At 68.3% G+C, this 115,343-nt stretch carries 88 protein-coding genes and 3 pseudogenes (1 of these 91 cut by a window edge); 47 read left to right on the forward strand and 44 right to left on the reverse strand.

Features of this window, described 5'->3' with window-relative positions; all coding sequences use genetic code 11:
* Positions 1-140 precede the first annotated feature (140 nt).
* The 5 genes from ACGFZW_RS14515 to ACGFZW_RS14535 all read right to left on the reverse strand — a co-directional run bounded on the left by ACGFZW_RS14515 (position 141) and on the right by ACGFZW_RS14535 (position 4,079).
* Positions 141-1,385 (reverse strand): MDR family MFS transporter, encoded by a 1,245-nt coding sequence (locus tag ACGFZW_RS14515; RefSeq protein WP_393893429.1) that lies wholly within the window; start codon positions 1,383-1,385, stop codon positions 141-143.
* On the reverse strand, positions 1,382-1,513 hold the full coding sequence (locus tag ACGFZW_RS14520) for a hypothetical protein (protein WP_393893430.1): 132 nt from the start codon (positions 1,511-1,513) through the stop codon (positions 1,382-1,384). The genes ACGFZW_RS14515 and ACGFZW_RS14520 overlap by 4 nt, the downstream gene beginning before the upstream one ends.
* A 113-nt stretch (positions 1,514-1,626) precedes the next feature.
* Positions 1,627-2,898, reverse strand: a complete 1,272-nt coding sequence (locus ACGFZW_RS14525) for an ATP-grasp domain-containing protein (protein ID WP_393893431.1) — start codon at positions 2,896-2,898, stop codon at positions 1,627-1,629.
* 2 nt (positions 2,899-2,900) lie between these two features.
* Positions 2,901-3,794: a [LysW]-aminoadipate kinase gene (locus ACGFZW_RS14530; RefSeq protein WP_393893432.1), complete on the reverse strand. Its 894-nt coding sequence runs from the start codon at positions 3,792-3,794 to the stop codon at positions 2,901-2,903.
* A 111-nt stretch (positions 3,795-3,905) separates the two neighbouring features.
* Positions 3,906-4,079 carry a lysine biosynthesis protein LysW gene (locus ACGFZW_RS14535; RefSeq protein WP_328451071.1) on the reverse strand — a complete coding sequence of 58 codons (174 nt, stop codon included), beginning with the start codon at positions 4,077-4,079 and terminating at the stop codon, positions 3,906-3,908.
* Positions 4,080-5,061: 982 nt separating this feature from the next.
* Here ACGFZW_RS14535 and ACGFZW_RS14540 point away from each other — a divergent pair.
* Positions 5,062-5,271, forward strand: coding sequence for a hypothetical protein (locus tag ACGFZW_RS14540; RefSeq protein ID WP_393893433.1), 210 nt, complete (start codon positions 5,062-5,064; stop codon positions 5,269-5,271).
* 719 nt (positions 5,272-5,990) lie between these two features.
* Here the strand turns inward: ACGFZW_RS14540 and ACGFZW_RS14545 are convergent.
* The 3 genes from ACGFZW_RS14545 to ACGFZW_RS14555 form a co-directional block, all read right to left on the reverse strand.
* Positions 5,991-6,641 (reverse strand): 2OG-Fe dioxygenase family protein, encoded by a 651-nt coding sequence (locus ACGFZW_RS14545; protein WP_393893434.1) that lies wholly within the window; start codon positions 6,639-6,641, stop codon positions 5,991-5,993.
* Between the two features lie 559 nt (positions 6,642-7,200).
* Positions 7,201-8,391: an acetyl-CoA carboxylase biotin carboxylase subunit family protein gene (locus ACGFZW_RS14550; protein ID WP_393893435.1), complete on the reverse strand. Its 1,191-nt coding sequence runs from the start codon at positions 8,389-8,391 to the stop codon at positions 7,201-7,203.
* A gap of 230 nt (positions 8,392-8,621) precedes the next feature.
* Complete coding sequence (locus tag ACGFZW_RS14555; protein WP_393893436.1) at positions 8,622-9,923, reverse strand: MFS transporter; 1,302 nt, start codon at positions 9,921-9,923, stop codon at positions 8,622-8,624.
* A gap of 509 nt (positions 9,924-10,432) precedes the next feature.
* On the opposite strand from ACGFZW_RS14555, the gene argC reads away from it, so the two are divergent.
* From argC to ACGFZW_RS14580, 5 genes are all read left to right on the forward strand, one after another.
* Positions 10,433-11,464 carry an N-acetyl-gamma-glutamyl-phosphate reductase gene (gene argC, locus ACGFZW_RS14560; protein ID WP_393893437.1) on the forward strand — a complete coding sequence of 344 codons (1,032 nt, stop codon included), beginning with the start codon at positions 10,433-10,435 and terminating at the stop codon, positions 11,462-11,464.
* 201 nt (positions 11,465-11,665) lie between these two features.
* Positions 11,666-12,229 carry an adenylyl-sulfate kinase gene (cysC, locus tag ACGFZW_RS14565; protein WP_393893438.1) on the forward strand — a complete coding sequence of 188 codons (564 nt, stop codon included), beginning with the start codon at positions 11,666-11,668 and terminating at the stop codon, positions 12,227-12,229.
* A gap of 86 nt (positions 12,230-12,315) precedes the next feature.
* Positions 12,316-13,188, forward strand: coding sequence for a sulfate adenylyltransferase subunit CysD (gene cysD / locus ACGFZW_RS14570; RefSeq protein ID WP_393893679.1), 873 nt, complete (start codon positions 12,316-12,318; stop codon positions 13,186-13,188).
* 2 nt (positions 13,189-13,190) lie between these two features.
* Positions 13,191-14,519, forward strand: a complete 1,329-nt coding sequence (locus tag ACGFZW_RS14575) for a sulfate adenylyltransferase subunit 1 (RefSeq protein ID WP_393893439.1) — start codon at positions 13,191-13,193, stop codon at positions 14,517-14,519.
* 173 nt (positions 14,520-14,692) lie between these two features.
* The gene (locus ACGFZW_RS14580) at positions 14,693-15,289 is read left to right on the forward strand and encodes a nitroreductase (protein ID WP_393893440.1); all 597 of its coding nucleotides are present in this window, start codon (positions 14,693-14,695) and stop codon (positions 15,287-15,289) included.
* 726 nt (positions 15,290-16,015) lie between these two features.
* Here ACGFZW_RS14580 and ACGFZW_RS14585 read toward each other — a convergent pair.
* Together ACGFZW_RS14585 and ACGFZW_RS14590 are read right to left on the reverse strand one after the other, a co-directional pair.
* Positions 16,016-16,243, reverse strand: a pseudogene (locus ACGFZW_RS14585) (chaplin); the annotation flags it as partial.
* Positions 16,244-16,598: 355 nt separating this feature from the next.
* Entirely contained in the window at positions 16,599-16,781 is a 183-nt protein-coding gene (locus tag ACGFZW_RS14590; protein WP_393893441.1) for a hypothetical protein, read from the reverse strand.
* Positions 16,782-17,744: 963 nt separating this feature from the next.
* Between ACGFZW_RS14590 and ACGFZW_RS14595 the strand changes: the two genes are divergently transcribed.
* Positions 17,745-18,026 (forward strand): hypothetical protein, encoded by a 282-nt coding sequence (locus ACGFZW_RS14595; protein WP_393893442.1) that lies wholly within the window; start codon positions 17,745-17,747, stop codon positions 18,024-18,026.
* 980 nt (positions 18,027-19,006) lie between these two features.
* Here the strand turns inward: ACGFZW_RS14595 and ACGFZW_RS14600 are convergent.
* Both ACGFZW_RS14600 and ACGFZW_RS14605 read right to left on the reverse strand, forming a co-directional pair.
* The gene (locus ACGFZW_RS14600; protein WP_393893443.1) at positions 19,007-19,354 is read right to left on the reverse strand and encodes a hypothetical protein; all 348 of its coding nucleotides are present in this window, start codon (positions 19,352-19,354) and stop codon (positions 19,007-19,009) included.
* A gap of 127 nt (positions 19,355-19,481) precedes the next feature.
* Positions 19,482-20,156, reverse strand: coding sequence for a hypothetical protein (locus ACGFZW_RS14605; protein ID WP_393893692.1), 675 nt, complete (start codon positions 20,154-20,156; stop codon positions 19,482-19,484).
* A gap of 1,288 nt (positions 20,157-21,444) precedes the next feature.
* On the opposite strand from ACGFZW_RS14605, the gene ACGFZW_RS14610 reads away from it, so the two are divergent.
* The 3 genes from ACGFZW_RS14610 to ACGFZW_RS14620 all read left to right on the forward strand — a co-directional run bounded on the left by ACGFZW_RS14610 (position 21,445) and on the right by ACGFZW_RS14620 (position 22,731).
* The gene (locus tag ACGFZW_RS14610) at positions 21,445-21,684 is read left to right on the forward strand and encodes a hypothetical protein (RefSeq protein ID WP_393893444.1); all 240 of its coding nucleotides are present in this window, start codon (positions 21,445-21,447) and stop codon (positions 21,682-21,684) included.
* A gap of 319 nt (positions 21,685-22,003) precedes the next feature.
* Complete coding sequence (locus tag ACGFZW_RS14615) at positions 22,004-22,288, forward strand: hypothetical protein (protein WP_393893445.1); 285 nt, start codon at positions 22,004-22,006, stop codon at positions 22,286-22,288.
* 125 nt (positions 22,289-22,413) lie between these two features.
* Positions 22,414-22,731, forward strand: coding sequence for a hypothetical protein (locus tag ACGFZW_RS14620; RefSeq protein ID WP_393893446.1), 318 nt, complete (start codon positions 22,414-22,416; stop codon positions 22,729-22,731).
* 573 nt (positions 22,732-23,304) lie between these two features.
* Here ACGFZW_RS14620 and ACGFZW_RS14625 read toward each other — a convergent pair.
* The 6 genes from ACGFZW_RS14625 to ACGFZW_RS14650 form a co-directional block, all read right to left on the reverse strand.
* A complete protein-coding gene (locus ACGFZW_RS14625) occupies positions 23,305-23,580 on the reverse strand; it encodes a hypothetical protein (RefSeq protein WP_393893447.1) in 276 nt (91 codons plus the stop codon).
* Positions 23,581-23,730: 150 nt separating this feature from the next.
* Positions 23,731-24,579: a hypothetical protein gene (locus ACGFZW_RS14630; protein ID WP_393893448.1), complete on the reverse strand. Its 849-nt coding sequence runs from the start codon at positions 24,577-24,579 to the stop codon at positions 23,731-23,733.
* 1,005 nt (positions 24,580-25,584) lie between these two features.
* On the reverse strand, positions 25,585-25,857 hold the full coding sequence (locus ACGFZW_RS14635; RefSeq protein WP_393893449.1) for a hypothetical protein: 273 nt from the start codon (positions 25,855-25,857) through the stop codon (positions 25,585-25,587).
* 306 nt (positions 25,858-26,163) lie between these two features.
* The gene (locus ACGFZW_RS14640) at positions 26,164-26,673 is read right to left on the reverse strand and encodes a hypothetical protein (protein WP_393893450.1); all 510 of its coding nucleotides are present in this window, start codon (positions 26,671-26,673) and stop codon (positions 26,164-26,166) included.
* 999 nt (positions 26,674-27,672) lie between these two features.
* Positions 27,673-29,118: a glyceraldehyde-3-phosphate dehydrogenase gene (locus ACGFZW_RS14645; RefSeq protein ID WP_393893451.1), complete on the reverse strand. Its 1,446-nt coding sequence runs from the start codon at positions 29,116-29,118 to the stop codon at positions 27,673-27,675.
* A gap of 336 nt (positions 29,119-29,454) precedes the next feature.
* Entirely contained in the window at positions 29,455-31,674 is a 2,220-nt protein-coding gene (locus ACGFZW_RS14650) for an NADP-dependent isocitrate dehydrogenase (RefSeq protein ID WP_393893452.1), read from the reverse strand.
* A 452-nt stretch (positions 31,675-32,126) separates the two neighbouring features.
* Between ACGFZW_RS14650 and ACGFZW_RS14655 the strand changes: the two genes are divergently transcribed.
* The 9 genes from ACGFZW_RS14655 to ACGFZW_RS14695 all read left to right on the forward strand — a co-directional run bounded on the left by ACGFZW_RS14655 (position 32,127) and on the right by ACGFZW_RS14695 (position 36,640).
* Positions 32,127-32,513 (forward strand): gas vesicle protein, encoded by a 387-nt coding sequence (locus tag ACGFZW_RS14655; protein ID WP_393893453.1) that lies wholly within the window; start codon positions 32,127-32,129, stop codon positions 32,511-32,513.
* Positions 32,514-32,631: 118 nt separating this feature from the next.
* Complete coding sequence (locus tag ACGFZW_RS14660) at positions 32,632-33,048, forward strand: gas vesicle structural protein GvpA (RefSeq protein WP_393893454.1); 417 nt, start codon at positions 32,632-32,634, stop codon at positions 33,046-33,048.
* A gap of 2 nt (positions 33,049-33,050) precedes the next feature.
* Positions 33,051-33,764, forward strand: coding sequence for a GvpL/GvpF family gas vesicle protein (locus tag ACGFZW_RS14665; RefSeq protein ID WP_393893455.1), 714 nt, complete (start codon positions 33,051-33,053; stop codon positions 33,762-33,764).
* A 12-nt stretch (positions 33,765-33,776) separates the two neighbouring features.
* Positions 33,777-34,028, forward strand: a complete 252-nt coding sequence (locus ACGFZW_RS14670; RefSeq protein ID WP_393893456.1) for a gas vesicle protein GvpG — start codon at positions 33,777-33,779, stop codon at positions 34,026-34,028.
* Between the two features lie 51 nt (positions 34,029-34,079).
* A complete protein-coding gene (locus tag ACGFZW_RS14675) occupies positions 34,080-34,583 on the forward strand; it encodes a gas vesicle protein (RefSeq protein ID WP_393893457.1) in 504 nt (167 codons plus the stop codon).
* Positions 34,580-35,386: a GvpL/GvpF family gas vesicle protein gene (locus tag ACGFZW_RS14680; RefSeq protein ID WP_393893458.1), complete on the forward strand. Its 807-nt coding sequence runs from the start codon at positions 34,580-34,582 to the stop codon at positions 35,384-35,386. Before ACGFZW_RS14675 ends, ACGFZW_RS14680 begins: the two co-directional genes overlap by 4 nt.
* On the forward strand, positions 35,383-35,631 hold the full coding sequence (locus ACGFZW_RS14685; protein WP_393893459.1) for a gas vesicle protein: 249 nt from the start codon (positions 35,383-35,385) through the stop codon (positions 35,629-35,631). Before ACGFZW_RS14680 ends, ACGFZW_RS14685 begins: the two co-directional genes overlap by 4 nt.
* On the forward strand, positions 35,621-36,028 hold the full coding sequence (locus ACGFZW_RS14690; RefSeq protein WP_393893460.1) for a gas vesicle protein K: 408 nt from the start codon (positions 35,621-35,623) through the stop codon (positions 36,026-36,028). Before ACGFZW_RS14685 ends, ACGFZW_RS14690 begins: the two co-directional genes overlap by 11 nt.
* 186 nt (positions 36,029-36,214) lie before the next feature.
* On the forward strand, positions 36,215-36,640 hold the full coding sequence (locus tag ACGFZW_RS14695; RefSeq protein WP_393893461.1) for a DUF2267 domain-containing protein: 426 nt from the start codon (positions 36,215-36,217) through the stop codon (positions 36,638-36,640).
* A 122-nt stretch (positions 36,641-36,762) separates the two neighbouring features.
* Here the strand turns inward: ACGFZW_RS14695 and ACGFZW_RS14700 are convergent, their stop codons facing one another.
* From ACGFZW_RS14700 to ACGFZW_RS14720, 5 genes are all read right to left on the reverse strand, one after another.
* Complete coding sequence (locus tag ACGFZW_RS14700; RefSeq protein ID WP_393893462.1) at positions 36,763-37,296, reverse strand: hypothetical protein; 534 nt, start codon at positions 37,294-37,296, stop codon at positions 36,763-36,765.
* Positions 37,297-37,436: 140 nt separating this feature from the next.
* Positions 37,437-38,477: a hypothetical protein gene (locus ACGFZW_RS14705; RefSeq protein WP_393893463.1), complete on the reverse strand. Its 1,041-nt coding sequence runs from the start codon at positions 38,475-38,477 to the stop codon at positions 37,437-37,439.
* A 226-nt stretch (positions 38,478-38,703) separates the two neighbouring features.
* Positions 38,704-39,576, reverse strand: a complete 873-nt coding sequence (locus ACGFZW_RS14710) for a glutathione S-transferase C-terminal domain-containing protein (RefSeq protein ID WP_393893464.1) — start codon at positions 39,574-39,576, stop codon at positions 38,704-38,706.
* A 180-nt stretch (positions 39,577-39,756) separates the two neighbouring features.
* Entirely contained in the window at positions 39,757-39,882 is a 126-nt protein-coding gene (locus tag ACGFZW_RS14715) for a putative leader peptide (RefSeq protein WP_393893680.1), read from the reverse strand.
* 236 nt (positions 39,883-40,118) lie between these two features.
* Entirely contained in the window at positions 40,119-40,988 is an 870-nt protein-coding gene (locus tag ACGFZW_RS14720; protein ID WP_393893465.1) for a polysaccharide deacetylase family protein, read from the reverse strand.
* Between the two features lie 113 nt (positions 40,989-41,101).
* Between ACGFZW_RS14720 and ACGFZW_RS14725 the strand changes: the two are divergent.
* Positions 41,102-41,455: pseudogene (locus tag ACGFZW_RS14725) on the forward strand (MerR family transcriptional regulator); the annotation flags it as partial.
* A gap of 333 nt (positions 41,456-41,788) precedes the next feature.
* Positions 41,789-42,508 carry a maleylpyruvate isomerase family mycothiol-dependent enzyme gene (locus tag ACGFZW_RS14730; protein WP_393893466.1) on the forward strand — a complete coding sequence of 240 codons (720 nt, stop codon included), beginning with the start codon at positions 41,789-41,791 and terminating at the stop codon, positions 42,506-42,508.
* Positions 42,509-42,886: 378 nt separating this feature from the next.
* On the opposite strand, the pseudogene ACGFZW_RS14735 reads toward ACGFZW_RS14730, so the two are convergent.
* Positions 42,887-43,030, reverse strand: a pseudogene (locus ACGFZW_RS14735) (thioredoxin-disulfide reductase); the annotation flags it as partial.
* Between the two features lie 433 nt (positions 43,031-43,463).
* On the opposite strand from ACGFZW_RS14735, the gene ACGFZW_RS14740 reads away from it, so the two are divergent.
* The 5 genes from ACGFZW_RS14740 (at position 43,464) to ACGFZW_RS14760 (ending at position 49,335) form a co-directional block, all read left to right on the forward strand.
* Positions 43,464-43,748, forward strand: coding sequence for a hypothetical protein (locus ACGFZW_RS14740; protein WP_393893467.1), 285 nt, complete (start codon positions 43,464-43,466; stop codon positions 43,746-43,748).
* 707 nt (positions 43,749-44,455) lie between these two features.
* On the forward strand, positions 44,456-44,746 hold the full coding sequence (locus tag ACGFZW_RS14745) for a lactococcin 972 family bacteriocin (RefSeq protein WP_393893468.1): 291 nt from the start codon (positions 44,456-44,458) through the stop codon (positions 44,744-44,746).
* A gap of 170 nt (positions 44,747-44,916) precedes the next feature.
* Entirely contained in the window at positions 44,917-46,995 is a 2,079-nt protein-coding gene (locus tag ACGFZW_RS14750; protein WP_393893469.1) for a hypothetical protein, read from the forward strand.
* 43 nt (positions 46,996-47,038) lie between these two features.
* Positions 47,039-47,689, forward strand: coding sequence for an ATP-binding cassette domain-containing protein (locus tag ACGFZW_RS14755; protein WP_393893470.1), 651 nt, complete (start codon positions 47,039-47,041; stop codon positions 47,687-47,689).
* A 200-nt stretch (positions 47,690-47,889) separates the two neighbouring features.
* A complete protein-coding gene (locus ACGFZW_RS14760) occupies positions 47,890-49,335 on the forward strand; it encodes a hypothetical protein (protein WP_393893681.1) in 1,446 nt (481 codons plus the stop codon).
* Between the two features lie 310 nt (positions 49,336-49,645).
* Here the strand turns inward: ACGFZW_RS14760 and ACGFZW_RS14765 are convergent, their stop codons facing one another.
* Both ACGFZW_RS14765 and ACGFZW_RS14770 read right to left on the reverse strand, forming a co-directional pair.
* On the reverse strand, positions 49,646-49,807 hold the full coding sequence (locus ACGFZW_RS14765; protein WP_393893471.1) for a hypothetical protein: 162 nt from the start codon (positions 49,805-49,807) through the stop codon (positions 49,646-49,648).
* A 96-nt stretch (positions 49,808-49,903) separates the two neighbouring features.
* On the reverse strand, positions 49,904-51,058 hold the full coding sequence (locus ACGFZW_RS14770) for a magnesium and cobalt transport protein CorA (RefSeq protein WP_393893472.1): 1,155 nt from the start codon (positions 51,056-51,058) through the stop codon (positions 49,904-49,906).
* Positions 51,059-51,279: 221 nt separating this feature from the next.
* Here ACGFZW_RS14770 and ACGFZW_RS14775 point away from each other — a divergent pair, with 221 nt between their 5' ends.
* The 10 genes from ACGFZW_RS14775 (at position 51,280) to ACGFZW_RS14820 (ending at position 66,396) form a co-directional block, all read left to right on the forward strand.
* Entirely contained in the window at positions 51,280-51,672 is a 393-nt protein-coding gene (locus ACGFZW_RS14775; protein ID WP_393893473.1) for a cell division protein SepF, read from the forward strand.
* Positions 51,673-51,727: 55 nt separating this feature from the next.
* Positions 51,728-53,443 (forward strand): biotin transporter BioY, encoded by a 1,716-nt coding sequence (locus ACGFZW_RS14780; RefSeq protein ID WP_393893474.1) that lies wholly within the window; start codon positions 51,728-51,730, stop codon positions 53,441-53,443.
* Positions 53,440-53,793, forward strand: a complete 354-nt coding sequence (locus ACGFZW_RS14785) for a nucleotide pyrophosphohydrolase (protein WP_393893475.1) — start codon at positions 53,440-53,442, stop codon at positions 53,791-53,793. The genes ACGFZW_RS14780 and ACGFZW_RS14785 overlap by 4 nt, the downstream gene beginning before the upstream one ends.
* A 535-nt stretch (positions 53,794-54,328) precedes the next feature.
* Positions 54,329-54,784 carry a DUF6099 family protein gene (locus tag ACGFZW_RS14790; protein WP_393893476.1) on the forward strand — a complete coding sequence of 152 codons (456 nt, stop codon included), beginning with the start codon at positions 54,329-54,331 and terminating at the stop codon, positions 54,782-54,784.
* A 739-nt stretch (positions 54,785-55,523) separates the two neighbouring features.
* Entirely contained in the window at positions 55,524-56,447 is a 924-nt protein-coding gene (locus ACGFZW_RS14795; RefSeq protein WP_393893477.1) for an LLM class F420-dependent oxidoreductase, read from the forward strand.
* 1,227 nt (positions 56,448-57,674) lie between these two features.
* Entirely contained in the window at positions 57,675-58,928 is a 1,254-nt protein-coding gene (locus ACGFZW_RS14800; RefSeq protein WP_393893478.1) for an arginine deiminase, read from the forward strand.
* Between the two features lie 367 nt (positions 58,929-59,295).
* The gene (gene argF / locus ACGFZW_RS14805; RefSeq protein ID WP_393893479.1) at positions 59,296-60,300 is read left to right on the forward strand and encodes an ornithine carbamoyltransferase; all 1,005 of its coding nucleotides are present in this window, start codon (positions 59,296-59,298) and stop codon (positions 60,298-60,300) included.
* Between the two features lie 447 nt (positions 60,301-60,747).
* The gene (locus ACGFZW_RS14810; RefSeq protein ID WP_393893480.1) at positions 60,748-62,295 is read left to right on the forward strand and encodes an amino acid permease; all 1,548 of its coding nucleotides are present in this window, start codon (positions 60,748-60,750) and stop codon (positions 62,293-62,295) included.
* Between the two features lie 814 nt (positions 62,296-63,109).
* Positions 63,110-63,937, forward strand: coding sequence for an enoyl-CoA hydratase family protein (locus tag ACGFZW_RS14815; RefSeq protein ID WP_393893481.1), 828 nt, complete (start codon positions 63,110-63,112; stop codon positions 63,935-63,937).
* Complete coding sequence (locus ACGFZW_RS14820) at positions 63,922-66,396, forward strand: FAD-dependent monooxygenase (protein ID WP_393893482.1); 2,475 nt, start codon at positions 63,922-63,924, stop codon at positions 66,394-66,396. Before ACGFZW_RS14815 ends, ACGFZW_RS14820 begins: the two co-directional genes overlap by 16 nt.
* 149 nt (positions 66,397-66,545) lie before the next feature.
* Here ACGFZW_RS14820 and ACGFZW_RS14825 read toward each other — a convergent pair whose 3' ends face one another.
* Both ACGFZW_RS14825 and ACGFZW_RS14830 read right to left on the reverse strand, forming a co-directional pair.
* Complete coding sequence (locus ACGFZW_RS14825; protein ID WP_393893483.1) at positions 66,546-67,523, reverse strand: ScbA/BarX family gamma-butyrolactone biosynthesis protein; 978 nt, start codon at positions 67,521-67,523, stop codon at positions 66,546-66,548.
* Between the two features lie 157 nt (positions 67,524-67,680).
* Positions 67,681-68,277: a ScbR family autoregulator-binding transcription factor gene (locus ACGFZW_RS14830; protein WP_393893484.1), complete on the reverse strand. Its 597-nt coding sequence runs from the start codon at positions 68,275-68,277 to the stop codon at positions 67,681-67,683.
* Between the two features lie 195 nt (positions 68,278-68,472).
* Here ACGFZW_RS14830 and ACGFZW_RS14835 point away from each other — a divergent pair, with 195 nt between their 5' ends.
* Positions 68,473-69,492 (forward strand): MDR family NADP-dependent oxidoreductase, encoded by a 1,020-nt coding sequence (locus ACGFZW_RS14835; protein ID WP_393893485.1) that lies wholly within the window; start codon positions 68,473-68,475, stop codon positions 69,490-69,492.
* Positions 69,493-69,547: 55 nt separating this feature from the next.
* Here the strand turns inward: ACGFZW_RS14835 and ACGFZW_RS14840 are convergent, their stop codons facing one another.
* The gene (locus ACGFZW_RS14840; RefSeq protein ID WP_393893486.1) at positions 69,548-70,204 is read right to left on the reverse strand and encodes a TetR family transcriptional regulator; all 657 of its coding nucleotides are present in this window, start codon (positions 70,202-70,204) and stop codon (positions 69,548-69,550) included.
* A 453-nt stretch (positions 70,205-70,657) separates the two neighbouring features.
* On the opposite strand from ACGFZW_RS14840, the gene ACGFZW_RS14845 reads away from it, so the two are divergent.
* Positions 70,658-71,422: an HAD family hydrolase gene (locus ACGFZW_RS14845; protein ID WP_393893487.1), complete on the forward strand. Its 765-nt coding sequence runs from the start codon at positions 70,658-70,660 to the stop codon at positions 71,420-71,422.
* A 5-nt stretch (positions 71,423-71,427) separates the two neighbouring features.
* Here ACGFZW_RS14845 and ACGFZW_RS14850 read toward each other — a convergent pair whose 3' ends face one another.
* Positions 71,428-72,309, reverse strand: coding sequence for a PaaX family transcriptional regulator C-terminal domain-containing protein (locus ACGFZW_RS14850; RefSeq protein ID WP_393893488.1), 882 nt, complete (start codon positions 72,307-72,309; stop codon positions 71,428-71,430).
* 30 nt (positions 72,310-72,339) lie between these two features.
* A complete protein-coding gene (locus ACGFZW_RS14855; RefSeq protein ID WP_393893489.1) occupies positions 72,340-73,932 on the reverse strand; it encodes an AMP-binding protein in 1,593 nt (530 codons plus the stop codon).
* A gap of 258 nt (positions 73,933-74,190) precedes the next feature.
* Between ACGFZW_RS14855 and ACGFZW_RS14860 the strand changes: the two genes are divergently transcribed.
* Positions 74,191-75,324: an acyl-CoA dehydrogenase family protein gene (locus tag ACGFZW_RS14860; RefSeq protein ID WP_393893490.1), complete on the forward strand. Its 1,134-nt coding sequence runs from the start codon at positions 74,191-74,193 to the stop codon at positions 75,322-75,324.
* Positions 75,325-75,388: 64 nt separating this feature from the next.
* Here ACGFZW_RS14860 and ACGFZW_RS14865 read toward each other — a convergent pair whose 3' ends face one another.
* Positions 75,389-75,886, reverse strand: coding sequence for a hypothetical protein (locus ACGFZW_RS14865; RefSeq protein WP_393893491.1), 498 nt, complete (start codon positions 75,884-75,886; stop codon positions 75,389-75,391).
* Positions 75,887-76,106: 220 nt separating this feature from the next.
* On the opposite strand from ACGFZW_RS14865, the gene ACGFZW_RS14870 reads away from it, so the two are divergent.
* Positions 76,107-76,901: a VOC family protein gene (locus ACGFZW_RS14870; protein ID WP_393893492.1), complete on the forward strand. Its 795-nt coding sequence runs from the start codon at positions 76,107-76,109 to the stop codon at positions 76,899-76,901.
* 1,583 nt (positions 76,902-78,484) lie between these two features.
* On the opposite strand, the gene ACGFZW_RS14875 is transcribed toward ACGFZW_RS14870, so the two are convergent.
* Positions 78,485-79,036 (reverse strand): hypothetical protein, encoded by a 552-nt coding sequence (locus ACGFZW_RS14875; RefSeq protein ID WP_393893493.1) that lies wholly within the window; start codon positions 79,034-79,036, stop codon positions 78,485-78,487.
* A gap of 112 nt (positions 79,037-79,148) precedes the next feature.
* Between ACGFZW_RS14875 and ACGFZW_RS14880 the strand changes: the two genes are divergently transcribed.
* Both ACGFZW_RS14880 and ACGFZW_RS14885 read left to right on the forward strand, forming a co-directional pair.
* On the forward strand, positions 79,149-83,648 hold the full coding sequence (locus ACGFZW_RS14880; protein ID WP_393893494.1) for an AAA domain-containing protein: 4,500 nt from the start codon (positions 79,149-79,151) through the stop codon (positions 83,646-83,648).
* A gap of 1 nt (position 83,649) precedes the next feature.
* Complete coding sequence (locus tag ACGFZW_RS14885; protein WP_393893495.1) at positions 83,650-84,591, forward strand: hypothetical protein; 942 nt, start codon at positions 83,650-83,652, stop codon at positions 84,589-84,591.
* A 1,031-nt stretch (positions 84,592-85,622) separates the two neighbouring features.
* Here ACGFZW_RS14885 and ACGFZW_RS14890 read toward each other — a convergent pair.
* The 7 genes from ACGFZW_RS14890 to pglW are packed head-to-tail and all read right to left on the reverse strand — an operon-like array spanning position 85,623 to position 104,586.
* Entirely contained in the window at positions 85,623-86,285 is a 663-nt protein-coding gene (locus tag ACGFZW_RS14890; RefSeq protein ID WP_393893496.1) for a hypothetical protein, read from the reverse strand.
* Between the two features lie 22 nt (positions 86,286-86,307).
* Entirely contained in the window at positions 86,308-88,440 is a 2,133-nt protein-coding gene (locus ACGFZW_RS14895; RefSeq protein ID WP_393893497.1) for a DEAD/DEAH box helicase, read from the reverse strand.
* Positions 88,437-89,765 carry a BREX system ATP-binding protein BrxD gene (brxD, locus tag ACGFZW_RS14900; protein WP_393893498.1) on the reverse strand — a complete coding sequence of 443 codons (1,329 nt, stop codon included), beginning with the start codon at positions 89,763-89,765 and terminating at the stop codon, positions 88,437-88,439. Before brxD ends, ACGFZW_RS14895 begins: the two co-directional genes overlap by 4 nt.
* Positions 89,762-92,524, reverse strand: coding sequence for a BREX-2 system phosphatase PglZ (gene pglZ, locus ACGFZW_RS14905; protein ID WP_393893499.1), 2,763 nt, complete (start codon positions 92,522-92,524; stop codon positions 89,762-89,764). The genes brxD and pglZ overlap by 4 nt, the downstream gene beginning before the upstream one ends.
* 11 nt (positions 92,525-92,535) lie before the next feature.
* Positions 92,536-96,435 (reverse strand): PglY protein, encoded by a 3,900-nt coding sequence (locus tag ACGFZW_RS14910; protein ID WP_393893500.1) that lies wholly within the window; start codon positions 96,433-96,435, stop codon positions 92,536-92,538.
* Positions 96,428-100,153 carry a BREX-2 system adenine-specific DNA-methyltransferase PglX gene (gene pglX / locus ACGFZW_RS14915; RefSeq protein ID WP_393893501.1) on the reverse strand — a complete coding sequence of 1,242 codons (3,726 nt, stop codon included), beginning with the start codon at positions 100,151-100,153 and terminating at the stop codon, positions 96,428-96,430. The genes ACGFZW_RS14910 and pglX overlap by 8 nt, the downstream gene beginning before the upstream one ends.
* Positions 100,150-104,586 (reverse strand): BREX system serine/threonine kinase PglW, encoded by a 4,437-nt coding sequence (gene pglW, locus ACGFZW_RS14920; RefSeq protein WP_393893502.1) that lies wholly within the window; start codon positions 104,584-104,586, stop codon positions 100,150-100,152. The genes pglX and pglW overlap by 4 nt, the downstream gene beginning before the upstream one ends.
* Before the next feature lie 289 nt (positions 104,587-104,875).
* Here pglW and ACGFZW_RS14925 point away from each other — a divergent pair, with 289 nt between their 5' ends.
* Genes ACGFZW_RS14925 through ACGFZW_RS14935 form a run of 3 tightly spaced genes read left to right on the forward strand, consistent with a single transcriptional unit; the run spans position 104,876 to position 106,689 of the window.
* Positions 104,876-105,847, forward strand: coding sequence for a hypothetical protein (locus ACGFZW_RS14925; RefSeq protein WP_393893503.1), 972 nt, complete (start codon positions 104,876-104,878; stop codon positions 105,845-105,847).
* A 31-nt stretch (positions 105,848-105,878) separates the two neighbouring features.
* Positions 105,879-106,421, forward strand: coding sequence for a hypothetical protein (locus tag ACGFZW_RS14930; RefSeq protein ID WP_393893504.1), 543 nt, complete (start codon positions 105,879-105,881; stop codon positions 106,419-106,421).
* The gene (locus ACGFZW_RS14935) at positions 106,348-106,689 is read left to right on the forward strand and encodes an integrase core domain-containing protein (RefSeq protein ID WP_393893505.1); all 342 of its coding nucleotides are present in this window, start codon (positions 106,348-106,350) and stop codon (positions 106,687-106,689) included. The genes ACGFZW_RS14930 and ACGFZW_RS14935 overlap by 74 nt, the downstream gene beginning before the upstream one ends.
* A gap of 158 nt (positions 106,690-106,847) precedes the next feature.
* Here ACGFZW_RS14935 and ACGFZW_RS14940 read toward each other — a convergent pair whose 3' ends face one another.
* On the reverse strand, positions 106,848-108,377 hold the full coding sequence (locus tag ACGFZW_RS14940) for a helix-turn-helix domain-containing protein (protein WP_393893506.1): 1,530 nt from the start codon (positions 108,375-108,377) through the stop codon (positions 106,848-106,850).
* Positions 108,378-108,805: 428 nt separating this feature from the next.
* On the opposite strand from ACGFZW_RS14940, the gene ACGFZW_RS14945 reads away from it, so the two are divergent.
* The gene (locus ACGFZW_RS14945; protein ID WP_393893507.1) at positions 108,806-109,582 is read left to right on the forward strand and encodes a S16 family serine protease; all 777 of its coding nucleotides are present in this window, start codon (positions 108,806-108,808) and stop codon (positions 109,580-109,582) included.
* Between the two features lie 235 nt (positions 109,583-109,817).
* Here ACGFZW_RS14945 and sigJ read toward each other — a convergent pair whose 3' ends face one another.
* The gene (gene sigJ, locus ACGFZW_RS14950; RefSeq protein WP_393893508.1) at positions 109,818-110,702 is read right to left on the reverse strand and encodes an RNA polymerase sigma factor SigJ; all 885 of its coding nucleotides are present in this window, start codon (positions 110,700-110,702) and stop codon (positions 109,818-109,820) included.
* A gap of 406 nt (positions 110,703-111,108) precedes the next feature.
* Between sigJ and acnA the strand changes: the two genes are divergently transcribed.
* Entirely contained in the window at positions 111,109-113,820 is a 2,712-nt protein-coding gene (gene acnA, locus ACGFZW_RS14955; protein WP_393893509.1) for an aconitate hydratase AcnA, read from the forward strand.
* Positions 113,821-113,910: 90 nt separating this feature from the next.
* Here the strand turns inward: acnA and ACGFZW_RS14960 are convergent, their stop codons facing one another.
* Both ACGFZW_RS14960 and ACGFZW_RS14965 read right to left on the reverse strand, forming a co-directional pair.
* Entirely contained in the window at positions 113,911-114,861 is a 951-nt protein-coding gene (locus tag ACGFZW_RS14960) for an FG-GAP repeat domain-containing protein (protein ID WP_393893510.1), read from the reverse strand.
* Between the two features lie 104 nt (positions 114,862-114,965).
* Positions 114,966-115,343 carry the 3' end of a GH92 family glycosyl hydrolase gene (locus ACGFZW_RS14965; RefSeq protein WP_393893511.1) on the reverse strand. The gene runs 3,030 nt beyond the window's last position, so the window shows 378 of its 3,408 coding nt (coding positions 3,031-3,408); its start codon lies off the right edge, out of view; its stop codon occupies positions 114,966-114,968.

Raw genomic sequence — 115,343 nt, forward strand, 5'->3', positions numbered from 1 at the left:
CCCCCCCCCCACACCCCCCCCCCCCCCCCCCCCCCCCCCCCCCGCCCCCGGGGGGGGGCGGCGCCCCGCCCCCCCCCCCCCCCCCCCACAGCCGGTGAAGGCAGCGGACATTGGCCGGTGAAGCGCCGGCAGGCTCCAGGTCAGGAACTCGGTTCGTCGGCTTCCAAGTCCGGGCGACGGAGCCCCAGACAGAGCTGGGCGCTCAACAGACCCAGCACGCCGACCAGGGCCCACAGCACCCATGGGGCGGTGGCGTACAAGGCACCGCCGATGACCGGTCCGGCGCCCGTACCGATCGCGTACGCGGCGCCGTACGCACCCTGGTAACGCCCGATCATCCCCGGCGGGGTCAGACTCACCAGGTGGGCCTGGACGATGGAGGAGTACGCCATCTCACCGAACGTCCAGATCACGACCATCGCCGACAGCAGGAGCATTCCGGAGGAGAAGCCGGACAGCGCGAGACCGGCACAGACGAGCAGGTTTGCGATGGCCAGTACGTGCTCGGGCCGGTACCGGGAGATCACGCTGGTGATGGGCAGCTCCAGCAACACCACCAGCAGGCCGTTGAGGGCCATGAGAAGACCGAAGTCACGCTCGCTCAGACCCACGTCGGTGGCGTGCAGGGGCAGGGCGACGGCCGTCTGGATGTACGCGAACATGGAGAGCACGGTCATCAGCAGGAATCGCACCAGGGTGCGGTCGCTGAGCACCTGCCGGTACCCGACCGCCGAGTCCGCCGGCGTTTTCGTGGTGCCGGGATCGGACTGCTGCTGCGGTGGCTTCCGCAGCAGCACTGCCGCGATCATGCCGAACACCAGGAGTGCGGAGGCCTCCACCAGGAAGAGCCCGACGTAGGAGATGCTGGCCACCACACCGCCGAGCACGCCACCGAGGGTGGAGCCGATGTTCTGGGCGAACCGGAGCACCCCGAAGGCGGCGAGTCGTTCCTGTGCGGACGTCACGGAGTCGACCAGCACCGCCGCCATGGCCGGCCGATAGATCGCGGACATCACGCCGATGAGACCGACCACAGCGATGATCACCGGGAGCGGTCCGATGAACGGCACGATCGCGGTCAGCGCGGAGGTGGTCACGACGGACAGCAAAATGGCCCATCGTCGGCCGACGGTGTCGGTGAGGTAGCCACCGATGACGTTGCCGAGCACTCTGCCCAGACCGGACGCGCTCAGCACGAGCCCCGCAGCCCCGACGGAATGGCCGCGCTGGGTCAGGTACAGCACGATGAACACCGGCAGGAAGGTGCCGACCTGAAGGATCAGGTTGCCGAGACTGATGATCCAGACCCGGCGGGGCAGACCGCGCAGGGTGTCACGGAACCGCGGCTCACCGGCGTTCGACCGGTCCGATGTCGCGGTACTCACGCCGCCGCCCCGGTGCGCACGTGGATCGCCGCGACCGGCTGTCCCCCGTGGGCGATCGCCACGGTGGCGGTGGCGCCCCGGGCGACCACCGACAACCGCCTGCTGGTGGGTACGACATTGCTGGACAACGTGGCTCCTCCGTGTGGTGCGCCGCAGCGAAACTCAGCGGCTTCCTGTCCTTTCACAAGGGAAAGGACCTCGGGTGGACGGCTTGCGCCGTCCCAGGCTTTCCGCAGGTTCTCTATCGCGAGCTGTTGGCGTAGAGATGGTCACGCTCGATCTCCCGGAGCTTCCGGTAGTCGGCACGAAGCTGTTCCGGATCCTCGGAGATGAGAATCACGTACCCCGGCTGCGTCGCGACGTCGACCGTCCGGGGAAGCGGGGCCCCTTCGGGATGCGTCGTGACGGCGTGGGCGTAGGACGGGAGGGCGCGGATGGCGGCCATCGCCTCGTGGGACGGGGCCACGCCGTGATCCTCCGGGTTGATGAGATGCACGTACCGCAGACGTTGCAGCAACTGGTACGCGGTGGTGGGCAGTCGGTCGAACTCGGCAGGGTTCGCCACGGACAGGGCGATGAGGTCGATCTGGTTGGTGCCCAAGCAGCGATTGCTGATGTCCGGAACCTGCCCCCCACCGAAGCGTGCGGCACACTCGACGAGCACCGGTCCTCCGGCGGTCATCATGACCTCGGTGTGGCCGGCCCAGTTCCGGACCTCCAGGGCGTCAAGCACCTGGTGGGTGTAGGACTCCACCTTCCTGGCGTCCGGATCGTCCGGTGCCAGGGGCTCGTTGTAGTCGTAGATGATGTTGCCGCCGGGGAGCCGGGTCTTGAAATACCGCCAGATCTCGACGGTGTGATGCTTGCCGTCACGGCTGACCGTGTTGACGAAGTACTCGTCCCCGTCCAGGAACTCCTGTGCCAGAGCGACCGCATTGGGCTTCCCGTGGCGGTCGGTGCTGGTCATGATCTTCTCGTGGACGGCGCGCACCTGATCCGCGGAGGAACATGCCACGACGTTGTCGGTGCCGGAGCTGGCGACCGGCTTCAGGACGACCGGGTAGCCCGCGGTCGTCTCGGCCCACTTGATGATCTCGTCGGCATCGGACGAGACGATGGTGGCCGCGCACTCCACTCCCGCGTCGCGCAGGGCCAGGACCATGTCGTACTTGTTGCGGCGGGCCGTCGACCGGCTCACCCCGTTGCCGGGAGTGCCGAGTTCGGCGGAGAGCCGGTCGGCAAGCTCGACACCCGACTCCCCGGAGGCGATCACCCAGCCGACCCCGTGCTCGCGCAGCGCGGACGCGGTCGCAGCGACGTCACCGTGGTGCCGAACGTTGTCCACGAAGCCTTCGGGGAAGGGCAGCCGGGCCATGTACAGGTCGGGGTTCGGCGACTGGACGTGCACGCACTCCATGCCGAGCCGGTGCAGCGCGGGCAGGAGGTGGCGTCCCATCGAGAACGCGTCGACGAACGCCACTCGCTGGGTTCGCGCTCGGGAACTGCTCGGCATCGTCAGCTACTTCCCTTGTGAGTCGGATAATTCGCGGACGGAAGGGCCTGGTCGAGCAGGTAATCGGACCGCGGGCCCATTGTCACCTCGGTGCCGGATCCCGCCAGTGCTCGGCTGACCGGATCCGGTACTCGCCCGTCCGCAATGCGGACCGACGGCACTCCACCGGTCAGCGCCTCCCGTGCCGCGACGAGCTTGAGCGCCATGCCACCGCCGGCGAACCCGCCGGGCGCACCGGTCGGGGGTACCTCGTAGCTGCTCAGCACGCTGCTCTCGTCGTCGGGATCGGCAAGTACCCCTGGTGCGCCGGTCAGCAGGACCAGCCGCTCGGCGAGGAGTGCCGCCGCGAGTGCGGCCGCGACGCGGTCGGCGTCGACGTTCACCGGATGCCCTTGCTCGTCGATCGCGGGCGGCGAGACCACCGGCACGAAGCCGGACTGCAGCAGGGTTTCGGCGACGTCGGTGCGCACCTCGCAGAGTCGGCCGCTGAGGTTGTCCCTGACCAGGGTCGTACGGCCGTCCACGACGGACCGCACGGCGGACTTGCGGCGGGCGCGCAGCATGCCGCCGTCCAGGCCGGTGAGACCCACCGAGGCCACCCCGAGCCTGGACAGTTCCGCGACGATCTTCGGTTTGACCCCGCCGGCCAGCGCGAGGATGACCACCTCCAGCGTCGCGGGGTCGGTGTACCGAGTGGACACCTTGTCGGGGGCGACGAGGGTGCGTTGCGGGACCCCGAGTCGCCCGGCCAGTCCTGCGATTTCGCCGGAGCCGCCGTGCACCAGGAGGATTGACTGTCCTTCACCGGCGAGTCTGGCGACGTCGGCGCAGATGGCCGCGGCGTCGACGGACGGGTTGCCGCCGCACTTGATGACCGTCAGCGGTCTGGTGGTCACGGTGTCTCCAGTTCGCGGGAATCAGATGGAATGCAGGCCGGGGAAGGCCGACAGCCGCTACGCGGACCGTGGGCCAAGCCCCGCCAAATGCCGCGTGCCTGCGCGCGACCGTTACTCTCCCCAGTCCTCTTCGACCTCGGGCGCACGGGCGAGAACCGCCGGACTGAGCGCGACGATTTCCAGTTCGCTTCGGCAGCCCGCACAATCGATGATCTCGTTGAGCCGCGCCGACTGGCTTATCTGCACCTCGTCCTCACACTCAGGACAGGCCTGCATGGTGGGCATGTGATGAATTCCTTTCAATGGGTTATTCCGGAGCGGACCGCTGGTCCGCCACGTTGAAAAGGACCGTACGGCCACGCCGGCTTCATGTGCGTCCGCGATAAATGCATTCACGGGGACGCGTCCTGTTGACCTTGCTCTCCTGGAGCTACGCACCGTGCTTACCTGGACACTGCTTCCGGCCGTGCCACCCTTGATGCCGCTCCGATAGGCCATCGGATCCGAGTTCGGCCGAACCATCGAGGTCGAACGCCGCGAATCCGTCGCACGGGCGGGAGGGTTCACCCGCGAGGTGCCTTGCTGCTCGCGGGTGATGGAAGCATCGGGTAAACGTGACGCGTAGTCGCAAGGGCGAAGAATCAACGCAATGCATCCTCGTGAATGAATTGTCCGCGGACGCACACGGTGTGGGTGTGCTCGTAGCGTCCTTACCACGCGGCAGACCGGTCAGGATCGGCGCGGACGAGAAAAGACTGTTCGGCGGCGAACCGGTGCCGAACCCGCCGGACTTGCGGAAAGGAACTCGATGAGCGACTCGGCACCCGGGCGGCGTTTATCGAGCTGGAACACTGCTCTGCCTCGTACGCCGAAACCACGATGGTCGCCCGACGCTCCCTCCGGCTCCCGGCCGGTGAAGGCGGCGTCCACGTCCACACCGCGGGGCGCCATCAGGATGGGATCGACGGACCACGTCGACGCGCTCTTCGATCGACAGGAGAACAAGTCGTGAAGGTGCTGTCTGTTCTACGGTCCCGCATCGCGCGTCGACAGGCTGCTGAAGAACCGGATGGAGAGGTCGACCTCTCCGGCTCCCGCCCGTGTGCTTCGTGGTCACCGGGCTCTCCGTGCACATCAACGACCTGGGCGCGACGGGGATATCCGTCCTCGTGCTGGTCGTGTTGGTGCCCGTGATCTGCAGATTCGGCGGCTCCTCCTGCCCGGCCGTCCGACCAGGTAACCCTTCGCCTTCATCGATCGGAGAACCATGCGTACCCCACCGCTCTTCGGCTACCAGCAGCTCCACGAGGGTTCCGTCCTGATCACCCGTCAATGCCGCACCGTCAACGTCGTGCGCGGCAAGGAGCAGGTGTCCGAGCTGCTGTCGGCTCTCAGGAGTGAAGACGCTCAGGTTGTGCTTTCCCGCTATGCGAACCGTGCGCGCGAGATGAAAGCGTCGTGCCGGCCCGGAACGTGATCCGTGCCGCATGCGAACGGAACCTCAGGGACCGGCACCGCCCACATCGCTTTTCACCTGGAAGGTAGGGCGATCCGAATGCCCGGCACTGCAACGGCACGGAGATCGACGGCTGTTGAGCTGGTCCCGCCGGCAGGACGACGTTGGTGTGTCGCCTGTCCGGGCTGGCACGTCCAGGAAGTGACAGCCGGGGGAGCGGCCCTGGCGGCGATCAGACGGTGAGCGTGCTCAGCTCCGCAAGACCCGCTGGCCCGGCTCGGCGCCCTCGCGCCGTCAGTTCCCTTGGCCGGTGGGCGTCGCACCATGCGCAGACCACCCGGAGGATCGTGGACAGCTGACGACCTGGCACCGGCCTCGGGCCGGGACCCGGATATGCCGGCCCACGCTCTGACAGATCCGATCGGCCCAGCACTCCACCCGGCCTCGGTCAGGATCAGGTACGCCCTGCGGCGGACGATCTTTACGCCCTTTTCCAGGGTGGGCATGAACCCAGTCCCGTCCGGCGGATCGAGGACGGGTGGCCAGGCACCCGAAGCGCCTGGTGGACACGGTGATCTTGGCCGAGATCCCGTCCACCAGGCGCTTCGTCGTTCCGTACCCCATCGGATGCCGTACAGCCGTCGCCGGCTTGGAAGGGCTGATCGAGGCGGGAGTGGACGCAAAGCCGATCGACCACACCGTCCCGGTCGGGGTGTACCTGACTCAGGAGTCCTTCTTCGTCAGCAGAACTCCAGGAAGAACATGTCGCGGTACCCCTCCATAGTCGACGGGGCCACCCGTACGGGAGACACGGAATGCAGGCCCGTACGGTCGTCCAGAAATATGTAGTCGCCCGGCTTGCTCAGGGTGTGCGTCAGGACCGGCGACTCGGCGTTGTCGTAGAGCGTGCTGACCCCGCCGGTGATGCCCTTTCGGGCGACCAGCATCATGACGATGTGCGCGACGCCGTCCCGGTGGATTCCCTCCGGGGTGGGATTCCCGAGTTCCTTCTCGGTGGCGACGATGCGGTGCTGATGGAGGTTGATCCGACGGACAGGAGCAACGGGTTCACCGTCGGGTGTGGTCTCCGCGATGCGTGCGACGAAATGGGCAAGCATCCGCCGGAACACGGAAGTGTCGAGCAGCGCCTGTTCGATCGGTTCGAAGCGGCGGGTGATGCCGCCGTTCAGCCGGTTTATCTCCTTGCTCTGGAGAAAACCGTCCTGGTCGACCGGCCGAATGGTGCCGTCGTCGACCACGTATGAAACCACGGAGTGCTTACGGCGTCGATACGTACCGCCGTCTCCCATGTGCGGGTCCAGCGGCAGGCCTTCCCAGAACTGACTGAACTTGTCCCAGTCATCGCCGGCCCGGAGCAGGTCGTCACGCACGTTACCAAGCGAAAAATTCGGCCCACCCATTCTCTCGATCTCCTTTGATCAGGGTCGCGGTTGTCGGACAAGCGAGCAGCGCGGGGGTCAGTGCCGGGGACGGGGTGTCGAGCCGGACTTCTGCGACGAAGGCGCGTTTCGCTCTGCGTCGACCTCGCCGGCGAGTACGGCTTTCCTGTCGTTACCCGGGTAGCGCCACTGATGGACCCGAAAGTGAAATGTCGTCTGTCGCGTTGTAGGGACGCTACGGGCACGCAGAGGCGTTGTGCGTCCGTGACGAGTTTATCGACGGGACGCATTGCGTTGACTTCTCTCTCCGGCAGCTGCGTATTTCGGCTACCTCGCCGAGGGTTTCCCGCCGGCTCACCGGTTCCTCGAAGTGGAACGGGACCTCTCCCAAGCACTTCCTGCGATGGAGCGGTCCCGGGCCTACGGTCGTCACCGTCATCAACGCGCTCTCGGTGACCGCTCCGGGCGCCCTTGTAGCCCTTGTCAGCTCCACCAAGAAGCGGCTGCCGTCCTCGCCTTGGCAGTGGCTGGTCACGACGTCACGAACGTTTCACGTGACGTGCCACGCACCGACGGTGCTCAGAACGCTCTCCGCACGGGCACGCAACTGGCTCACGGAATCGGCGGTGATCGCGAAACGGAGAAAGTAGTTCTCCTGCTCCAAGTCGCTGACCTCGTAGCCGTCGACGACCACCGCCTTGATGACGCCCGGCAGCGCACAGAGGTCCTCCTCCGTGGTGCTGATCTCGACACGGCCGAGCCGGTCCGCTTCCACATCGACCCAGCCGATGATCGGCCGGTCGCGAAGCGGGCCCAGCCGCTCCGGTGTGAACTCGCGCAGCGACATGGAGACAACCGCCTCCATCGGGTCGATCCCGCTGACCCTCTGGATCGCCGTGGGATACATGCCGCCGCCGAACCGGGGATTGATCTCCACCAGCTCCGTCCGGCCGTCTTCGTCGGTCCGGCCCTCAATGTGCAGCCAGAGCTGGTCGAGGTGGAGGTCGGCGCAGAGCGCGCTGATCCTCTCGCTCAGGACGCTCACACCACGACGCACGTGATCCTGCTGAGGCGGATGGATCCGAAGCCCCGCGTCGTGGTGCCTGACGTCGTCGTGGTCGGGCTTCTCGACCGCCATGACCGGATGGAAGCGGCCGTCCACGACGGGGCCGTCCACGGAGAACTCGATACCGGGCAGATACTCCTCGTAGATCATTTCTGTGTCGGCGAAGCCGCGTTCCGTCAGGTGGCGCTGGTAGGCGAGGAGCTCGGCCGGGCTGTCCACGCGGCGAACCAGCCGCGAGGCCGTGGATTCACGTGAGGGCTTGACGATGGCGGGGAAGAAGTCCACGTCCGCCGGGTCGCCGCAGTAGCCGATGGTGGACAGCCCCAGGGCCCGCATGCGGTCTCGGACCAGCGTCTTGCTGGCCAGCACATCGAGGTCGGCGCCGGCACCCGGAAGGTCGTAGTGCGCGGTCAGGCCGCCCTGCCAGGGGAGCAACGGTTCGATCAGGTTGATGACCGCGAGGGGGACGATGCCGCGCCTGTCGAGTCGGGTGATGAGCGTGGGCAGATCCTCGCTGTCCCAGTCCACCAGGACATGGTCATCGCATCTGTCGCGGTGCTGACTGTCGGGAAGTTCGGATATCAGTACCGACCGCAGACCGCGGGCTTGCAGCTGTTCGGCGGCAAGGGCCACTCCGCCGGCATCCCATTTGGAGAGGATGAGTACGGATTTCACGCCGCGACCTCCAGGGCTGAAATTCAGGGCTGGCACGGGAAATACGGGCCAGCAGCAAGAGTGGCACGGGTGGGGATCGCGTCGAGATAAACGGGAGGCTTAGCCGCAGGCGAGAAAGGTCAACATGATGTGTTCACGCGAATGCATTTGTCGCGACGCACATGACGTCGGCGCGGGTGTACCGTCCTGCCGGTCGGGTACCGGAGCCGAATTCCGCTGAACCACCGAGGTCAACTCTCCACCGGGGCGTCAGGGATGCTCGGGACGCCGACGGCCGGGGCCTCGGACGCCGCGGGCGTCAGCGGAGCGTTCTTCGTGCCCGCCGTCCGGACGTCGGAGAGCAACGCCCCGAGGAACGCCAGGGCGCCGACCGCCGCCGACACCCACATGGCGCGGTGCAGGCCGAAAGTAGTGGCGAGCGCGCCGGAGCACAGCGATCCGACGGGAAGCGTCCCCCATACGACGAACCGGATCGTGGCGGTCATGCGGCCCATGAGCGGTCGCGGGGTGATGCTCTGACGCAGACTCACCTGGTTCACGTTGAAGAGCACCACGCCGAAGGACTGCACGAACACGCCGCAGGTGATGACCAGTTCAGAGGCCGAGGCGGGCGCGGCGGGGGTGAAGAGAGGGCCGACGCCGTTGAGGAGCGCACCCAGCACGATGCTCGGTCCGGTGCCCAGGCGCTGTGACAGCCTTCGGACCACGAGGGCCCCCAGGACGACGCCGAGAGCGCCGATGGCCATCACCGTGCCGAGCTTGGCGGCGGAGAAGCCCAGTTCACGCACCGCGTAAGTGGTGAAAATGGCCCCGACCATGCCGTAGGAGAAGTTGAGGAGCGCCCCGACTCCGGCCACCGGGGCCAGCAGACGGTGGCGACGGACGAAGGTCAGTCCCTCGCCGACCTCCTTCCGCAGAACCGACCAGGTCGCCCGGCGCCCCCTCGCCACCGGCTTCTCCCGGTCCTGCGGGATGCGCGACACCATGAACGCGGAGAACAGGAAGGACAGGGCGTCGGCGCACAGCGCGACCGGGGCCTTCAGCGCCGAGATCAGCCAGCCGCCCGCGCTGGGGCCGATGAGCAGCGACGCGGACCGCGCGAGCTCCAACTGTGCGTTTCCGTCCGTCAGTTGATCGGCATCGACGACATCCGGCAGATATGACTGGTAGGCGACGTCGAAGAACACGGTCGCGACACCCTGGCCGAAAGCGACCACATAGAGTTGGCCGATCGTGAGCAGGTCACACGCGTAGGCCAGCGGGACGGTGAGCAGCAGCGCCGCACGCACGAGGTCGCTGATGATCAGGATGGGCCTTCGGCGCATTCGGTCGATCCAGACCCCGGCAGGCAGACCGATCAGCAGGAAGGGCACGACCTGCGCGGCGACGAGCACACTGACTTCGAACGCGCTGGCGTGCAGCACCTGGAGCGCGGCGAGAGGCAGCGCCAGGATGCCGATCTGGCTGCCTATCTGACTGACGCCCTGAGCGGCCCGCAGCCGCCGGAAGTCAGGATTCTGAGTGACCCTCATCTGGTCCGTCTCTTTCGGTGACTTGATGGCCGCTGACGTCACGAAGGTGCCACACCCGCCCGCGCCGCGGAGTCCGAGTGTCGTTGCTCGCGCCCGCTCGGAAGATGCGGCGCGAGGGAAACCGGGCGTCCGGCGACGGCGGCCTTGGACGTCCGGTCGCGACACACGGTGTCCTGCGTGAGACTCGCTCGAGAGGGCATTGCCGCCTCGGTGCCGGCACGCTTTCCCCTACCCATGGCCTCGGTTCTCCGGGACGGATCCTCGGTTCTCACGGCCCGCGTCACGATATGGGCCCGAATTCAAGACTGGTACAGGTGGGGTTCGCGTCGAGTAATCGAAGCGCTTAGCCGCGCGGCAGGAGAATAAGTCCGGTGCCTCCTTCGGAATGTGTTTGTCGCGGACGCGGGTGAGACGGACGGGTTCGTAGTTTCCTTTCGTATGGATTTTTGGTTCGGACCGGAGGGAGCCGTGGTGGTGGGTCGGAGTGTTTCGGTGCGGGGGGTGAGGTCGTGATACGGGTTGCGGTGGCCGGTGCGGCCGGTTATATCGGCGGGGAGCTGCTACGGCTGCTGCTGGGACACCCCGAGGTCGAGGTGGTGGGCGCGGTCTCGTCCCGTTTCCCGGGGAAACGGGTCGATGGTGTGCATCCGAATCTGCGGTCCGCCACCGATCTGACGTTCTGTTCGGCCGACGAGGTCGAGGAGTGCGACGCGGTGTTCCTGGCGCTGCCGCACCGGGTGGCGATGACCCAGATCGATCACTGGTCCCAGCGGTCCAAGCTCGTCTTCGACCTGACCGGGGACTTCCGGCTCGATGACACCGAAGTCTTCCAGCGCTACTACGGCGAGGAGCACCAGGCCCCGCATCTGCTGGACGATTTCGTGCCCGGTCTTCCCGAACTGCACCGCGAGAGCCTGCGCACCGCGGACCTGATCAGTGTTCCCGGCTGCATGGCCGCGGCCGGCGTACTCGCCCTCTACCCACTGGTCGCCCGTGATCTGATCGATCTGGAGCGAGGGGCTCAGTTCGACGCCCGCACCGGCTCCAGCGGCTCGGGCGCCACCGCGGGCCCGGCCAACCTGCACGCCGAACGCAGCGGTGCCATGCGGGTGTTCGCGCCCACCGGGCACCGCCACGAGGCCGAGATCACGCGGCACCTCGGCCTGCCGGCCGCGATGACCGCCACCGGCGTCGAAGCGGTCCGCGGGGTCCAGACCATCTGCCATGCCACCCTGCGCCCCGGCGTGGACAAGCAGACCGTGCGCCGGGCCTTTCGCGAGCAGTACGCCGAGGAACCCTTCGTCCGCATCGTCGCGCACCAACGCGGCATCTTCCGCTACCCCGACCCGAAGATCCTCCTGGGATCCAACTACTGCGACGTCGGCTACGCGGTGGACGAGGACACCGGCCGCCTGACCACGATCGCCGCCCTGGACAACCTCGTCAAAGGCGGCGCCGGCAACGCCCTGCAATGCCTCAACATCCGCATGGGCCGCCCAGAGAGCCTCGGCCTGACCTTCCCCGGTCTCCATCCTCTGTGAGCCCCGGCCAACCGGAGAGACCGTGACCATCCATCCGCTGACCGCCGTCACCTGCGGCCGCAATCCGGCCGAGGTCGCAGCGGGCATCCGCTTCGACGGGCCCGATCCCGTCAGCCGAGCACGCGCGGGGGCCGGCACCACAGTGCGCATCCCCTGCGCGGGGGCGCCGACCCACAGTCCACGTGAAAGGGAGATCCGCACATGAGCGAACCGAATGGCACACCACCCGAGTGGCGGGGCGGCACGGTCTGGCTGACCGGGCTGCCGAGCGCGGGCAAGACCACCATCGCGGTGGGTCTCGCCGAGCGACTGCGCTCCGGTGGACAGCGAGTTCAGGTGCTCGACGGTGACGAGGTGCGTGCCGCCCTCTCCGCGGACCTGGGATTCTCGAAGGAGGACAGGAACACCAACGTGCGGCGGATCGGCTACGTGGCCGGGCTGCTCGCGGAGCACGGCGTCACGGTGCTGGTGCCGGTCATCGCTCCCTACGCACACTCCCGCGCGGCGGTCCGTGACCTGCACGCGGCGCGCGGCGTCCCCTACATCGAGGTGCACGTGGCGACCCCGGTGGAAATCTGCGCCGACCGGGACGTCAAGAGCCTCTACGCCAAGCAGGCGGCAGGTGAGCTCAGCGGCCTCACCGGCGCGGACGACCCCTATGAGGCGCCGGTCGACCCCGATCTGCGTGTGCACACACAGCATCAGAATGTCGACGAGTCGATCCGGCAGGTGCGCGAACTGCTCACGGCGCGAGGTCTGTCGTGACCGCCCCCGCGCAGACCGTGCCCACCGGCCGTCCCGTACGCCTCGGCCCGCGGGTGGATCCGGTGCCCCCGCTGACACACCTCGAAATGCTGGAGGCCGAGGCGGCCCACATCTTCCGCGAGGTCGCGGGGGAGTTCGACCGGTCGACGCTGCTCTTCTCCGGCGGCAAGGACTCGATCGTCATGCTGCACGTGGCGCTCAAGGCGTTCGCCCCGGCGCCACTGCCGTTCTCCCTGTTGCACGTCGACACCGGCCACAACTTCCCCGAGGTGGTCGCCTACCGCGACCGGATCGTCGAGAAGCACGGTCTCCGGCTCGACGTGGCATCCGTGCAGTCGTACATCGACGACGGAAGACTCCGCGAGCGCCCGGACGGCACCCGCAATCCGCTCCAGACCCTTCCGCTGCTGGACGCGATCCGCGACGGCCGATTCGGCGCGGTGTTCGGCGGCGGCCGGCGCGACGAGGAGAAGGCGCGCGCCAAGGAACGGGTGTTCAGCCTGCGGGACGAGTTCGGTGCCTGGGAGCCGCGCCGGCAGCGGCCCGAACTGTGGCAGCTCTACAACGGTCACCACCAGTCCGGTGAGCACTTCCGCGTCTTCCCGCTGTCCAACTGGACCGAGCTGGACGTCTGGCAGTACATCGAGCACGAAGGCATCGAACTGCCGGAGATCTACTTCGCGCACTGGAGGAAGGTGCTCCAGCGCGACGGCATGTGGCTGGCGCCCGGCGACTGGGGCGGCCCCCGGGGCGACGAGACCGTGTGCGAGCGCCGGGTCCGGTACCGCACGGTCGGTGACATGTCCTGCACCGGCGCGATCGATTCGTCCGCCTCGACGGTGGGCGAGGTGATCGCGGAGATCGCCGCGAGCCGCGTGACCGAGCGCGGCGCGAGCAGGGCCGACGACCGGCTGTCCGAGGCAGCCATGGAGGACCGCAAACGAGAAGGGTACTTCTAGACATGTCAGCAGGCGTCGCGGAAGCGGCAGATCAGACGTACTCCACCGGCCGGCTCTCGGGTGGCCTGTTGCGGCTGGCCACCTGTGGGTCGGTCGACGACGGCAAGTCCACCTTGGTCGGACGGCTGCTCTACGACACCAAGTCCGTCCTGGCCGATCAGGCGACGGCCATCGAGGAGGTGTCCCGCAGGCGCGGGCAGGACGGCCCCGACCTGGCTCTGCTGACCGACGGCCTGCGGGCGGAACGGGAACAGGGCATCACCATCGACGTGGCCTACCGCTACTTCGCGACGCCCGCGCGGCGGTTCATCCTCGCGGACACCCCTGGTCACGTGCAGTACACGCGCAACATGGTCACCGGTGCCTCCACCGCGGACCTGGCGTTGATCCTGGTCGACGCGCGCCACGGCGTGGTCGCGCAGACGATGAGGCACGGGGCGATCGCGGCACTGCTGCGAGTGCCGCACGTCGTGCTGGCGGTCAACAAGATGGACACCGTCGGCTACCAGCAGTCCACCTTCACCGCGATCGCGGACGAGTTCGCCCAGCGGGCGCGCGAGTTGGGCATCGCGGATGTCACTGCCATCCCGATGTCGGCGCTGACCGGCGACAACGTGGTCGAACCTTCGACCAGGATGGACTGGTACGACGGCGATACGCTGCTGTCCCACCTGGAGAACGTGCCGGTCGGAACGGAGCCGATCGGCAAGCCGCTGCGCCTGCCGGTGCAGTACGTGATCCGGCACCCCTCGGAGCGCCGGCAGGTGGTGGAGCGCTGGTCGGCCGGACAACTCGCCTCCGGTCTCCTCAAGGTCGGCGACCCCGTCGTCGTGCAACCGTCCGGGGAGTCCAGCACGGTCGTCGGTCTCAGCGTGCTCGGCAAGGCGACCGACAGCGTGCGGGCACCGCAGTCGGTGGCCGTCCGACTCGCCGACGAGATCGACATCTCCCGGGGCGACATGCTGACCGCGGGCCCTGCTCCACAGATGCTGCGGCACATCACCGCCAAGGTGTGCCATCTGCACGATCGCCCGCTGCGCGCCCGACAGCGCGTGCTGCTCAAACACACCACCAGGACGGTCCCGGCGGTGGTGGAACGGATCGACTACAGCATGGACGTCACCGACGCCCGCCGGCTGCCCTGCCAGGACGGTCTCTCCGTCAACGACATCGGCGGCGTACGGATTCGCACCGCCGAGCCGCTCGCCGTCGACGACTACCTGGAGAACAGACGTACCGGCTCGTTCCTGCTCATCGACCCGCAGGACGGCGCGACGCTTGCCGCGGGGATGGTCGACGCGGGGGCAGGGGAACAGCATCTTCAGCCGTAGCGAGCCCGGTGACTGCGACGGGTCCTGCCCGAGGCGGTCGAGGGTCTCGTACACAGCCCTCTTCCCGCACCCGTCCCCTCCGCGCCGCACCCGGCTTGGTCGCTTCTCCCCACGGAGTCCCGCCCAGGACGAAAATCCCCGCCCTGCACCAGGAAGACGACTAAGGACGGACCATGGACGTCACGACCGCGATACTCACCCGGCGCAGCCAGCAAGTCCTCGACGGGCCTTCCCCGGGTGACGAGGAATTCATCCACCTCGTCCGGGACGCCAGCGCCGCCCCTGACCACGGCCGGCTGCGGCCCTGGCGGTTTGTCCTGCTGCGCGGCGACGACCGCGACGTCCTGGGCAACGCCCTCGCCGAGGACGCGGAGGACGAGCAGAATGCCCGCCAGCTCACCGCAAAGCTCCACCGCGCGCCACTGACCGCGATCCTGGTCTTCTCCCCCCACGCCGGACACCGCATCCCGGAGTGGGAGCAGCTTGCCGCCGCGAGCTGCATGACGCACTCCCTGATGCTGCTCCTGCACTCCCGCGGCTACGGGAGCATCTGGCGCACCGGCCGGCTGGCCCGCTCCGCGTCGGCCCGTGCGGTGCTCGGCCTGGTCGAAGGCGAGCAGCTGCTCGGTTCCCTCGACATCGGAACCCCGGACCCGGCGTCCCTGCACACCCGGCGCCCCCAGGAGGATGTCAGCGCGCGCGTCACCCTGTTCCGCGACGTGATCCGCCACGAGACCGCCAAGGTTCCCGTCGGCAGTCACGCCGCCTGAGCGGCGTTCCCGCCCATGGCAGCCGTCGCCACCCTTGCCGCTGACGCTGCCGACCACGGCGGGACCGCCACCGGGAGCACCGCCCCTGCTCTGTCCCATCCTTCACACGTGTGGGGGCGTCGGTCTTCAGCGCCAGAGGGCTCGCCTTGACGCCTGTTCGGCGCAGCCCACGCACAACCTCGCGTGCCCTTGGGAATGAAGGAAGCCGCCCGCCCCAGGTGTCGACCTGGGACAGGCGGCTCCATCATCATGGCTGGCAACTGGCCGCCGATCAGCCAGGACGGCGGACAAGCAGCGACAGATCGCCACACGTGCTGACGTCATGTCCGACATCGCTTCTCGCGGCGCGTTATTGCCTCACGGCAGGACTGCTCACCAGCTCCCGTCCCTGCCGGTTTCGGGTGGGGCACCACGCTCTGCGTGACACCCCACCCGTGCCCACCCGCGCTGCCGCGAGCGGGCGTTGACCTACCTTCAGACGCGCGCGGCCGCGTCGCGACCCCGGCGGTAGAGCAGAACGCCACCCGCCAGGAGTCCGACGCTGGCCGCGATCGCCAGGGCGGTTCCCTCGCCACCGGTCTTCGCCAGTGCGGGCTTGACGACGGGCGCGCTGTGCTGGTGGTTCACGGGCTTGGGAGCAGCGGCCGGCGACGGCGGCGTCTTCTGGCGCTCCTCCTTCGGCTTGTGCTCCTTCACCTTGTGGTGGTGCACGGGCGGCTTGCCCTTGTTGACGCAGTCGTTGCCGAAGGCGGGATTGAGCGCTCCGACCACATCCACCGTGTTGCCGCACACGTTGACCGGGATATCGACGGGCGCCTGGATCTGGTTGCCGGACAGGACGCCGGGAGAACCGACGGCGGCCCCGTGGGCATCGGCGTCGGCAACGGACACTCCCGCGCTCGCGAGCAGCAGGCCGCCGGTGGCAACCGAAGCGGCGATGACCTTCTTGATCACGTGACTCCTCCTTGACGGTGCGGTCACATCCACGGACCGCACAGACATAACGAGCACCGAGGAGGAAAGCTCTGATTCCGGCATTTCGATCACTCCTTCGGCTTGATATCTGCGCTCGCGAGGCCGAAGAGTGACGCTAAGTCTGTTTTTACGGAGAGATGTTCCTGGTGGAAATCACACCGGATGATGTCAGGTGGAGGAGCATTCTCGAACACCCCCGCAGGCACCCTGATGGACATCTCGCGGCCGCGACCGCCGTGTTTACGCCCTGCTGCACGTGAGTTGTGGAAACCGCACCTTGCTCGGTGGCGTTGCGGCAGGTTTCGGGTGTCCTGCGGGGGCAGGCCGATCGGCTTCAGCCGAGCAGTGAGTCCAACGGCAGCTGTCCGACCTGCAGAGGTCCGACGCCGGAGGCGGCCTTGACGGGATCGCCGAGGACTCCGGCGATGCCCGTGCCCGGAACATCGGCGTGGGCGGGGAAGGAGAGGGCTCCTGCGAGGGCGAAGGCTCCCAGGAGGGTGGCGAGTGTGCGGCGCATAGCGGCTCCTGCTTCATTACGTAGCGTTGGCATGCTGCTGGCGCACCCCACCATTCCACTCATGTCGGGCAGTCGTCGTCGTCCACGCGAAGCGGTCACCTGATCGCGGGAGGGCAGATGGCGGCGCTACGAATCCGTGTTGAGTACGCGCACAGTTCGTCTGATTCCGTCTGTGGAGCTGATTCGACAGTGGGAGTCGCCGCGGTGGCCGGCGCCCGCATGCAGAGAGTTCACCGAACCCGCCAAGCCTGCGCCGCGTTCGCCCGACGGGGCAGGGGGCGAGATCTGCTTGACCGCGTGAGTGATTCGCTGGGGGCGGTCGATCCACCGAGGCCTTGGGTGCTCTGCTCGCTGTCCGTCTGCCGTTCGTCGTTCGCGGATCATTCCCACCTCAAGTGAGGCTTCCAATGGCCCTGCGGTCTCTGCCGACTTGGAGCGGCGTCCGCGCCGACTTGTCCGTAAGGCGGGATATCCCATTTTTGCGAAGAGGGTCATCTCGCCATCGCGTTGACGGTGACGGGCAGCGTCTGAGCAACCAGGAGGCCTGAGGAGCGCGAGGTGAACTCTAAAGGTCCGATTGTGTGTTGAAGGATCTATTCCACTGAGCGGTGGCGCGGCCAGGGTTGGGTCTCTGGCGTACAGCGACCGCGGGGTTTGTGAAGTGCGCGCCGAGGCAATGACTGAGCGGGGACGAGCCTTGCTGGCCCGCCCACTCTCCAGAGATCGTCCCTGTGTTGCCGAAGAATTCGGTGACGTGCGCCCGAACAGGTGATGCGCGCCGGTGCTCGGTGTTTGTTCAGGCCTCCTCCGGCCCTGAACCACACCAAATTCCCGGAAGTTCAAAACTCCTCACTCTACAACCCGGCGCGTCGCTGGGCCACTTCAGGGGATTCCGCATTAACCTTCCTGACTGTACGAAGTCGGTACATCACAGAACGCACAGCTCAACCACCCGGAGATGAAATGCGTAAGCTTCACAAGGCCGTTGCCGTGGCCGCCTTCCTCGGAAGCGTCAGCCTCCTCGGCGTCGGCACCGCCATCGCCGACGGCGGGCCCGTCGGCAAGTTCGACATCAAGCAGAGCGCCTCGTGCACCTCGCACGACGCCAACGTGGACGTCCTCGGCGAGGTCGGCATCGCGAACGGCCTGGGCGGCAACCTGCTGAACGGTGAGGGTTCGCCGGGCGCGCAGAAGACCCACCTCGGGTCGACCGTCGGCTGCGACAACAGCGCCTTCGGCAAGTAAGCAAGACTGAGTTCCGGTGTCCGGCCAGGTGGCCGGACACCGGAACTTATTCATGTCTTCAGGCCCGAGTCGAAATGGGGACTGAATGCCCGTTGGCGGGGCTTCCCGGAGAGTTCCGTTTCAGGGATAGCTATTCTCCCCGCCGGCGGAGAGCCGGGGAGAAGGCGACCATTTTCCGCCCGGCGGCCAGGGTATTTGGCAGGGCGGGCGACGGCATCACAGGAATTTGATTCGCGGCCGACTGTGAAACGCGAAAAGAACACCCGGGATGTCATTCGTAAAGTGCCGCCGGCTGCCGCGCACCCATAATCAACGAGCCCTAGCGATCCTGCTCATGTGCGTCATGTCCGCCATGAACAGGGCCGCTAGGGCTCGTCGCGCCCAATTGCCCGCACGGGGCGAGCACGAAATCCCATGACCGTCTGCGGACTTCCGCCGGGTGGCTCAGGTCCACCCGTGCGTCTGAGGAAGCGGTCCACTTACGGGAGCAAGGCACGCATGCTCAGAGTGATCAAGGGCGCGTTGTGCCAAGTTGGCGTGCCCTTCTGGCTCGCCCGCGGCTCATCCTGTCGGCAAGGCGTCACGCGGCAGTCCGCGCAGGGTAGCTCCTGGCGGTAGTTCACGCGGAGGAACTGCCTGCCAACAGTCGCCCCCCGGTTCGTACCGGGTTGAAGTCCGCATCCCGACACCTGCACCGCATCCCGTGACTCAAGAACGGGGTCGTCGTGGGAGCTTCATCCGGGTGGGCGCGCTGTACGTGCGCAGGGCCGATCCAGCGTCCTACGGGCGGCAGACACAGTGGCGAGGTGCGCACCGAGCGGAGCTGTCGTCGGTCAGGGCCGGCGCCCCGAGGGCCGGGCAATCACACTGGCGCGCGCGGCTGATTGGCCCCGTCCGGTTGGCAGGAACTGCGCTCCGTGGCCCCCAAACACCGCAGCCGGGCTCAGGGTCGCCCCGGCCCGGCCATCAATGCGTGCAGCTCACAACACGATGCGAGGCTTCTTGAAGCCCTTGAGCGGCGGCACCTTGTTGGAGCAGTCCATCTGCGGGCCGATCTCCGTGGACTGCTTGTTCACCAGGCCGGTTTCGGGCCAAGCGACGCGCTGCCGGGAGTCCGTCGAGCAGCTCTGCTTCTGCTTGATGACGACCTTGCCGTCCTTGGTGGTGTAAGTGGTCTCGCTCTTCTTGGCGCAGACCTTGTTGAGCTGGACGTCGCGAGCGCATCCGCCCGGGGCTTCGGCGGCCTGCGTCTGGGGGGCGACGGCGCCGGTCACGGCGAGTCCGCCCAGGAGCGCTGTGACGGCTGCGATCTTCTTCCGACTGAACATGTGCTGCGTCCTTTGTGTTTGATGCCCGGGCGGTGACGTCCGCGAAGTGGTCATCGCCCGGGCGGAAAATGCCGAGAAACAGGCGCTGGTGTTCGAGCCGAGGCTCGGACACCAGAACCCGTCCTCGTTACTTGCTGAGGGCGGTGTTGTCGCAGCCCATGCGCGAGCCCTGGTGGCTGCGCTGGGCGCCCGGCGAGCCCTCACCGTTGAGCGCGTTGCCCAACGCACCGTTCAGCAGCCCGACCTGGCCGAGGATGTTGATGTTCAGGTCGTGCGACTTGCACTGGGTGTTCTGTGCGACACCGATCTTGCGGGGGCCGTCCGACTGAGGCTGCGGTGCGGCCTGCGGGGCGGGGGCCTGAGCCTTCGGGGCAGGCTGGGGGGCGGCCTGGGGCGCCTGAGCCTGCGGCGCGGGCTGGGGGGCGGCCTGCGGGGCCTGAGCCTGGGGGGCAGGCTGCGGGGCGGCCTGAGGTGCCTGAGCCTGCGGCGCGGGCTGCGGGGCCTGAGCCTGCGGAGCCGGCTGCGGAGCGGCCTGCGGGGCAGGCATGGGGGCGGCCTGGGGAGCCTGAGCCTGCGGCGCCGGCTGGGGTGCCGCCTGCGGCGCCTGAGCCTGGGGGGCGGCCTGGGGGGCCTGGGCCTGCGGGGCGCCCTGTGCAGAAGCCCCTGCGGCGGACTGCGTGACGGACCACGCGGTTACCTGCGGGCCGGCACCGGTCCCGTCAGCAATGCTGACGCCGGCACCGAGGCTGGACAGACAGCCGACCGCTGCGACGATGATGGCGACTCGTTGAATTTTGCGCATGGAACTCTTGATCCTTCACTGCGGGTGAATGACGCTGACAGGTGCAACTACTGAGGGTGAATATAGGCAGGCAAAAAGTAGCCATCGTGGATTTCACCCTGTATCGCGCATCGTGTCGGGACTACGAGAGAGGGCCTTCTCTCGCAGATCTGCGACGGCGCCACCGCGGCACGCTTTAGCCGCCTCGGCGCGGACGACGGATTTCATCACTCCCCTGTGGTGCCGGAAGGTGTCCCATGAGCCTCTATGGCATGTCCCCTGACGTCGGTAACTTCCGCTGAGGGCCGCAGGGCAGGCCCCTTGGCGAAATTGAGGACGTAGCCGTGGCGAACACGCTCGCCACTCCCTGTGGGGGAACGAGGTGTCCCCCCGTTCTGGTCACGGCAGTTGGTGGACAGTCACCCGTTTGTCTCTGGAGTGCCGCCAATTGTTGCGCGAAGACTGAACAGCTGCTGGGTGAAGCGGGAGCGGTGCCACCGGCGCTGCAGCTCCGGGCCGCGAAGGGGGCGCAGTGGGTGGGATCGAACGGGGTGGCCCTCGCCGATGGTCCGGTTGCGGAGCGCGTCGTGACGTGCAGGGCCGAAGATCCGTCGCTCCGATGTTCCAGGCCCGCCGTGCTCTTCACCGGCACCGAGCCGGGACGGTCCGGTCCGGTCCGGGCGATCGCGGACGCAGCCTGTTCGAGCCCTTGGTGAACGAGGTCCGGGTGGACGGTGCCTCATGTGTGCGGCGGCGCATTCCGTACGGACGTGCGTTGAAATGAAGATAAGCCCACTGGGGGGCTTCGCGAAGCTACCGGTTTCACTTCCCGTTGGTTGTGTGACGCTCTTGCTCCTGTGGCGGGCTTTCGCTCGGAATGTAAACGCGAGTTGACGTCACGGCGTGGCGGATCGCGCTGGGTTGACGAGTGTTGTTTGTAGGCTGCGCCCCTTCACCCAGGAGGGCTTGGTGGCCACGTGATGTTCCTGATCCCTCGGGCAGTAAATCGGCCTTCCGGGGGCCGCGCTCAAGGCGTTCTGGAGGTCATGAACCCTTGAAATCAGGGGAGTTGAGCGGCTGTGCTAACTGCGTCCCCTGTCGATGTTCCCGAACTCCCGCTCCACTCCGGTCTCGTGCTGAATGATGCGTGGCCGCATAAGGGCGTCATATGCACGTGCGAAGGGAGCTGTCGCGGGTCGACGCAGAGTGCGCAGCGGAGTGGAACGCGCGCGATGACTACTGCTAGTGTCCGGGCGATCACACCTGGCAATCAGGTTTCCATGCAAGGTAACGAAGGACCGAGGGTTCCATGCGCAAGCTTCAGCAGGTCGCGATCGTCGCCGCAGCGGCCGGCGGTCTGTCCGCCATCGGTGCCGGCGTCGGCACCGCCTATGCCCACGGCGGAACGCAGGTGAACGACCTGTACCGCCCGTACCAGGAGTGCAGCCCGCAGACGGTGGTTGAGAACAACCTCCCGCTCGGCGTTCTCGCCGTGCCGCAGACCTGGGGTACCACCTGCGGTCAGTTCAACCACGCCTTCTCCCGCTAAGTCGCCGGGGCAGCCGCACCCGACGATCGCCTCGGGCCCTTCGGGGGTGATGGTCCCCCTGAAGGGCCCGTTCGTCTGCGGTACGGCCGAATGATCGCCGCACACGAGCGGCCGAACGGGTGGTTTGCCGCGAACGCCTGATGCCGTTGCGGCCCCAGAATTCCTGGGGTATGGGACCCCTCGCAGGTGGTCGTCGCTTCGTGGCAGCGAAACCGCCCGGCGCGTCACTCAGCGACTGTTGGAGCTTGTCGCAATAACCTCCGCAACTGCACGAAGTAGATCAACTTCGTATCGCATCTGCGAACTCCTCGGAGGAGAAATGCGCAAGCTTCAGAAGGCCGCTGTCGTAGCGGTCGCCCTCGGCAGCCTCGGCTTCCTCGGCGCCGGCACCTCGTACGCCGGAGACGAGCACGGTCGGCACGTCGGTATCGGCCAGGACGCCAACTGTAAGTCGCACGACCTGAACGTCGACGTCCTCGGCGAGGTCGGCGTCCTCAACGGCGTGCTCGCCAACGCGCTCAACGGTGAGGGCGACGCGGGTGCGCAGAAGACCACCCCGATCGGCTCGGGGATGGGCTGCAGCAACAGCGCCTTCAGCAAGTAATCAGAAGGGGTTCTGGTGCCCGAGGCGAGACCTCGGGCACCAGAACCGTTTTCTTCACTGGTCCGGGCGCGGGCCCGTTCGCGGTGCTCGGCCCCCGGGGTATCGATCACAAAGGAACGCAGCACATGTTCACTCGGAAGAAGATCGCAGCCGTCACAGCGCTCCTGGGCGGCCTCGCCGTGACCGGCGCCTTCGCCCCCCAGGCGTCCGCGGCGGAAGCCTCCAGCCTCTGCGCCTCGTCCGTCCAGGGCAGTGCCATGTGTCCCCCGGGGAGCGCCGACCAGGCGAATGAGCAAGGAAGTTACCGCATCAGCCAGACCCAGAACTGCATGCCGATGAACCCCCTGGAGGTGCCCGTACGCGGCCTCCTGAACCCTGGGAGCACGGAGCTCGGACCGGCCATGCACTGCTCCAACCAGGCGCCGGGGGTCGAAGGCCAGTAGTCCCCCTGGAGCGGGGCCGCGAGGGCGAGCTGAGCCTTCTGTAGGTCGGGGCAAGTGACCGGCACGGTGTCCGCGGCTGTCTCCTGCACATCGCGACCACATCATCGAGCGTCTTCTCGAACGGTGGATGGCCGGACCGGGATCATCCCGGTCCGGCCATCCACCGTTCGGCGTCCTGCAGAGAAACGGCTGCCGACCAGGGCTCGGCAGCCGGCGACTGTGTGGCGGCGGGATGGGGAGCCGCTTCGAGCGTCCATGATGGCGTCAGAGCAACGGGGGCGAGGATGACAGTGCGAAGGTCGCAGGCCAGATCATCGGGCGCCAGGGGCTCGTCTACTTGCCCGCGCCGCGCCACCACCGATGTCGCGACGGGCCGTCTGCCCGCCCAAATCGACTTTAACGGGCGCAATTTGAGGCCGTCACACTTGCGGCGTCGGCAGACAGCGTCGTGGTCGCTGTGTGCTGGTAAAACCATCTCCGGGCCTCGGCCCGCACAGGGACAAGGGTGAGTCCCGGCACCGGGCCTATGGCGCGGTGCCGGGACTCATTTCGCCTACCTGCGTGGCTACTTGCTCAGAAGGCGTGGTTCTCGCAGCTCATCTTCGAGCCCAGGCTGGTGGGCTGCGCACCGGGGTTGCCCTCGCCGTTGAGCGCGTTGCCGAGCACGCCGTTGAGCACCCCGACCGCGCCGAGCACGTCGATGTTCATGTCGTGCGAGCGGCACTCGGAGCCCTGGCGGACGTCGAAGTCGTGGCCCGGCTCGCCGTGGGCGGAGGCGGAACCGACGCCGAGCGCGCCGGCGCTGCCGATGGCGGCGGCCAGGACAACGGCCTTGTAAAGCTTGCGCATTTCATTCTCCGGTGATTGAGCGATTCGTTGTGAAGGTGGTCGATGTGCCTGCAGCTGCGAGAGCCCCGTCTACGAGGCTCCGCGGCTGCAGGCGGGCCCAACTCCGCTGTTGCTGCGGTCCGGTGAGTGCACCGGACCGTGCGTGAGAGGTCAGGCCATCCGGGGGAGGTCCAGCTGTCCCACCGGAGAGGCCGCCAGCCGTCCGAGCCCGACCGGGGAGACCTGGGGGACTCCAGGGGAGATCAGCGGGTTGATCAGCGGGTTGACCTGCGGGTTGACCTGGGGGTTGACCTGCGGCGCGGCCTGCGGGAGGTTCTGCGGCTGGACGGCCTGCGGGACGGCGACCTGCGGCGCGACCATCGGGGTCACCTGCGGGGCTGCCTGCGGGGCCACCTGCGGGACGACCTGCGGGGACTGCTGCTGCGGAGCCGGCGCCTGGGGGGCGGCCTGCTGCGGCGCCGGCGGCTGGGCGACGGAAGCCTGCGAAGTACCCTGCGAAGTCGCCCAGGCAGTGGCCTGGTGGGCGGGCTGCTGCGGAGCGGCGGCCTGCGGGGCCGGCTGCGGGGCGTACTGCTGCGGGGCCGACGGCTGGGCGACATAAGCCTGCGAAGCGCCCTGCGAGGCGGATCCCGCGGTGGCCTGCGGCGCGTACTGCTGCTGCGGAGCGGGAGCCTGGGGGGCCTGCTGCTGCGGCGGGGCGTACTGCTGCGGAGCCGGGGCCTGGGGGGCCGGCTGCGGCGCGTACTGCTGGGGAGCCGGAGCCTGGGGTGCCGGCTGCGGCGGGGCGTACTGCTGCTGCGGAGCGGGAGCCTGCGGGGCCGGCTGCGGGGCGTACTGCTGGGGAGCCGGAGCCTGCGGAGCCCCCTGCTGTGGGGCAGCCGCCTGCGGGGCGCCACCGTTGTACCCGCTGGGAGAATCGGCGTGGCTCACGCCGACGCCGATGGCGGACAGGCCGCCTGCCGCTGCGACGATGAGCGCGGCCCGTTGAAGCTTGCGCATAAAACCCTCGGCCCTTCATTACCTGTATGGAAATCTGACTACGTAGTGCTGTCTTGAGTGCACAAAATGAGACGCTCGCGGGCTACGCGCCCTGCGCATCGCCTGCCCACCACGGCGGAAGCGTCCGGCAATGCGATGGGATCCGCTGCGCAGTTCGCCAACGCCTCCCGAATCCGACGACGCACCGCATCCCTCCTCCGATTCGCATCGGACAACATGCCCGCGTGGTCGCCACAGACCGCTGTCCCGTCACCAAGGGAGAGAATCCGCGACCTCGACCCAAAGGGTCGTTCGCTCTTCCCTCCCAGCGGGCAACGGGAATCCCCCTGGCACAGTCACGGGAGCCGGCGCACCGTCACCCATTTGCTCATCGCCATGAATCATTTGGAGTGTTGGTCGAGACGCGTCCGCCATGACGCGATGTGCGCACCGGTGGGTCGAATCCCCAGCTGTGCCGCAGCCGATGGACGTCGCGTGCCTTCACCTGGACGAAACTCCGGTGTTCGGGCATTCCGATCCAGGTGGTATGCGCGGGCGGATTCGTGGGGAGCGCGGCGGAGTTGGCGCTCCCGAAGACCCGGTAAGCGCGCTGCAGTTCGGCGTGTCGGGTGCTTGTTCGGCCCGTCCAGGGCAAGTCGCTCGGCCTCATCGCGCGGCGGAACTGTGGAGTGCTCGTGGCGGAAGGCAGCAAGGGGAATCTGTGCGGCGCAGATTTTTCGGAGCTGCGGACATCGCGCACCTGGCAAGGCGGAATCGGTCCGGCGGATCTCACGCGCCTGTCGGCAGATTTGGCTGCTGTAGCGCCCGTCAAATGGCGAGATACTCATCATATTTTCAGCGACTTGTGTGAAGTGGAGCCAGCGAGAAGTCGGCGACGGAACCCCGGTGTTCGTCGTCCCACTTCGCCATCGGTCAAGGGGCTTGGGCATGGGAAAGGGGCCCCGGCGCGACCCTTGTTGCTCGGGCGCCGGGACCCCTTCAGGGATCTACGGGATCAACCGTGGATCAGAACGCCTTGTTGTTGCAGCCCATGGTCGAGCCCAGGTGGGTGGACTGAGCGCCCGGGTCGCCCTCGCCGTTGAGCGCGTTGCCCAGCAGGCCGTTGAGGATCCCGACCTCACCGAGGACATCGACGTTCAGGTCGTGGGACTTGCACGACGTGCTCTGCTTGATGTCGAAGTCGCCGCCGGGGCCACCGGCGAACGCGGTGCCCGCGCCCATGAAGCCGAGGCTGCCCAGAGCGGCGACCACGACAGCGGCCTTGTGGAGCTTACGCATTTCTCCTCCGAGGATTGAAGCGAAGTGGCTGTGATGTACGGACTTCGTACAATTTGGGAGGTTATTGGTTGCTCCGCCGTAACCGCACGCGACGCGCCGAAACGCGAGAGCGAGAACTCGGAAGCCGCCCGGGAATCCCCCTAGTTCAGGGCTTCTACGAGCGGAAACAGCCACAGAGCGCTTTGTGGGAACCACCTGTTCGGCCGCGCGGCGCAGAGCGCACTCGGTCATGCCGACGACAGAAGCGGGCCCTTCGAGGAGTCCCCCGAAGGGCCACGGTGCGCTCTGCCGGCACGTCCAGCCGCCTTACCTGGCGGTGGCGAAGGCGTTGGCCTGGCTGTTGGACTGGGTGCAGGAGAAGCCCTGGGTCGACGGGGCGGCGAGCAGGCCGACCGGGACGTTCGCGTCGAGCAGGGACTGCGGGCTGCACTCCTGGTACGGGCGGAAGCCGTTGGTCTGTTGCTGCGGAGCCGACTGCGGCACGACCTGCGAGACCGTGGGGGAGAGCTGCGGGTTGAGCTGCGGGTTCAACTGCGGGCTGACCTGAGGCGCCTGCTGCGGGGCGGCGCCCTGAGGAGCGGCCTGGGGGGCGGCCTGGGGGGCGGCCTGCTGCGGGACGGCGGCCGATCCGTAGGCGTGCGACGTGGCCTCGGACGCGGTCCAGGCGGTTGCCTGGGGGGCCTGCTGCGGAGCAGGCGCCTGCGGGGCGACCCCGTTGTACCCGACGGGAACGTCGGCGATGCTCACGCCGGCGCCGGTGGCGGTCAGACCGCCGGCCGCTGCGACGATGAGCGCGACCTGCTGAAGCTTGCGCATAAAACCCTCAGCCCTTCATTACCTGTATGGAAATCTGACGATGTTCTGACTATTCGGCGCTGCCGTGAGGGAGGAACAGAGGAGGCCGTCGGCGCCGTGCCCTGAACACCGTGTGCCGACTACGGCGGAGGTGCGCGGCGGAAAGGTGACGGGACGATCCGCGCGGTCCGTCGGCGTTCCCCCGACTTCGACGGTGCATCGCGTCCCTCCTCCGATTCGCGTCGGACGACATTGCCGGCAAGGTCGCGACAGGTCGCTGCCCCGTCATCAAGAAGACGCGTTCCCGACGTCGGCACACAGGGCCGTTCGCTGTTCCCTCCCAGCGGGCAACGGGAATCTCCTCGGCGCGGTCACGGGAACCGCTGCACCGTCACCCGTTTGCCCACCGCCTTGAATCCTTTGGGGTGTTGGTCGCCTTGTCTTCGCAGGAGGTCCCGTGATCGTGGAGTCGGTGGCTCGTTGCCGGAACGGTCTGTTCGCGTGTGGCAGCGATGATGTCCGGCGTCCGCGCGAAGAACATGCGCGTCGAAAAGGCAGGCGCGCAAGGGGGATTGAGGAATGCGCGGGGGAAGTCCGCGGCGGTCCGGGTCTGGTGGCGCCTTCGTGACGGAATGCCCGCGTAGCTCACGTGAGAACCTGCCGGCGGGCAAGGGTGACGGCCAGCGCGGAAGGGCTAATAACACGCTGACCGCCGATGTTCTCTCATCAGAGAGAAGCCCCATCATGGTAGGCGACCGGCGGGTCGGACGTCCCCCGCGCCGAATGGTGATTGCTGTGGGCGGGGGAGCGGTTCAACGAGCGCCGGGGGAGGGGCGGGAAGTTCCTTCCGGCGTGGCGCTCTCGGTGTTCCTCATGAGCGGGGCGCGGCCGTTGTTGCGGGTACTACTGCCGGCGCCCGGCCTGCGGGTGGCGGTGGGGAGCATCGGATGCCGATCGGCACCTGGATGCCGCCCACTGCCGCCCCGCCTGCCGGGCGCGGGATCGGGTGGTCCGCCGTGATCAGACCGCGGGGGCCGGGTAGGTCGGGTACTCCACCCCGGAGACGTGCTGCACGACGCGGATGACCTGGCAGGAGTAGCCGAACTCGTTGTCGTACCAGAGGTAGAGGATCGCGTCGTCGCCCTCGACCTTGGTGGCTCCGGCGTCGATGATCGAGGCGTGGCGCGAGCCGATGAAGTCGCTGGAGACCGCGTCGGGGGCGCTGATGAAGTCGATCTGGCGCTTCAGCGGCGAGGCGAGCGACACGTCGCGGAGGTAGTCGAGGACCTCCTCGCGGGTGGTCTCGCGTGCGAGCCGGAGGTTGAGGATCGCGATCGAGACGTTCGGCACCGGGACGCGGATCGAGCTGCCGGTGATGCGTGCCTTGAGGTCGGGCAGCGCCTTGGCGACGGCGGAGGCGGCGCCGGTCTCGGTGAGGACCATGTTGAGCGGCGCCGAGCGGCCGCGGCGGTCGGAGTTGTGGTAGTTGTCCAGCAGGTTCTGGTCGTTGGTGAACGAGTGGACGGTCTCCACGTGGCCGCGCAGGACGCCGTACTCGTCCGCCATCGCCTTCAGCGGCGGGACGATCGCGTTGGTGGTGCAGGAAGCGCAGGAGAGGATCTGCTCTTCCGGCTTGATGGTGTCGTGGTTGACGCCGTGGACGATGTTGGGAACGTCGCCCTTGCCCGGTGCGGTCAGGACGACCTTGTCGATGCCGGGGCGGAGGTGCTTCGACAGGCCCTCGCGGTCGCGCCACTTACCGGTGTTGTCGATGAGGATGGCGTTCTTGAGGCCGTACGCCGTGTAGTCGACCTCCGAGGGGTCGTTGGCGTAGATCACCTTGATCTCGTTGCCGTTGGCGATGATCGTGCTGTTCGCCTCGTCGACGGTGATCGTGCCCTGGAACTGGCCGTGGATGGAGTCGCGGCGCAGCAGGGAGGCGCGCTTGACGAGATCCTGCTCGCCGCCCTGGCGGACGACGACGGCGCGCAGCCGCAGGCCGTTGCCGGAGCCGGCCTTCTCGATCAGCAGGCGGGCGACGAGGCGGCCGATGCGGCCGAAGCCGTAGAGGACGACGTCGCGGGGCTCGCGGCGCTCGATCTTTTCGGCGCCCGTGGCACCGGCGACGGCCTCGGCGGTGAACTCCGCCACCGACAGACCGCGGTCGTCGGTCCTGTACGTCGCGGCGAGCATGCCGATGTCGATCTGGGACGGGCCGAGATCGAGCGTGGTGAGAGCCTGCAGGAACGGCAGCGTCTCGGTGACCGAGAGCTCCGCGCCGGCTATCTGGCGGGCGAACCGGTGGGTCTTGAGGATGCTGACCACCGACTTGTTCACCAGGGAGCGGCTGTGAAGCAGGACCGTGACGTCCCGCTCGCGGTGCAGCTTCCCGATGATCGGGATCATCGACTCCGCGATCTCCTCGCGGTTTTTCCAGTTGGTGAACGAGTCGTCATTGACAGTCACAGGTTTATCTTTCGAGCTAGGCGGTGCTCATATGCTAGCGCCCCGCTTTTCCGATCTTTCCATCGGTATCGCCTGGGGCGACGCCGTGATCGGCGCCACGTCGCACCGGCGCAGCGGAGGGGTCGCTTTGTGGGCACAGGGGATGAGTTGTGGTGATTCGGGGTGAGGGGGCGATGGGCCGGGTCCGCGGGGCGTGAGCTTGCGGAGACAGCTCCGCCCCGGCGGGGCGTGCCTGCCGGGGCGGAGCTGGTGCGGAGGGAGGGGCTCAGGGCGTCAGCGTGGATCGCTCCGGGGCGATGACCGCGCTTCCGGGTCCCTCCCTCCGTGGTTGCCTGGTCAGCCGAGGTTCGTGAGGGCCTGGCTGAAGGTCTTCGACGCGCGCATGACGGCGGCGGCCTTGGAGTCGGCGGGGTGGTAGTAGCCACCGATGTCGGCCGGGGAGCCCTGGACGGCGATCAGTTCGTCGACGATCGTCTGCTCCTGCTCCTTCAGCGTCTTGGCCAGGGCCGCGAACGCCTCCGCGAGCTGTGCGTCCTCGGTCTGCTTCGCCAGCTCCTGGGCCCAGTAGAGCGCCAGGTAGAAGTGGCTGCCGCGGTTGTCGATGCCGCCCAGCTTCCGGCTCGGCGACTTGTCCTCCTCAAGGAAGGTGGCAGTCGCGCGGTCGAGCGTGTCGGCGAGGATCTGGGCGCGCGCGTTGTTCGTGGTCTGCGCGAGGTGCTCGAAGCTCACCGCCAGGGCCAGGAACTCGCCCAGGCTGTCCCAGCGCAGGTAGTTCTCCTTGACGAGCTGCTGCACGTGCTTGGGCGCGGAGCCGCCGGCGCCGGTCTCGAACAGACCGCCGCCGTTCATGAGCGGGACGATCGAGAGCATCTTGGCGCTGGTGCCGAGTTCGAGGATCGGGAACAGGTCGGTCAGGTAGTCGCGCAGGACGTTGCCGGTGACCGAGATGGTGTCCTCGCCGCGGCGGATGCGCTCCAGCGAGAACGCGATCGCGTCGGCCGGGGCCATGATCTCGATCTGCAGACCGTCGGTGTCGTGCTCGGGGAGGTACGCCTTGACCTTCTCGATGAGGCTCGCGTCGTGGGCGCGGCCCTCGTCGAGCCAGAACACGGCCGGGCTGCCGGTCGCGCGGGCACGGGAGACGGCGAGCTTGACCCAGTCCCTGATCGGCAGGTCCTTGGTCTGGCACATGCGCCAGATGTCGCCCGCGCCGACCACGTGCTCCAGCACGGCGTCGCCGTTGCCGTCGACGACCCGCACCGTACCGGTGGTGGGGATCTCGAAGGTCTTGTCGTGGCTGCCGTACTCCTCGGCCTTCTGCGCCATGAGGCCGACGTTGGGAACCGAGCCCATCGTCGACGGGTCGTAGGCGCCGTTGGCGCGGCAGTCGTCGATGACGACCTGGTAGATGCCGGCGTAGCTGCTGTCGGGGATGACGGCGAGGGTGTCGGCCTCGTTGCCGTCGGGGCCCCACATGTGGCCGGAGGTGCGGATCATGGCCGGCATGGAGGCGTCGACGATGACGTCGCTCGGGACGTGCAGGTTGGTGATGCCGCGGTCGGAGTCGACCATCGCCAGCTCGGGGCCCTCGGCGAGCTCGGCCTCGAAGGACGCCTTGATCTTCGGGCCCTCGGGCAGCGACTCCAGGCCCTTGAGGATGCCGCCGAGCCCGTCGTTCGGGGTGAGGCCGGCAGCGGCGAGCGTCTCGCCGTGCGCGGCGAACGTCTTGGGGAAGAAGGCCCGCACGACGTGGCCGAAGATGATCGGGTCGGAGACCTTCATCATCGTGGCCTTCAGGTGCACCGAGAACAGCACGCCCTCGGCCTTGGCGCGGGCGATCTGGGCGGTGAGGAACTCACGCAGGACCGCGACGCGCATGACGGAGCCGTCGACTACCTCGCCCGCCAGGACCGGTACCGACTCGCGCAGAACGGTCGTGCTGCCGTCGTCGCCCACCAGCTCGATCCGCAGCGAGCCGTCCTCGCGGACGATCGCGGACTTCTCGGTGGAGCGGAAGTCGTCGGCGTCCATGTGCGCGACGTTGGTCTTCGAGTCGGCCGTCCAGGCGCCCATGCGGTGCGGGTGCGCCTTGGCGTAGTTCTTCACCGAGGCGGGGGCGCGGCGGTCGGAGTTACCCTCGCGCAGGACGGGGTTGACCGCGCTGCCCTTGACCTTGTCGTAGCGCGCGCGGACGTCCCTCTCCTCGTCGGTCTTCGGGTCGTCCGGGTAGTCGGGCAGCGCGTAGCCCTGCTCCTGCAGCTCGGCGATGGCCGCCTTCAGCTGCGGGATGGACGCCGAGATGTTCGGCAGCTTGATGATGTTCGCGCCGGGCGTCTTGGCGAGCTCGCCGAGCTCGGCCAGTGCGTCATCGATGCGCTGGCCCGGCTCAAGACGCTCGGGGAAGCCGGCGATGATCCGTCCCGCAAGGGAGATATCGCGGCTCTCCACGCTCACCCCGGCCGTCGAGGCGTATGCCTCGATCACAGGCAGGAACGAATACGTCGCCAGGGCCGGGGCCTCGTCGGTGTGCGTATAGATGATGGTCGAGTCAGTCACCGGTGCTCCGCTCCACGTCTGCAACATTGCTCGACATCAAGATATCTCCTGTCCGACCCCCGTGGCACAGGGCCCTGCCTACGAATGGCACAAAGTCGTCACCGCGCGCGGGCGGGGAGCGGCGTTCGGTCCGTGGGTCGGCGAAGTGGGCTCTGTGATCTGCGATGCAGTGGCCTCCCGGGGGGCTGGCGGCCGGAGGGAGCGGTGGTAGGGCCCTCGCGGCGCCGTCGTCGAGACGAGGGCCGGACGGCCGCCTCCGGCCTGCGACCCCGGTCCCGGCGCCGTCGGCGCGAGCCCCTTCCGACGGGGTCGTGGGGCCGGTCGCGCTGCGTGGGTCACGGCTCGCTGTACGCCATTTGGTGAGCTATGTCATGTAGTGTCGTATATACGTGAAAAGCGCCTATCGGGTGATGGCGCGGGCAGCATGTCGCCTCCGAAGTCGGAGAGAGAACATGGCCGCAAGTGAAGAGGACGCCCCGGACCTTGGCCGGCGCACATCCGGCAAGCAGACCGCCAAACGCAGCGGCGGTGTGCGGACCGGCAGCCGAGAAGAGAGCGAGGCGAAGCGCGGGTCCCGCCGCGTTTCGGCACCGCGGGCCATGCGCTACGCCGCCGAGCAGCTCCAGGAGCTCCTCGGGCGGGCCCCCGAATCCGTCTCCGCGGTGAAGCCGACGGAGGACGGCTGGCTCGCGGAGGTCGAGGTCCTGGAACTGGAACGCGTCCCCGGGACCACCAGCGTGATGGCGAGCTACCGGGTGACGTTGGACGAGGAAGGCGAGCTGGTCGCCTACGAGCGCACCCGCCGCTACACCCGAGGCCAGATCGACCGCGACAGTTGACGGTCCCGGGAGGCCGCGGACCGGCTTCCGCAGGGCCGGAGAGACGGCTCACCCCCCCAGGTGCGGTGAGCCGAGGAAGGGAGGCACCGTGACTGTGGTGCCGCAAAGCGGAGGAACGATGTCCAAAGGCGGGGGCGGCGGATCCGGAAATCTCTACGACATCCTGGATCTGATTCTCGACCGTGGCCTGGTCATCGACGTGTTCGTGCGTGTGTCCCTGGTCGGTATCGAGCTGCTCAAGATCGACGCTCGCATCGTCGTTGCGAGCGTGGACACCTACCTGCGCTTCGCAGAGGCCTGCAACCGCCTCGATCTGGAGGCCGGGCGCAAAGCCCCCTCCCAGCTGACCGACCTCGTCGGCGAAGTGACCGAGGGCGGGTCCCACGGCAAGAGCAAGGGCGCGCTCACCGGCGCCGCGGAAGCCGTGAGTGACGTGCTCAAGGGCGGCGAAAGCGACGAGAAGGAGAAGGAGAAGGAGCCCGAGGAGAAGCGGGAGCGTCCGGCGCGCCGGCCCGCTCGGCGCCGGAAGGAATAGCCATGGCCGTGTATGTCTACTCGATCGTCGCGACCACGCATCCGCAGCGTCTGGACGACCTCGACGGGGTGGGCGACCCCCCTTCCACCCTCCGCACCGTGCAGAGCGGGAAGCTCGTCGCGGTCATCAGTGACGCGCCGGAGGGCCTGCGTCCCAAGCGCCGCGACCTCGCCGCCCACCAGGCAGTCCAGGAACGGTTGATGGCCGACGGCACGCTCCTACCACTGCAGTTCGGCCTGACCGCACCGGACGACGACGCCGTACGGACAGCGCTGGAGGAACGCGCGGACGAGTACACCACCCGGCTGCGTGTCCTGGAGGGATGCGCCGAATACCACCTGAAGGCCGCCCAGGACGAGGAGTCGCTGCTGCGCCGGATCCTGCTGGAATCCGAGGAGGCGCGCGGGCTCAACGAGGAGATCAAGAGCGGCCGCGGCCGCCCCGACCTGCCGGTCGCCCTCGGAGAACTGGTCGCCCAGGAGGTGCAGGCGCGCCAGGACGAGCAGGCGGCGCAAGTCGTCGGTGCACTGGGACGGTTGGCCCGTGAAGAGCGGGTCTCGCAGCCGACCGGCGAGGACTTCCTGAATGTCTCCTTCCTGGTGGAGAGCGGCCGCGCGGAGAGTTTCGTCTCCGCCGAGAAGGAACTGGCCGACGAGCTGGGCGAGGACTTCGCCTTCCGGCTCCGCGGCCCCCTGCCCGCGTACAGCTTTGTCTGACGGAGCGTCGTCATGGGCCTGTTCACACAGATCGTCACCCTCCCCCTGGCACCGGTACGCGGTGCCGTCTGGGTGGTGGAACGCGTCGTCGAAGCGGCGGAGGACGAGTACTACGACCCCGAACCGATCGAGCGGGAACTCGCCGAGCTGGAGCGGTCCCTGCTGGCGGGAGACATCGATGAGAAAGAGTTCGACCGCCGCGAGGACGAGCTGCTGGACCGGCTCGACGAGATCCGGGCCTTCCGGGAGGGCACCGGAGAGTGACCGCCGTAGCCGGAGGGAGCGCCGCGGGAGAGGAAAAGAGGTGCAGCGGCCGTGACAGAACCGGTGGCCAACAGGCTCGGCAACTTGCCGTCCCGTTCCGCCCAGCCGTCCGGCCAGGGCTCGTCGGCCAATCTCGCCGACATCCTGGAACGGGTGCTGGACAAGGGCATCGTCATCGCCGGCGACATCCAGATCAACCTGCTGGACATCGAGCTGCTCACCATCAAGCTGCGCCTGCTGGTCGCGTCGGTCGACAAGGCGAAGGAGATGGGCATCGACTGGTGGGAGCACGACCCCGCGCTGTCCTCCCGCGCCCGCGACGACCATGAGCTCGTCGAGGAGAACCGACGCCTGCGGGCGGAGGTCGAGGCCCTGCGTGAAGGGGGCGAGCTGCCGCCGGCGCAGGAGGACGACCAGAGCCGTCCCGCCGTCACCCGGCGCCCCGCCCGCGCCAAACGGCCCGAACGGGCCGAGCAGACCGAGCGGGCCGAAGGTGCAGAGCAGTCCGAGGGGTCAGCGCCGCGTACGCGCCGCACGAAGCGGGATGAGTCATGAGCGAGGTCATGAGCTATGCATACGCCGTGGCGCGCGATGCCGACGGCACGCTGGGCGACGCGCTGTCCGGGCTCCCCGGCGTCGCCGACGGACCGGTCCACCTGGTGCACGGTGGCGGCGACGTCGTCGTCGTGGTGAGCCCGGTGCCCGCGCAGGACTTCGGGGAGGCCGCCCTGCGCCGCCACCTCGAAGACCTCGACTGGCTGGAGTCGGTCGCCCGCGCCCATCACGGTGTGATCGAGGCTCTGGCGGAGCGCGCCACCGTCCTGCCGCTCCGGCTGGCGACGGTCTATCTCGACGACGACCGGGTGCGCGGCATGATCGATGCCTCTCATGACGCGTTCTCCGAGCGGCTGGCGGACCTGGCCGCGCACGTCGAGTGGGGAGTCAAGATCTACGTCGAGGCGACCGCCGCCGAGGAGAGCCCGGCAGCCCCACCCGCCGAGCAGGACGCCGGCCCCGGGCGGGCCTATCTGCGGCAGCGCAGAGCCCAGCGCTCCGCACGCGAGGACACCTACCGTGAGGCCCAACGGGCCGCCGAGCGCGTCGAGGCAGCTGCCCGCGGCTACGCCGTCGACCGCGTCCAGCACCGCCCACAGCAAGGGGAACTCGCCCGCGGGCCGGGGGAGAACGTCACCAACGATGCCTACCTCGTACCGGCGGACCGGGCCGAGAGTTTCCGCACCGAGGTCGCGGGGGCCGCCGAGGGCCTGGCCGGCGTCCGGGTGGAGGTCACCGGTCCCTGGGCTCCGTACTCCTTCGCCGCGCCCCCTGAGGAACCTGCGGAGAGGGCGGCACCGTGAGGGCCGCGGACGGGCGGCCGGCTCAGACGCAGGAGCCGCTGCCGGAGCGGCAGATCGCACTGATCGACCTGCTGGACCGGTTGCTCAGCGGCGGAGTGGTCCTGACCGGTGACGTCGTGCTCTCCATCGCCGACATCGACCTCGTCCGCATCTCCCTGCGCGCCCTGATCGTCTCCATCAGCGAGCAGAATCCGTCCCCGTGGTCCACCACTCCGCCTCCGCAACGAGAGCGCCATGACCGGTGAGGACCGCCCGCGCGGCAACCGCTTCGACGACGTCGCCGACGCCGCCGCCCGAGCCTTCAGCCTGCTGCCCGCCGAGCCCGAGGACGTCCGGCCGCCGAGCGACGACGGACCGCGGAGGCCGGCACGCCGGATAGCGGCCGACCCCGACACGGTGGAACGCGACCTGGTCAAGCTCGTCCTCACCCTCGTCGAGCTGCTGCGGCAGCTCATGGAGCGTCAGGCCCTGCACCGGGTCGACGCCGGAGACCTCACCGAGGAGCAGGAGGAGCGGCTGGGCACCACACTGATGATCCTCCACGACCGGATGAACGAACTCTGCGCCCGCTACGACCTCGCGATGGAGGATCTCAACCTGGATCTCGGTCCGCTGGGAACCCTGCTGCCACCCTCCGAATGACGGACCGCGGCCCGCCGGCGGCGGGCCGCCGGTGATTCCGGCGGCCGCAGCGGTTTCGGCCGCAGCTCAGCGGAAACCCGGCCCGTGCAGGTGTGGCGGTCGCGTGACGGTGGCTGCCGGCCGGCGGAGCGGAGGGACCGGCGACGGTCCTGGCACCGTCCTCCCCTCCGGAACGGAGGCAGGATCATGCAGCACGACGAGTTGCTCGGTCTGGTGCAGGCGCGCGCCGCACTACCGGACCGGGGCAGAGCGGAACGAGCCGTACGCGCGACGCTGGAGACGGTCGCGGAACGGGTACCGGCCGGCCTGGCACAGCATCTGGCCGCGCAACTGCCGCACGAGATAGCCGAGCCGATGCTGCGGGTATCGCAGGAGCACGCCCCCGCCGAGGGGCGGCCGAGTGGGGGAGAGCGCTTCGATCTGACGATCTTCGCGGGCCGTGTCGCCTGGCGCGGTGGGGTCTCGGAGGAAGCCGCCCTCCAGGAGGCGACCGCGGTCTTCGAGGTGCTGGACGCCGCGCTGTCACCGGAGCTGATGGAAAAGCTGAGCCACTCCTTGCCCCACGACATCCGGGAGCTGCTGCCCCTGGCGCGGGCCGAAGAGTCCACCTGACCAGGCCGTGTCGGACCGGGGGAGGCGGCCGGACGTAGCCGGGCTGCCGGTTCCGGGCGGGCGGTCCGGACTGCCCCACCTGCTGCGCGGCGGGGGAGAAGGGGAGGCGTGTGGCCGGGCGCTCAGTCGGTCTGGTGGGCGTCGCGCGCCGCATCCACGAAGTTCTCCAGGGCCTTCCAGAAGGGGCTGTACGCGGCGTCGAAACCGCTGTGGGCGTCCGGGGCTCCGGACAGTTCAGCCTTGAGCGCTTCGTAGAAGGGCCCGGTCGCCTTCTGCAGGGAGAGGGCCGCTGCGGCGGCACCGGGTGGGCCTTCCAGTTCGACGACACGTGCGCAGCGGCGGATTCTCGCGTATTCGGCGACCTCCCGGTCGTGCAGGACGCGGAGGCTGTCCGTGCGGGAGTCGGAGCCGGAAAGGCGGAGCGCCGCCGAGATCTCCCAGTACAACTCGCCCATGCGGTGGGTCTGTTCGATGAGGTCCAGGTACGCCGTGCGTCGGCTCTCGCGCAGCCGCTCGGCGCGCGAGGAACGGGCGGCGATCTCGGCCTGGATCGTGGCGGCCCGGGTGCTGCCGCGGCTGGTCACCCAGCTGGCGAGGACCGCGGTGCCGCCGGTCAGCGCCGCGATCGCAAGAGTCCACACCGTGCCGTCGCCCACGGGCGTCACGATACCGATGCTCCGGCGGCCGGAGCAGCCGGGAGCACCCGGGGCGGGCCGGAGACGGCTGCTGAAGCCGGCCCCGGCCTTCGTGACGGCCCCGCCATCGCTCGCGTCGGCCGGGTGACCTCGCGGCTGGGTTACGACGGGAAGTCGCCCGGCGGCACCTGGCTGGTGGAGGCATTGCCGCCGACCACCTTGTTCAGGCTGAAGGTCAGCACCGTGTACTGGGTGCCGCCCGCGACCCGGATCGTCCGGAAGTTCGCCTGGTCGTCGAACTTCTCGAAGCTGCACTCGCGGGTGAAGGACCGCTTGCCGCCGTTCCAGTCCTCGCCGGTGGTGAAGTACACCGTGTAGGAGCCGCTGTTGACGCTGCGCACGGTCGCCTCGGAGCTCTTGCGGACGTACACCGAGAACGCCGTCCGCCCGCTGCGGGTCAGTGTCACCACCGCGTCGCTGCTGGTGCCGTTCTTGACCGTGAGGCGGCCCAGGCCGCCCCGGCTGCCGTCGCGGACGAAGCTGCCGTTGGCGAGCCGCCGGTGTCTGGGCTCTTCCGTGCGCGGCGGTTGCAGCCGGGCGTCGTAGCCGAGGGCGGTGAGCGCGCGCCCTGCTTCCTCGGCGTTCTTGGGGCTCTCGGCGGAGCCCAGTTCGACGCGCGGCGAGGTCGCGCAGCGGCTGCCGTCGCCGCGGGCACCGCGCAGGTCTTGCCCCAATGCGCGGAGTGAGGCGGCGAGTTGGCCGTTGCCCGTGATGGCGTCGTCCGGTATCTCCGCCGTGTCCAGGGAGTCGGCGGCCGCGTCGGCCTTCGCCGCCGCCGTGTCGAGCGCGGTGTTCAGCGGCTTGCCGTCCTGTGCACCGTCGACCGTGCGCAGCGCGTTGTTCAGGGGCCCGAGGGCGGCCGTCAGCGCGCGGCGGTAGCGGTCGGGGTCGACGGTTGGTGTCGGGGAGGCGGAGGGTGTCGAGACGGCGACCGGACGGCCGGCGCCCCCGCTGTCGGCGTCCGAGGAGCAGGCGGCGAGCGGCAGCGCGAGAGCGAGGACGGCGCCGATCGCCGCGGCGCGGTGGAGGCGCTGAACGGTCGTGGCGCGGAACGGCGTACGGCCGCCCGCAGAGCGAAGTGCGGTTACGGAAGGCTGAGTTGAGCTGGGTCCGGCGCCGGATTCCGGTATCCCGTGCGTCACGCGCGTAGACGTGTACCCCACCATGTTTCCCCCGTTCCCCCGAACTCCGGCAATCACCGGAAAGACCAGGTTTCTCCCCCCGCAGGGGCCTGTCAAGGCTGTGGTCAGGGGGCCGACTGCGCCGCTGGTGGGCAGGGTCACCAGCGGCGCACGCCCGCTCATGTTCAGCGAGGTCGCGACCCCTGGAGTTCGGGGGAAGACGTCCAGGGAGCGCTTCTCGCGGAGGTCAGTGCTGGTGGGGTGTGACGGACCGTCCCGACGGGTGCGCCGCAGTCCAGTCCACGATCTGTACTGCCGCCCCGGCGGCCTCCTGGCCCCGGCAATGCGCGTGATGCCGCCGCGCGATGCCGTCCAGGTCGAGGTGGGAACCAAAGGCGGGAAGGACGGCCAGCCGGCGGGCATACGACCACAACCGCCGGTGGGCGGCGATGCGCTGTACCGCTGCGGCGTCGAGATGCCACCGGTGCACGGTGTCGAGCTGGACGAGCGTCACCCACAAATGGACGTCGGCAGCGGTCACCTCGCCGCCCAGTACGTGGTCACGGTCGGCCAGTCTGCTCTCCAGCGACTCCAACGCGAGGAGCAGGGTGTCCAGCGCCGCTCCGTGGGCCGGGCTGCCGATGCCGAGCCGCCCGGCGCGCTGCGCCGCATCACTGATGTCCTCCTCGCAGAGCCGCCCGACCTCCTCGATGTCGTGCCGGGCGTGCTGCGGGTAGAGCTCCGGCCCCGCGCCACCGAACCGCTCGGCCAGGTCGCGCACGATGTCGGGTGCGTGCGTACTGACGATCCGCCCCGTCCATCCGTCGCTCAGCACCGGCGCAGCGGCCGGACCGGGATGCTGGTGGGAACTGGCCTCGTACAGCGGGCGCAGCGCGGCGTAACCGTCACCCGGCCCGTCGGGCACGGCGGGCAACAGGGACACCGGGAGGACGTCCTGGAGGCCCAACAGGCTGTGGGTGACGGCGATTTCGAGACCGGTGGGACAGGGGAGCGAGAGGTGCAGGCGGTAGCGGTGCGGCACGGCGTAGTGGCCGCTGCGCACATCGCATCCGATGCGCCCCCTGAGCGACGACGCGGTGGTCTGGGACATGGCGGACATGCGACTCCCTGGAATCCGGACCCGCTTCGCGGGCGTGGCAGGCGTATGTGCAGGAGGACGACGTACGGCGGGCAGGGGAGGGGACGGCAGGCGGGGACTGCGTGCGCCGTTTCGGCGCGGCCCCGGGCCGAGGGAGGCTCGCCGCGGGATCGGGACCGGCGCGAGGAAGCCGCTACCGCCTCAGCGGAGAGGACTTGTCGCGCTGGAGACGCGCAGGAGATCGATGTGCCTGCGCGAGGTCAACAGGGGAAGGGGCTGGGCCGCGCAGACCGCGCGGTCGGAGTCCAGCCTCGTGCGCCCCATCATTTCCCACCCGTTCACTAGGGTTCCCACCCTTGAGTGTCGAGCCGCCGCCGGACCGCGTCAAGGGTGATGCAGCCCGTGCGCTGTTGCCACTGCTCCCTGCCTCCCACCACCAGCCACCTGTCTCCTGCCTCCGTCGGGTGTCCTCCGCACCATCGGGCAATCCGCCGCCGGATCACTCTCCGCGCTGCTCCGCCCCCCCGCGGCAACCGTGGGCGCGATCGCGGCCGGCTCCGGCATCACGTCGCGGGGCGTACCGTCCGGGCGTAGTGGTCGGCGATCTCGTCGCTGGTGGTGAGCCACACGCCGGGGTGGTCGGCCACGTACTCCAGGGCCTGGTCGAGGTACTTGTACCGGAACGCCTGGCCGATGACGAACGGGTGCAGAGCCAGCGCCATCACACGCCCGCCGTCGGCCGCGTCCTCGTGGAGCTGGTCCAGCTGGTCCTTGACGATCCGGACGAAGTCCGGGCCGCTGAGGTGCTTGCCGACGAACAGGCCGATGTCGTTCAGCTCGACGGAATAGGGCACGCTCAGCATGCCGGGCAGGTTCAGCCGGTAGGGCTGGTCGTCGTTCGTCCAGTCGAGGACGTAGCTCAGGCCGAGCCCGGCGAGGAGTTCCGGCGTACGGAAGGACTCGGTGAGCGCCGGTCCCATCCAGCCGCGCGGTCGCTTTCCGGTGGCCTTCTCGATGGTGTCGACGACCTCGGCGAGGTAGGCGCGTTCCTCCTCGGGAGGCACGTCCGGCTGGAGGACGGCGTTGTTCTTCCCGTGCGCGAGCCAGGCCCAGTCCCGGTCCCGGCCCGCCTCGATGATCTGCGGATAGTGGTCTACCGCGTCGGAGTTGAGCAGGACGCTCGCGCGGATGCGATGCCGGTCCAGGGCCTTGAGCAGGCGCCAGAAGCCGACCCGTGGACCGTAGTCGCGCCATCCGTAGTTCAGCGGGTCCGGCGTCAGATGGGCGGTGCCCGGGAAGGTGCTGGTCGAGGGACGGTCGATCCGGTAGTGCTCGATGTTCAGCCCGACGTAGAAGGCGACCCGGGCTCCGCCGGGCCAGTGGAGCGGTTCCCGCTCGACGATGGGGCTGTAGTCGAAGAGTTGCTGGTCCATCGAAACTCACCTCGCGTGGGACGGTGCGGTTGCGTGCGAGGGATATCCTCAAACCTTCACATAGATGAGAAGGTCAAGATGAGGAGCGAACGGCTTCTCAGGACGGGGACTTCATGCGTATCGGAGAGCTGTCGGAGCGCACCGGCACGCCCCGCCGGCTGCTGCGCTATTACGAGGAGCAGGGGCTGATCGCCGCCGATCGCGCCCCGAACGGCTACCGGGAGTACGACGAGCGCTTCGTCGACCGGGTCCTGCAGATCAGGGGACTGCTCGACGCCGGGCTGCCGACCCGGATCATCAAGCAGATCCTGCCCTGCCTCGACAAGCCCAGGACCATCTACTTTCCCGACGCCACACCCGAGATGCTGGCCACGCTGCGGCGCGAGCGGGATCGGATGACCGAACGGATCCAGTGCCTGGCCCGCAACCGGGACGCGATCGGCGAATATCTCGACGCGGTGCTGGACTACAACGGCGCGGCATCCGGCGCCGCGAGCTCTGTTCCGGTCACCCCGACCGACGCCACGGACACCGCCTCACGAATGCCGGCCGCCCACGGCCCGTCCGCCCACGGCCCGTCCGAGGGTGGCCCGTCCGCGCAGAGGCGGAACGTCTGACACTGCCGACGGCGGCGCAACGCGAAGAAGCGCTGCGCCGCTTACTGCTGAGGGCGGTGGCAATGGTCGGAGCCGAGGCAGGCGCGAGTGCTCAGCAGCAAGACCCGCGCGGCTCCATCTCTCCACGATGCGGTTGCTACATTCCGACAAGTGGAATGTCAGGGGCTGTGTGAGGGAGGGGACTTGAGCTCGCGTGCACTGGCGCCACTGGGCCGCATCGATGAGGCGACAAAGCGCCTTGTCGAGACCGTTTCCGGTTTGGCCGACGAGCAAGTCGCTGGGTCGACGCTGATACCGCCGCGGACCCGTGGGCACGTCATCACTCATGTGGCGCGCGCCGCCGACAGCCTCTGCCGCCTGCTGGAGGGGGCCCGCACGGCAGTGGAGATCCCGCAGTACGCGAGCATGCACGCCCGGGACGCAGAGATCGAGGCCGGGGCTGAGCGCCCGGTCGCCGATCTGGTCAGCGATGTGGTGTCGAATTCCGCGAGGCTCGACACCGCGGCGCGCTCGCTCCCGGAAGCCGCCTGGGGCCGCCGCGTACGGCTGCGTGCCGGGGAGCTGCGCACGCCCGCCGGCCTGATGGGAACACGGTTGCGCGAACTCGAGGTCCACCACGCGGACCTGGCCGCCGGCTACGCCTTCGCCGACATTCCGGATTCGGTTGCCCGCTGGATCGTCGACGACATTCACCAGACCCTGTCACTTCGGGCGGACACCCCGGGGATGAGGCTCGAAGCGACGGATGCGGGCCTGGCATGGGACGTTGGCGACGGCGGTCCGGTCGTCGGGGGCGCGCTTGCCGACTTGCTGGTGCGGCTCAGTGGTCGAAGCCCGGGCGGCGCCGGGCTGTCCTCTTCCGCAGAGGGAGGAGCCATGCCCGAGGCCCCGCACTGGATCTGAGCTCGGCGTGTGCGTCAGGTCGCACCCGACCCTGGGGCGTGCGCCGGGACCGGGGAGCCAGTTGCCGTACTGCAGGCCGTCAGGGGCGCGGTCACCGCAACTGCCCCACCGCCTGCGCCTGCTAGACCTGCTCGTACTCGACGTCGGTGTCTTCGCAGAAAGTGGCGAGCTGGCGCAGTGTGTCGCGCTCGCGGCTGTCAACGGTCAGTCAGTGACCAGCGGAGCCTGGTGGAGAACCAGTCAGCGAGTTAGGTGCCGCGGGGCATGGGCGGTGCGCGGAATCCTGGTCGGCATGGGAGAGGTTGCTCCTTGGAGTGACGCGAGTGCACCGGGCTCAGCTCAGTCAGGAGTTGCAGGGGCTGCGGCGTCGTGCTCGGATCAGACCACTGCCACAGCCTCCTGCGGCTCGGCGGCGCCCTCTGTGTCTGCGGTGGTGGCGAGGTAGCGCTCGGCGTCCAGGGCGGCTGCGTAGCCGGTGCCGGCGGAGGTGATGGCCTGGCGGTAGGCGTGGTCAGCGTCGCCACAGCGAAGTGGTCCGTTCCACCGAACTCGCCGCACACATCGCCGCACTGGTCCGCGCTGACGGAGGCGGAGACACTCCATCACGGGCTGGGCACCCCAAGAGACGTGATGTGCCACCCGCTTGATGGTAAAAAACGATGCAACTTGGACAGGTGTCAGTTTCAAGGTTCCGTGTGCTGACGGTGATTGTGGTCATGTCTGTTATTACTGGTTAAAGATCGTCTCATCCCGTAGGCTCTTGGCATGTCCACCTTGTCGGTTGACCTCCGACGGAGGGTGGACTCAGGGGGTAGGGGACCAACGCTCAGATCTCGTCTCAGCTGTATGGCCGAGGCGTTATTCGACGCGCCTGCAGCAACAGGGCGAGTGTGGGTCACGGCATCGACGACCTGTCCCCTGCCGTATGGACCGTCGACCCCCTGGAGGAATATTCATGCGCAAGTCGTCTGTCATCTCATCCCTCGCCACCACTGCAGTAGCGGCTGTGCTCTCCTTGGGCGTCGCCGCGCCGGCGCAGGCGGCGAACGGATGGAATGCGCACGTGCAATGCACCAAGTGGCGCATCTCGGACAGCTCCGGCCATGGGCCTGTACAGGGGCACGGCTGGGCCAAGACGACAGGTCTCGCATGGAAGGCAGCCATCAAGGACGCGAACGACCAGATGCCCCGGGGCTACCGTGCGAAGCACTGCGTCAAGAAGACGATCAAGAGGGGCTGACGCAATGAGGACGCGCGCGCTGAACTTCGGCCTGTACGCAGACGAGCAGGAGCTGGCATGGGTCAGGGGGCTTGTCGAGGAGGCTGTGGGTTCCCGCAGTGCCCTGTTTGTCAGGGAGACCGTCGCACACACGGTCTTTGGGGGCGAGCTGACGACCGCCGACGCGTACGACTTTTTGGCGGAACAGTGGGCTGAGGAACATCCTGGTCAGAGCAGTGGTACGCGGGAAACGGTCGAGCTGCGCGTCTATTTGGTGTGCACTTTGAGGACCTGGCGAGCGATCCGTAAGGCAGTGATCAAGGCTTTGTGCCCGGAGGGCATGGCGCCTCACGTCTGTCGTGTTCCGTGGGTCGCTGCCTGAGCCCGTTCTCCTGCGGGTCATCTTGCCCCGAGAATCCCTCTTCCGCTCTGTTTCGCCGTCGCGCGCCCCGTCTCCTGGGAATCAGGAAGATCAGCGAGCACTTTCCTGGAACAGCCCATCAGGCTGAATTCTAGAGCTCCCCATTTGCGCACCTGGGGCGATATCCGACAAGCCGACCCGTCCTCACGCGCTTGGCGGCGCGCAAGCCAGCCAAGCGGAAGAGGGTCGTCTGGCCATCGGTTGATAGCGGCATGATTCACGTCACGCAATAGTGGCTGAATCATGCCTGTGGTGCGCCAAAAGATCCATCCGCCAGTCAAAATCGCAAAGTGAAAGCGAGTCAGTCATGAAGATGCGAAACGGGCTTAAGGCTGTTGCCGTGGCCGGCGCCATAATTGTGGGCGCTGCCGCTCCTGCGCTGGCCGTCACAGTGGACGCCGGTGGTGGCCGCTGGGCGCACGACGTGGGCGCCAACTACGTGTACTCGAACTTCTGGCACAAGGATAACTACCACGCCTCTTCCGTTGAAGGGGCGTACTGGGTCAAGAGTGGCTGCACCAAGGAAAAGGTGTGGTCCAAGGCTTCAGCGAAGAAGGCGAAGACGGTCAGCAAGGCGTACTACGACGCCGCGTGCTAAAGGTTTTGCATACGCGGCACTGAATCCTTAGCTGTCGCCCCTGGCTGCGGGGTATCTATTTGTCCCGCAGTCAGGTCTTTACGGTAAATCCTCATGAGATGCGCGCTCCCGAGTGCCCCGAACCTAGGTAACCGATGCTCCACCGAGCTATCAAATTCGTCCATGCCGCCGTGTTGATCTTCTCGGCTATGATGTCCTTTCTGTTCGTGCGAGGGCTGGACGAGGAGTTGGTGCTGGGCAGTTCGGCTCAGGTCTGGGTGTCCAAAACCGACGACTCGAGGAGCGGCGCTCAGGTTGCCCGTGCGATCGCCGCGTTCGCAGATGAGCATGAGGTCGCGGTGGCTCGCGAGCTGCCCGATGTGAAGAATCCCGACACCCTCCGGCACCTATATCTGGCCTCGGGTGATCCGAACTCCGATGGAGCGTCATGGCTGAACAACGGCTACCCGGCGTTCGGTAGGCATGTCGCCACGGACGTGCACCCGATCGTCGAGATCGGACAGCGCGACCCACGGGGCTTCTACTACATCTTCGGATCGCCCGAGGCCGCAGATGCGCTTGTGGCTGAACTCGCCGATCTCGGCCTGGGTGCAAGCGTGCAGCACCCCCTCGCATACAGCGAGCTGGCCCTTCTCTTCTCGAGCGACGAGCTGTTCTGGTCTTTCTGGGTAGTCGCTCTCGCCGCCGTGACGATGACCGGCGCGAGTGTGCTGATGAGCGCGAAGACCTATGGGGTACTGCGCCTGCAGGGCAAGTCCTTCATGGACATCCTTGCTCGTGACCTCAAGCAGCTGGTGATGTTCTGGTCACTGGCAGCCGGCACTGTGGCGGCTGCGGTACTGGTCTTCCTCGGCATCTACAACGGTCTCGCCTGGCTGGGTCTATTCGCTTTGGTGGCCGCGTGCCTTTCCTGTCTCCTCGCCCTGTTGGCGCTGGCCGCCCATGCTGCGGCGCTCGCCCTCACCTTCAAGGTTGAGGTACTGCGAGCCCTCAAGGGCGAGCTGCCTGCCCGGGCGGCGTTTGTCTCTACGTACCTGGTACGCGTCCCCGCGGTGCTGCTCGCCCTCGGCTTCGCCATGGACGTCACCCTGGCGGGCCAGCAGGTGATGGTAAGTCAGGACAACCAGAACATCTACGTCAAGGCCGGCGACGCCGTCTCCATCCGCCTCAACGGCAGCTGGGGGGGCGACTCAAAGCCGGTGGTCGCGCAGGTGGGTAGGTGGCTGCGCCAGGCCGACGAGGCAGGCGAGATCATTGTTGCCGGACGCCAGGATCTTCAGAATGTCCCCTCGAACGGGCGCCTGCCACAGGGCGAGATACTCATTGTCAACGAGACCTTCCTCGCCAAACAGCCGGTCCTGGACCCGAAGGGACAGCGGTACTCCCCAGCGCCGCGCAACGGGAGAGCCGCAGAAGCCCATTCGGTGCGGCTGGTCATCCCCGAATCTCTTGCCCGCCACGCATTGGACATCAGGGCAACGATCCCTGATGTTTTCGGCAGACTGGATCCAGATCTTCGTCGGCGCCTCGAAGTGGAGACGCTCCAAGCGAAGAGCGGGCAGCGCGTCTTCGGCTACAACTCCGGCGACCGAAGCCCCAATGCCGCCTACAGCCCGGACGATGACCGGTCTCTGGTGCGCGACCCGGTCCTGATTGTGGTCCCCAACGGTTCGAATATCCTCACCAACGATGCCTACACCACGTTCGCGACCCAAGACGGAATAATCTTTCCTGAGCCCGGCGACGTCCTGAACCCCCTTGCGGCCAATAAGAACGAATTGCAGACCTATGTGGCATCTGTGAATCCCGTGGGGCAGAACGCCGCATTGAGGCTGAGGGAGGCCGTCGATGACTTCCGACTGCTGTTCTCTAATCTCATTGCAGCCGTGGCTGTGCTCCTCATCACCGGGGTTGGCGTCTGCATAATCCACTCACGTAAGCATGCTCAGGCCGTTTTCGCGCAGCACATAAGTGGTTGGAGATTTACTGCAACCCACCGCGTCATCCTAGCTGTAGAGGGGCTTCTTGCGGCTTTCCTTGCATGTTGGGTGCCTATCCAGGTGTGGCAGCAGAATCAGAATCTAAAGGAGTTCACCTCCCAGGGCATCCCTGCCCCCTTCCCGTCCGTACAGATCACCGCACTGGACCTCAGTGCTGTCGCTGGGCTGGTCGCCATTGAATTCTGTGCTGTTCTCCTCGCTCTGGGGGTATTTCATCGGCGCATCGTCAAGGAGGGGGCGGATACATGAGCCCCGCACAGACGGATTCCCTCCACTCAGCAGGAGCGCAGTCGTGATCGATATTGTCAAGTTGTCAAAGACCTTCGGTACCCGGACCCTGTGGTCCGATGTCACCGTCACCGTCAGCAGCGGCGAGATGCTCGCCCTTGTCGGCCCCAGCGGATCGGGGAAGTCCACCCTCCTCAACTGCATCGGCCTCCTCGATAAGCCGAACGCGGGGGAGATCCGCCATGAAGGAGCGGACATAACCCGGTTCGGGCGACGTGAGATCCGACGGTTCCGCCGCGATATTCTTGGCTACCTCTTCCAGAATTACGCCCTAATCGAGAATGCCACCGTCGCCACCAACCTGGAGGTCGCTGTCAAACCTCAGCGGACCTTGCGAGGCAAGACCAGCGTGGATATCGCCGAAGCCCTCGAGCGCGTCGGCATGGCAGGGCAAGACGAAGAGAAAATCCACCACCTCAGCGGCGGAGAGCAGCAGCGTGTGGCGCTCGCCCGACTCATGGTCAAGCGACCGGCCCTAGTGCTCGCCGACGAGCCAACCGGCGCCCTCGACCATGCCAATGCCACAGCAGTGATCGACATCCTTCGTGAGATGAGCGATGCCGGATGCGCCGTTGTCATTGCCACCCATGATGACCGTGTCCGCGACCGATGCGACGCCGTCTTTGCCGTCAATGAGAATTCTCTTGTCGCTTAAATACAGCATCGACGCGGAAACTCGGGGCCACCAGATAAGTTCCATCACCTGAAAAGTGCCCCTGGCCGGTGCGTGAACAAGCGATCTTCATTCCAGCCGGCCGGAGGCACTTCCTCACCCGCGGGCATCCGCCGGACGGCTCTAGAAAGCCAGTGCCTGACTTCGGCTCGCACCGCCAGCTCAAGGACCTGAACGCCTTCATGACTTGCCACATATTCGTTATCCGGCGCCGCCTGCCTGTCTGGCTGATCCCACTGCTGTGGACTCTCGCCCTCGGCCTGTGGGGGCTGTCCCGGCAGCAAAGCGTGTGGCGGGACGAGGCCGCAACCTGGCAGGTGGCCCGACGGTCTGTCGCCGACATCTGGCACATGCTGGGGCAGGTCGATGTCGTGCACGGGCTCTACTACCTTCTGATGCACGGACTATTCGAATGCTTCGGGCCCAGTACCACGACCCTGCGGCTGCCCTCCGTGCTGGCCATGGCGGTGGCGGCGGCCTGTGTGACGGTCATCGGCCACCGGCTGGCCGGGATTTGGGCGGGCTTAGGGGGAGGGCTGGCGTTCGGACTTCTTCCGGCGGTGCAGTTCTATCTGCAAGAGGGCCGCCCGTACGCGCTCATCGCGGCAGGAGCCGGGATCTCGACCCTGCTGCTGGTGACCGTACTCGGTGGACGTGGCCGAACGATGCACTGGGCGGCGTACGGGGGTGCGGTCCTGGTGTGCGCACTGTTGAACTGGCTGGCGCTGCTGATTCTGCCGGCGCACTTGGCAACCCTGGTCTGGACGAAGGCTGGGCGCGAGATATGGACACGCTGGGCGGTGGCTGCGACGGCTGCCGTGGCAACGGCACTGCCGTTGATTCTGTTTAGCCGGAGCCAGTCCAGCCAGGTGTCTTGGATTCCGCCGCTGACGTGGCACATGATGTTCGGCCCGGCGGTCCTCCTGGCGATCGGTGGTTTCGGTACCTTGCTGGACCGGCCGCGGGCGGGTCGGCTCTCGATGGCGGCTGTTGGCCTGCCGCTGTTGGCGGTGCCGCAGTTCGGTCTGGTCGGTCTCTCTCTGATCCAGCCGTTGTTCCTGGACCGCTATGTGCTGTTCAGCATGCTGGGTTTGACACTGCTGATCGGCGCAGCGCTCGGTGCGGTGGTTCGGTCGACCGGGCCGCGGTTCCCGCGGGCGTCGCCATGGCTCGTTCCGGCAGTGCTCGTAGTGGCGGTGGTTGCGCTGTTGCCGCAGTCGCTGGCCAAGCGGTCTCCGGAGAGTCGAGTGGACGACGTCCTGTCGGCGGCGGCGGAGGTGCGGCAGCTGAAGAGGGCCGGTGACGCGGTGCTCTTCATACCGGCAGCCCGGCGCGATACCGCGCTGGTCTCCCCCGGCGACTTCGCCGGCCTGCGGGACATCGCACTGGCGAAGAGCCCGGTGGAGTCGGGGACATTGAAGGGCGAGGAGGCCGGTCCGGACCGGATACGGACCGCGATGCTGGCACAACAGCGGATACTTCTGGTCACTGACGTACCCAAGGTGGCCCGGCCCGTGTCGGCGGAGCGGGACAAGGCGAAGACCGCGATGCTGAAGGAACACTTCACCGCGGTGGCGGACGAGCGCGTCCGTGGGCGGCGGGTGACGGTGTACGAGCGACGCGGATAGGAGGCGCGCCCCAATCGTCGACGAGCGGTTCTGGGGGACCTCCCGCGAGCGACGTCAGCAACGAACAGGCCGCTCGGCATCTACCTGCACGGCCCACAGCTCGGCGACGAGCTCGCCAGCCGTGCGGAAAAGGTGAGGTGGTCGGCGAATTCGCCGGCCGCCAGCTCCAGCGTGTGTAGCACCCCGGTGCCGGCCGGGGCTCGTCAGGTGCAGATGGCCGGCGTTCTCCAGGTCGAGCAGGATCAGGTGACCGTGCTCGTCCCAGCCGAGTGAAGCGGCGTCGGGCAGGAGATTCGACGTCGTCGGTTTGCTAGGCGATGACGTCGCTCAAATCCGAAAGGCACCGCTCCAGGTCGCGCCGCATCAGCCCGGCGGCCTCCGGGGCATGGCCCGCCATCTCGACGGTGCTGTTGACGCCCAGGCAGCCGAGGTCCGGACCGTTGCGGCGGTTGGATTTATCGATGTCGATCACGGAGTTGAGCAGATTTCTTCGCAGAGCTCCTGGGGTGAGCTGGCCCGTGCCCCTTCTCCCAGAACAAGCGCATGGCCCCTGCCGGCGGGCCGTAGCTCAGAGCCAGTCGCGTCGCTTGAAGATGACGTACAAGCTGACGCAGACGACCGCCATCAAGCAGATGGCGAAGGGATATCCGAAGCCCCACGTCAGTTCCGGCATGCTCGTGAAGTTCATGCCGTAGATGGTGCCGACGAGGGTGGGAGCGAAGAGGATCGCCGCCCACGACGAGATTTTCTTGATCTCCTCGTTCTGTTCGAAGCCGGCCTCGGCCAGGGCGCGCATCTCGGCGTTCTGCTGTTGGTTCACCAGCGTCGCATTGACGGTGAGGATGTCCTGCAGGGCCTGTCGGAAGCCGTCGACGCGTTCCGTCGTGTGCAGCACGTGGTCGGCCACATCGCGCAGATAGCGACGCAGCTCCGCATCGATCGCGTACTTCTCGAAGCCCGCGGTCAGGCTCTCCAGGATGCCGTTCAGTGGGCGGGTCGCGCGCTGGAACTCCACGACCTCGCGGGAGAGTTCATAGATACGCCGGGAAACCCGCGGGTCGCCGCCGAAGACCTCGGTCTCGATCTCGTCGATGTCGTTCTGGACCCCCGCGACGACCGGTACGTAACCGTCGACGACGGCATCGAGGATCGCGTAGAGGACCGCCTCGGGCCCACGCTTGAGGAGTTCGGGGGTCTCCTCCATCCTGCGCCGTACGGCCGAGAGGTCGGGGGCGCCGCCGTGCCGCACGGTGATGACGAAATCGCGGCCGACGAAAAGATGCAGCTCCCCGAAATCGACCTCCTCGGGATCGTCCAGATAGCGGGCGGCGCGCAGCACGACGAAGAGGGTGTCGCCGTACCGCTCCAGCTTCGGCCGCTGATGGGCCTCCAGTGCGTCCTCGACCGCGAGCGGATGGAGATCGAACTCCGAAGCCAGAGAGACCAGTTCGTCGGAGGAGGGGCGGTGCAGCCCGATCCACGCCAGCGTGTCCGGGGCGCTGCGCAGCTGCTGGAAGGTGTCGGCGAGAGTGTCGTGGGTGCTGACGCGTCGCCCCTCCTGGTAGAGGGCCGCGTGGAGCACACTGCTGGCTGCCTCTGCCGGCTCGTCCGCGTCCGTACGCCCTGCCGCCTCGCCCGCCGGGGGCACGGCCGGCCGCTTCTTCGCGGGTTTGCGCAGGCCGCGCAGGCCGCGCAGTCGCCTACCGGGAGGCTCAGTGCTCACGCAGAACCGACCTCCTTCACAAGGGGGGATGAACAGGCACACAGAAACTCGACGCAGGATATCTGCCCCGGCTGTCGGTACTGGTCAGGGGCCATGGTGCAGGATGGGAGAGGGGCCTGACGCCACGTGTGTCGCGTCCGGCAACTTTTGTGTGTTTATCCCTAGAATTGTGCGATGCAGATACCGCAGACAGTCAGCGCTCCTCTGAGTGAGGTGATTCGGTGAACGGCCGACCCGATGCCACCGACGAGCAGTGGGAAGGGCTCGCCGAGGTCGTACCGCTCCGCAGCGGCAGCGAATGGCCGTCCTGGCCCGACCACCGCGCCCTCCCCGACGAGGAACCCGCCGAGGAGATGCGGCGGTTCATCGTCATTCGTGTACAGACCTTCGCGGACGCCCGCGAGGTCGCCGAATACCTCATGGCGCAGATCCCCGTCCTGCTGGACCTCAGCAGCGCCGACTCCGATGTTGCCAAGCGCATCCTGGACTTCTCCAGCGGCGTCGTGTTCGGGCTGGGCAGCGGAATGCACCGCGTCGACACCAATGTGTTCCTGCTGGCGCCGGTCGGCACGGAGGTCGCGGAAGCGGTCGGCGGCGCCGTCCCCCGTTCGTAGGAAGAGCTGTTGGGCGTAACGGTTCTCCGTACGGGCCGATGCATAGCGTCCCCGTATGGATACCGACAGTGCACGACCTGCGGTCACCGAATTACGGCTGTCCGCCTTCAAGACCCACCGAGGGCTCACCCTGCCGCTGGGCCCCGTGACGCTGCTGACCGGGGAGAGCGGCAGCGGCAAGTCCAGCGCCCTGCAGGCGTACGAGATCCTCTCCCGGCTCGGCAGCGGGGAGCCGTTGGCGAGGGCGGTCGAGGCGGTGGCGGGCGGCGCCCCGGCGTGCGTTCCGGCAGGGGCGCGCCCCGACGATCAGGGGCGGCGCGGGTTCCGTATCGGCTGCACGGTCGACGGCCCTGTCGGCCCCGTCGTGCTCGATCTCGCCGTACAGGCCGAACCCGAACTGCGCATCGTCGGGGAGAGGTTGACCGGTGGCGGCGAGACGCTGCTCACCACGGCGCTCACCGACCCGGCCCGCCCCGCCGTCCAGGCGGCCTGGCACACGGCGGGCGCCACCCCCGTGACCCGTGCCCCCCTCCCCGACGACCGGCTGGGCACTTCGCTGCTGCCCCTGCGCGTTGCGGGTAAGACGGCCGGGCAGCGCCTGGTCCTGGCCGCGGCCGAGCAGGTCGTGGTCGCGCTGCGATCCGCGTTCACATGCGACCCGCGTCCGGAGGCCATGCGGGGCGCGGGGCAGGAGCAGGCCGGCGCCGTTGCGGGTGGTGCGGGGCGGGCCGGTGAGGTGCGCGGCGGTGACGGCGGCGGCACCGGGCGAGGGGGCGGCGCGGCGCGCGGTGGCAGCAGGGGCGGGAACTCCGCGCGGGGGAGCGCGAACAAGCGGGGCAGGGCGGCGGGCAGCCTCGGCGGTGGCGAGGCCGGCGGGTGGGGCCGTGACGTCGACGCGGAACCGGACGAGGGCCGCCTGAGGTCGTCCTGCGACAACCTGCCCGCCGTCCTCGAGCGGACGAGCCGCGAGTGCGCGCGACGGCATGCGGTGCTGGTCGCGGCTGTGCGGGACGCCTGCAACGGCCCCGTCGACGGATTGCGCGCGATCCCTCGGCAGCCCTACGCCACGGACGCCGGGGCGGTTCCCGGCTCGGCGGCCGGTACGACGGGCGCGCGGGGGACGGGAGGCGGGGCAGCGACCAGGCACGACGGGAGTGAGCGTGGCCTCGTACCGGGAGCGCCGAAGACGCCGGGGTGGACGGGCGTGCCTGGTTCGCCCGGAGCTTCGGGGTCGCCGGTCTCGACGCTCTCGTCAGCCGTCGGTCAGGTGGCGCGGGGCGCCGTGGCAGGTAGGCAGGGGCAGACAGCACCGTCAGGGCAGCCGGACCGGTCGGGCCAACGAGCGGTGGGTTCGGGCGGCCGGGCAGGGCAGGCGGGGCGGGCAGGTCAGACGCCTCGCGCGAGCGACAAGGGGGAGCGCGTGACGGACGGCGGCATCCAGGCCGTGGTCGACCGGGGTGCGCTGGGCGTGATGCCCGTTGAGCAACTCGGCGACGGCGAACTCCGCTTTCTCGCCCTGGCGCTGGTTCTGCTCACGGGGCCCGGGGTGCTGGCCATGGACCCGGCGGGCGAGATCCCGTCAGCCCAGCAGCAGCTGACCGTCATGGCCGACGGCATGGACCGCTGCATGGACCGCAGGCAGGCACGTGAGCTGGTGTCGCTGGGGGTACGGATGGCCGAACGCGGACACGTCCGGCTGCTTGGGACGGTGCGGGACCCGTCGGTCGCCGAGGGGCTGCCTGGTGTGCAGGTGCTACACCTAGGGGCATGAGTGAGGATCTTCACGCCCTGCAGCGGCGACTGGCCGAATTCGCGGCGGCCCGGGACTGGCAGCAGTACCACACGCCCAAGAACCTGGCCGCGGCTCTCAGCGTCGAGGCGGCCGAACTGGTCGAGATCTTCCAGTGGTTGACGCCGGAGGAATCGTCGAAGGTGATGTCCGACCCGCGCAAGGCCGGCCGCGTGGAGGACGAGGTCGCGGATGTGCTGGCGTACCTGCTGCAGTTCTGCGAGGCGCTGGGCATCGACCCCCTGACGGCGCTCGCCGCGAAGATCGAGCGCAACGAGTCCCGCTTCCCCGCGGTCCGCGACGCCCGACCGGACCGGCCCCGGGGGGAGTAGTGGGGGGCGGGCGAGGTGGGGCGTAGGGGGATTCGGCGGTAGGTGGGGGAGAGGGAGGAGGAGAGGGGGAGGGAGGGGCTGCGGTGGAACTGACGCGTTCTCCTCCCCTCCCCTCCCTTCGTCTCTCTTCTCCCCTGCTCCTTCGGCCGCTTCGCCGGCCTTCCTCCCGGCCGGTCGTTCGTGGTGCTGTCTTGGGCCCGCTTGCCGACGGCTGGTTCCCGTAGCTGCTTCTGGCAGTGGTGCCCCGGCCCCCGTGCGTTCAGTTCTTACCTCTTCGCCGGCCACTCCCTCGTGCCGTACGTGGCGCATGCTGCCGTCGAGGGGCTGTGGGGCAGGGGGTAGGCGGAGTGGCCAGTGTGATTGGAGCGCTACCCGGCATGTCGTTGATTACGCTCCGGAGTCATGGATCTTTCCACATCGCCTTGCTTGTCCACAGATTTGCGAAATTCTCTGGTGTTTTCGGCTGCCAGCCCTCACTCTGGGTAATGAGAAGGTGCAGGGCGGAAGCGAGTGAGGGTGGAAGGAGGGGGCGCGGATGGACGCGGTGCGGATCATCGCGGCCAGTCGGCGCGGTCTGGCGCAGGCGAACACGGTCCAGGACGTGATTGTCGAGGCGTGGCAGGCTCAAGCGTTAGCCGAGGCGATCGGCAGCCATCTCGCGATATTCGGGCCGTACGAAGTGCGATCCAGAGCGCGAGGCTTGGGCGACGCGGGCGGGCGGTTCAGCGGGGGACTGCTGTGCCCGGCGTCGGCAACCGGTGGGCTGCGGGCGGCTCAGCTGTCCGAAGTGCGTGACGTCAAGGCCGCTTTGACAGGGCTGTGCCGACTGTTGAGAGAAGTGTGCGAAGCGCTGGTGGCCGTCGTGTGCTCGGCGGACGAGGAGGGGATGTACTGGACCTGTGTCGAGGCCATGGATACGGCCGATGAATCGCGGGACCGGGTGACCGGAATACTGGAAAAGCTTGAGGTGCGGGACCGGGATCCCGCGTGACACCGTGCGCATGCGATCGGCTCCCACCAAGTAGGCAAGGGGTGCCGAGTGCGGTGGCACTTGGGAGTCGTCCACCCCGGACGCCGGCCGCTCGCCTCTGGCCACCAGGGCGGCGCGGGTGACCATGACGTCCTCAGGCTGGCGTGGTGACGACCTCAGACAGGCGGCTTCGGGTTGCGAGCGGTAGTCGCCCCCACCACCAACCCGCCGCGACTTCGCACGAGATGAGCCTCGCCTGTGGGGCCGGCGACCACGTCGCCCCTGCTCCGCCCGGCTCCGCCCCGCAAAGAGCTGACTGTGTGAACAGAGCTGACCGAGTCGACAGCGCTGATCGAGTTCACGGCAGCGCGACCCCCTCGCTCAGGGCTTCCAGCCCGCCTCGCCCCGCCGGCCTCGCCTGCCTCGCCTGGGCGAGCGTCGCACGGCCCTGCTCCCCTCATCTCCATCTCAGAGGAAGTACGCCGAAACAATGGCAATCATCGATGCATCACCCGCCACCCACACACCACCCGCCCACTGTCCATCCACGTCCGTCTGCCCACCCGTGCATTGGGTTGCCCGCCGGGGATATTTCCGATGGCCCATACGTCCGCCTCCCCGCATGGTTGCCGGTCACGATCGACAGCCTCCCCGCGCGGCGTCAGTAATTGACCGCCCCCTCGGGCCTATTGAATGACCCAACCCGGTGCATCGACGCGGCCTCACGGTTGGTCTGCGCTTGAACGTGCAGGATGGAGGCATGGATCTACGAATCTTCACGGAGCCTCAGCAGGGGGCTTCCTACGACACCCTTCTTACCGTCGCCAAGGCCACCGAGGACCTCGGTTTCGACGCTTTCTTCCGCTCCGACCACTACCTGTCGATGGGCAACGCGGACGGCATGCCCGGCCCGACGGACGCCTGGATCACGCTTGCCGGTCTCGCCCGAGAGACCAAGCGCATCCGCCTCGGCACTCTCATGACGGCGGGGACCTTCCGTCTCCCGGGGGTGCTGGCCATCCAGGTCGCGCAGGTCGATCAGATGTCCGGTGGGCGGGTGGAGCTCGGTCTCGGAGCGGGCTGGTTCGAAGACGAACACAGGGCGTACGGCATCCCGTTCCCCAAGGAGAAGTTCGCACGGCTGGAGGAGCAACTGGCGATCGTCACCGGCCTCTGGGCCACCGAGGCAGGAAAGGAGTTCAGCTATGACGGCACCTATTACCAGCTTGAGCAGTCGCCCGCGCTCCCCAAGCCCGCCCAGGGCAAGGTGCCGGTGCTGGTCGGGGGCCACGGCGCGACACGTACGCCGCGGCTGGCGGCGCAGTACGCCGATGAGTTCAACATCCCCTTCGCCTCATTGGAAGACACGGAGCGTCAATTCGGCCGGGTGCGTGCGGCTGCCGAGGTTGCCGGGCGGAAGGGCTGCGACCTGGTGTACTCCAACGCTCTTGTGGTCTGCGTCGGTAAGGACGATGCCGAGGTGGCGCGGCGGGCGGCCGCTATCGGGCGGGAGGTGGAAGAACTGAAGGCAAACGGTCTGGCGGGTACTCCCGGCGAGGTCGTCGACAAGATCGAACGGTACGCCGCCGTCGGCGCGTCCCGCTTCTATCTTCAGGTGCTCGACCTCGACGACCTGGACCACTTGGAGCTGATCTCGTCGCGGGTGCAGTCCCAGCTGAGCTGACAGAAGAGACGGGGGGTATGGCTCGGCTGCTGCGGTTTGGTGGCCACGTCCGTGAGTTGGTCGGGTTTCTGGATCTGGCCCCGATTCGGCTTCGGCTGCGGTCTGGGTTGGGCCTCGGCTGGGGCGGGCCGGGAGGCGTACGGGTGACGCTGCGCGGGCGCTCTTCTCCCGGGTAGAGCGGTAGAGCGGTAGGGCGGGGATGGGCGCGGATTGCCGGCGAAGCCCGGGGCGGCAGGTCGCCCTTCCCGGCGATCGGCTGCGGCGTCCTCTCGCGCAAGCGTTGCGGACCGGTGTAGTGGTGCGTTGCGCTCTGCCGTCTGCCGTCTGCCGTCTGCCGTCTGCCGTCTGCCGTCTGCCGTCTGCCGTGTGCCGTGTGCCGTGTGCCGTGTGCCTGCGGGTGTGCGTGCGGGCCTCGGGTCTGTGTTGCGATCCGCACGCAACGTTCCCTGGACGCAGTTGTATTGGGCGTGGCCGCACGGTAGGTCGGTACGGGCCGCAGGTGCGGGACGCACGCGGGTGGGGCTGGGCTGCGGGGCGGGCCATGGGCGGAGGAGGCGCGGAGCAGGTGCGGGTGCGGGCCAGGTGCGGTCCGGAGCGGGCGACCTAGCTGTATTGACCTAGAGCGCTGATCCCGTGAGGTGGGGTGGTGGGGCGGAGGGGGAGGGGAGGGGCTCCGGGGGCTGAGTCGGATTTTGATGTACGGGTTCGCTGGCTGATCGCGATGGCGCGGGCGCGGGCGCGGGGGCGCGTGCGGGGTGGTCGAAGGGTTGCCGCAGTGGGGGTGGGCTCTTGACCAGGGTGCGATTCGTCCTCGTGGGCCGCGGGCCACGGCAGGCCACGGCAAGAGCAGGTCAGGGCCTGAGAGTCGTGAGGTGGCTGTTCGCGGTGACCGCCGCTTCCTCCTCTTCCTCATCCGCCAGGGGCAATGAGCAATGAGCAAGGAGCGAGGAGCCCAGGGGCGCGGACAAGGAGCGAGAGCCGAGGGACCCAGGGCGCAAGCGACGGCGGAGGGCGCGGCCGCGGGCGGGCGACGGCAATCGGGCCTGACGGTGGGTGGTGGTTGGTGCGGTGCAGGGGCTGACCTTGGCTGCTTGCAGCCCGCTTCGGCCCTCGTCGGCTTCGGGGCCGGCTCCGTGGTGTGCCGGTTTTCGGTCTTGGAATGCGCCGACATGTTTCGACATCCCGCGACGACGCTCGCGCGGGCGTGTAAACGGCCAAGATGGGGAGATGGGATTCCAAGTCGACTCCGAGGCCGGGCGGCTGCGCCGCGTCATTTTGCACCGCCCCGATCTGGAGCTGAAGCGGCTGACGCCGTCGAACAAGGATGCGTTGCTCTTCGACGACGTGCTGTGGGTGCGCAGGGCGCGGGCCGAGCACGACGGGTTCGCGGACGTGCTCCGCGACCGGGGCGTGGAAGTGCACCTCTTCGGAGATCTGCTGGCCGAGAGCCTGGAGATCCCGGAGGCGCGGACGCTCGTCCTGGACCGGGTCTTCGACGAGAAGGAGTACGGGCCGCTGGCCACCGATCATCTGCGGACCGCCTTCGACGAGCTGCCCGTGCCCGAACTCGTCGAGGCGCTGGTCGGCGGGATGACCAAGCGGGAGTTCCTGGAGCGCTACCCCGAGCCGACGTCGGTTCGCTTCCATGTGATGGACCTTGACGACTTCTTGCTGGGGCCGCTGCCCAACCACCTCTTCACCCGCGACACCTCGGCGTGGATCTACGACGGAGTGTCGATCAATCCGATGCGCTGGCCGGCCCGGCAGCGTGAGACGGTCCACTACGAGGCGATCTACCGGCATCACCCGTTGTTCCGCGACGAGGATTTCCATGTCTGGTCGGAGGGCCAGGCGGACTTCCCCTCGACGATCGAGGGCGGGGACGTGCTGGTGCTCGGCAGCGGTGCGGTCTTGATCGGTATGAGCGAGCGGACCACTCCGCAGGCAGTGGAACTGCTGGCGCGCGGGTTGTTCGCGGCGGGGTCCGCGCGGACCATCGTGGCGCTGGACATGCCCAAGCGCCGTGCGTTCATGCACCTGGACACCGTCATGACCATGATCGACGGAGATACCTTCACGCAGTACGCGGGGCTGGGGATGCTGCGCTCGTACACCATCGAGCCGGGCTCGGGCGACCAGGACCTGAAGGTCACCGACCATCCACCGGAGCACATGCACCGCGCCATAGCGGCAGCCCTCGGCCTGGCCGACATCCGGGTCCTGACCGCTACGCAGGATGTGCACTCAGCGGAACGTGAGCAGTGGGATGACGGCTGCAATGTGCTGGCCGTGGAGCCGGGCGTGGTGGTGGCGTACGAGCGGAACGTCACCACGAACACGTTCCTGCGCAAGCGTGGGATCGAGGTGATCACGATTCCGGGGAGCGAGCTGGGCCGGGGGCGTGGCGGGCCGCGCTGTATGAGCTGCCCGGTGGAGCGGGACGCGGTGCCGGGGACGGGAACGGGAGCCGGATGGGGATAGCAGCGAGGTCGGGGTCGGGGTCGGGGCCGGACGCGGGGGTCGCCTGAGGGGTGGCCGTCGCCCGATGGCGTCGGCTTCGGTGCGGGCCGACGGCCTGGGCCGGGGTGGCGGGTCCTTCGGTCCGTTCCGGTGCGGAGCCCCCTTCCGAGGTGCCGCTCCGCTCCCGGCCCGCCGATGGCTTTCCGGGTGGCGGTGAGGCCGATGTGTTTCGGTCTCCGGGAGGTTGCGGCAGGGATGAGTGCGAAGGTGCGTGAGCCCGTAGGGGCCGGGGGAGAGGCGCGAATGGTCTCTGTATATAGATGCAGTGGCTCGTATATACTTCCAGGGTTAAGGATCGTCCCCGACAGCCGCGAACCAGGAGCCCCTCATGGCGATAGACCTCACGGGCCGCCACTTCCTCAAGGAGCTGGACTTCAGCGCCGAGGAATTCCGCCGACTCATCGACCTGGCTGCCGAGCTGAAGGCGGCCAAGCGCGCCGGGACCGAGGTCGCCCGCCTGAAGGGCAAGAACATCGCCCTGATCTTCGAGAAGACCTCCACCAGGACCCGCTGCTCCTTCGAAGTCGCGGCCGCGGACCAGGGGGCGTCGACGACCTACCTCGACCCGTCCGGCTCGCAGATCGGGCACAAGGAGTCGGTGAAGGACACCGCCCGGGTGCTGGGCCGGATGTTCGACGGCATCGAATTCCGGGGGAGCCGCCAGTCGGACGTGGAGGAGCTCGCCGCGCACGCCGGCGTACCCGTCTTCAACGGGCTGACCGACGAGTGGCACCCGACGCAGATGCTCGCCGACGTGCTGACGATGGTCGAGCACGGTCAGGGCAGGCCCCTGGAGGAAACCGCCTTCGCCTACCTCGGCGACGCCCGCAACAACATGGGCAATTCCTACCTCGTCACCGGCGCTCTGCTCGGTATGGACGTACGGATCGTGGCGCCGCGGCAGCTGTGGCCCGAGGAGGCGGTCGTCGAGCAGGCTCGGGCGCTTGCCGAGAAGAGCGGTGCCCGCATCACCCTCACGGCCGATGTCGCCGAGGGTGTGCGTGGGGTGGACTTCGTCACCACCGACGTCTGGGTCTCCATGGGGGAGCCCAAGGAGGTGTGGGACGAGCGGATCGCGCTGCTCGTTCCGTACGCGGTGACGATGGACGTGCTGCGCGCCACCGGCAAGCCGGACGTGAAGTTCCTGCACTGTCTGCCCGCCTACCACGACCTGGGCACGGCGGTGGGCCGCGAGATCCACGAGCGGTACGGGCTGTCTTCGCTCGAGGTCACCGACGAGGTCTTCGAGTCAGCGCATTCCGTCGTCTTCGACGAGGCGGAGAACCGGATGCACACGATCAAGGCTGTGCTCGTCGCGACGTTGGCCGGCTAGCCGCCCGGTCGTCGTCCCTATCGGTCGTCGTCCGTATCGTCTGCTTTCTGTCTCCTGTTGCCCGTCGCGAGGCGGGGCTCCCGGTCCGCGGGCCACGTGCCGGCTCTGATGTCGCGCGCCTGGCCCCGCCGTGCGCCGACCCCCGCCAGCAGCCGGCCCTGTCCTGAGCCCGACTCCCGTCCTTCGCTCCCGATCTCCCACGCCCCGTCCCGGTCGGCGCGGGTCCGGGGCGTCGTAGCGTTCCTGCCGCCTCCGGCCAACGCCCCGCGGCACCCCGCGTAGGGAACATCACGCCGCATACCCATACGCACAAATGGGCGATCATGCAGGCAAAGCGGCTACCATCGAGTCGCTCACGGGGTTCGGACCCACAGGTCCGGGCCCCGACCCGTGCGCGGCACCACCCGCGGCCACGCACGCCCCGCACCACCAGGAAGCGAACCACCCATGCGTTCTTCAGGTCCGTCCGGACTGCGCATCAAGTCCCCCGACATCCTCGTCGCCGAATCGGGCGCGGATCTTGAAGGTAACGGCCTCAAGCGCAGCATGGGCTTGTTCCAGCTCGTGTGCTTCGGCGTCGGTGCCATCGTCGGCACCGGCATCTTCGTCGGACTGTCCGACACCGTCGCCGAGGCCGGCCCCGCCGTCATCGTCTCCTTCGTGCTGGCGGCCATCACCTGCGTCTTCACCGCCTTCTCCTTCGCGGAGCTGGGCGGCGCGATACCGGTGTCCGGCAGTTCCTACTCCTACGCGTACGCCACCCTCGGCGAGCGCACCGCCTTCCTCGTCGGCTGGTGTCTGCTGCTCGAATACGGCATCTCCGTCTCGGCCGTCGCCGTCGGCTGGGGCCAGTACGTGAACGAGCTGCTGGACAGTTTGATCGGCTGGGAGCTGCCGGCGGCGCTGTCCAACCCGCCCGGTGACGGCGGCATCGTCAACATCCCGGCGGTCATCGTGATGCTGCTCGCCGCGCTCCTCCTCGTCCGCGGAATCCGGGAGAGCGCCCGCGCGACAGCCGCGATGGCGGTGCTCAAGATCGGGATCCTGGCGGTGTTCTGCGTGGTCGCCTTCAGTGCCTTCCGGGACGGCAACCTCTCGCCGTTCGCGCCGGAGAGCGTCGCCGGCATCACCTCCGGCGCCTCGCTCGCGTTCTTCTCCTACATCGGCTTCGACGCGATCACCACGGCCGGTGAAGAGGTCAAGAACCCCCGGCGCAACATCCCCCTCGCGATCATGATCTGCATCGGGGTGGTCACCGTTCTGTACTGCCTGGTCGCGGTCGCCGCCATCGGCGCACTCTCCTCCGACCAGGTCGCCGACCAGCCTGCCGCCCTGTCGCTGATCGTCAACCGGGTCACCGGCTCGGCCCTCGGCGGCGGTGTGATCGCCTTCGGCGCGGTGGTCGCCATCGCCTCCGTCGTGCTGGCCGTCATGTACGGCCAGACCCGCATCCTGATGTCGATGTCCCGTGACGGACTGATCCCCCGTGTCTTCGAGCGGATCTCGCCGCGGACGTCCACCCCGGTGGCCAACACCTGGATCGTCGCGGTCGTCTTCGCGGTCCCGGCCGCGGTCGTCCCCCTGGAGGTCGTGATGAACCTGACGACGATCGGGACGCTGGCGGTCATGGCCGTGGTCAACGTCAGCGTGATGGTGCTCCGCCGTACCCGCCCGGCGCTTCCTCGCCGCTTCCGGGTCCCGCTCTACCCGCTCAGCCCGGTGCTCGGCATCGCCTTCTGCGTCTACCTGATCTACGGCACCGGCCTGGAGACCTGGCTCCAGTTCGCCGCATTCCTGGTCGTCGGCGCGCTCGTCTACGCCCTCTACGGACGCCGCCACTCCCGCCTGGGCACCCAGCCCGCGTCAGTGGAAGGCGATGGCAATGGCGATGGTGATCGCGATGGCGATGGCGATGCGGTCGTGAACCAGCCGGGTGGTGTCGCAGTCGCGGCCGCACCTGCGCCCGCAGCCGGTTCCTCCGGCCGGGGGGCCTGAGCGGCGGAGTACGGAGCGGTCATCGGGCCGACGACCGATCGGCCGGCCTCGGCGGGCGCCATCGGGCGTTCGGGGGGCCGGCCTCGCCGAGTGGGGCAGACCGCAGCGTCCGATAGCTCGACCACCGCACCGCACCGCGCTGATCGCACCGCACCGCTCCAATGGCCCGCACCGCTCCGACCGCACCCACGAGCCCAGGGGCGCGATCGTCCCCTCCGCCGGGTCTGCCCGGCGGAGGCACGGGCACAATCGTCCGCAGTGCAGGAGACCTGAGTAACCAGGCGCCCTGACCCTGCCCCTGCCAGCAGCCGTACTCGACATAGCCCACATGCGCAGGCCCGCAGGCCCGCAGGCCCGCAGGCCCGCAGGCGCCGGCGCCGACAGGCAGGTGCCGTGCCTCCAGGGGCTCCCACCCACGCTCATGGAACAGCCAGTTCACACGCGGCTCCGCTCCCAGGCCCACCGAGCAGCCCCGCACCGAGCACCCCGGCCACCGGCCCTGTCCTGACTCTGGCCCGTAGTCGCGCCCCACCCCCGCCACCGCAACCCTCGGGTGCCCGTACCCCCGCGGCACGGCATCCCCCAGCGCTCCCACCACCGGCGCGCCCCCACGCCCACCAGATGCCTCCCCCTCCCTCCTCACCTATCACCCGCACTCGATATCGCGCTCCCGTGACGACAGTCACGAACCAGTGATAACTTCGAAGGGCAGCAGGAGCCGGTGGCACGGCACGCGCCGGCTCGTACGGGAAAGCCCAGGCATCGCAGCCATACGCAGGCACCAGCCGTCCGGCTGAAGGGGGCAGGCAGCCCAATGAGCCCGTTCGCAGGATCCGCCCGCAGCACAAGCGCATGGGAGCACATCCGTGTGACCAGGGACGACGGCGTCGTGACCGTCACCCTGGCGCGTCCGGAGAAGCTCAATGCGCTCACCTTCGAGGCGTACGCCGACCTCCGCGACCTGCTCGCGGAGCTGTCCAGGGAGCGCTCGGTGCGTGCCCTTGTCCTCAGTGGGGAGGGCCGCGGGTTCTGCTCCGGCGGCGACGTCGAGGAGATCATCGGCGCCACGCTCGGAATGGACACCGACGGGTTGCTGGACTTCAACCGGATGACCGGCCAGGTCGTCCGCGCGCTGCGCGAATGCCCCTTCCCGGTGATCGCGGCCGTCCACGGTGTGGCGGCAGGGGCCGGGGCGGTGCTGGCGCTGGCCGCGGACTTCCGGGTGGCCGACCCCTCGGCCCGGTTCGCCTTCCTCTTCACCAAGGTGGGGCTCTCCGGCGGCGACATGGGCGCGGCCTACCTCCTGCCCCGCGTCATCGGGCTCGGGCATGCCACCCGGCTGCTGATGCTCGGCGACGCCGTGCGTGCTCCGGAGGCGGAACGGCTCGGTCTGATCAGTGAGTTGGCGGAAGAGGGGCAGGCCGACGAGGCGGCGGCGGCACTCGCCCGGCGGCTCGCCGATGGGCCCGCGCTGGCGTACGCCCAGACCAAGGCGCTGCTCACCGCGGAGCTCGACATGCCGCTGGCCGCGGCGGTGGAGATGGACGCCGCCACCCAGGCGCTGCTGATGAACAGCGCCGACTACGCCGAATTCCACACCGCGTTCACCGAGAAGCGAGCCCCCAAGTGGCAGGGGAAATAGCGGTGGCCGCGCCGACCGAGGAGCGGTCGACGCCCGCAGGGACGGGCCTGCGGGGCCGGTCCGCGCTGAAGGTCGCCATCCTGGGGGGCGGCCCCGGCGGTCTCTACGCCGCGGCCCTGCTCAAACGCCTCGACCCGGACCGCGAGATCACGGTCTGGGAGCGCAACGCCCCTGACGACACCTTCGGTTTCGGCGTCGTGCTCTCCGACGAGACCCTCGGCGGCATCGAGCACGCCGATCCGGTCATCTACCGCGCGCTGCAGGACGAGTTCGTCCGCTGGGACGACATCGACATCGTGCACCGTGGCCGGACCCTGACCTCCGGCGGCCACGGCTTCGCCGCGCTCGGCCGCCGCCGGCTGCTCGCGCTCCTCCACGAGCGCTGCCGTTCCCTGGGCGTACGGCTGATCTTCCGGACCGAGGCACCACCGGCCGCCGAACTCGCCCGTGACCACGACCTGGTGATCGCCGCCGACGGCGTGCACAGCACCACCCGCACCGCCCACGCCGACATCTTCCGCCCGCAGCTGACCACCCACCGCTGCCGCTACATCTGGCTGTCCGCCGACTTCGCCTTCGACGCCTTCCGGTTCGAGACCGCCGAGACCGGGCACGGAATCGCCCAGCTGCACGGCTACCCGTACGCGAGGACGACGCCCGCGGCACCCGACCACACCGGACCGGCGTCGGGCATCGGCCCCGACGCCGGATCCACGACAGGACCCAGCGGCCCTCTCACCGCGCCCGCCGCAGGAGAATCCGCCCCCACCCCCGGCGCCAGTACCGTCATCGTCGAGATGCGCGAAGAGGTCTGGCGGGCGGCCGGTCTGGACCGTTGCGATGAGAGCGCCTCCGCCGCCTGGTGTGCCCGGCTGTTCTCCGACGCTCTGCGGGGCCGTCCGCTGCGGTCCAACAACTCCAGCTGGATCGCCTTCAGCACGGTCGTCAATCAACGCTGGTCGCACGGCGCGATCGTGCTGCTCGGGGACGCCGCGCACACCGCGCACTTCTCCATCGGCTCAGGCACCAAGCTCGCCGTCGAGGACGCGCTCGCGCTCGCCGCCTGCCTGGAGGAGCAGGGCAGTCTGCCCGAGGCGCTCGCCGCGTACGAGGCCGAGCGCCGCCCCGTCGTCGCCTCCACCCAGCGGGCCGCCCGCGCCAGCCTCGCCTGGTTCGAGGAACTCGGTACCTACGCCGCGCAGCCACCCCACCAGTTCGCCTTCAACCTCCTCACCCGAAGCCGCCGCGTCACCCATGACAACCTCCGGCTGCGCGACGGGGATTTCGTCGCCTCGGTCGCGAAGGAAGCCGGTATCCCTGCCGGTACGCCGCCCATGTTCACACCGTTCCGGCTGGGCGATCTGACCCTGCGCAACCGGGTCGTGGTGTCGCCGATGGACATGTACTCGGCGGACGGTGACGGCACACCGGGGGACTTCCACCTCGTTCATCTGGGCGCCCGTGCGCTGGGCGGCGCGGGGCTGGTGATGACGGAGATGGTGTGCGTCAGCCCCGAGGGGCGCATCACTCCGGGCTGTACGGGGCTGTACCGGCCGGGTCACGAGGAGGCATGGCGGCGGGTGACGGACTTCGTCCACCACTCCGCCCCCGGCACGGCCATCGGTGTGCAGCTCGGCCACTCCGGCCGCAAGGGCTCCACCAGGCTGATGTGGGACGGTATCGACCAGCCCCTCCGGGACGGCAACTGGCCCGTCGTGGCTCCCTCCGCGCTGTCCTACCGGCCTGGCGTCAACCAGGTCCCCCACGCCCTGACCGGGCCCGAGCTCATGGCCGTACGCGATCAGTTCGTGGCGTCCGCAGCCTCCGCCGCGCGCGCCGGCTTCGATCTGCTCGAACTGCACTGCGCGCACGGCTATCTGCTCTCCGGCTTCCTGTCCCCGCTCACCAACCACCGAACCGACGCCTACGGCGGTGACCTGGCGGGCCGATTGCGCTTCCCCTTGGAGGTCTTCGACGCCGTCCGAGCGGTGTGGCCGGCCGGGCGCCCGATGACGGTCCGTATCTCCGCGACCGACTGGGCGGACGGCGGCACCACCGCCGACGACGCGGTGGACATCGCCGCGGCCTTCGCCGCGCACGGCGCCGACGCCATCGACGTCTCCACCGGGCAGGTCGTCCCGGACGAGCGCCCCGACTTCGGCCGGTCGTACCAGACGCCGTTCGCGGACCGTATCCGCAACACCCTCGGCGTGCCGGTGATCGCGGTCGGGGCCATCTCTTCCTGGGACGACGTCAACTCCCTTGTCCTGGCCGGGCGCGCGGACCTGTGCGCACTGGCCAGGCCCCATCTGTACGACCCGCACTGGACCCTGCACGCCGCCGCGGAGCAGGGCTACACAGGTCCTGGCGCGCCCTGGCCGCTGCCCTATGGGGCGGGCAGCCGCACCCCGCCCACCGGGCGTACCGACGCGCCGAAGCCCCGCCTCACGCTGCGGTGACGGGGAAGCCGGAAGCAGCGGGGCGGGGCCGTTTCGGGGGAGGGGCGGCGCAGGAGCCGCCGGGGCGCGCGGTCAGCGGGTAGTACGTCGGTGCGAAAGGTCCCGGCGCTGATCCGGCGTCGACCGGCCGCTGGGGGGCCGCGGATCCGTCAGGGTGCCGGCACGCTGGTGATCTGCGCCGAGAGCACCTGCCTGGCGTGCTGTTCGATGACGACCTCGACCTGCCGTCGTCCGTCGTGGTCGCGTGGGGAGGTCCGAGCCCGGACCCAGGACGGCGCGTCCATCTCCGCGTACCGCTCGAAGACGCATTCAAGAGTGATGGGCAGCGCGAAGCCGGGCGTCGCCGCCTGGGCGGCCTGCCGGGCGGCCTCGACCATCAGCATGCCGGGAGCGTGGTCCACGGGGTGGTCGAAGAGCACCGGGTGCGAGGTGTCCACCCGCAACTGCCAGTGATCGGGGCGGTTTGTCGGGGAGAGCACCACATCCCGGGGGCGGTCCCGGGCGACGACCTGCGGTGCCACGGCCTCGGGGACCGGCAGCTTCCGCGCGTTGGCGAGTGCCAGGTCGCTGTATTCGCCGCGCAGCCGGCGGTAGACGGCGGGGCTGTGACAGGAGAAGTCGAGCATGGCGGTGGCAAGGTCGGCGCCGTCACACCGGATGCGGAATTCCTGGCGCGCGCCGATCAGCCGCTTCCCTCGCCGGACCACCTCGTGGTCGGTGACGTGCAGGGTCACCTCCGCCGGGGTCTCGGCCGTACGCAGGGCCTGCGGCGACAGGTCGCAGCGGACCCGCTGCCAGATGATCGGGTGGTCCAGGGGCACGTCGTGCGCGACGTGGCTCAGTAATATCCCGGCCTGCCGCACGGTCTCTATCACCAGCATCGGATCGTGCAGCCCGTTCACCGGGCCGTAGAAACTGTGCGCCCGTGGCCACTGCGCGCTCACCGTCCAGCAACCGACGCCGTCGCGACGCCAGTTGGTCAGGAACACCTCCGAGACGGCGGTGCGGTGGACGTACTCACGGGGCACCGTCGTGGTGAGTTCGGACGGTCGGTTTCCGGGGGTGGACCGGCATGCGAAATCCGCGTGCCGATGAAGTGTGCCGGGCATGAGGGTGGCGCTGGCCATGTGGGGTCCCTTCGGATGGGCAGCTCTCGATGCTCTGGCCCTCGTGGGCGGAGCATCGATAACGGTGGTGCGCCACCAAAGATACGAACCATGTGGTTTGTTTTCCAGTGCCGAGTGGGCCGTACCCCTCCCGGTCGACGGGGCGGAGACGGAGGAGTCAGGCGATCAGATTGACGCAGCGGCCGTGCGGGTCGAGGTGGCTCAGGGCGCCGGGGGACGCGAGCCCCGGCAGGGTGTGCTTCCACAGGGCCGTGACCCGCTCCGGCAGATCGGCGCGGTTGGTCGCGGCCCGCGAGAACAACTGCACGCCCATGTAGGCGGCGACGAAGAATTCCGCCGCCCGTTCCGGCACGACGGCCGGCAGCAGTTCCCCGTTGTCCCGTGCCTCGGTGAACATCGTGGTGATGATGTCGGTCCACGCCTGGTAGGGGACCAGTGGGTCCTCGCTGAAGGTCGTCTCGACCGCGATACGCGTTCCTGCCTGCAATAACGGGTCGCTGCGCAGCGCCAGTGCCACCTGGTGGGTGAAGTCGATGGCGTCCTGCAGCCGGGAGTCGCTGACCGGGGGGAGGAAGGGATCGGTCTGCTCCATGATGACCGCCCGGGCCAAGGCGTCCTTGGAGGTGAAGTGGAAGTAGACGGCTCCCTTGGTCACCCCGGCGCGCTGGATGATCTCGGCCATCGTGGCGGCCTGGTATCCGCGGGTGCCGATGACGTGGGCCGCTGCTTCGAGGACGGCGCGTCGCGTACGCACTGCGCGTTCCTGCTTGACCACCGATCATCCTCCGTATGCTCTCTTGGAGTTGTTGTGCCTGAGTGCGACCCGCCGCCCGTGGCCGCGCAGTCTATTTCCGCATCATAAAGAAGCCAACCATGCGGTATTGAATGGCGAAGCCGGATCGGCGGCGTGGCGCGCGGCCATGTCACCGAGAGCGCTAGGAGCTGTCCGATGTCCCTCACAGCCGTCCCCGCCACGCACCGGGAGATCCGGCTCACGTCCCGCGCCGAAGGGGAACTGTCCCTGCGGCACTTCGACGTAACCGAGGTCCCGGTGCCTGAACCGGAGGCCGGACAGGTGCTGGTGCGCAATCGCATGATGGCGGTCACCGCCGTGATGCGGACGCAGATGACGGGGATGCGGCTCCCCATACCGTCCTTCGTGCCGGGCGAGGCCCTGTGGGGCGCGGCGATCGGCGAGGTCGTGGCGGCGCCCGATGGAGACTTCGAAGTGGGCGACCTCGTCCATCACCCGTACGGATGGCGGCAGTTCGCGGCGGTCGAGGGATCGAAGGCCCGGCGTGTCGACCCCGACGCGCTGCCGGCTCTCGGTGCGCATCTGTCGCAGGGCGCCACCGCCTGGGGTGCCCTGCACCGGGCTGCGGAGATCCGGCCGGGCGACACGGTGTTCGTCACCGGCGCGGCCGGCGGCGTGGGCAGTCTGGCCGGCCAGATCGCGCGGCGGCTGGGCGCCGGACGCGTCGTCGGCAGCACCGGCTCCGAGCGCAAGGCGGCCCGGCTGCGCGCGGAGCTGGGCTACGACGACACGATCGTGCGCGGTGCGGGCCCGATCGAGGCGCAGCTGCATCGCGCGGCCCCGGACGGTGTCGACGTCCTGCTGGACACCGTGGGCGGCGAGCAGCTCACGGCCGCGCTGGCCCTGGCCCGCCCGGATGCCCGCTTCGCGTTGGTGGGGGCGATCTCCAGCCAGCTCGGCGGGGACGGTGGGGTGGCCGCCCCGGTCGCGCTGGACGCGGGGCTGATCATCACCCGCCGGGTGGCGCTGCGCGGCTTCGGGCTGCACGCTCACCCGGACCTCCCTCAGGAGTGGACGAAGGTATTCGGGAGGGGCCTGCGGGACGGCGAACTGGTCTTCCCGCACGCGCTGCTGCGGGGAATCGCGCAGGCGCCGCGAGCGCTGTGCGAATTGACGCAGGGGCGCCACATCGGGGCCGTGCTGGTCGAGTTGTGAGGCTCGGCGGCGGAGCTGCCGGGGGCCGCGCGGCGAGCCGCCCGGGGTGGGCGGCTCAGCCGGGGAGACGAACGGGCGCCGGGAGGCCGGCGGGCACCATGTCCTCCGGGGCGCCGGACAGCAACCCCCACAGTCCGGCGACCGACTCTTCCTCCCACCACGTGCCGTCCTCGCCGCCGAGATGCAGCAGGCCCACCACGATCGACGTCAGCAGCTGGGCGGTGCGCCGCGGTTCGCTGTCGGACGCCTGGGGGCCGGTCGGTCCGACGGAGCCTCCGGGGCCGATGCGGTTGTCGGCCGGGCAGGTCATCGCCTTGTCGAGGAACAGGGCGTACCAGCGCTGTTCCAGTGCGTAGATGCCGAGCCCCGGCGCGGTCTCCGGCCGCAGTCGCAGACCGGCGCGAAGGACCGCGTCGGTCTGCACCCGGCGGAACAGTTCGACGGCGAAGTCGCGTACGGCGGTGGCGAGGGGCTGCGTCGAGCGGGTGAGGGCGTCCTCGACCTCTTGCAGGGTCGCCAGGGCGGCATCGCGCACCGCCAGGGTGAGGTCGTCCTTGGACGTGAAGTGGAAGTACAGCGCCCCCTTGCTCAGGCGGGCCCGCCTGCTGATCTCCACCATGCCCGAGGCGGGAACTCCCTTCTCCAGGAAGGTCTCGGCGGCCGAGCGGATGAGCGCCTGGCGGCTCTGAATGGCGCGATGCTGCGTAGGCACGGTGTCCGTCCCGTCTCTAGTACGGCTGCGAAGCTCCCATGCATTCTACATAGAAAACCAACCATGCGGTTCGCTATGCTGGGCTTGAATGGCTGGATCTGCCGCCAGGTGTCGCGAAGTCACCGTCCCGGCCGCCGCGCGGGGTTGGCCGGCCCCGTGGCGCGCGGGTAACCAGTCTGGCCTGGATGAAGAGCGATGTCGAGCCGTCAGCGTGTGACAAAGGCACATTGACAAACAGCGCAGGCGGTTTTTAAATCTCCGCAGGCGGTAAACGGGAGGATCCACTTCCGTGCCACCGCCTCGACGGTCACGCACCGCCCTTGGACAGTGGTGCGCCCTGGCGAGACCGCCTCTGCCTCCCAATGTCACCGACCGCGCGCCGCCCGAACAATGCCGAGCCAGCAACGTCACCCGAGCCACTGCATCCATCGGAATCCGGAAAGGTCTCCAGCCATGCGCGTAACAGCGGAAGTCGGCGAACGTCCTGTCAGAGGCGCGCGGGGCGCCGGCGGTGAGACGATCAAGGCTGCTGTCTTCGATCTCGACGGCACGCTCGCCAACACCCTTCCCGCTATCAGCAAGCTGCTGGTCAAGGTGGCCTCGGAGCAGGGATGCTCGGTGACGGCCCGACAGGCGGCGCACGCCATCGGCAAACCGCCCGGCCCCGCGTTCGGCCGGCTGCTCGGCAGGCCCGAGGACGACGGCAGGGTCCAGGCCGCCATCGCCCGCTACCGCGAACTGTTCGCCTACGAAGTCCTGTGCCAGGGGCCGCAGCTGCTCTTCCCCGGCGTCACCGCGGGCCTGTCCGCGCTGCGCGCACACGGTGTGGAACTGGCCGTCGCGACGTCCAAGACGACCCGCAGCGCCGAGGCTCTGCTCGACGTCATGGGCATCCGTGACCTCGTCGGCCCGGTTGTCGGCCAGGACATGGTGCGCCGGGGCAAGCCGCACCCGGAGATGGTGCTGCGGGCCGCCGGCCGGCTCGGTGTCGCCGCGTGGGAGAGCGCTTATGTAGGGGACACCGTGGGGGACATGCGGATGGCGGTGACCGCGCGCATGGCGCCGGTCGCCGTCACCTACGGCGTCGGCACCTTCGGTGAGCTCGCCGCGGTCGCCGGGACCCGTATGTGCAGCTCCTTCAAGGACGTGGTGTCCGTCATCGCCGCCGCGAGGCCGCGACCGGCCGCCACGGTGGGTGCCGGTCAGCGCAGGCGCTGAGGCGCCTACGGTCGGTCGCAGCCGCCGGGGGGCTGCTGCGGCTCGGCCCGCGCCTCGTGCGCGTAACGGGCGCCCGCCGCCCGTAGTTTGCTGTGCAGCCGGCCGAAGACGTCCGCCGCGCGGCCACCCGGCCAGTCCTCCGGCAGGAGGGGAGAGGGCAGGCCGGGGTCCGCGTAGGGGAGGCGGCGCCAGGCGTCCAGCGCCAGCAGATAGTCGCGGTAGGCGGCCTCGGGAGGCACCGTCCGCCGCCGCGACCATTGCCGCAGCACCGGTTCCTGTTCCGCGAGGAAGGCCCGGTGCTGCGCGGCGATGGCGTCCAGGTCCCACCACCGGGCCACCGACCGCGCGGTCGGCTCGAAGCCCGCGTGGGTCCCGGTGAACAGGTCGACATAGGAAGCGAGTTGCAGGCGGTCCAGGGCGTGCCGGGTCTCCTCGTACAGGTGCGCCGGGGCGATCCACACCCCTGGCGCGGCGGTGCCGAAGCCGAGGCGGGCCAGCCGGGAGCGCAGCTGGTGCCGCTTGTGCCGCTCCTCCTCGGGGACGGAGAACACCGCGAGCACCCAGCCGTCGGAGAGCCGGGCGGCCGGCCGGCCGTAGATCCGCCGGTCACCGTCCTCCAGGAGCTGGCGCGCGGTGCCGGAGAGACCGTAGGCGGCCGAGCCGTTGGCGGTGCGCTCCGGGACGAGCAGGCCGCGGCGCTTGAGGCGGGAGACGGCGGAGCGCACCGACGGCGGATCGACCCCGAGCACGCCGAGCAGCCGGATCAGGGCGGCGACCGGCACGGGGCCGGCCGTGCCGCCCGGTCCGTCCGGCTCACCGCGCCCGTAGGCGCCGTAGAACGTGACGATCAGGGACCGTGGGGTGCGCTGCGCTTGCTGGTCGCTCACCGGGTCACTCTAGAGCCGTCGGTGGAGCCGTCAGCGCAGGCGGAAGCGCTGGAGCTTGCCGGTGGGGGTGCGTGGCAGTGAGGTGTGGAAGACGATGTCGCGCGGGCATTTGTAGGGCGCGATAACGGACTTGGTGTGGGCGCGCAGCGCGGCGACGGTGTCCGCTCCCTCGGGGACGCCCGCCCGGAGCACCACATGCGCGACGACCACCTGCCCGCGGCTCTCGTCGGCCCGCCCGACCACCGCGGCCTCGGTCACATCGGGGTGCCGGAGCAGGGCGTCCTCCACCTCGGGGCCCGCGATGTTGTAGCCGGCCGAGATGATCATGTCGTCGGCGCGCGCGACATAGCGGAAGTAGCCGTCGGGCTCCCGGACGTAGGTGTCACCGGTGATGTTCCAGCCGTCCCTCACATACTCCGCCTGCCGGGTGTCCGCGAGGTAGCGGCAACCGGTCGGGCCGCGTACGGCGAGCAGCCCCGGTTCGCCGTCCGGGAGGGTGGCCCCGTCCGGCCCCACCACGCGCGCCTGGAAACCGGGCACCGGCAGCCCGGTCGTGCCGGGCCGGATCGCGTCATCGGCGGCGGAGATGAAGATGTGCAGCAGCTCGGTGGCGCCGATGCCATTGATGATCCGCAGGCCGGTCGCGTCGTACCAGGACTGCCACGTCGCGGCGGGCAGATTCTCGCCGGCGGACACGCACCGGCGCAGTGCGGAGACGTCGTGCGCGCCGAGTTGGGGCAGCATGGCGCGGTAGGCGGTCGGCGCGGTGAAGAGCACCGAGATGCGGTGTTTCGCGATGTCGGACAGCAGCCGGTCGGGCCCGCCCCAGTCGGCGAGGAGGGCCGAGGCGCCGGCCCGCAGCGGAAAGATCACCAGACCGCCGAGGCCGAAGGTGAAGCCGAGCGGCGGACTGCCCGCGAACACGTCGTCCGGGCTCGGGCGCAGCACCTGCGCCGAGAAGGTGTCGGCGATCGCCAGGACATCGCGGTGGAAGTGCATACAGCCCTTGGGGCGGCCGGTGGTGCCCGAGGTGAAGGCGATCAGCGCCACGTCGTCGGCGGAGGTCGCGACGGCCGGGTACGGCGCGGTGGGGAGCTGCGCGAGTCGGCGCAGGTCGTCCGGGCCGTCCCCGCCGTAGGCCGTGACCGTCAGACCGGACACCTCGGCCTTGACGAGGTCCTCGACGGAACGGGCGTCACACAGTGCGTGCCGCACCTCGGCGAGCCGGCAGATGGTGGCGAGCTCGTCCGGGCGCTGCGCGGCCAGCACGGTCACCGCGACCGCCCCCGCCTTCATCACCGCCAGCCAGCAGGCGGCGAGCCAGGGCGTGGTCGGGCCGCGCAGCAGCAGGCGGTTGCCGGGCAGGACCCCCAGGCGCCCGGTGAGCGCGTGGGCGATCGCATCGACCTGCTCGCGCAGCTGCCCGTACGTCCACACCAGGCCGCTCGCGTCGCGGAGCGCGGGCCGGTCCTGTCCCAGCCGCGCGATGGTGCCGTCCAGCAGCTCCGCGCCGCAGTTCAGCCGGTCGGGATAACCCATGTCGGTGAGGTGCGGCCACTGGTCGTGGGGCGGCAGCCGGTCGCGGGCGAAGGTGTCGGCGTGGGCTGAGGACCGTAGCTCCATGGCGGGTGCGCCCCCTTGGTGGGTGAGTCCGGAGTTCCGCCTGCGGGAGGTGGCCGACGAGCGGCCGGGAGAGGGATGAGGGACCGTGGAGACCGGTTCGCAGGGCGCGGTCAGGTCGGGTGCGAAGGCCGGCCGGGCGGTGCGGAAACCGGTCGGATAGGGCGTGAGGGCTGCCGTTCGGATCCGTCGTCAGCGTAACGTGTTCGTGACGGCAGTCAACAGATCGCGATAGAAGGCCCGCTACCAGGGAGTCGCCCCGTGACCGCATTCGCGCTGGGACCGGACGAACAGGAATGGTGCGCCGAACTGCGCGCGCTCACGGCGGAGAAGCTGCGCCCGCTCGCCGAGCAGGGCGAGGAGGGCAGGATCAACCGCCCGCTGGTCGCCGCGCTGGGCGAACTGGGCCTGCTGCGCCGCCTGTTCCCCGCGGACGAGGACGTGCGCGCCCTTGACCTCTGCCTGTTGCGCGAATCCCTCGCGCAGGAGTGCACCGAGGCGGAGACCGCGCTGGCGCTGCAGGGACTGGGGGCGTCCCCGATCGTGCAGTCCGGCACCGCCGAGCAGCGCGCCCGCTGGATGCCGGAGGTCACCGCAGGGCGCGCCGTCGCGTCCTTCGCGCTGAGCGAGCCGGGCGCGGGTTCCGACGCCGCAGCGCTGGCCCTGGCCGCGGAACCGGACGGCCAGGACCGCTGGCGGCTGACCGGTGAGAAGTGCTGGATCTCCAACGCCCCGGAGGCCGACTTCGCCACCGTCTTCGCCCGTACCGGGGGCGGTGCGGGCGCCCGGGGCGTCACCGCGTTCCTGGTGCCCGCCGACCGGCCCGGCCTCGGCGGCGAGCACCTGGACATGCTCAGCCCGCACCCCATCGGCACGCTCGTCTTCGACGGGGTGCCGGTGACCCGCGCGGACGTGCTCGGCGAGGTCGACCGCGGCTTCGGCGTCGCGATGCGGACGCTGAACCTCTTCCGGCCGAGTGTGGGCGCCTTCGCGGTCGGCATGGCACAGGCAGCCCTGGACGCGGCGCTGACGCACGCGGGCGCGCGCACGGCGTTCGGCGGACCGCTGAAGGACCTGCAGTCCGTCGGGCATCAGCTCGCGGAGATGGCCACCCGCGTCGAAGCCGCCCGGCTGCTGGTGTACGCGGCCGCGTCGGCGTACGACCGGGCGGACCCCGACATCGCCGGCCGCGCGGCCATGGCCAAGCTGCTGGCGACCGAGACCGCGCAGTACGTCGTCGACGCGGCCGTCCAGATCCACGGTGCGCGGGCGCTGCGCCGCGGCCATCTCCTGGAGCACCTCTACCGCGAGGTACGTGCCCCGCGCATCTACGAGGGCGCCACCGAGGTGCAGCGCTCGGTCATCGCCAAGGAGCTGTACCGGACCGCACGGTGAACGGCGCCCCCGGCCGGCGGGCCGACTGCCGCACCGGAGGGCCGTGCCCGTGTGCCGTGGGTGGTCAGCTGTTGCTCTTGTAGACCCGGCCGAGCTTGCACTTGCCCGCGGTGGGCGCCTGGTCGTTGCTCGTGATGAAGGTGCCGGTGACGGTCGTGGGCATCGTCTGACCGGCGGACACCCGGAGGGAGGAGATCATCGCGTTGCCGAAGGTGCGGCCCGTACCGTCCGTGAAGTCCACGGTGCCGCTGTAGGACGCGGAGCCCGTGCTGTTGCCGTTCCGCACGCTCAGCCGGGCGCTCAGCGTGCCGGCCGAGCTGTCGACCTTGCAGTCGGTGATGCTGATGTCGGACTCCGGCGGCGTGGTCGAGCCGGCCGTCGGCGAGCCGGTGGTGCCGTTGCTGGTGGTGCTGCCGGAGCTGCTGTAGCCACCGCTGGAGCTGCTGTAGCCGCCACTGCTGCTGCTACTGCTGGAGTGGCTGCTGCCGCACCCCCCGCCGTGCGAATGCCGCGCGCCCGTCAGCGCGACGACCACGATCCCGAAAACGGCAACAGCACGCACATGGCGACGATTCACGTCGTGTTCTCCCCCGAGAGAGCGGCCGGCACGGCCGCTGGTTCGTGCCCGCGCACTGGAGTGGCGGGCGGTGTGCTCCGTCAATTCTTGACGAGCGCGCGTCAGGCTAGCAAGCAGGGGGACGGACAACGAATCGGGTCGACGGGCGATTGTCAGTGGTGGATGTCAGGCTGAAATCCAGAGCGGATCCGCGAAGGGAATCGTCATGATCACTACTGACCCCGTCCCCGGCTCCCCGTGCTGGCTCGATCTGGGCGCCCCGGACGTCGAGACGGCCGCCGCCTTCTACGGCGCGGTCTTCGGCTGGCAGGCGTCGCCGTTCGGTGACGGCGACGCGGGCAGCTACTCCGTCTTCCGTCTCGACGGCAAGGTGGTCGGTGCGGTCGGCCCGCTCACCGACGAGGGCGACCGCTCCGCCTGGACGATCTACTTCCACACCCCCGACGCCGATGCCACCGTGAAGGCGGTCCAGAAGGCCGGTGGCGCGGTCCGTGTGCCGCCGACCCCCGTCGGAGCGAATGACGGACGGTTCGCCCAGCTCACGGACCCGCAGGGGGCGCAGTTCGCCGTCTGGCAGCCCGGCGACCTGCTGGGAGTCGAGGCGACGGACGGCCCCGGCAGCCTCGGCTGGACCGAGCTCTACACCTCCGACTCGCCCGCGGCGCAGACGTTCTACAAGGGCATCTTCGGCTGGACGACCCAAGACATGCCGCTGCCCGGCGGCGGGGGCGCCTACACGCTGGTCACGCCCGCGAACTGCGGTGAGGAGCGGATGCACGGCGGCATCATGGGGGTCCCGGAGATGTTCGGCTCCGGCGGAAAGCCTTATTGGCACCCGGTGTTCGGCTCCGCGGACTGCGACGCCACGGTCGCCCAGGTGAAGGAGAACGGCGGCGCCCTGTCCATGGGCCCGGAGACCGCCGAGGGCGTCGGCCGACTGGCGGTGTGCACCGATCCGTCGGGCGCGGAATTCGTCGTACTCACGCCGGAGGAGAGCTGACGGGCGGCGCCCACCTGGCCGGCGTACCAGCCCGCGAGCCGGCGGCTTCGTGCACGCTCGCGCCTTGAGGAAGGCCGAAGAAGCCCGAAGGGGCAGTGAGGTCGTCTCAACTCCGGCGTTGGATCGGCCCGTGACATCGCGTACGTCGACGAGCATGGCGGTGATCGCCACGGACCGGCGCCGCGGGTACGCGCGCCGACGTCGCCATACCCGGTGAGGTGTCCGTCGCCGGCCACGACGACGGCCGCCCTCTCCCAGTTGAGCTGCTTCAGCCTGATCATGGTCAGTCAGGGAGCCGGAGGAGCAGGCGCGGTATGCGGTGGCCGCCGATGTCGAACCGCTCGATCAGGGCCGCACCGACCCCCGCGAGGTGTCCTGACCCCCGACTCGTCGTACGCGGCACCGTGACCGAACCCCGCTGATCCGCCCGGCCTGTACGGGACTTGGGGGACGGAGCCCGAGACAGAGCGGGACCTCAGCAGCCTCACGGCCCCGCCGAACCCCGTCCAGATCCACATAGGTGCAGGTCATGCAAGATGCGGCGGCACCGCCGTCAGATATCCCGGAAGAGACCAGGGGGCGCCGTGACCTGCCGCGATGGGTGGCTGTGGGCTGTGGACCTGCGCTGATGGCCTATCGGCTGATTCACGCTCGTGCCTGTTGATGCAACCGGAATTCCTAGGAAAGTCCCAGGGGGAATCCCACCTGTGATCGCCTCTCTTGCGGCTCTATGCAGAGCGAGGGGGTGCTGTGTCGGCTGGGAGCCGCGCGTCGGTGGTCTGCTGTGAACGAATGGCAGCGCTTGCTCCTAGAACGACTCCCGCCTGCAGTGGGGAGGACGGGTACCTCAAAGAGAAGCGGCGCATCGAACGTGGACCACCCCGCCTGCGCGGGAACCTCCTCGTGCGTTCCTTCGTGGTTGGGGTCGGGCAATCATTGTGACTGATCTCGGTTGGCAGCATGCCCCGTGAAACTGGCGGGGCTTGCTGCCGTGTGGGCCGCCGCCTACGGGTGGTGCGTTGGTGAGACCGATGCGGAGTGCGATGGCGTCGTGCCGACCGGTGCCTTGCTGCCTGTTCCCGGCCCGCCGGCCAGGGCCAGTAGTAACAGGAGCAACAGGAGACATCCTCCTCCGGTGCCTGCTGCCACGAGGGTGCGAGGGCTGATGGACCGGTGATGCCCGCGTACGCGGGTGCCGTCCGAGCGGTAGTAGGTACGGACATGGGTCGTCGGGCTGGTGGGGACTGGTCGAGGCCGCGACACGGGAGCGGGACGCGGGGTGGTTCGTCGGGATGCCGTATAGGGCTGGGCGGTGCGGGGGCGGGTGCGGCGTTTGTGGCCTTTGACGTAGGTGCCGTCACGGCGGTAGTGCGGGCGTACGTAGGTCACGGGCGGTCCTCGGCGGTGAAGTGGGGAGTGCCCCCAGACGGGGCCGGGTGTTCCTCGGCTCAACGCTCGACGGTAGCGACCGGCACTGACAATCCAGGGCGACCAACTCAGCGACTGTGCAAACCCGGTAGGCAGCAGCCAGCGTTTTACGGACGGGTGATCGTGTCGTCAGACCCGCTGTCAGTGCCGAGGGCTCAGAGAAGTAGGAACTGCAGCATAGGGGCCAGTACCGGGGAGCAGGGTACGACAACACCGACCGTGCCGACCGGCGTGTGCAGGGCGTCATGTTTCAGGGCAGCGAGGTGCATCGGTCCGCCGGCGTCACCGACGGCGCAAGAGCGAGGAGATTGCCGGGGTTCGAGCCAGGTCTTCTGTTCCGGCTCATGCTGGATCAGGAATATGTGCAGCGGCGGCTTGGCGGTGGCGAAATTGACGGAGTTGTCGCGAGGCTTGGCGGGTTCAGCGCCGAACGGCTTCGAGTAGAAGGCGATCGACGCCGCCAAGTCGCTGACGCGCAAGGCGAGCGGTTGAAATGCCCGGAATGTGTATATCGGCGCGGCCATTGGCGCGTTAGGTATGGCGGTGCCCGAAGTGGGCGTGACGCTGGTCGCGATAGCGACGCGTGTGACGCCGGGCGAGGCATCGGAGTGGGCAGTTGGCTCGGTTACAGCCAACCTTCGCAAAATATGGCTTGTTCCTGTCATTACTTGCTGGTCTTGGTTGATGGCGCCACTTCTCTCCCGCATCCTGTAAGGCTTTCCATCGGGCAATGACTTTGGGGGATAGGTGTCTCTTAACTCTGCACTCCGTGCGAGCAATCCGGAGGCAGTGCACCGTACGCGCCAACTCATCGAATATATGCGCGAAATTGTTCGAGGGTCGTACAAGCCGGTGCGGGATTGGCAGAAGTATCCGGAGGTCCTCTGGCTCTCCGACCTGCCGGACGAAAAGCTCCGGCGGAACCCCGACGGCGACCGGACGCTGCTCAAGGTGGCACATCGTCCGGCTCGCGCGGCTCCTGCCTTGCCTGAAGTGCTGGCGGGGTGGGTTGATCCCGAAGCCGCCGCCACCGCGACGCCGGAAGAGCCGCCGCTGGCCGAGTCGGGACCCGGTCAGGGCTGGGAGGAGGATGAGAAAGGAGACCTGTTCGAGGTCTCCGAAATCCGCCGGGAGGAAGCGCACGATGTGCTGCGTGCCTACGCGCGATGGCTCGACGCGTGGCGCAAATGGTCGGGGAAAGAGCGTGCAGACCGGCCGTACCGGGAACTCCACCAGCAGCTGTACCGAATGGCGACCAGGGTTCAGCAAGACGGGGAGGAATACGAGGCGGTACTGGGCACCGGACTACTGAACATCGGAGCCGCGCGCCCATCGGCTCGCACCTCCAGGCACATTCTGACGGTGCCGCTCATGCTCACCGTGAATTCCGTGAATATGTCCATCACTGTCGCACTCGCGCCCGGTGACCCCGCGAGGCTGGAGGACAATGAGTTCCTTGACGCGGACCAGGGTTACAGCACCCGCCTGTTGAGCCCGCTGCGGGCTCGTGTCGACGAGGGAGGGTTCCATCCACTGTCCGGTGACGCGCAGGAACTGCTCGGCAACTGGTCGGAGCGGGCGTTCGGCACTGATCGCGTAGTGGAATTTCACCGTGACTGGGGCAGCCCGCCAACCGATCCGATCTTGCCGGTCCCCACATTGGGATTCGCGCCGGCGATCATTCTCCGTCAGCGGGGCCAGGGCGCGCTCGTGAACTTCTACGACGGCATTGCGAACTGTCTTGCCCAACCCGATGCTGTCGCTCCACTGGGATTGGCTCAGTTGCTGTACCAACTGGAAGCGGAGGACCGCAGGGTATGGGGTACGGCAGGGAGCCGTGACGTGCCGCCCGCCCTCGGCCCCGATCCCCTGTTCCCGCTGCTGTCGAACGAGGCTCAGCGGGAGGTGTTGAGGCGTCTTCAGACCGATACAGGCGTTGTTGTCCAGGGACCGCCCGGCACGGGAAAGACCCACACTATCGCCAACCTCGTGTGTGCCCTGTTGGCGGACGGCAAGCGGGTACTCGTGACGAGTGAGAAGGGACAGGCACTTAAGGTCCTGCGACAGCAACTTCCTGCCGAGTTGCGTAGCCTGTGTGTCCTCCAGAGCGACCGACGCCAGGACGGCAGCGACGACCTCGACCAGTCCGTGCGTGCTCTCTCTCAACTCAGCGCCACCCAGTCGACGGAGCGTCTCGACGTAAAGATCAAGAGCCACGAAGCGCTGCGCTCGGAACTGTCGGATATCCGCGCGCGACTGCGGGACGAACTCCGCGCCGTGCGTGAAGCGGAGTGGTACGAACACCTCGACGTGGCCCCTGGATACCAGGGACGGCTCGCGGAGATCGTGGAGACCGTCGCCGCCGGTGCAGCGAAGTATGACTGGATGCCCGCCCTGCCGGCCTCGGTACCGCGAGAACCCTCGCTGAGCCAGGACCAGGCCCAGCGCTTGCTGGGCCTGGTGTCCCGGCACGGGGCCGTCGTGCTGGACGAGCATGCTGCTCGCTGCCCGGACCCCGCGGATTTTGCCGCACCGGTGCTGTTCGAAGAGGCGGTCAAGGCCCTCGATGCTGCTGTGCGCTCCTGCGCCGACGCGTCGTCCGACGCGCTTTCTCTCGAAATCGCGAATCAGGGACGGGACCTGATCGAGACGTTGGTCAAGCTGCTGGACGACGCAGAACACGCACTTCAGAGTGAGGGGCTGCCGGGTGAGCCTGCCGCTTGGAAGTCCGGCGAATGGACCACCCGCGCCCTGCAGGACGGAATGGCGGGCCAACGACGGCAGTTGTGGGATGGAGTGCGCCGATCGGCCGCCCGGGCCGAAGAAGTGCAGAGCGTGCTTCAAGATGCCACCTACGCCGAGCTCCATGTACCTGGCGTGGAGCTCGCCGAGGAGTCGCGTCTCATCGCCGCTGGGAAGGCACTCGAACAGTTTCTGCGCGACGGCGGCAAGCTACGCAAGCTGATTCCGAAGGCGGTACAGAAAGAGGCCCAAACCCTTCTCCAGGATTGCCGGGTGGACGGGCGACTGCCCAGCACAGCAGATGAGATCTCCGCACTGGTAGCCAAGCTGGAGATACGTCAGTGCGTCCGGCAGCTGAATGACCGCTGGCAGAGTGTTGGGGTGCCCGTGGTAGGAGGCTCCACGGAAGAGGCCCTGTCGGAGCTGCTGGACCGGGTGCCGACGCTCCGCGCAGTGGATGGGTTCACCCGCTCCGTGCGTACGCTGCACGACGTCCTGCTCAAGGCTCGCATCAAGGCGACAGTGCGGACGGCGCAGCAGTGGGAAGACGTCCGAACGTCGGCGAACGGCGCTGAACGACTCCTCAGCGCCCGTGAGGCAGAGGAGCGGCTGCGCGCCATCGCCGAGCAGTTGCCGCGGCCTGATGCCAGCGGAGTGGCCGAACTGGCGGAGGTACACCGGGCTGTCACTGCCCGTGATCCGAAGGCGTACACGTCCGCGATCGACTCACTGACCGAAGCGTTCCACCGTGAGGCTGATCGCCGAGAGGCCCGCAAGCTCTTGGACCGATTGTCTGAAGACCACCCCGAACTGGCGCGGCGCTTCACCGAGTCACCGACGGAGTCGACCTGGGAGACCCGCTTTGTGGGCCTGGGTGATGCCTGGGCATGGCGGCGAGCGCGTACCTTCCAGGACACGATGCTGATACCTGGCAGGGAAGCCAAGCTGGAAGGGGAGCTGGAAGTCGTCGAAGCGCAGTTGAGGACCACTGTGACTCAACTGGCGGCCGACAGGGCTCTCTACCACTGCCTGGACCGGATGACGGCCGGCCAGAAGCAGGCGCTGAGTGCCTACGCATCGGCCACGGCGAACGCCGGCAAGGGAATGACGGCACTCGGTAAGCGACACCTGAAGGCCGCCCGTTCCGCGATGCGTGATGCGCGTGCCGCGGTCCCGGCCTGGGTCATGCCCATCAAGCAGGTGGCCGAGATGATCGATCCCGAGCCGGATGCCTTCGACGTCGTCATCGTGGACGAGGCGAGCCAGGTCGGTCTGGATGGACTGATGTTGCTGTGGCTCGCTCCCAGGATCATCGTCGTGGGTGACGACAAGCAGTGTGTCCCGTTCTACACAGGTGGCAAGCACGATCGGCTCAACGAAATCCTCGACTCGCGCCTGCCCAATCTCACCGACTGGCAGCGCGACGGTTTCAGTCCCAAGTCCAACCTCTACGAGCTGCTGTCCGCACGGTTCAGCGAGACTATCCGGCTCACCGAACACTTCCGGTGTATGCCGGAGATCATCAAGTGGTCCTCCGCCCAGTTCTATCCCGACAACGAACTCGTGCCGCTGCGGCAGTACGGAGCGGACCGGCTACGGCCCCTCGAGATCGTCCATGTCCATGAAGGCCACTGCGAGGGACGGCGAGACGCTCTGGTCAACAAGCCCGAGGCCGAACGCATCGTTGCCAAGTTGCAGGAGCTTGCGGAGGACGAGGCGTATGCGAAACGGAGTTTCGGAGTCATTGTTCTCCGTTCCGGTCATCAGACAAGGCTGTTGGAGAACCTCATCGATACGCGTATCGACTCCACGATCCAGGAGCGACATAACATCCGTGTAGGCACGGCCGAACAGTTCCAGGGAGACGAACGGGACGTCATCCTGCTTTCGCTGGTCATCGACGCCGACCACATCCGGACCATGACCGGACTGCCTCAGGGAAGGCGATTCAACGTGGCTGCCAGCCGGGCCCGCGACCAGATGTGGCTGTTCACCTCTGTCACACCGGACCAGCTGAACAGCAGAGACCTGCGCCACTCCCTGCTCACCTATATGCAGGCGCCGCCGGAACTTCAGGGCACCTCTCCCAGCCTGTCTGTCGTTTCCCCCGACGAGCAGTGTGAGCCCTTCGATTCGCTATTTGAGCAGCGGGTCTTCCGCAGGATCAAGGAACGCGGTTACCACGTCGTTCCTCAGTGGAAGGTCAGCGGCAAACGCATCGACCTCGTCGTCGTCGGAGAGGCGGGGCGCCTCGCTGTGGAGTGCGACGGCAGCCCGTATCACTCCGCTCCTGACCAGATCCGTGACGACTACGAGCGGGAGCGGGAGCTGCGCCGGGCGGGCTGGCAGTTCTGGCGTGTACGAAGCAGCGAGTTCGCCCTGTCTCCAGAGGATTCGTTGGCTCCGCTGTGGAAGCGCCTTGACGCGTTGGGAATCCAGCCCGGAGTCACCGAGGAGCCTCAGGAGGATCCGGGGAGCGCATGGGCCCCGGTCGACGTGGATGACACGGAACTCACCGACGACGAAATCGACGGCATGCTCGATGAGGATGCGTCTGTCTCTCTCGAAGGAGCCTGATGTGAACGAGATCTTCGATGACAGCACGCTGACGGAGGTCGCGCACCTGATCTGCGGAGATGAGCCGCCGCTGATCTACCGGAAGGGATACGAGGTAGCTGCGTTCTTTGAGAGGGCCGGCTGGGACGACGTTCCGGAGTACGACGGCACACCGAGGCCCAAGTGGGCCTGGGAACTCCTCAAAGAGCGTCAGGAGGACGGGACGGACGATGCCGAGCGAGCAATCCTGCGCTTGGCGAACCGTATCGAGTACTACAGCCAGCAGAAGGAGTACCACGTCACCCTGAAGCGGCTCAACGAGGTGCTCATGCTTGACGGGCGTCGGGTCGCCCACGAAGGAGGCCATCCGGTCCTGGCCCACTGCGAAGCCGGCTTTGAGGACGAAGTACGGCAGCTGCCGCGCGTCGAGCTGAAGGTCTCCGTGGCGGATGTGGTGAGCGACCCGGAACTCGCCGCCACGGTGCAACTCCGGCTGGATGAAGCACGCACCTGTGACGAGCACGGGGCCTACACGTCGGCGGTCATCATGCTGGGCAGCCTTCTGGAGGGGGTTCTCGCACATGCCGCAGACGTCCGCACCGCAGTCGTACGCATGCCGAAACCCTTGCAGAAAATGGGGCTGAATGACTTCGTGGATTTCGCCTACGAGAACAAATGGATCGAGCACGATGCCAAGCTCGCCTCTGGGCTGGTCCGGCACTACAGGAATCTCGTCCATCCTCTCGCGGAGAAAAGGACCGGGCACAGCCCGAACCGCGACACGCTCAACATGTGCTGGCCAGTGGTGAACGCCACGTTGAACGATCTCGCCGCTACGGCGTCCCCTGTTCCGTCTCCGCGGCCTGCGCCTGCAGATCGCGGCCGTGACGGCAACCCCGCTGCCTCCGCACAACGTCCCACGCCGGCCTCTGTCGCTCGTCGTCATCCGGGCCGGGGAGTGTAAAAGGTGACTTGAGCCGCGGGTGAATCCCGTACCAGCGAGGCGAAGGAGACGTGGAGACTCAGATGACGGTTCCTTCGCCTGCGCAGAACGCAGAGCAGTGCACAGACCAGTGGTGGCGAGCGTAATGATCGTCCTGACGTTGACAGCGCACTGATCGCCGAACTCCAGGCTCCGCGCGTTGATTGGTGGACAGAAGCCGGAGCCGCTCGGCGACCTGCCAAGATCGCGGCCAGCGGCGGCGAACGCGGCAGGCCCCTCCGACAGCCATATGAGGCCGCCGAAAAGATATCCTTGCAACGTCTACGTCTGGAAGCCCGCCCTCGCTGAGGCCGGCCTGATCGCCGGGCGGGAGGAGCGCCCTCGGAGGGACCCCGCGTCTGGGAGCCCTCCAGGGAGCACCGCTACGATTCCCTGCGCCACTTCTACGCCTCCGAGCAATTGGAGGCCGGCGAGTCAGTCGTCTCTGGCGCGTTGGCTCGGTCACTCGGATCCCGGTTTCACGGTCCGCAACACGCGCCCTCATGCTTCGCGCGGGCGCACGCGGCGGCCCCACCATCGGCGCGGTCTTCGCGCAGCCGTAACCCCAGGGCTGAGCCGGGAACCAATCCGATCCCGGCTCAGAGTCCCAGAGATGTCGTCGTACCCCCGCCAGTCCAACGAAGTCCACGCAGGTCAGGAGGGTGCAACGGCACCCGCCCCTCAGATATCCCGGAAGAGACCAGCGAGGCCCGTGACCTGCGGCGAAGGGCAGTTGCGGGGCGCTGACCAGCACGAACGGCCTTTCGGCTGTTTCACGCACGTGCCTGTTGATGCAGCTGGAAGTCCCAGAGAAGTCCCAGGGCGTTCCCAGCGGCGGCGGCCCATGCAGCGTGTGCCTGCATGGTGTGCGCTCACGTGCGCCCTTCCTCAGTACTGCGTGGTTCTCGGCGTTGGTCAAGGTGGGAACAGACCGTCGGCGTCCACCGCCAGGTAGGTCTCGGGTGTGGTGGCTTCGAGGGCCACTGGAGTGAGGGCGACGCGCGGGGTGTCCGTCAAGCGGCGCGCCCAGGACCGGTCGCGGGAGGTCGTGAAGACCCTCGCGGAGCCGGCGCTGGACGAGGGGCCTGACTTCCTCCTGACGCTCGCGGTCGCGGCGACCGGCCGTCGACCGCCTCTTCCAGTTCTTCCTCCTCGTCGTCGGTGGTGTGGTCCTCCGCGCGTCGCCCCGGCTTCCGATCCGCGATCTGCCGGTCGGCTTGGAAGAGTTCGGCGCAGGTTGATAGGGCCTCGCTCATCCAGTGGCGGCCCTCGGAATGGTGCCTGCCCCACAATTCGGGCCGAGGATTCTTCTGCCCCTCCACTGGCTTCGTTCCGGCTGCCGGGTCCTGGATACCCAAGGGCCAGGTGTTCTCGATGTGCCATGTGTCGCCGAGGCCCATCAGTGAGCGGCGGGCACACTCGGCCAACGTCATGCCAAGCCGGTAGTTGAGCGCACCGAAGGCGCTGGCTTCGGTGCCGTGTTCGAGCACGACGTTCGAGGTCAGCCGCCTTCCGGCGTTGTACTCGTGCAGGCGGGGACCGTCGTGAAGGTCCAGATACGCGTTCAGGGGCGCGATCCGCGCCCCGATCTCGCGCAGGGTGTAGTGCGGCCGGTTGAGCCAGGGGAAGAAGCCACGTCCCACGCCGACCCGCGGCTTGAAGGATGCTCTACTCACCGGTGCTGCCCTCCGCGGTCGCTCAATCGCCCGCGGCCACGAACCTTGAGGTTTCCTTGAGTGCAGCCGATGCGCCATCGAGATCCGCGAGACGCGCGGCGAGTGTGGCCTCTGCAAGCCGCTGAGGGAGCGCGGCGCTGAACTTGAGCCCATGGATAGCGCGAGTGTCGACGGCGGGGAGGCAGAGCTGATCTATTGCCGCGGCCTTGGCTCGATTCCACTCGTCCAGAGTCAAGTCTTCGCGGAGTCGGATGTACGTGTCTGTTGGGCGCTGGAGAGGGTCGGCGCTGTCCGAGAGCGTGGCAGCCAGGGTGACGTTGGCCCGATAGCCGGCCCAAGTCCACCAGCGCACGTTCGTGTCCCGACCACCGCGGATAACAACTGTCCCGGCAGGGTGCACCGATTCCGCACCGCTGTCGCGAGCCTGAGCGAGGGCGGCTTCAGCGCGGCGGGTCAAGGCGACGGGCGGATCGGTGCCGAGCAGGACCTCCCGGGCGGAGCGGGTCAGCTCGTACGAGGCGGAACGGCCGGAACCGACCCCGCCCCACCGCGCCTTGCCGCCACCCTCGACCGGCTCGACGAAGCACCGCCGCCGGGACCAGTCGATGTACGTCACCTGCCAGCTCCGTCCGGCGAGGAGCAGCCGCCTGGGTCCGGCGACTTCCTCCGTCAGCAGTGCCGGGTTGGTGCTACCGATCTCGTTGCGGCCGGCCAGCACAGTGAACTCCGGTGCAGCAGTGAAGACCGCGGTGAGATCCATGAAGTGCCGGTAACCGAAGCGGCGTTCGGCCTCAGGGCCGATGAACAGCATTCCGCCGTCCCGCTCCAGGAACCCCTCGTCGATCAGATGGCGCACGATGGGTTCGGCGGAGGGACCGAAGGGGCCGAGCCCTCCCCACCACTCCTGCCAGAGCCGGTCTCCGACCCGGTGTTCCTGCAGGCAGAGAGCCAGCACCTGCTGGGCGACGATGTGCCGGGGCTCCGGTGGGGCCACTACCGGCTCGACCCAGCCACGTGACCACAGCAGAAGCAGGGCTGCTGCGCCGAGCAGACCTTCCTCGTTGGTGGCAAGGAAAAGGCAATTACGAGTGGAACCCGAGCGCCGGCCGGTACGACCGAGCCGCTGGAGGAAAGAGGCCACAGTGCTGGGTGCGTCAATCTGGATGACGCGATCCAAGTCGCCCACATCGATGCCGAGTTCCAGTGTGCTCGTGGAGACGATCACACAGTCTCGGGCATCGGCGAATGCCTCTTCCGCCCGCCTTCGCTCATCCACGGAGAGAGAGGCGTGCGAGAGGAATGTGGTCACCCCCTTGGCTCGCAGGCTCTCGCCGAGCATCTCGACCTGCCGACGCGATTCGCAGAACACCAGCCGCTTCTCCCCGCGATGCAGGGAGGTGATCACCGTCGCCGCATTCTCCAGGGACCCCACATAGTCGAGCTGGATTTCGCCGGGGGGCGGCAGGACTGGATTCTCCTCGCGCAGATGAGGGGCAACAACGTAAGCCGCGCGGTTGTCGTGCCCCGAGCCCTGCAACCAGGTAAGCAGCTGTTCGGGATTACCCACCGTCGCGGAGAGCCCGACCCGCTGTACTGACCGACCGACGACTCGTTCGAGCCGCTCGAGCACGGCCAGCAGATGCCAGCCCCGGTCGTCACCGGCGAAGGCATGCACCTCATCGACGACGATGGTCCGCAGCCCGCAGAAGAAGGCCCGATGGTCGACATTGGCGCTGACCAGCATCGCCTCCAGCGATTCTGGCGTAGTCAGCAGGATGTCCGGCCGATCCCGCAGGATCCGTTTGCGTCGCGGCTGCGAGACGTCCCCGTGCCACAGTGCCGCGGTCCGGCCCAGCCATGAGGTGTAAGTCTCCAGACGGGGCAGGAGGTTGTTGAGCAGCGCCTTGAGCGGGCATACGTAGAGGACTGAGGTCCCTGTCCAGTTCTCCGCAGCCATCCTGGACAGCAGAGGGAAGGACGCCGCTTCGGTCTTGCCGCCTGCCGTCGGTGCGAGCAGTACTGCATCCGCACCGTCCAGCAGCGGTTCGATTGCCTCTTCTTGGAGCGGGCGAAGACCAGGCCACCCCAAGGTGTTGACGATGTGGTGTACGACCCCGGGGTGCAGCCGGTCCAGCGGTTCGGGTGCACCTGTCACGGCAGCTCCAGCTCGATCTCGTCGGCGCTGTCCGCCGCGGCGTTGCGCTCGACTTCGCTCAGCTCGTCGCTGCTGACGGTCAGCGCGTAGTGCTTGCGCGGGTCGAAGTCGTCAAACTCGTCCACCCGGTCCAATACGTCTGCGACGAGTTTGCGCAGGAAGAGCCTCGGTGCGATGCCGGCCCGCCCACCGAGCTTTCCCGTCATGGCAGTGGCCAACTCCGTCACGTATGCATCGTCGACAAGGGCAGCGATACGCTCAGGATTCCGGGCCGATCCTGCATACAAGTCGCTTACGACACGGCCTAGTTCGCCCAGCCGCTGGAGATCGAAACCAGTGAGTCGCAGCTGGACCGCCCGCGGTGAGTCGAAGCGCGGATCGGTGGAGAAGTCGGTTGCCAGCCGCTGGGCCAGTGGAGGCAGGCGTTGAACCCCCTGTGGTCCGTCATAGAAGGCAGGTGTGCCGGTGATGACCAGGAAGAGCCCGGGAAAGCGGCCCGCGTCGATTTCATCAAGGAGCTGTCGCAAGGCGTTGAGCCCCTTCTCGCGGACGTCTCCCCGCACCCGTTGCAAGGTCTCGATCTCATCCAGGACCAGCAGGAGTCCGGGATGCCCGCAGTCCTTCAGGACGGTGAGCAGACCCTGAAGGAAGCCCAGTGCCGCGAAGTGGTCGAGATCTCCGCGCACCCCCGCAGTACGCCGCGCGGAGGCGGCAACAGACTTCTGGCCGCCTAGCCATGCGATCACGGCTTCGGCGGTGGCCGCGTCCCCGTCCAGCGTGGCTTTGCGATAGCCGCGCAGGGCGGCGGAGAAGGCGGGAGTGGTCTGGGCGACGCCACGGAGCCGCTCCTCCAGCAGCGCTTCGACGGCAGACTCCAACGCCGCACTTTCTTCGCCGAGTTCGGGTTGCGCCTCGGTCACCTCCTCTTCCAGGGTGTAGAACCAACCATCGATCACCGAGCGCAGGGCGCTGGCAGGCTCGGTCGCTGTGGTCAGCCGCTCGGTGAGCCGTCGATAGACGGTTTCCAGCTTGTGCAGTGGTGTCTCTGTCTCCGAGATCTGAATCTCGGCGGTGGCGAGCCCCGCCCGCTTCGCCCGTTCGGCGAGCCAACGAGCGAAGAAGGTCTTGCCGGACCCGTACTCGCCGCGAATGGCATAGAAGGCCGCACTGCCCGTCGCGATCGTGGCGATCCGCTCGTCCAGCGCGGGCGCGAAACGGTCCAGCCCTACGGCGAAGAGGTCGAGACCCGACTGTGGCACGGTTCCGCGCCGCAGCGCGTCGATGACCTCGCGGCGGCGGGCCGCGCTGACGGATGCGCCGCTCACGTGTGCTCCCTGGGCAGTTCGAACTGCTCGCGCAGTGTGTCGCGGTTGAGCCGGACCCGGGTCCGGGAGTCGATCAGGCTGATGACTTCGTAGCCCTCGATGTTCAGCAGCCGGGTCAGCACAGTGACGAAGCCTTCCGGGCGGGTGTGGGTACGGCCCCCCGAAGCGACGGCGGCCCCAGCGACTGCTGCGAGTGAGAGCGTGCCGCCCGATGCGTCGAGTGCGTCGATCACAGCGGCCACCACCTTGCGGTCGGGGACCCTGCGCACGAACTTCCCCTGATGCTCGTAGAGCTTGGTGTCCACGACCTGACGGCCGAGCGTGACCGGGGTCGGCGGATCGATGGATGCGGGCCGGGTCGACGGCGTTTCGACCGCGTCGTCGGCGAAGAGCTCACCCTCCTGTGGCCGGGCCTTCGGCTTGGCGGGTGGTGCCTTTCGTGCGGGCTTCGTGGTGGATTGGGTCTTCGGCGGTGCCGGGGCGACTTGCCCTTCCCACCATGGCGGCTGGACTGACTCTCGCGGTAGCTCGGCCCATCCGTCAGGTGCGAGGTCGATCGACGGAGTCAGGACCAGTACCGGCACCGCCATCTCGGCGAGTGCGGCGCCGCCGTGGTAGCCCGCCTTACGTGGGGTGTAGCGGATCTGCTCCGACCAGGGGGCAATGACCCGACCGTCGTTTTCCAGCACGCGGGGGCCTGCCAGCGCGATCTCTCCCTCACCGGGAGCCTTCCCTGTACGCCAGCGGGCCGATTCCACCCCCTCGGCGGTCACTGGTCCTGCGTCGGACCTCGTCCGGTCCAGTAGGTGTCCGTGATCAGATACCAGTACCACTGGACGTCCTTGCCCCCGCGCGGAGTTGAGCAGTTCGGTGAGGTGCTTCACTCGGTTCACCGACCAGTCGGCCAGCGAGCTCTGCTGCCCATGGTCGAGGGTGTCGTCGATGGTGTTCAGCACGACACCAACCACGGCATCCGATGCGATGGCCTCGACCAGCCGCTGGTCGAGCAACTGTCCTGCAGGACCGACGATCTCGCTCTGGTGGAAGAGAGCGGCCGCACGCCTGCGCTGCTTCCAGAAATCGACGAATCCCTCCTTCTCCGCACTCTGCCCGCCCGATACCGGGCGTCCGCACAGCAAGGTGGCCCGGCTGACGGCAGTCACCGAAGGGATCATGGCGACCGCAGCCGCCCGCCGCCCGTCACCGGACAGTTCGCTCCACCGGCCCGCACCGGTCAACTCTTCGCCCAGCTGCGCCGCGACCGCGCCGCTCATCCCGTTCAGCACGAGGACCAGGGGAGGTCGCTTCGCCGCCAGCTTCACGGCGATCTTCTCCAGCACGTCCTCGATGAGCAGCGTCCCACCGGGCTGCGCCGTACTCGCGTGCTGCGCCCACGGCCCGAGCTCAGCCGCGAAGGCTTCGTCGAGCGTCGCCCGTCGCCGCCACGCCGCGTCGTGCACAGTGCGGTACGCATCAACCAGCACAGGTTCGGCGTCGGCGTCTCCCACCCACAGCTGTGTCAGGGCCCGGTCCACCCATCCCCAGTCGGCGACATGAGTGTGCACAGCCTGGTCCACCGAGGACACCACCGGTTCCGGCGCGTCCAGCCAGTGCTTCAGCCGTACGGCCATGCGCGCCAGCTCGACCCGCTTCGCATAGAGAACAGAGGCAAGGTGATGCTCTTGTACGTGTTCCCAGGCGGTCTGAGCTGCTTGGGGCTCCTGGGCCAGCGCCTCGGCCAGCCGACGCAGTCGTGCCTGGAACCCTGAGGGGAGAAAAGGATTGTCGGCGAGTGCAGCAGAGAGATGGGCCTCCTTGGCCAGTTGATCGGCCTGGCGCAGTACGTCGAGAACCCGCTGCCGTGCCTCCTCGCTCTGCGCTCCCCGCCCCATCGCCTCACCGATCCATCGGGTGAGCGTGCCCTCTACCGCCCTTGCGTAGGCGCGCAGTTCGGTCGGGCGTGAACCCATGCCAAAGACTGAGCCCAGAGCGACGGCCTCATCGGCCGAAGCGGCGTCCCCGTTCATGACCGAGGCCAGCACACCCAGCGCGGTGGCCTCGGTGCCGCGGCCGCTGAGCGCGAGTCGCAGGAGCACTGGGGCAGCCTCGCCCGCGTTCTGTGTCAGCCAGTCGGCGATGCCCTGCTGTTCGGCTTCCGGCAACGCCACGAAACGCTGTGGGCTGCCGGGAGCGCGGGACCAGGCCAGCAGCGCGTCGACATCCACCGATGCCTCGCCCTCGAAGACGCCCTCGAGCCCGAGCCGCACCCCGACGAGGGCGCGCATCGCCGCGTCCAGGGTGAGCACGGCCCCACGCTGGGGCCAGCCGCCGTCCGGCTCGGCGGTGATCAGTGCGCTGGGCAACCAGAGCCATGGGTCGCGCCGCATACGAGGGTCGAGGTCGGCGGCGCCGAAGAGCTGCTTGACGATCTCGGCCTCGTCGACGGCGATGATCTGCGAGCGCACCATCTCTCCCACCAGGTCGAGACTGATCCGCTCACCGGACATATCGGTGGTGACCACCAGCAGGTCTGAACGCTCGGTACCCAGATGAGCCTGCCAGGCGTCGGTGATGCCGAGCACCGAAGTGGAGTGCACGACCCGGACCTTGCGGCGTTCACCTTCGCCGACCGGCACGGTGAACTCCTGTGGCCCGCCTGCCACGTATTTGCCGTGGACCAGCACCAGCCGTCGACCCTTGGTATGGGCCAGCCGTGTGGTCAGAAGTCCGGTGATGACCCGCTGGTCGAGTTCCGGCACCGTGGCTCCCATCAGGCCTCGCCGCCGTGTGCCGGCACGTCATCGCCCTGGTCGGCGTGGGGCACCCGCCACTGGATTTCGATCTCAGCGCCGGGGTGTGCGGCCGCGTAGTCGCGGATCTCGCCCTGTATCGCGTCGAGGGCCTGACTGAGCACGGTCTCCAGCGCACTCGTGGACCCCGCCGAGAGCCGACGCGTACGGCGAGTGGCAACAGGAGTGACCGGTGTACTGGGCGCCGGCTTCGGCTGCTCGAAGGGCTCGTCGTCCTCGTCGTCCGTCTCGTCAGAGGGGAAAGCCACCACTGGCTCTGCGGGCGGGGGCGGTGTGGGCGCGACGGGCGCCACGACGCTGCGGCGAGCGGCCTCGTTGATCATCGACACGGCCTGACTGCGCGCACTGCGCAGCACCGGGGTGAGCTCGGTGTCGAATTCGTCGGCTGCCGCTGTTTGCGCAATTTCGTCGAGCAAGAGCCTGGACCGGTCAGCGAGATCATCCCCGCGCTCGGTGTACTGCTGAAGGCTCTCGATGAGGTCCCAGTCGGTGCTCTCCAGAGCATCCAGCACACGCTGTGCCGAGGACATGGTCTTGGCCAGCACGACATCGGTGCTCGCATACGTTGCCGCGGCAAGGTCACGGGTCAGCGGAGTCGGCTCCGGGGTCTGCTTGATCCGGGCCAGCAGGTCGGCCGCGTCGTGTACCGACTGCTCACGTGCGCTGGGGGCCTCGCCACTGATGCCGAGCGCGGATCTGAACTGGGTCAGCGCCTTCCGCAACCCGCTGACAGCGGCCTCTCGCTCCGCTGCTTTGGCGTGGACGTCCGCGGCGAGTGTGTTGACGTTTCGGGCGAACAGTAGCTGCGGGACACTCGTGCCAAACAGTGCCGCGGCCCGGGTGTGTGCCGCCGTGAACTCGTCCTCACTGGGACGCTCCTGGGCCCGCAGTGCCCAGCCGGGGCCGATCTGGTCCAGCGCGGGGGCCTCTTCCGCCTGCCCGTGGTAGATCCAGGAGCGATCCGAGAGCAATGCGTACGTGGCGATCACCAGGTTGGAGACCAGCTTGTCGAGCCCCGTCCAGCCGAGCTCGGCGATCCAGACACGGATGTCCTCGACCGAGAAGTCGCCCTTGGCCCCGTGCTTGCCCGCCTGCTGGTCGATGTGGCGGCGCCAGTCCGTGGAGACGTTCAGCGGTCCGTCGTGCACCTCACCCAACTCCAGCGCGTGCACGATCCGCGCCACGTCCGTGATGTCACCGCTGTCGACCACGACCCGGCGTGAGCCATCGTCCATGGCCTTGGCTATCCAGCCGTAGGTCTTCTTGAACTTTGCGGCAGTGACCGGCTTGCGGCTCTCCTGACGATCGAAGTTCGGGTGCTTGGGGTGGAGCGTGTCCAACAACCCGTCGCCGAGCTTCAACAGGTTGTACTCAAAGAGGCCGCCGCCCTGGAGCTGCGGAGTGTGTCCGGCGTACAACGAGTGGACGTGCTTACCCTCGGTCACCTGGGCGCCGAGGTCGGTCTCGTTGGCCTTGGCGATTCCGTATGCCTGGTGGAGTACCTGGCCCAGCTGCGAGACAAGCGTCTCGCGCTGCGCCTCCAACTGATGCCTGACCCGCACCTGGTCGTCGGACGACAGGTGGGTCGCAAAGTCCTTCAACCGGTCCCTGCCGAGCAGGTAGTTGATTTTCAGGAGTCGGCCGAGCTGCGTGCCTCGCTGGGCAGAGAGGAAGGACGGCAGCCAGACGATGGTCGCCGCATCGGGCTTCTCCCGCTGCAGGCGGAAGACCCGGTTCTCGTCCGCGCTGGGCCGGCCGTCTACGTTTTCGTCGAAGGGGTAATCGATGACGAACCGGATCCGGTCCGACGAGGACGGCTCGAACTGCGCGTCGGGCAGGATCTGGGGATCGCTCACGTTCTCGAAGACGAACTCGGCCATGCGCCGCGTACCGTGCCAGACGATTTCGCGATCGGCGACGAAGCCACCGTTGTCGACGACGCCCAGCTCTCGCCACAGCCATTCCTGCACCCACCGCTTGCGGGCGCCGTGCGTGTCCTTCTCGCCGACGCTGTCCAGGATCGGCTCCACGTCCAGATCGGACAGGTGCAACGTGAAGACCGGGTCCGCGTCGTTGCCGTCACTGCGCAGCTCACCGGGGAACTCTGCCTGGAGCTCCTGCATCCGCTTGACCACGATCCGGTCCTCCTGCCCGGTGCGGGAGCGGATCGACCCGTGGTTCAGGGCGTCGAGGCGCGGCCCGGTGAGGCGAGTGAGAGCAGGCACATCGGGCGCGAGATAGGCGAGCAGCATCGTCTTGATGAAGCGGTCGTCAGCCTTGTACTTGGTGTGGTCCGCCGAACCATACTTCTGGAGGAGGTGGTCCTTGACCTTGCCGTGGAAGCGAGTTGCCGCGTCGGCCTCGCTGCGCAGCCGGTCGGTGAACGCCTCGCCCATCCCCTCGGCCAGCACGTCCCACAGGTCACCCAGCGGTATCAGCTCACCGACCTTCATGTCCGCGCGCCGCTTGTAGAGCATCTGCTGGAGCAGCTTGAGACCGGTGCGCTCGCGTTGGAGCGCACCGGAGAGCGCGACCAGGACGTTGAGGAGGACGGGCGAGACCGGGTACAGCGCCTTGAAGTCGGCCCAGTCCGCGTGGGTGGCGCCGTTGGCGTCGAGCAGCACGTCCCGCACCGACTGGTTGGACGTCTCGACCCGGGCGAAGGCGGCTTCGAGCGCGGCCTTGGCGGCGTCGTCCTTCGGCTTGAGGACCCGCTCCTTGATGATCTCCGGGAGGTTGCGGTCCTCCAGGCTGATCGGGTCGATGCGGCCCGCCAGGTACTTGACCTGCTGTTCCAGGTTCTTGGCGTCAGCGCCGACCGCGTCCGATCCGATCAGCTCGGAGAGGTCACGCTGGCGGGAAATGAACGAGATGACTGGCAGGGCACGGCCACCCGTACCCGACTCGATCAGCTTGACGAGCTTGTTGACCTCGTCATTGACGAAGGTCCGCTCCCGCAGATGCGCCTGCAGCCAGAGGATCAGCTCGTCGAGGAAGAGGATCAGCCCGTCGTAGCCAAGGGACTTGGCGTGCTGGCTGATGATGTCGAGGCCGTTTTCGAGGGGCAGGAAGGCGTTCTTTGCGCCCATTGCACTGAGCGAGTACGAGGAGTACGGACCGGAGATCAGCGCGGACGCGAGCCAGTTGCGGACCTTCTCGCCGGGGGCGGCGGCGAAGGCCTCGTCGAGGAGTGCCGGCGTCCAGACCTCAGGAGCCTCCTTGACGTCGAGGTTGACCAGATCGTCCTCGTCATCGGCGGCCGCTTGCGGGGCAGCGCTTGTCTCCTTCGGTAGCGAGGGGTTGCCGAGCCAGCGGACGAATTCCGTGTCATCGGAGAAGAACTGCCGCTGGCGGCGGGCATCTTCGAACATCGCATCCGCCCGGTAGACCGGCGGCACGGGCGCTTCCGGGTGCAAACGCTGAACTGTGCGGACGTATCCACCGAGGATCGCCGAGTCGAGGTCGGTCGCACCGACCAGGTGGAACGGGACCATCAGGAACTTCCGGTCCCGCAGCCACGCGTCATGGTCCGCGATGATCGGCTGGAGCGTGGGCTTGGTGCGGGCGGCCGGGTCGTTGGAGAGGATCGCGTGCAGCACGGTCATGAAGTGGCTCTTACCGGAGCCGAACGAGCCGTGCAGATACGCGGCGTCGGACGACCCCGCCCGTACGGATGCCTCAACGATCTTCAGCGCTTTGCGGAGGGACTGCTCCAGCTGCGGGGTGACCACGTACTCGCGTACGCGGTCGGCGGTCGCGTCGAAGCCGCCGGACAGCTCGACCTTGAAGGAGCCGGCGAGCACGGACTCGGGCAGGTCGAGTACGTCCCGGAGGTAGAGCTCGCCGTTGCCGCTACTCATCGTCTTCCGCCGCCTTCTTCTTTGCCGTTGCTGTTGCCTTGCGCGCCCGGGTCTTCTTCGCCGGACGCCATGCTGTGAGTGCCGCCGGGGTGAGCTGCTCGCGTGCCAACTCGCCGTCCAGGAAGCTCTGGAACTCCTCGGCGGCGGACTCCTCGCCCCACTCGTCATCGACCTCGCCGAACCACTGCCGCAGCCACGGCAGCTGCTCGTTGATCCCCGCGAGCAGCGGCACGAGCTGCTCGCCGGACCAGTCCTGCTGTTTGCGGCGCTCGCTGACGATGTTCAGCAGGGCGGTGGCCTGGTCACGCTGGTCCCAGCCGGCCCAGCCGAGGAGCAGGGTCGGGTCGGAGCCGGGACTCGCGTCCGGGTAGGAGACGAACCGCTCCTTGGGCACGTCCAGCTTCCCGCGGTTCGACCAGTAGGACTGCTTCAGGAAGTCCGCGGAGGTGTACTTCGGCGGTACGGGAATGTTGCGGCGCTCACCGGTCCGGTCCTCCTCGCGCTGCTGATCCCACACGTCCTCCCACTGTGCGCGCTTGCGCAGGCCGGTGTCCTTGTAGCGGTACGCGGCGAGGTACGGGACGTGTTCGGCGTCGACCACGTCCTGAAGGACCTGGGTGAGGGAGAGGTTGGGCTTGCCGAGATGTGCGGCGTAGAGGGAAGCGGTGTTGAGGATCGCCTTGGCGTCGGCCCGCTTCTCGAGCTCGTCGGCAAGCTGGCCGACGGTGAGGGTGCGAGGCTGCTCGAAGTCGTTGAGTACGTGGAACCAGAGCGACTTGTGCTCGCACTTGTCGAGTATCCAGGTACGAAGGGCGGCCTTCTCCCGCTTCTCCCAAGTGTCGGTGGCCCAGCGCCGCTTGCACTCCGGGCGCTCGATGAGGGCGATGTCGCGGCGGGAGGTGATGGTGTCGATGCGGGCCTGGACGATGTCCCGGTACCAGTCGGGCCAGTGGGCGGGGATCTCGGTGATGGGGGTGGAACCGTGCCGGTCGAACCAGGCGGTCTCGATCTCCCCAGCGGACTGCTTACGTGCGAGCACGATCTCGAACGCACGCTCCCCGAGCTTCACTTGGGGGATGGTCGTGGGCGCGGGGGAGGGGTCGGTGAGGCGGGCCTTCTCGGCGTCGGTGAGCAGCCCGTAGGAGTGGTAGACCTCCCAGTCCAGCTCCTCCTGGAGCGCAATCATGCGCTGACGGGTGCGGGCCCAGGACTCGCGTGCAGCGTCGAGGCGTGCCCGGGTGGGCGGTTCGTCGGCAGTGCAGACGGCGGATGGCTCGTGGGTGGGGAGTTTCTGGGCGAGGGTGTCAAGGGTACGGCCAAGGGGGAGGGGGAGTTGGGCGGGGAGGGGGAACTCTTGGAGCTTGGTTCCGGTGAACTCGTACCGGTGCTCCCAGAGCTCATCTGAGATGCCACCACCGATGCCGCCGTTTCCTTTGGACTGGCTGACCTGCTTGAGCCAAAAACAGGCTGCCGATGAGTTGAATACCCCTAGCAACGCCAGGTGCTCGTCCTCGTTTGCTCCCTCTGGCAGTTTGATCGCTGGCCCAGTTCGGTTAAAGACCCTCCCCCCGCGATCCAACGCAAAGTGCGCGTGTGTTGAGACGAATGGGAAGGCAATTCCCATCGGAATGCTGAATCGTTCGGGATGCCACCTGCTCCACTCGTACCAAGTCAAGCCGATTTCTTCATGAGTTCCACCCGGTTCTCGACGCTGCGCCAGGACAGTTCTATGTGCCCACAAGTGGCGCGATGTGGCTGTGTCAGAAAGAGCCGCCTTGAGGTTATCATCGTAGGGGAACAACCCCTCCGTTAGGGGCGTGATTGCCCACTCGCGAATGGAATTACCCTCGATTACTGGCGCGATGTTCGCTGCCGCAACGCCACGCCGCTGCCACGTGCCGGGAGCGGCGTAGTACGAGTCATCGCTTCCCGTGTGTGCTGTTCGGCCAATGAGTCGAATTTTATTGGCGAGTCGCTCGAGACGATTACTCTCAAGAGTTGAAAAGAGGATCCCTGCACCGCCGCCGGACAGGCTCCATGGAAATTCACTGAAAGAACTACGGCTCAGGTCAGCGGAGGTCACCCATTCTGAATCGCTGCCAGGGAAGTTGATCTGTCTCAAAATCGCCGACCATACGACGCCATCGGCGGCGACCTCGGGCTGCTTTGGCTCGCCCCGCACTCCGAGCACCGCCCGAATAGGCTCGTCCGGCCGCGGTACGTAATTCCGCCCCGCCAGAATAACCGTCGGTGTCCCATGCCCAGGAATGTGGGCACCCGACGTGTCGATTACATGTGTCAGGTGGGCCTTCAGTCGGAAGAAGTCCTCGATTAGTCTCCTGCCGAACTCACGCTTCATGAATGAGTTCGCGGTGATCTGTCCTATGTACCCTGCGTCCCGATTCGATCCTGAAGTTCGCACCGCTAGTTGAAACAGCCGCTCAGTGAACGGCACCGACAGTGCGTACTTACCCGAGCATGAATCGTACACTCGGTAGTTGAGGCTCTCCTGCTTGTCCTTGACTGTGATGTACGGCGGATTTCCCACGACCACGTGGTACGAGTCACGCGTCATCAGGTCGCAACGCTCCGCGTACTCGTCGATGTCCTCGGGCCGATAGAAGAAGGTTTCAAGAGTTTCCCCCGACAGGGAGAACATGGTCTCGGACTCCCGCTTCGGTGCACCGCGACCGTGGATCAAGGAATCACCCACAGCCACGTTGATCGGGAACCCGGGTGCTGTATCAAGCCGTCCCGCGCCCGCAGCCTTCAGCGCAGCGATCAACAACCGGAACCGGGCGATCGACACGGCGAAGGGATTCTTGTCGCACCCGTGCACCGCGTTCAGTGCCCGCCTGATCAGCGTCCACTCATCCGCGCCCTTGTCCTCGTCCCGCCACTTCGCCAACAGCCGCTCGAAGAGCCCCAGCAGGAAGTGCCCCGAACCGCACGCCGGGTCGATTGTCCGCAGCCCCGCGGGGAGTTCCCGGTCAACGCCGTGCCCGTCGCGGACCTTGACGACCGGCTCCAGGCCGAACTCCTCAACCGCCGGCTCCAGCGTCAGATCGAGGATGAACTCTTCCACGAACACAGGGGTCTGGAGCAGCGCGTACGTCTTCCGGGCGTGCTCGCTCAGATCCTGGTACAAGTCGCCCAGGAAGCGCGTGTCCAAGTCGCTGTCCACGAACGAGTGGACGAGTTCACCGTCGGAATCAACCCGCCGCCAGAACTTCAGAAGCGCCGTCGCCGCCTCATACGAAGGAGCTATCTCCCACAAGGGGTTGTGCGCGCGGTCGAAAAGCCCCGCCACCGTCGGGTTGGTCCCGGCTAAGTGGTCGAACGCCGCAACGATCCAGTCGCGGTCGTTCTTCTCCGGGTTCGCCGCGAAGAACGCCGCGTCGTGGTCCTCCGCGTCCTTCAGACGCTCACCGACACCCGCAAGCCACGCGCGCTCGATCAGCCCGTTGTCCTCGCAGAATCGCACGAAGACGCAACCGAGCACCCACGCTGCCGCGACCTGAGTGACCCGCTCATCGCGCCACGATTCGTACGTCGCGGCTGTACGGTCCGCCGCATACGCCCGCGTGTACTCGTTCGTGAGCCGGTCCCGGTACTCCTCCACCGACTCGCTCCGCGCACGCAGGTCGTCCTCCAGGAGCGTGACCTGCTTGCGGAGGTCCTTCAACAGGCCGTCATGACCACCATTGCGCGCGCTCACTGTCCCAAACCCTCTCGATGTGCAGCTAAGTTCTTGAGGAAGTCCTCGGTCAGTACCACGCGTTCCGCGTCGCCACCGGTTACCTCCACCGTGCGACCGTCCAACTGCGGTCCCCCCTGCGGGTTGTGCGACGGCGTGAGCAGCCACAGCCCGTGCGGTCGACCACCAGGCTTGCGGGCCTCGCGCTGCAGCTCCACCAGCAGCTCGTGCCCGCCCGCCGCGTAGTAGTGGGAGAGCAGGCCCGCGGTGTGAACGAACAACACCGACCCGGGCTCCCGAGAGGCTGCTTCCTCCAGCTGCGCCGCTACCCTCGGCCACACCCGGACGACGAACGATCGCAGCCCACCCGGAAGTTCACTGTTCCTGGTGTACCGGGTGTCCGCACCCAGCACTTTCGACCAGTCGGTGCCGTGCTCGCCCGCCAGCGCCCGGAACTCCTCCAGGAAGACCCGCCCCAAGTTCACCGGAACTACCGGGAACGCCTCCGCGACCGCCTCCGCAACAGAGCCGGCCTCACCCCGCAGCCGCTTGACGTGCACATTCAGTGCGAGGAATCCGCCCTCCCGTATCGCGGAGTTGAGCTTGGCGGCGAGCAGCGCCGACGGCTCGCGCCCCCCGGCGGCGCCAGCCACCCGTGCGCGAGAGGCCCTCGTCACTGTGCCCGTCGAGGTGGGCCAGCTGCTGCTGCCCACCGCTGACACCGGCACGGGGGGCTTGAAGCGCGCCTCCGCCGTCTCGTACGTCAGCGGGAACCCGGCCTTCTTGAGCGCGTCCTCGACCTCGACGTACGTGGGCCTGCCCATCGCCATCTCGGGGAAGCGAGAGCGCAGACGAGAGAGCAGACCCTCCAGGCTGATGCCTACCTCGCGCCGCACACCGGCCGCGGCTTGAGATATCTGCAGGGCACGCCACAGCTCCAGCGTGTGTGGGTACAGCTCAAGCCGGGGGGATGCGGCGGCACCCAACGACGTTGCCGCGGCCAGCGTGACCAGCCGGGCGTCCGGCAGCGGGGCCACGCCTTCAGGTGTGCGCACCGCCCGTAGGTCGCGGAGCGCACCGGACCGGTCCGGCAGGGGATCGGCAGTGGCGATCTTCCCTGCCGCTTCACCCAGCTCTATCGCGTAGGCAGCGAGTTCATCGGACGTCGGGTCATCGGAGCCGTCCAGCGACTCCAGGGCCACGATCAGCCGGCCCCGCCGCCGCATCTGTGCGAGCCGCGGTTCATGGTCCTCGTCGCGTCCGGTGAGGAGTGTTTCGGCGGCGACAGCGGCTCGTACGACCGCGAGTGCGGCGGCCTCCTTGCCCTCCGTGGACTCGCTTTCGGAACCGTGGCTCGCGGCCAGCACCCGGGACAGTTCCCTGGCGGTCATCACGCGGCCCGCGTCCCGGACGGCGTCTACCAATTCACCACGCAGGACGTTCATCCACCCCGCGTCGGCCCACTCCGTGATCGCCGCGGTGAGGTGTTTCGAGACGGTGAACTCGGAGACCTTCACCGTCTCCGCGACCTGGCGGTTGGTGGGCCAGGAACCCAACTCAGCCTTGCCGTCGAGCCCAAGCCACGCCGCGACGACCTGCGGCCGCTTGTTGTCCTTGCGGCCCGGTGGCACCGGGTTGAGGAGCGCGGCCAAGTGCTCCACGTCCTGCCTGGCCTCGTGCTCGGCACCGAGCTTGTCGTCCGCCGCCACAGGTACCACGGGCCGCGCTGGAGCAGCGGCGGCCTTGGGCTTCTTGGGACGCAGCGCAGCCGTCCACTGACGGTGCCGCCGGTTGAGCTCCTTCTTCACCACCGCGCCGATACCGCGCTTCCCGCGGAAGCGAGGCGAGGGAACGTCCAGCAGTTCGCCGACCGTCACCGCGCCGAGTTCCTCGGCCACCGCAGCCGCCCGCTCGGTCAGCCCCGCGTCTCTCAGCGTCGTGCCGAGCTTCGCCTTCTCCGCGTACACGTCTCGGATGTCATCGTCGGAGAGGCTCTCCTGTCGGCCCGCGCCGCCCAGCAGCGAGACCGGGTCCGACGCGGGCGGCGGCTGGGTGCGGTCGGCCTCCACGAATATGGATCGCCAAGCGTCACGCATCTGCCGCAGTGACTCGAACCGGCGGTTCGCTTCACGGTGCAGCGCCCGTTCGAAGAACTTCTCGAGTCCTGGTCCCAGGACGGACACGAAGGCATCCGCGGCGAGGACGGGGAGGTCGTCCTTGAGGGCCGTCTGCGGGTCGTCCGTGCCGTTGCCCCACATGGGGCGCTCGGCTGCAGCCATCTCATGCAGAACGACCGCGGCGGCGTACCGCTCCGCGTAGTCGTCGTAGATGGGGCGCCGGGCATCCCCGAGGAAGGGATCGAGATAGCCGCGCGTGCCGGCCTTGATGTCGCGGTCGGAGACATTGGCCAGGGAGAAGTCGAAGAGCATCAGTTGCTGCTCACCGTCGTCCCGGACCTTGATCCCGAGGTTGTCGGGCTTGAGGTCGCGGTGGCGCAGGCCCCTGGCCGCGAGGTCGTCGAGGGCGGTGAACAGGTCCTCGCCGAAGGATGCTAATTCCTCGTATCCCAGTTGCCCGTAGCTTGCCAGCCGTTGGCCGAGAGTCTCAGGACCGGCGTACTCCAAGGCGAGGACGGTCCGACCGCCGATCGTGCGCGGGCCTTCGTGCAGCTTGACGATACGGCCGCTGCTGATCTGCTGGAGGGCTGCAGCTTCCGAGGCCAGGCGCTCGTTCTTCTCCGCGTCCAGCGCGACCTTGAGGACCCGCTCCTCCTCCACGCGGCGACCGCGCTCGTCTTCGGTGACGCGCGTCACGTACAGCGCCCGGGCTGTCGCACCTGAGCCGAGCACCCGCTCGACGGTCCAGTCCCCATCGACAGCCTGCCCCGGGGTGGCGGTGAGCGGGTCGGCCTCCATGGCGACCGCCTGCGCGGCGCTGGCCTGCTCGGCATCGTCGAGCTGCCTGAGAAAAGCGTCGGCGGAGTCGAGGCGATCGTCCACGGACGCGCGGGTCGCGGCGTATACCAGCTCGTCGAGGCCGGCATCCATGGCGTCGCTCACCGCGTACAGGTGCAGTCCACCGTCGGCCGCAAGTCGCGCCTTCAGGGCGGTACGGGTCTCGGCAGGCGGCATTCCGGTCAGGATGTGGTGCGCTATGGCTCCGAGACCGAAGACATCGAGATCCACGGGGTCCGGATAGTCGGCGTCGGTCTCGGGAGCGAGGTAGCACTGGGCGGCGTCCTCGATGTGCTCGCCGGTGAAGGAGCTCTCGCCGAGCGAGCGCAGTGAGGTGGTGTCGAAATCGCGGGCCGATGCCTGCCAGTCGATGATGCGCAGGACGGGGTCGTTGCCGTTCTCGCGGGCACTGACGTACACCGAACGGGCCGCGAGTGCGCGGTGGTAGAGCGAGCGGCGGTGGGCGTAGCGGACGGCCTCGGCGAGCTGGCGCACCATGTCGCGGCGTACGGCTTCGGAAAGCTTCGGGCCGTGCACAGCAAGGTAGTTGTCCAGCCGCAGGTCGCTCTCCCGGTGGCGGAAGAGGATTGCCGGGCCGCCTTGGTGCTGGCGGAAGGCGACGGCCTGGGAGATGCCGCGGTGGGCGATGCCCTGGAGCACCTGATACTCGCGCTCGGCGGCGCGGGTGGCGGAGCGCCGCTTCTCCTCGCTCGCCTGCTGCTCCACGAGGTAGATCCGGACCCTGCCCTCCTCGTGGATCATCTCCTTGCGCTCGGCGAGCCGGTCCTCCCAAGTGGGCCCCGCGTCCAGCGGGCGGGAGGAGAGCCTCCAGCCGTCGCCGAAGTTGAGGTGGGCAGTGGATGCCCGCACACCGATCTTCTTCATCAGCTCGGGTAGATGCCGCGCGAAGACGTCTTCCTTGATCCGCCAGCTCTCTCGCTCCGGCGGCAGGCTGAGGAAGTCGTCCCAGATGCCCGGGAGACCGCTCTGGACGCCGTCACGCCCGTACACACGAGTGCGCTGCACCGTGTCCAACTCGCTGTGGAGCAGGGGGTCGGACAGGAACACGATCGGGTCGATCCGGGGAACGCGGATGCTTGGGTAGAGCTCGCGAGCCGCCTCCTGGAGGCGGGCCTTCAGCTCTTTGGACTTGAGATCGGTGAGGTGCAGAGGGTTGCGGATCGTGCGGACCCGGCCGTCGGGGGCGTGGAAGCTCCAGGTGTCCCCGCTGTTGACGACGCGGCCGGGGTGCCCCTTCAGCTCGACCAGGTAGAGACCGCGGGGTGTGGCGATGAACAGGTCGCACTCGTTGATGCGGCCGCTCATAGCGGTGAAGGAGAACGTTGCCCAGGCATAGTGCGGAGCCGTGGCCGGCATCCGCTGCTTGATGTAGTCGAGGGCTGTCTGCTCCCAGTGGAAGGGGGACGGCCGGGTCTGGTACCAGCGCTTGGGCTGGTGCTGGCCGGGCTTGGGGGGCGCCGGACCTCCTGCTGCCGCCACCGCCGTTCACCGCACCTTTCCGCTGCCGGACTCGCCTGGTTGCCGGCGTGGTCGGTGGCAACGGTATGGGGCGAATCGCGGCATTTTGAAATCGTCAGACCGCTGATCTGATCATCTTGCCAGGTGGGAGGTGGTGCTGCAGGAGGCTGGAGAAATCCGGCGACGGGTGTGGGAAGCAGGGGGTTGCGGTTGTCGCTATCAAGCCATTCCGTGAATGCTGTGCCGGAGGCCACGGCGAATCCACTTACGATCATGTAAGAACGCGGGAGCCTGAGAGCGGGGGGCGGGCATGGCCCGGACAGTACGCAAGCGAACGGTTTTCTTCTTCGAGGTCGTGGAGGCCAAGCGCGGTCAGCCGCGCATGGAGCACCAGGACTGGCGGAGCTTCCTCGACCGGGTCGCGGCCTCAGAGTCGTACGAGTGCGTGGTCCGCAGCGCGGACGATCAGCTGGTCGGGGTGATCGACTCAACTGTCCGTGTTGATCATTTGCAACTCGCCAAGATCACCGGTGAGGTGCCGCACCAGCTTGACCGGAGCAACGGAACGATTGAGGCGCTTCAGGTCGCGGCAGGCAAGGATGTCGTCCATGTGACGACGATCTGTTTCCTTCCGTACGCCAACATCATTGGGGTCCTGCCCGGCGGCTTCTCGGCGCCGCGGGTGAGTGCCATCACCAAGTGGCTGAACGGCGTTGGTCTGCCGTGGGGTGAGGTGGTGCTCAAGCCGGTCATCCACGCGCGCGCTCGAGAGAAGCTCAACCGCATCGAGGCGGTCACCGAGTTCACCGTGCAGTTGGAGGGGGCTCCGGCGGACACCGTCAGTGCCTTGAGCGCCCACGGCGGCCTTGCTGATTCACTGCGGAGTTTCGGGCAACGGCATCCCGACACCTCCATCACGCTCTCACTGAAGGTTCCCCAGCGTGGCAGCAGGCTCTCCGCGATGCGCAGGAATCGGGCCGCGACCGAACTGCGCACCGACGTACTCCAGTTCATTCCAGACCTGGACGAATGGGTGGACGAGTCCGGAGTGATCCGGTCCGTAACCGGCAGGGTCGCGGTCCGGGACCCGCATCGTCAGTCCCTTGAGTACGAGCCGCTCGACTTCCTCGCCCACCGCATCACGGCCCAGTGCGATGTCCCGCTCGCTTTCACCGACGGACGGTCGGTCGATCTGCGGTACGCCGTCGACGAGATCTTTGCGGCGGCCCGTACGCATGAGCAGGCGCTACAGGAGGCATGTCAGTATCGGCCGCTAGCCTGAGCAGCAGTTCAGGGCTGATGTTGGGGGCGGCATGCTGAATTGGCTGTGGCGGCGCTGGGTGGGTCGACCCGCGGTGGACCTGGTGATCGCAGGTGTGATGGTCGGCCTGCACATGGCGGCTGTACGGATCACGGGCGCGGGCGATGTGCTGGGATGGCCCGGCAGAGAGCAGAGGGTCGCGGTCTATACGACGATGGCGACCGTCGTCGCGATCATCGGCAGCTTCATCACTGCGGCCGTGACCCTGTACGCCGCGGCCACAGGTCCCCGCATGCGGGTGTTGCGCACGCACCCTCAACAGGGGCCGGAATTCCGGCGGAATTGGATGAGCATTCTCAGCGCGACACTGGTGGTCTCCGGGCTGTGCCTGCTCGCTGTAGTCCTCGACACCACGGAGCACGATCCGGTCGGAGCGCACTGGTTGGCCGAGGGCGCGGCAGCCCTGGGGGTGGCGCGCGCGGTGCGGTTGATGTGGCTGTTCGGCAAGGTCATCATCGGCAATGACCTCGACCTCGGCGACAGTCGGGATCCGGCGTCGCCGCCCCCGGCGCCGGTGCGGCAGCCGGGGGCGTGATCACGGAGCGCAGTACAGCTCGAAGGCGTTCGTCGAGGCCTGCCGCACCGCTGGGGTCCGCCGGTCTATGGGGGCTGCCGGATCGAGCGCGGAAAATGCTGCCGCCGAGTCGTTCTTCGCCTCCCTCAAGCGGAAGATCCTGTCCGGTCGGCGCGGCCGGCACACCGAACGGGCCGCTCAGCTCGCGGTGTTCCGCTGGCTCGGCTTCTACAACCACAAGCGGAGGCGCTCGGCGCTTGGCTACCTCGCGCCCGCCGTCTTCGAGTAGAGATCAACTACGCTGCCCATCGCTGCATGACAACCGTGTCCACGATCACGATGGAAGCCCCCCAGTCGTAAAGCCCCAGAGAAATCCCACAGATGCTGCCGCACCCCGTCCTGCCTCACATTCGTGCAGGTCAGAAAGGGTGCGGCGGCATCGGTAGTTCAGATGTCCCGGAAGATCTCGATCTGTGCGCCGATCGAATTGAGTCGCTCCGCCAGGTCCTCGTAACCCCGGTTGATGACATAGACGTTGCGCAGGACCGACGTGCCCTCGGCGGCCATCATGGCCAGCAGGACGACGACGGCCGGGCGCAGGGCCGGGGGGCACATCATTTCCGAGGAGCGCCAGCGGGTCGGGCCGTCGACCAGGACGCGGTGCGGGTCGAGGAGTTTGACCTGGGCGCCGAGGCGGTTGAGGTCGGTGAGGTAGATGGCGCGGTTGTCGTAGACCCAGTCGTGGATCAGGGTCTGGCCTTGCGCGCTGGCCGCGATGGCCGCGAAGAAGGGGACATTGTCGATGTTGAGGCCCGGGAAGGGCATCGGGTGGATCTTGTCCAGCGGGGCCTGGAGCTTGGAGGGTCGGACCGTCAGGTCGAGCAGGCGGGTGCGGCCGTTGTCGGCGGCGTACTCGGCGCTTCGCTCGTGATCCAGGCCCATCTCCTCCAGGACGGCCAGTTCGATCTCCAGGAACTCCACCGGCACCCGGCGGATCGTCAGTTCCGACTCGGTGACAACGGCCGCCGCCAGCAGGCTCATCGCCTCGACCGGGTCCTCGGACGGCGCGTAGTCCACGTCGCGGTCGATGTGTGCGACGCCGTGGACGGTGAGCGTGGTGGTGCCGATGCCGTCGACCCGGACGCCCAGCTCCTCCAGGAAGAAGCACAGGTCCTGGACCATGTAATTGGAGGAGGCGTTGCGGATGACCGTGACGCCGTCGTGCCGGGCGGCGGCCAGCAGCGCGTTCTCGGTGACGGTGTCGCCACGTTCGGTCAGCACGATCGCGCGCTTGGGGGAGACGTCGCGGTCGACCTGGCCGAGGTAGGTGCCGTCGGTCGCGGTGATCTCCAGTCCGAAGTGCCGCAGCGCCGTCATGTGCGGTGTGACGGTACGGGTTCCGAGGTCGCATCCACCCGCGTACGGCAGCTTGAAGTGGTCCATCCGGTGCAGCAGCGGACCGAGGAACATGATGACGCTGCGAGTGCGGCGGGCCGCCTCGGTGTCCATCGCGTCGAGGTTCAACTCGGCCGGGGGGACGATCTCCAGATCGTTGCCGTCGTTGATCCACCGGGTCCGCACTCCGATGCTGCCGAGCACTTCGAGGATGCGGTAGACCTCCTCGATCCGGGCCACCCGGCGCAGGGTTGTCCGGCCGGCGTTGAGGAGGGTCGCGCAAAGCAGCGCCACGCAGGCGTTCTTGCTCGTCTTGACGGCGATGCTGCCGGACAGCCGGCGTCCGCCGACCACGCGCAGATGCATCGGGCCGGCGTAGCCGAGCGAGACGATCTCGCTGTCGAGGGCTTCGCCGATGCGCGCGATCATCTCAAGGCTGATGTTCTGGTTCCCCCGCTCGATGCGGTTCACCGCACTCTGACTGGTGCCGAGCGCCTCGGCAAGCTGCGTCTGTGTCCAGCCACGATGTTGCCGGGCGTCGCGGATGAGCCTGCCGATGCGTACGAGGTAGTCGTCTGCCATAACTCGACCGTATCTCAGATATGAGATGAATGCGGGGAGGAGGTCTCCCTGAGCGTCGTCGCGTGACCACGCTATTCGCCCCTGTTTGTCGGCGCATCAGGGAGCGTCCCGCCTCTGTTCCGGGGGATCATCTCGGTGCCTGCCCGCCCTCCTGCCTCGGCAACTGCGGGCCCGAGGGGGCGCGTGGCGGGCCTCGCCGAATGCGGCCCGAGCGGGGACGCGGCGCCGTGCACGCCCTCCGGTGCCCCCTGTCGCACCACTTGAAATGCACCTGTTCGGCCCTCCCCCGTCCGGCGAGGCGGGCGCCTTGTGTCCCGGGACCGCACGGGCCTGCAGCTGCCCCACGGGCGGCAGTTACATTGGGCGGCGTGATCACTCGCCTATCCCGTGACGGAGCTTCCCCCCGAGTCGAAGCCTCTGGTGAGGGAGTGCCCTCCCGCCCCCGTGCTCTCGCGCTGACCGCCGTCCCGGTCGTGGCGCTGCTGGCCGTGGCGGGGCTGGCGCCCCTGCCGTACTCCCTCGCGCGACCGGGTCAGACCACGAATGTGCTGGGGGAGTATCACGGCGCGGACGTCATCTCCCTCACCGGCGCTCCGGCGCGGGAGACCAGCGGTCAGCTGCGGATGACGGCCATCGTCGCGACCGCGCCGCGCGCCGATATCCGCCTGGGCGACGTGATCGACGGGTGGTTCCGCACGGACCGTGCGGTGATGCCCAAGGACGCGGTCTTCCCGCCCGGAAAATCCGAGGCGGAGATCGCCGAGCACAACATCGCCGAGATGAAGGACTCCCAGCACACCGCGACGTCGGCCGCGCTCGGGTTCCTGGGGAAGGACCCGGACCGGGTGAAGGTCAAGCTCAGCCTCGCCGATGTGGGCGGGCCGAGCGCCGGGTTGCTCTTCTCGCTCGGCATAGTCGACACACTGGACGGTGACGGTGACGGCGGCGAGCTGACCGGCGGCCGAACGATAGCCGGCACCGGGACCATCGACGAGAAGGGGACGGTGGGGGCCGTCGGCGGGGTGGCGCTGAAAACCCAGGCGGCCAGGCGGGACGGGGCGACCGTCTTCCTTCTCCCGAAGGCGGACTGCGCGAAGACGCAGAACGCCCCGGACGGGCTGCGGTTGATACCCGTCACGAGCCTGCAGAGCGCAGTGCGGGCGCTGACCGCACTGAACAAGGGCGGCCCGGTCCCGAGCTGCTGAGGAGAGCCGCCGAGACGGGCTGGTGAGACGGGTTGTCGAACCGCGCAGCTCCTCCGGGCGCCGATCGGGCTGCTGACCCGAGCGGGCCCCCGCGCCCCATGCCCCCGCGCCCCCACGCGCTCCGGCCCCGCTGTCCTCCGGCCTCGCTGTCTCCCGGTCCCCTGCTACGCCCGGCCACGGCGGCGCCCCGTACGCGGCGCCCCCTCGCGCCCCGCACGCGGCCGCCCGCCCGTCCTCAGTCGCCGAGCCGGCTCACGTCCAGCCGCTTGAGGCGTGCCGGGTCGGCGAGAATGTTGATCTCGACGACCTTGCCGCCCACGACGGTGAAGGCCATGACCGAGAGCAGCTGTCCCTCTTGCACGGTGACGAGCCCCGGGGCCCCGTTGACCAGCGCGGGGCGGGCCAGCAGGGCGGCCTTGGAGAAGGTGAGCGCCTGTGCCACGACGGACCGTGCCCCACGGACGAGTTTCGACAGGCTCGGCATCGCCTCGCCGCTGTCGGCCCGCAGCACCACATCCGGGTCGAGGACCGCGAGCAGCGCGTCGAAGTCGCCCTGGCGCGAGGCGGAGAGGAAGGCGTCCACCACCTTCCGCTGCCGGGCAAGGTCGGTGTCCGGCGCCGGCGCGGCGCCCTGGACCCGGCGTCGTGCGCGGCTGGCGAGCTGGCGTGCCGAGGCCGGCGTCCGGTCGACGATCGGGGCGATGTCGTCGAACGGCACGGCGAACATGTCGTGCAGGACGAAGGCGAGCCGCTCGGCGGGAGCCAGCGTGTCGAGCACGACGAGCAGCGCGAGCCCGACCGAGTCGGCCAGCACGGCCTCCTGCTCGGGATCGATGCCGTCCGCGCGGCTGAGGACCGGCTCGGGGACATGTGTCTCCAGCGAATCCTCACGCAGCGTCTTGCGGGTGCGCAGCTGGTCCAGGCAGATCCGCCCGACGACGGTCGTCAGCCAGCCGCCCAGATTCTCGACCCCGTCGACACCGGACCGCTGGGTCCGCAGCCAGGTTTCCTGGACGGCGTCCTCCGCCTCGCTCAGCGAGCCGAGCATCCGGTAGGCCACCGCCGTCAGATGGGGGCGGTGCCCCTCGAAGCGCTCTGCCAGCCGGTCACGTTCGTCCATCGGTGATCTTCCTCCGTAGCGGTCCGTCACGGACGCGACGGACCCGGCCCAGGCCGTTGTGACATGAAGATACGCAGCGGGCCGCGCCGCCGCCCGCCCTTGGACGGATTGCCGGGGACGGTGGAGTCGAGGAGGTCAAAGCGGTCGTGGGCGGGTCCGCGCGGCATTTTCCCTGCCCCCAGGCGAGTGGGGTGCCGGCCTCCCGGAGAAAGGAGGGCAGGCCAGGGCATGACCTCGGCGCGGTGATGTACTAGAGTTATCTCGACATCGAGATATCTGCCGAGAGGCGTACCGCTGCCGCGCCAGTAAGGCGTACCTAACTTAGGCATACCTTAGCGGATGGGCAAGGACCTGTGACGGCAGCATTGCGGTGGTACGCGCGAATTCATGCATGAAGGAGACTGTCGTGTCGGCGAACAGCTTCGACGCCCGCAGCACGCTGCAGGTGGGCGACGAGTCGTACGAGATCTTCAAGCTGGACAAGGTCGAGGGCTCCGCCCGTCTGCCGTACAGCTTGAAGGTGCTGCTGGAGAACCTGCTCCGTACCGAGGACGGCGCGAACATCACCGCCGACCACATCCGGGCTCTCGGCGGATGGGACTCCCAGGCCCAGCCCAGCCAGGAGATCCAGTTCACGCCGGCCCGCGTGATCATGCAGGACTTCACCGGTGTGCCCTGTGTCGTGGACCTGGCCACCATGCGCGAGGCCGTCAAGGAGCTCGGCGGCGACGCGGCGAAGATCAACCCGCTCGCCCCGGCCGAGCTGGTCATCGACCACTCCGTCATCGCCGACAAGTTCGGCACCAACGACGCGTTCGCGCAGAACGTCGAGCTGGAGTACGGCCGCAACAAGGAGCGCTACCAGTTCCTTCGCTGGGGCCAGACCGCCTTCGACGAGTTCAAGGTCGTCCCCCCGGGCACCGGAATCGTCCACCAGGTCAACATCGAGCACCTGGCGCGCACGGTCATGGTCCGCAACGGCCAGGCCTACCCCGACACCCTCGTCGGCACCGACTCGCACACCACCATGGTCAACGGCCTCGGTGTGCTGGGCTGGGGCGTCGGCGGCATCGAGGCCGAGGCCGCGATGCTCGGCCAGCCCGTCTCGATGCTCATTCCGCGCGTCGTCGGCTTCAAGCTGACCGGTGAGCTGACCCCGGGCACCACCGCCACGGACCTCGTCCTGACCATCACCGAGATGCTCCGCAAGCACGGTGTCGTCGGCAAGTTCGTCGAGTTCTACGGCGAGGGCGTCGCCGCCACCTCGCTCGCCAACCGCGCCACCATCGGCAACATGTCGCCGGAGTTCGGCTCCACCGCCGCGATCTTCCCGATCGACGACGAGACGCTGAACTACCTCAAGCTCACCGGCCGCAGCGAGCAGCAGGTCGCGCTCGTCGAGGCGTACGCCAAGGAGCAGGGCCTCTGGCTCGACCCGGCCGCCGAGCCCGACTTCTCCGAGAAGCTGGAGCTGGACCTCGCGACGGTCGTCCCCTCGATCGCCGGCCCCAAGCGCCCGCAGGACCGCATCGTCCTCGCGAACGCCGCGCAGCAGTTCGCCGTCGACGTCCGCAACTACGTCGCCGACGACGAGGAGGCCGGCAAGGAGTCCTTCCCGGCGTCCGACGCCCCGGCCTCCACCAACGGCGTCCCGACGAACCCGGTCACCGTCACCGCCCCCGACGGCTCGACCTACCAGATCGACCACGGCGCCGTGACCGTCGCCGCGATCACCTCCTGCACCAACACCTCGAACCCGTACGTCATGGTCGCCGCCGCGCTGGTGGCCAAGAAGGCGGTCGAGAAGGGCCTGACCCGCAAGCCGTGGGTCAAGACCACCCTCGCCCCGGGCTCCAAGGTCGTCACCGACTACTTCGACCGTGCGGGCCTGACCCCGTACCTCGACAAGGTCGGCTTCAACCTCGTCGGCTACGGCTGCACCACCTGCATCGGCAACTCCGGCCCGCTGCCGGACGAGGTCTCCAAGGCCGTCAACGACCACGACCTGGCCGTCACCTCGGTGCTCTCCGGCAACCGCAACTTCGAGGGCCGGATCAACCCCGACGTCAAGATGAACTACCTCGCCTCCCCGCCGCTGGTCGTCGCGTACGCCATCGCCGGTTCGATGAAGGTGGACATCACCAAGGACGCCCTCGGCATCGACCAGGACGGCAAGCCCGTCCACCTCGAGGACATCTGGCCGTCCGAGGCCGAGGTCAACGAGGTCGTCGCCTCCGCGATCGGCCAGGACATGTTCTCCTCGTCCTACGAGGACGTCTTCGCCGGTGACGCCCAGTGGCAGGCGCTGCCGATCCCCACCGGCAACACCTTCGAGTGGGACAGCGAGTCCACCTACGTGCGCAAGCCCCCGTACTTCGAGGGCATGACCATGGAGACGTCCCCCGTCGAGGACATCACCGGCGCCAGGGTGCTGGCCAAGCTGGGCGACTCGGTCACCACCGACCACATCTCCCCGGCCGGTGCGATCAAGGCCGACACCCCGGCCGGCAAGTACCTCACCGAGCACGGCGTGGAGCGTCGCGACTTCAACTCCTACGGCTCGCGCCGTGGCAACCACGAGGTCATGATCCGCGGCACCTTCGCCAACATCCGCCTGCGCAACCAGATCGCGCCGGGCACCGAGGGCGGCTTCACCCGCGACTTCACCCAGGAGGGCGGGCCGGTCTCCTTCATCTACGACGCGTCGCAGAACTACCAGGCCGCCGGCACCCCGCTGGTCATCCTGGCCGGCAAGGAGTACGGCTCCGGCTCCTCCCGCGACTGGGCGGCCAAGGGCACCGCGCTGCTCGGCGTCAAGGCCGTCATCGCCGAGTCCTACGAGCGTATCCACCGCTCGAACCTCATCGGCATGGGCGTTCTGCCGCTGCAGTTCCCCGAGGGCGCGTCCGCCGAGGCGCTCGGCCTGACCGGCGAGGAGACCTTCTCGGTCACCGGCGTCACCGGCCTGAACGACGGCGGCATCCCCGAGACCGTCAAGGTCAAGGCCGGCGAGGTCGAGTTCGACGCGAAGCTGCGCATCGACACCCCCGGCGAGGCGGACTACTACCGCAACGGCGGCATCCTGCAGTACGTGCTCCGCTCGCTGATCAACAGCTGAGTGCACGTGCGCGGGCTCTGACCCGCGCCTGAAGGGCCGCACCCCGGAGACGGGGTGCGGCCCTTGTGCTTTGCTGCGGCCGGGACGGCCTCAGAACATCAGGCGGTAGCTGCCGAAACTCCCGCGCAGCTTCACGGGCTTGGCGTACGGGGCGGATGCCTGGCCGGTGCCCCGGTAGAAGGAGAGACTGCCGTCGGCGGCACGGGCCAGCAGGTCGGCGGTGCCGTCCCGGTCCAGGTCGCCGTTGGAATGCAGGTAGTTGTAGGTGTTCCAGCCGGCGCCGATCTTCCGGCGGGGCGCGAACGGTGCCCCGGCGTCACCGGTTCCCTGGTAGAGCCACAGCACCCCGGCCTTGTCCCGGGCGACGATGTCCGCCCGGCCGTCGCCGGTGAGGTCGCCTTGGCCTGCGAGCTGGGTGTAGCCGCCCCAGCCGGCGCCGACGCGTACGCGCGGGGTCACTGTGCCGTCCGGGCGGGCCGAATACGTCCACAGCACGCCGGCCTTGTCGACGGCCAGGATGTCGGACTCCTTGGCGCCGCCGATGGTGCCCGGTGAGAGGACCTTGGTGTAGATGTCCCAACCGCCGCCGATCCGGCGGGTCTTCACCTCGCTGTCGGCGTTCGTGTAGGTGTAGGACAGGACGCCCGCGACGGTCCAGTAGTACGTCGCGTCGGAGTAGCCGTCCTTGTCATTGTCGACCTGCGCCGCGGCCTTGAGGTACTTGAAATCCCCGATGTCGTCGCCGTCGAAGATCTTGTCGCGGGGGCCGAAGTCGCCCTTGCCGTCCGGCGCGTACATGAACAGGCTGCCCTTGCGGTCGACGCCGTCCAGGACGAAGAAGAAGGGGGTGTTGTACACCTCCCCGGGGTCTGCCTGCGCAGCCTCGGGCGTCTGCACGGCCTTGAGGCGAGGCGCCTCGGACGGCGGTGTGCTGTCGGCGAAGGCCGGGCCGGCGGTCGTGCCCGCCAGAGTGGCGACGAGCGCCGCCGTCGCGAGCCGGGCCCGTATGCGCCCGCGCGTACGGCGAGAGGGTGAAGTCACCTATGTCTCCAAGTATTCGGACAAGAGACGTGACGCGCCCCCATGGGGGACGCGTCACGTGATCAGCCGAATAGTTGCACAGGAACCGCGTACATCGGTGCGATTTATGACGCCCCGAGCAGCTCCACCTCCGCCAGCTCGCCCTTCCCCGCCGGCACCACCCGGTAGTGCCGGTACCGGCCCGGCCGGTCGACGGCGAACACCCTGGTCTGGTGGTCCCAGGTGAAGGACTCGCCGCCGCGCCGGTCCAGCGGCTTCCAATGTGTGCCGTAGGTGGAGCCCTCCAGCGTCCAGCCCGTGGGAGCCGCGGTGCGGTCCGCCGAGGTGAGGGTGTACGACGTGACCTCGGCGGCCTCCTTCAGCTCCACCGGAGCGTCGGTGAGCGCCCCGGAGGTGTCCGAGGTGTTGTCGAAGAGCGGACCGCCGTCCGTGCCGGTCACATCGCCCGGCGGGGAGGGAACCTCGTCGTCCTCGGTGACGGA

The organism is Streptomyces sp. NPDC048248 (assembly GCF_043201875.1).
In the GTDB taxonomy this organism is placed as follows: Bacteria; Actinomycetota; Actinomycetes; order Streptomycetales; family Streptomycetaceae; genus Streptomyces.

Coding starts and splice junctions, on each gene's coding strand:
- ACGFZW_RS14810 (WP_393893480.1), top strand. CDS start 60,748: ATGCGTTCTTCAGGTCCGTCCGGACTGCGCATCAAGTCCCCCGACATC.
- ACGFZW_RS14710 (WP_393893464.1), bottom strand. CDS start 39,576: ATGTCCGCCATGTCCCAGACCACCGCGTCGTCGCTCAGGGGGCGCATC.
- ACGFZW_RS14930 (WP_393893504.1), top strand. CDS start 105,879: ATGCTGAATTGGCTGTGGCGGCGCTGGGTGGGTCGACCCGCGGTGGAC.
- ACGFZW_RS14835 (WP_393893485.1), top strand. CDS start 68,473: ATGTCCCTCACAGCCGTCCCCGCCACGCACCGGGAGATCCGGCTCACG.
- ACGFZW_RS14880 (WP_393893494.1), top strand. CDS start 79,149: ATGCGCGAAATTGTTCGAGGGTCGTACAAGCCGGTGCGGGATTGGCAG.
- ACGFZW_RS14610 (WP_393893444.1), top strand. CDS start 21,445: ATGCGCAAGCTTCAGCAGGTCGCGATCGTCGCCGCAGCGGCCGGCGGT.
- ACGFZW_RS14740 (WP_393893467.1), top strand. CDS start 43,464: ATGCGCAAGTCGTCTGTCATCTCATCCCTCGCCACCACTGCAGTAGCG.
- ACGFZW_RS14540 (WP_393893433.1), top strand. CDS start 5,062: ATGCGTACCCCACCGCTCTTCGGCTACCAGCAGCTCCACGAGGGTTCC.
- ACGFZW_RS14845 (WP_393893487.1), top strand. CDS start 70,658: ATGCGCGTAACAGCGGAAGTCGGCGAACGTCCTGTCAGAGGCGCGCGG.
- argF (WP_393893479.1), top strand. CDS start 59,296: ATGGCGATAGACCTCACGGGCCGCCACTTCCTCAAGGAGCTGGACTTC.
- ACGFZW_RS14595 (WP_393893442.1), top strand. CDS start 17,745: ATGCGTAAGCTTCACAAGGCCGTTGCCGTGGCCGCCTTCCTCGGAAGC.
- ACGFZW_RS14785 (WP_393893475.1), top strand. CDS start 53,440: ATGAGTGAGGATCTTCACGCCCTGCAGCGGCGACTGGCCGAATTCGCG.
- ACGFZW_RS14670 (WP_393893456.1), top strand. CDS start 33,777: ATGGGCCTGTTCACACAGATCGTCACCCTCCCCCTGGCACCGGTACGC.
- ACGFZW_RS14875 (WP_393893493.1), bottom strand. CDS start 79,036: ATGCGGGAGAGAAGTGGCGCCATCAACCAAGACCAGCAAGTAATGACA.
- ACGFZW_RS14760 (WP_393893681.1), top strand. CDS start 47,890: ATGACTTGCCACATATTCGTTATCCGGCGCCGCCTGCCTGTCTGGCTG.
- ACGFZW_RS14640 (WP_393893450.1), bottom strand. CDS start 26,673: ATGCGCAAGCTTCAGCAGGTCGCGCTCATCGTCGCAGCGGCCGGCGGT.
- ACGFZW_RS14795 (WP_393893477.1), top strand. CDS start 55,524: ATGGATCTACGAATCTTCACGGAGCCTCAGCAGGGGGCTTCCTACGAC.
- ACGFZW_RS14635 (WP_393893449.1), bottom strand. CDS start 25,857: ATGCGTAAGCTCCACAAGGCCGCTGTCGTGGTCGCCGCTCTGGGCAGC.
- ACGFZW_RS14575 (WP_393893439.1), top strand. CDS start 13,191: ATGTCAGCAGGCGTCGCGGAAGCGGCAGATCAGACGTACTCCACCGGC.
- cysD (WP_393893679.1), top strand. CDS start 12,316: ATGCTGGAGGCCGAGGCGGCCCACATCTTCCGCGAGGTCGCGGGGGAG.
- ACGFZW_RS14665 (WP_393893455.1), top strand. CDS start 33,051: ATGGCCGTGTATGTCTACTCGATCGTCGCGACCACGCATCCGCAGCGT.
- ACGFZW_RS14615 (WP_393893445.1), top strand. CDS start 22,004: ATGCGCAAGCTTCAGAAGGCCGCTGTCGTAGCGGTCGCCCTCGGCAGC.
- ACGFZW_RS14690 (WP_393893460.1), top strand. CDS start 35,621: ATGACCGGTGAGGACCGCCCGCGCGGCAACCGCTTCGACGACGTCGCC.
- ACGFZW_RS14780 (WP_393893474.1), top strand. CDS start 51,728: ATGGATACCGACAGTGCACGACCTGCGGTCACCGAATTACGGCTGTCC.
- ACGFZW_RS14800 (WP_393893478.1), top strand. CDS start 57,675: ATGGGATTCCAAGTCGACTCCGAGGCCGGGCGGCTGCGCCGCGTCATT.
- ACGFZW_RS14940 (WP_393893506.1), bottom strand. CDS start 108,377: ATGGCAGACGACTACCTCGTACGCATCGGCAGGCTCATCCGCGACGCC.
- ACGFZW_RS14590 (WP_393893441.1), bottom strand. CDS start 16,781: ATGCGCCGCACACTCGCCACCCTCCTGGGAGCCTTCGCCCTCGCAGGA.
- ACGFZW_RS14855 (WP_393893489.1), bottom strand. CDS start 73,932: ATGGAGCTACGGTCCTCAGCCCACGCCGACACCTTCGCCCGCGACCGG.
- ACGFZW_RS14825 (WP_393893483.1), bottom strand. CDS start 67,523: ATGGCCAGCGCCACCCTCATGCCCGGCACACTTCATCGGCACGCGGAT.
- ACGFZW_RS14605 (WP_393893692.1), bottom strand. CDS start 20,156: ATGCGCAAAATTCAACGAGTCGCCATCATCGTCGCAGCGGTCGGCTGT.
- ACGFZW_RS14745 (WP_393893468.1), top strand. CDS start 44,456: ATGAAGATGCGAAACGGGCTTAAGGCTGTTGCCGTGGCCGGCGCCATA.
- ACGFZW_RS14695 (WP_393893461.1), top strand. CDS start 36,215: ATGCAGCACGACGAGTTGCTCGGTCTGGTGCAGGCGCGCGCCGCACTA.
- ACGFZW_RS14910 (WP_393893500.1), bottom strand. CDS start 96,435: ATGAGTAGCGGCAACGGCGAGCTCTACCTCCGGGACGTACTCGACCTG.
- ACGFZW_RS14555 (WP_393893436.1), bottom strand. CDS start 9,923: ATGAGGGTCACTCAGAATCCTGACTTCCGGCGGCTGCGGGCCGCTCAG.
- ACGFZW_RS14525 (WP_393893431.1), bottom strand. CDS start 2,898: ATGCCGAGCAGTTCCCGAGCGCGAACCCAGCGAGTGGCGTTCGTCGAC.
- sigJ (WP_393893508.1), bottom strand. CDS start 110,702: ATGGACGAACGTGACCGGCTGGCAGAGCGCTTCGAGGGGCACCGCCCC.
- ACGFZW_RS14720 (WP_393893465.1), bottom strand. CDS start 40,988: ATGGACCAGCAACTCTTCGACTACAGCCCCATCGTCGAGCGGGAACCG.
- ACGFZW_RS14620 (WP_393893446.1), top strand. CDS start 22,414: ATGTTCACTCGGAAGAAGATCGCAGCCGTCACAGCGCTCCTGGGCGGC.
- ACGFZW_RS14680 (WP_393893458.1), top strand. CDS start 34,580: ATGAGCGAGGTCATGAGCTATGCATACGCCGTGGCGCGCGATGCCGAC.
- ACGFZW_RS14625 (WP_393893447.1), bottom strand. CDS start 23,580: ATGCGCAAGCTTTACAAGGCCGTTGTCCTGGCCGCCGCCATCGGCAGC.
- ACGFZW_RS14935 (WP_393893505.1), top strand. CDS start 106,348: ATGACCTCGACCTCGGCGACAGTCGGGATCCGGCGTCGCCGCCCCCGG.
- ACGFZW_RS14660 (WP_393893454.1), top strand. CDS start 32,632: ATGTCCAAAGGCGGGGGCGGCGGATCCGGAAATCTCTACGACATCCTG.
- ACGFZW_RS14925 (WP_393893503.1), top strand. CDS start 104,876: ATGGCCCGGACAGTACGCAAGCGAACGGTTTTCTTCTTCGAGGTCGTG.
- ACGFZW_RS14715 (WP_393893680.1), bottom strand. CDS start 39,882: ATGATGGGGCGCACGAGGCTGGACTCCGACCGCGCGGTCTGCGCGGCC.
- ACGFZW_RS14630 (WP_393893448.1), bottom strand. CDS start 24,579: ATGCGCAAGCTTCAACGGGCCGCGCTCATCGTCGCAGCGGCAGGCGGC.
- ACGFZW_RS14535 (WP_328451071.1), bottom strand. CDS start 4,079: ATGCCCACCATGCAGGCCTGTCCTGAGTGTGAGGACGAGGTGCAGATA.
- ACGFZW_RS14600 (WP_393893443.1), bottom strand. CDS start 19,354: ATGTTCAGTCGGAAGAAGATCGCAGCCGTCACAGCGCTCCTGGGCGGA.
- ACGFZW_RS14790 (WP_393893476.1), top strand. CDS start 54,329: ATGGACGCGGTGCGGATCATCGCGGCCAGTCGGCGCGGTCTGGCGCAG.
- ACGFZW_RS14655 (WP_393893453.1), top strand. CDS start 32,127: ATGGCCGCAAGTGAAGAGGACGCCCCGGACCTTGGCCGGCGCACATCC.
- ACGFZW_RS14815 (WP_393893481.1), top strand. CDS start 63,110: ATGAGCCCGTTCGCAGGATCCGCCCGCAGCACAAGCGCATGGGAGCAC.
- ACGFZW_RS14580 (WP_393893440.1), top strand. CDS start 14,693: ATGGACGTCACGACCGCGATACTCACCCGGCGCAGCCAGCAAGTCCTC.
- ACGFZW_RS14870 (WP_393893492.1), top strand. CDS start 76,107: ATGATCACTACTGACCCCGTCCCCGGCTCCCCGTGCTGGCTCGATCTG.
- cysC (WP_393893438.1), top strand. CDS start 11,666: ATGAGCGAACCGAATGGCACACCACCCGAGTGGCGGGGCGGCACGGTC.